Source organism: Pseudomonas sp. GW821-FHT07F05, from assembly GCF_059418765.1.
Map to the genome: position 1 here is coordinate 493,476 of NZ_JBWKQL010000002.1, position 115,343 is coordinate 608,818.

Below are 115,343 nucleotides of genomic sequence, written 5' to 3' on the forward strand. Positions count from 1 at the left end.
GAATGCACCAGTTGCTCAATAGGCATGACGGTGGCAGCGGCGATGCCAACGCCCATGTAGATGGCCCCGGCGATCAGCAGCGCACCGAACAACGCGCGGGGATAGACCGTGCGCACGTTGCGCACCTCCTCCGCCAGATTGGCCGAGGTCTCGAAGCCCACGAACGAATAGAACGCCAGTAACGCAGCGCCAAGCACGGCGAACGCGGGGTTGACGCCCTCCTTGAACTGCACGGCGCGTGACAGGTCCCCATCGCCGGAGCGGAAAAACCACACGGCGGCGACAATCACCAGCAGCAGGCCCGAGACTTCAATGACCGTCATCACCAGGTTGGCGGACAGCGATTCCTTGATGCCGCGCGCGTTGAGCAATGCGATGACCACCAGGAAGATCAGCGCCACGATATGAGGCGGCAGGTCGATGAAGGGCGCCATGTAGTCGCCGGCGAACGCCAGCGACAGCCCCGCCGCGCTGGTCACCCCCGCTGCCAGCATGCAGAAGCCCACCAGAAACGAGATCAATGGCGACTTGAACGCCTTGCCGGCAAACACCGCAGAGGCGCCGGCGTGGGGATATTTGGTGACGAGTTCGGCGTAAGAGCCCGCAGTGAGCATCGCGAAGCACAGGGCGATGAGCAGCGGTACCCAGATCGCCCCGCCCACTTCACCGGCAATGGTCCCGGCCAGGGCGTAGACACCGGCGCCGAGCACGTCTCCAAGAATGAAAAGCAGGAGCATGGGGCCTGTGACCGCGCGTTTGAGTGCTCGGCCTGGCTGAGCAAGTGGTGTCGTCATGGGTTGGCTCCGAATCAGGTGGCTCTTACAGGGCTTGGTTGAAACGTGTGGATCCAGGGGTAACCGGTCCAGCCGAGGCGTAGCCGACCAAGAGCTTCCCGGCTGAAGCCGGTCCTACGGGAATTCGGTGCCGTTGCAGGACCGGCGTTAGCCGGGAATGCGCACTGATGAACGCCACCCCTCTTACTGCTTCACGCCGGCTTCCAGGTCACCGCATCTATCCCCAATCGCTCGGCCTTGGGCTTGGAGAGTTTGATGGCTCTGTCGCTCCGGTATTTGGGGATGTCGGCCACACCGGCGTCCACCGCAGCCCAGTGCCACGCCTCAGCGTTGTCCATTTGCGTGGCGCACACGTAGAACCAGCGTGGCTTGCCATGGAAAAGGTATTCGATGCGGTAGTGTTGGGTATGTTGCATGGTCTTGATCTCGTGCAGGGGTCGATTTCGTTGTTTGATTTCCATCTTGGGTGGACGACTGACTCACCGCAGGCGGGTTGAGCGACAGACTAGGGATCCGCTTGTGGCCCGGCGGATCGACTGTTGGTACCCGGCGGCGAGGGTTGGGTGGGTTGCATGATGTGGGCGCGACCGGCGGGGTCTGCCAACTGCACCGCATCGCCGTGCTGCCAGGCGTCGGCGCCCTTGAGCACCGGCTGGGCCTGAATGTCCGCGCGTTCCGAGCGTTTCTCCCGGGTATCAATACCCATGCGGCGGTTGCGCTGCTCGACCATGGCCGGGTCCGCCTGGCCGTCCGCGGTAAAGCCCATCATCAGTTGGGGCACGCCCAATGGCAGTTGCTTGTCCTGGTCGGTGTGCCAGGTGTGCCAGGTCTTGCCATAGGTATTGGCAAGTTTGGCCATCAAAGCGTGTTCGGCGGTGGCAGGAATACCGGGAGCCACCAGTTGCCCCGACTTCACCTCATGGGCATGGCTGTGCCAGAAGCGCTTCTCGCCATCGGGCAGCTTCTCGAAGAGTTGAGCGCTGATGATGTATTCAACGCCCATCAACTTGGCATCCCGAACATTGCCGTCGTAAATCACGCACTGAATGAACTCTTCACTCAGCACCGAGCAATAGTGATGAGCTTCCATCTGCACGTCAGGATGACCGTTATAAAAATGAAAGCCATCCAGATACGCGTTGAGCGCTTCGATGGGCGGACGCGACTGCAGTGTCGCGGCACCCGCGTCGAGCACGCCGAGGGTTGCGCTGGTCGGCTTGCCGGGAGTCGGCACACTGGATCGAGTGTCATCACCCGCGCACCCACTCAATGCACCACAGGCCAAGGTGACCGATAAGGCCAGGCTCGGGCTGAAACAGGCTAACGTCTTCTCAGGGAATGACCGCATTGAAAGTCTCCATAGTTGAGGCCTCAGGCTTTCAAGGGCGGCTTCGTGCCGCGTTATAACTGGGCGGGGAACCCATTGATTCAATCAAGTGCAAATAAGCCGGGGCAGACAGTGCGCCGGTAAAAAGTTGACCCTGTGCCGAAGCCGTATGTTCATCCTTAATGTCAACTTTCGGGACGAGCGGCTCAGAGGCAAATTAAGACTGTTAGTTGACGCGTTATATCAATCAAAGAGATGTATTAAGTCCGGCAGCGGCCTCGAATCATTCATTCGGATAGGTGCCGCTTCAGGTCAACAAACAGCTCGCACCGCTTACCCGCCACTTATCAAAGCCTTTTAACCATCGAACAGCGCGGCTCATTGGATTAGTTATGCGTCAGTGGCAGTGGACACGACCCGTCAGTTGATATCGGGTAGCCATCATGACTGCCGTCAACGAAAAACCCGGGCAACTTCGCCAACGATCATGAGCACGTCAGTCGCTCGCCCGCCTCACCGCTTCAGTGCCCGCCCAGTCCACAGGCTCTCCAACGGCAATGCGCTCGGCCTGATCACGCCCCCGCTCAAGCCCTTGCTCGACGGTCGATTCCGACGCCGGCAGCCTGAACAGATGCTCCACCACCCTTTCCCCGTCCGCTGCGTAAACACAGACCAATACTTCGACGAAGTCGTTATTGGCCCGGGCGCGAACTTCCAGCTGACAACCATTTTCCGCCGCCTCGCTGTAGGACTCGTCGGTGAGTGTTAGTTGCACCCAGCCCTGATAGACATCACCACGATTGAACATTAAAAACTCCTGATTGGATTGATAAGTAGCCGTCGCTAGTTGCACTGGCAAAACGCCCCCCGATTGACGCGGGTCACCCGCGAAAACAACGGCATGGGTTCATCGCTCGCTTCGTTAGTTCACCGTGTTTCACGGGGGCCAGTACGCTTGAACATTCATCTGATAGCGAGCGTCCAGTAGCAACCACCCAAACAGGCTGGTCCTTACAACCGTTGCAGGGTATGCACCGGCATGGCATGGGCCGGCCTGTCACTTCCAGCCCAACTGCTTCTGGATGTTACGACGATAAGGGGTGTCGATCTGGGCCGGTACCTGGCGAATGTAATCCCGGGCATGTTCGAGCTTCTCGCCGGTCAGGCTTCGCAGGTACGCCAGGGCGTCCTCGCTCGTTGGCAGGCGCCCCTCGCTACGAAAGCGCGACGGCAGCGCTGTCCAGATCAGCGCATCGATCTGGCGCTCGCTGGCCCACTGCGCCAGCGGCCCGGTTGAAGACGCTTCCACCCGATACACGCCGATGCCGTCCTCCCGTTCTGCAGGGATCTGCTCACGTTCACGCAGCGCACTGCACGCCTGCTCCAATGAATCGGTCGCCAGGACGGACCAGAGCACCCGGCATGGCGGCGCGTTCAGGCAGATGGCCGTGGCCAGCTCGCCGCCATCACCTATCCGCGAAAATTCGATCGGTAACGCCGGCCCGTCCATAAACCACTCACTGGCGAGCGGCAGTGCGTCCGGCTTCCATATCAATGAGCCCCAACCCAAACAGGCTATTACCATCGCTTTTGCATCCTTCCAGGGTGTACATGAAGTTTCTCGACGGCGGGTGTTCTTTCAGCTTCGCCACGCGCCCGTGTGTTGCGCATCTTCCGTTGGGCACGGCAACGCTGAAAAAAGTCATTTTTTTGCACAACGCCAGCGAGCCAGAGCGCTCGGCGTCTCAAGCGCTGCAGTCGCTATAGAAACCTACCCTGCCGCCGATATCCTCTAACAGTCATAACGTTCTGCAGCGCTGCAAGTTGTGGGGTTCACCGTTTTTTTCTTTTGCGCGCGTTGGGTTCCTAGTCATGAAATTCCCGTCTTTTGATCGACTGAAAACGCTGATCTGCGTCCAGCGAGACAACACGCGACTGATGGAAGCGCAATACATTGCGCTGTCCAGACAGTTGCCCATGATGTACGTCATCCTGCTGATCAACACCCTCGCCCTCGCGGCCACCCATTACGGCATCGCTCCGCTGTGGCTGACCGTCTACATCCCGCTGTTGCTGACCCTGGTAGGCACCGTACGCGCGGTCCTCTGGTGGCAGAGCCGCAGTCAGACCCTGACCACCGAGCAGATCTTCAAGAAACTGACCCGCACCAATCAGGTGACGGTGGTCATTGCGTTCGGCTTCACGATCTGGGCGCTGCTGCTGTTTCCCTACGGCGATACGTACACCAAGTCCCACGTGGCCTTCTACATGGCGATCACGGTGATCGTCTGCATCTTCTGTCTGATGCACCTGCCTTCTGCAGCGATGATGACAACGGCGGTGGTCAACATCGCCTTCGTGGCGTTTTTCGCCAGCGCCGGCAATGCCACGTACACCGCGATGGCGGCCAATGTCTTTCTCGTCTCGCTGGCGATGATCGTGGTGCTGCAGAACCACTACGGCGAGTTCACCCGGCTGGTGAACATGCAGATACGCACGGAAAAGCTCAGCGATGACAATGAACGGCTGGCCAACGAAGACAGCCTCACCGGCCTGCCCAACAGGCGAAGGTTTTTCAACCTGCTCGACCGTGAACTGAACCACGCCCGGCACGACGACACGCGACTGGCGGTGGGGATGATCGACCTGGACGGTTTCAAGCCGATCAACGACTCCTATGGCCACGGCGTGGGCGACAAGTTGCTGCGTCAAGTTGGCCAGCGATTGCGAGCGTTCGCCAGTGAGCAGCTGCATGTGGCTCGCCTGGGCGGCGATGAGTTCGGGCTGATCATCGTCAGGGCCGGTGATGAAAGCGACCTGATCAAACAAGGCCAGTCGCTGTGTCGCACCATGCGCCAGCCGTTCGTGATCGGTGACATTCAGGTCAGCATCAGCGCCTCCATGGGCCTTGTGGTGTTTCCGGACCTGGCGAGCACCTCGACCGAGGCCTATGAGTTCGCTGACTACGCGCTCTACACCAGCAAGCGCGAAACACCCGGCGAGCTGTGCATGTTCTCGCCCGGCCAGCATCAACGCCTCAAGCGCGACATGCTTACCGAGCAGGGACTGCGCCAGGCCAATGTCGCTGAAGAATTCACCCTGGTGTTCCAGCCGATCGTCGACATCCGAACCTCGCGCACGGTGGCGTTCGAAGCGCTGGCCCGGTGGATGAGCCCGAAGCTGGGCAACGTCGCGCCGGGCCACTTCATCGGTGTGGCCGAGCGGATTGGGCTGATCCACCGCCTGACGCCACCGCTGCTTGAAAAAGCCCTGCACGCGGCGCAGTTGTGGCCGGACGATGTCAGGCTCGCCTTCAACCTGTCGGCCCACGATTGCTCGTCGATGGAGGCAGTTGAACAGTTGATTGAGGTGATCCGTCAGAGCGGTTTCGACGCCTCGCGGCTGGACCTGGAAATCACCGAAACCGCCGTCATCAAAGACCTCGTTCAGGCGCAAAGGGCGATCAACGCGTTCCGTGAGCTGGGCTGCGGCATTTCCCTGGACGACTTCGGCACGGGATATTCAAGCCTCAGCCAGCTTCACGCCCTGCCGCTGACCAAGCTGAAGATCGACCGCTCGTTCATCACCGACATTCACCAGAACGCCGCGAGTTTCAAGATCGTTAAATCGCTGCTGGCCCTGAGCCAGGACATGGAGTTGCAATGCGTCAGCGAAGGTGTTGAAACCGATGCAGAGCTGGAAGCGTTGCGGACCCTGGGCTGCACGCTGGTGCAGGGCTACCTGTTCTCACGGCCGATGCCCCTTGAGCAGACCCTGGAGTGGATCGGCTCAACGTCGAGCGCGCCTGCGGCGGCGGTCGTTCTGTGACGGTGTTCCGGGGAGAGAACAGCGGCGCTTATCGCCGCTGAGAGGATGGCAACGAACGTTGCCGATCAGACGCTGTGCTGGACTTTCATCATGGCCAGGCCAATGAAGCGTCGCGAGTCTTCCTGAAAATCGCGGACCTGGGCGGCGAACTGCTCTTCGCGGGCGTCCTGGTGGCGCGTGCTGAAACAGGTGGCAACGTCGGCGATGACCTGCGTCGTGTCGTTGAGGGTCTGGTGCAGCGTGCCCAGAATACCGACCGCATTGCGATTTGAAATGGTTACTTCTCGGTGATTGCCGGGGAGCGTCCTGCCCGCAGACGGCTGCTCGTCCGCATCCAGTCTGTCCGCAGTGCCCGCCAGGGCGTTGCCGGAAAACAGGTAATGCATGTCAACGCCAGCATCACAGACGCGCTGAAGATAATCGGCCTTGGGTGATCGATGGCCACTTTCGTAGTGACCCTGGGCGTTAGGTTCGACGCCGCCAATTCTGGCGAACGCAATTTGCGTCAGACCAAGCCGTTTGCGTTCTTTTCTCAAACGCGTTCCAAGCTTTTCCATGAGCAAACTCCTGCTGAATTCACGCCACACGATGGAGCGGTGGGTGCAATGGGGGGCTGGAGTGCGAGCTTCCTGGGTTAGCGAAATAGCCTCGTACGGTGGGGACCCACCACTTTACAGTGTTTGCAACATTCGCGAACAAGTATTTCAGTTTTACAGCCTTTACAACGAGCCAAAGAGGTACTTAGCCAGTTTGATTATGTCCATATGAATAGCGCTGGGGACGTTGCAGATGGGGTAGATGTTTATCCCGCCAACAGCCGCATTTAACGCTTGAGAGGGTTTAAATGGCACCGGACGACGGGTTAATTGGCGACCCACGCGATGTGGGTGCATTAGCGCAGGTGCGCCAAAGATAACTAATTCGTTTGAATACGATAAACATTCAAACGAGGTAAACCTGCCTTCGCGCACTGTTTAAGAATGGGTCTTGGATTTAAACATGTTTTACGCAAGGTCAACGACAGGCCACTGCCTCCAGCATTTACCTCCAATTGAGAACATTTCCCGAAATCGGCCGACGATCGGTAGCGCTGTCAGACTTACGTAAGAAGATCTTTTAAAACAGCAGCTTGCGGCCATATTTTTGTAATCCTAAGATGATCGTCAAACAATTTCCTATTGAAATCGGATGGATCCACTCTAAATTTGTGCAAAACGGCTTTCACCCAAACAAGAAAAGAAGTTGCGCCTGGCTCTATGAGTGGGGCGGCTGGTATGACACGCCATTAACCGCGTTGTTGTAGTGCTAAAAGCGAAGAAAGGGACTGTCAAATGGATAATATTGTTGTAGCCAATAAAGCAACGTCCGAACTCACTGCCAACACCTGGGGAGATCTTTCACTCAACTCACCGTCCGTTGTTCAAATGCCCGTCCCACCCAGTCAAGTTGCTTCGGTCTCCCGTAACGGGCAAGACCTTGTGGTGAACTTGAAAAATGGCGAACACATCAAAGTCGCCAACTTTTTCAACACCGCGCCTGACGGTCCCAACAGCGACATGGTGTTCCAGGGCGAAGACGGCACGCTTTGGCAGGCGCAGTACGACACCCAGTCCTTCAACGGTTTCACATTCGACGAAGTCGATTCCCTCGACCAGCTCATCGCCGACGCCGGCGTAGTGAGCGGTTCGACCCCGACGTTTGCGATTGCCGGGCTCGGCCTGTTGGGCGCCGGCGGTGCGGCCGCCGCCGGCGTTGGCGGCGGCGGTGGTGGGGGTGGCGGCGGTGGTGCTCCCGCTGACACCTCCGCGCCCCTGGCGCCGGGCAACTTGCTCGTCAGTGCAGACGGCACTCTGCTGACCGGCACCAGTGAAGCCGGCGCGACCATTCAGGTGCGCAACAACACGGGTGCCCTGCTCGGCAGCGGTGTCGTGGCGCCGGACGGGACGTTCAGTGTGACCCTGAACCCGCCGCAAACCAGCGGCCAGCCTCTGGCGGTCAGCGCCACCGACCCCGCAGGCAACGTTTCACCGACCACCCAGGCGCCAACGCCCGACACCGGCGGTGATCAGCCTGGGCCAGATACCACGGCTCCCGGCGCTCCGGCCAATCTGGCGGTCAACCCCACCGGCAGCGTGCTGACCGGCACCGGCGAAGCGGGTGCGACCATTCAGGTTCGCGCCGCCGACGGCACCCTGCTGGGCAGCGGCATCGTCGCAGCTGACGGCACCTTCAGCCTCACCCTGAGCCCGGCGCAAACCGACGGCCAGTCGCTGACCGTGACGGCGACCGACGCCGCCGGCAATATCTCCACGCCGGCTCAAGCGCTGGCACCGGACATCGATGTCACTCCGCCAGGCGACACCACGCCGCCCGATGCGCCGGCCAACCTCGCCGTCAGTGCCAACGGCACCCGGCTGACCGGTTCCGGCGAAGCGGGCGCGACCGTTCAGGTGCGTGCCGCCGACGGCACCCTGCTGGGCAGCGGCGTTGTAGCGGCAGACGGCACCTTCAGCCTCACCCTCAGTCCGGCGCAAACCGACGGCCAGGCATTGACTGTGACGGCGACCGACGCCGCCGGTAACGTCTCGGCGCCGGCTCAAGCGACCGGACCGGACATCGACGTTCCACCGGTCGACACCACCGCGCCCAATGCCCCGGGCAATCTCGTGGTCAGCGCAGACGGCACGCGCATCAACGGCTCCGGCGAAGCGGGCGCGACCGTTCAGGTGCGTACCGCCGACGGCACCCTGCTGGGCAGCGGCGTTGTAGCGGCAGACGGCACCTTCAGCCTCACACTCAGTCCGGCGCAAACCGACGGTCAGGCGTTGACCGTGACGGCAACCGACGCCGCCGGTAACGTCTCGGCGCCGTCTCAAGCGACCGCACCGGACATCGACGTTCCACCGGTCGACACCACCGCGCCCAACGCCCCGGGTAATCTCGTGGTCAGCGCGGACGGCACGCGCATCAACGGCTCCGGCGAAGCGGGCGCGACCATTCAGGTGCGCGCCGCCGATGGCACCCTGCTGGGCAGCGGCACGGTCGGCGCAGACGGCACGTTCAGCCTAGGCCTCAATCCGCCTCAAACCGACGGTCAGTCGCTGACCGTCAATGCGATCGATGCCGCGGGCAATGTCTCCCAGCCTGCTCAGGCCCAGGCGCCGGACATCGACGTCACTCCGCCCGGCGGGGATGTCACGCCGCCCGATGCACCTACCGGCATTGCCATCAGTGGCAACGGCGCGATCGTCAGCGGCCGTGGTGAAGCCGGCAGCACCGCGAGCGTCATCGATGCCAACGGCAACGTGCTCGGGACGGCCGTTGTGGGCACCGACGGGCTGTTCAATATCACCCTGAACGCGCCGCAAACTGCCGGTCAGTCGCTGCAGGTCACCCTCACCGACGCCGCCGGCAACACCTCGCCTAATGTGCCACTGCAAGCACCGGACACCACGCCGCCAGCGGCGCCCTCGGATTTTGTCCTGTCGGCTGACGGCCTGATCCTCACCGGTCGTGCCGAAGCCGGCTCTCGCGTCCTTGTGCGCGATGCGTCGGGTGCGGTCATCGGTGCCACTCGCGCCGGCCTTGACGGCACGTTCAGCGTGACCCTCGACACCGCGCAGACCAACGGCGAAAAACTCAACGTCATTGCCACGGATGCGGCCGGCAACTCTGCCTCGGCCGAGCTGACTGCGGCCGACACAACGCCACCCGCCCAGGTCACTGATGTGGTGATCAGCGCCGACGGCACGCAGGTGTCCGGCAAGGGCGAAGCCGGCGCGACGGTCACCCTGCTCGACGCCTCCGGCGCCGCAATCGGCACTGTGGTGGTCGGCGCCAACGGCACCTTCTCCACAACCCTGACGCCGCCGGTCAACCCCGGTGATCAGGTGCAGGTCACCCAGACCGACGCCGCAGGCCTGCCGTCCCCCGTGCTGGTGGTCACGGCGCCTGACGCCAGTGGGCCGGCGACGCCTTCCGGGCTGGTCATCAACGCCGACGGCACCCAGCTGACCGGTACCGCAAGCGCCGGTTCGGTGGTCCAGGTGCGCGATGCCAACGGCGTGCTGCTCGGCAGTGCAACGGTTGGCAGCAACGGCAGCTTCACCGTCGTGCTCAATCCGGCCCAGGCCAACGGCGAAGTGCTCGACGTGGTCGCGGTGGACGGTCAGGGCGAAAGCTCGGTCACCGTTCCCGTCACCGCGCCCGACATCACCGGTCCTTCCGCCGCCACTGATCTCGCGGTGGCCAACAACGGACTGACCCTGACCGGCCGCGGCGAACCGGGGTCGAGCGTTTCAGTGCGCGACGCCCAGGGCAATGTCATCGGCACCGGCGTAACGTCGGCGACCGGCAACTTCAGCGTCACCCTTGCTTCCGCTCAAACCAATGGTCAGGCGCTGCAGGTGGTCCTGAGCGACGCCGCCGGGAACCCGTCCCTGGCGACGCCGGTCACCGCGCCGGATCTGGATGGCCCGCTGCAACCGTCGGCCATCAGCATCGATGCCAGCGGCACCACGCTGACGGGCACCGGTGAGGCCGGGTCGACGATCACCGTCACCGACGTCAACGGCAACGTGCTCGGCACCGCCGTTGCGGCTGCGAACGGCCAGTTCAGCGTGATCTTGAACAGCCCGCAGAACAACGGCCAGACCCTGCTGATTGGCGCCAGCGACAGCAGTGGCAATCCGGCCTTGCCCGTGACCTTTGTCACGCCCGACACCCAGGCGCCCGCCGCGCTGACCGGCGTTGCCCTCGACGGCGCCGGGCTGATTCTCACCGGCACCGGTGAAGCCGGTGCAACCGTGACGGTGCGTGATGCGGGCGGGAACATCATCGGCACCGGCCAGGCCGGCGCCGATGGCCGCTTTACCCTGACCCTGACAGCGGCGCAAACCGATGGTCAGCTGTTGCAAGTCACCCAGGCCGACAGCGCGGGCAACCAGTCGCTGCCGGTCCCGGTCACTGCGCCGGACCTTAGCGCACCGGCACCGGTGACCAACCTCGATCTGTCGGCCAACGGGTTGATCGTCACCGGTAACGGCCAGATCGGCGCCACTGTCACCGTCAAGGACGCCCTCGGCGCGACCCTCGGCAGTGCCGTGGTGGGCAGTGACGGACGCTTTGAAGTCACCCTGTCCAACGCGCAGATCAACGGCCAGGCACTCAACGTCTCGCAAGTGGATGGCTCGGCCCTGGCGTCTCCGACGGTGCAACTGCAGGCAGCGGACATCCAGGCGCCCGACGCCCCGACCGGCCTCACCCTGAGCGCCAACCGCCTGACGCTGAGCGGCCAGGGCGAACCCGGCGCGACGGTCAACGTGCGGGATGCCAACGGCACGCTGCTGGGCACCGCGACGGCCAATGCCGTGACCGGTCGATTTGACGTCACGCTCAATTCGGCTCAAGACGACGGCCAGGTGTTGTTGGTCAAACAAACCGACGCGGCGGGGAACCTCTCTCCCGCGGCCTCTTTGACCGCACCTGACACCACCGCGCCCGACGCGCCGACCGGCATCACCATCAGCAATGACGGCCTGACCGTGTCCGGGACAGGCGTTGCAGGCGATACCGTTCAAGTGCGCGATGCCAGCGGGACCCTGCTGGGCTCCGCCACCGTCGCCACCAACGGCAGCTTTGCGGTCACCCTGAGTCCGGCGCAGCTGGACGGACAGGTGCTGAGCGTGACCCAGACCGACGCCAGCACCCTGCACTCGCCGCCCGCATCTGTTACGGCGCCCGACATCACGGCACCTCCTGCGGTCATCGACCTCACGCTCGACGGCAATGGCGTGCTGACCGGCACCACCGTGCCCGGCGGTTCGGTGAAAATCCTCGATGCCAACGGCATTCTGATCGGCAACGCCACCGCCGGACCTGACGGCACGTTCACGTATACCCTTCAGTCCGTCCTGAGAAACGGCGAGACGGTGCAAGTGGTCGCCACCGATGGCACCAACGACGCCCTGGCGACCCCAGTGCTCGCCCCCGACACCACCCGGCCGGTCGACGTGACCAACCTGGCGATCAGCCCGGACGGCGCGAGCGTCTCCGGCGTCGGCGAGCCCGGCACCACCGTTACCGTTCGCGGGCCGGGCAATGTGCTGCTCGGCAGCGGCACCGTCGGCCAGGATGGCGCATTCGTCATCGGCCTCAATCCGCCTGCCGCCACCAATACCAACGTCGACGTCATCAGCACCGACGCCAGCGGCAACGCATCCAACCCGGTTACCCTCCCAGGGCCGGACGGCACGCAGCTGGCGACTCCCAGCGACCTGGCCGTCAGCAGCGACGGTTTCATTCTCACCGGCGCCGCCACTGCGGGAAGCACGGTCAACATCCTCGACAGCAACGGCGTCAGCCTGGGCAGCGGCAGGGTCAACAGCCTCGGCCGCTTCAGCATCCTGATGCGTTTCGCCCAACTGAATGCGCAGACCTTGCACGTTGTCGCCACCGATGACGCAGGACACACCTCGGTCACCGCGCTGGTGGTCGCCAACGACCTGACGGCGCCCGAAGCCCCGGCCGGGCTGACCATCAACGCCGATGGCAGCTCTGTCACCGGGCGCGGTGAAGCCGGTGCGACGGTGACCATCACAAACAGTGGCGGCACGGTGCTGGGTTCCGGGATCGTCGCGAGCAACGGCGTCTTCACCATCGCGCTGACCCCGTCGCAGCTGGATTCGCAGCCCCTGACGGCGACCCAGGTCGATCAGGCGGGCAACGTTTCCCAGGCCGGCAGCATCATCGCGCCGGACCTGACGGCGCCCGACGCCGCCACGGGTCTGACCATCAACAACGTCGGCACCGTGGTCAATGGCCTCGGCGAGGCTGGGGCGACGGTGACGATCCGCGACGCCGCGGGCAACATCCTCGCCACGGGGCTGGTCAATCAGAGTGGCCAGTTCCAGGTCACTCTGCCAAACGCCCTCACCACTGGGGCGCCGCTGACCGTCACCCTGACCGACGCGGCGGGCAACGTCTCGGCCGGCACTGCCTTGGCGACGGTGGACACCACTCCGCCGGCCCTGCCACAGAACCTGTTGATCAGCGCCAACGGCAGTACGCTTACCGGGACCGGCGAGGCCGGTGCGACGGTGAAAGTCCTCGACGCCAGCGGAACGCTGCTCGGCACCGCGCTGGTGGCAACTGACGGCACCTTCACCGTGACCCTCGCGCCTGCGCCGAACAACGGCCAGGCTCTGGACATCAGCCAGACCGACCCGAGCGGCAACGTCTCGCCGTCGGCGAACCTGACGGCGCCGGACATCACTCCGCCTGCCGCCCTCACCCAGGTGTCGGTGAACGCCGACGGCCTGACGGTGATTGGCCGTGGCGAACCTGGCGCAACGGTATCGGTGCGCACGTCCGGGGGTGCCCTTCTGGGCACGGCGCTGGTGGCCGCCAATGGCGCGTTCAGCGTCACGCTGAGCACCGCGCAGATCAACGCCGAAGTCTTGACCGTCACCCAGGAAGACCCGCCCGGCAACGTGTCGACGGCGATCAATGTGACGTCCGTGGACCTCACTGCGCCGGACAGCCCGACCGCCCTGCTGCTCAGCGGCAGCGGCGTGCAACTGGCGGGGAACGCCGAAGCCGGCAGCACCGTCATTGTCCGCGACGCCTCCGGCAACGTGCTCGGTTCAGGCGTCGCCGGGGCCAACGGCGTGTTCCAGGTCACTCTGTCCAGCCCGCAACTCAACGGTCAGAACCTGAGCGTCACCTCCACCGACGCGGCGGGTAATGTCTCGGTGCCCGCGGCTTATCAAGCCGCCGACACCACCGCGCCCTCGGCTGCCAGCAACCTGGCCGTCAGCGCCGATGGCCTGACCCTGGGCGGGACCGGCGAGGCCGGGGCAACGGTGGTCGTGCGCGATGCCAATGGCAACGCGCTGGGCACCGCGACTGTGGCGGCCAATGGCAGCTTTACCATCGGGCTGAACCCGGCGGCGACCGCTGGCTCTACCCTGACCGTGATCCAGACCGACGCCGCCGGCAATCCTTCCGACGCCAGCACAGTGGTTGCCCCCGGCAATCTCGCGGAGCCTGCGCCCCTCAACCTGGCCCTCAGCGCCGACGGCCTGACCCTGAGCGGCACCGCCAACGCCGGCAGCACGGTCAGCATCCGTACCGCCTCCGGTGTGCTGCTGGGCACGGCGCTGGTCAATGGCGACGGCACGTTCAGTGCGCAGCTCAATGCCGCGCAACTCAACGGTGAGTCGCTCTCGGCCATCGCCACGTCCAGCGACGGCATCAATTCGCTGTCCACCGGTTACCTGGCGGCGGATGTCACCGCGCCCGGGCAGCTCACCGAGCTGGTGCTCAATACCAACGGCGTCACCCTGACCGGCCACGGCGAAGTGGGCGCAACGGTGACGGTGCTGGGCGCTGGCGGGGTCATCCTCGGCACCGGGCAAGTGGGCGTCGACGGCGACTTCTCGCTGACGCTGAACGCGCCGCAGATTGCCGGTCAATCCCTGAGCGTCAGCCAGACCGACGTCGCCGGTAATGAATCGGCCAGCATCGCGCTGACCGCCCGGGACCTGATTGCCCCGAATGCGCCGCTCGCCCTGGCGATGACGCCAGACGGCGCGGTGCTGTCGGGCACCGGTGAACCGGGTGCCACGGTCAATGTGTTCAACGCCAGCGGCGCCCTGATCGGTTCCGGCAGCGTGCTCATCGACGGCACCTTCCAGCTCACCCTGACCACCCCGCAAGCCAACGGCGAACTGCTGGCGGTCACCCTGACCGATGCGGCCGGGAATACGTCCCTGCCCGCCGACCTGACCTCGGTCGACACCACGGCGCCGCTCGCCCTGACCCAGCTGAACATTTCCAGCGATGGCGCGACGCTGACCGGCCGCGGTGAAGCCGGGGCGATTGTCACGGTGACCAACAACCTCGGTGCCCTGCTGGGCACGGCAACAGTGGGCAGCACCGGGGCGTTTACCCTGGTGTTGGTCCCGGCGCTGTCCAATGCCGAAGTGCTGACGCTGGTGCAACGGGATGCCGCCGGCAACGTGTCGCCCCAGGCCAGCCTGACCACGCCGGACTTCACGCCGCCCGATCCGCTGGACAACGTCAGCATCAACGCGGCAGGCGTGGTGGTGATCGGTACCGGTGAGGCCGGCGCTACCGTGACGGTCCGCGATGCCAGCGGAACGCTGCTCGGCACCACGCTGGTGCTGGCGGACGGCACGTTCAGCGTCACCCTCTCCACCCCGCAGATCAACAGCCAGGTGCTGAGCGTTCAGCAGGCCGATCCGCCCGGCAACGTCAGCGTGCCCGCAACGGTGATCGCGCCGGATTTGACCCCTCCAGCGGTCGCCACCAACCTGCAGTTCAATGCCTCCGGCAGTGTGCTCAGCGGCAGCGGCGAAGCGGGCGCGGTGGTGCGCATTACCTTGGCCGATGGCACGCAAGTGGGCACCGGCACCGTGGGTGTCGATGGCAAATTCCTGATCACTTTGAACCAGCCTCAGAACGACGGTCAGCCCGTGTTCGTCGTGCTCACCGATGCGGCCACCAATGCCTCGGCAGCCGGCTCCGTCGCCTCGCCTGACCTGACACCGCCCGCAGCGGTCACCAACGTGCAAATCGATAACACGGGCGTGGTGGTCAGCGGTCGCGGTGAAGCAGGCGCCAGCCTGTTGATCACCGACGCCGCCGGCAACATTGTCGGCACAGGCGTGGTCGGCGTGGACGGCAATTTCGCGGTGTCGCTGTCGGTACCGCAAATCAATGGCGAGCTGCTGTCCGTGGTACAACGGGATGCCGCGGGCAATCCGTCTGCCGGCGCCCCGGTAACGGCACCGGACACCACGCCCCCGGCGCTGCCGGTGGTGACCGCGCTGAGTGCCAACGGCCTGACGCTGACCGGCACCGGTGAAGCGGGCGCGACGGTCAAAGTGACCAGCGCGATCGGCGCCAGCCTCGGCAGCGCCACGGTGCTGGCCGACGGGACATTCAGCGTCGCGCTGAGCCCTGCCCAACTGAACGGCGAGAAGCTCAACCTGACCCAGACCGACGCGGCGACCAACGTTTCCGGCACCGTGGTCTACCAGGTTGCCGACGTGACCGATCCGGCTGCGGTGACCAACCTTTCGGTCAGCCAGGACGGGCTGACGCTGAGCGGACGCGGCGAACCCGGTGCTTCGGTGAGCGTTTCGCTGACCGGCGCAAGCGCGGGCACGCCTGCGCTGGGCACGGCCATCGTGCGCGCGGACGGCACGTTCAGCGTTTCGCTGTCGACTGCGCAGCTCAACGGTCAGTCGTTGTCGGTGGTGCAAGTCGACGCAGCGCTGAACGATTCGGCGCCGGTTCCCGTCATCGCGCCGGACATCACGCCACCCGCAGTGCCGGTGTTCACCTCGCTCACCGGCAACGGCACGATCCTGCAAGGCACGGCCGAAGCCAACAGCACGGTGACCGTGCGGTCCGCCGACGGCACGTTGCTGGGCACCACGCAGACCGACGCCGGTGGACGTTACGAGGTCGGGCTGAATCCTGCGCTAACCAACGGGCAAGTCATCTCCATTACGGCAACGGACGCGGCCAACAACGCTTCTGCGCCACTGGTTTACACCGTGCCGGACACTCAGGCACCTGATCCTGTCAGCAACCTGACGATCAGTGCCGATTACCTGCTGTTGGCGGGTCGCGGTGAAGCGGGCGCGACAGTGACCGTCAAAGACTCCCTGGGTATCACGCTCGGCATCGGACAGGTGGCTGCCAATGGCACGTTTGTGGTGGGCCTGCCTGCCGGCATCACTGCCAACGACGTCCTCACGGTCGGTCAGGCGGACGCCAGCGGCAACGCCTCCGGGACCCTCGGCCTTACCGTCCCCGTGACCCCTCCACCGAATGCGCCAACCAATCTGCTGGTCAGCGCCGACGGACTGACGGTCACAGGCAGCGCCGCAACGGGCACCACCATCACGGTGTACAGCGCAACGGGTGTTGTGCTCGGGACGGTGGCTACCAATGCGGGCGGCACCTTCAGCGTCGCACTCAATACCGCGCAAACCAACGGCGAAAGCCTGGGCGTGACGGCCAGCACCGGGGCGGGCGGCGCATCCTTGCCGGCTGCAGTGCTGGCGGCCGATTCCACGCCGCCGGCGGCGCTCGCCGACCTTGCAGTCAATGCAACCGGCACCTTGGTGACCGGTCGTGGCGAAGCCGGGGCGACGGTGACCATCACCACTTCCGACGGCGTCACCCTGGGCACTGCGCTGGTCAATGCCGGCGGCACGTTTGGCGTCCTGTTGAGCCCGGCGCAAGCCAACGGTCAGATCCTCAACGCCTATCAGACCGACACCGCGGGCTTGCCGTCGGCCGTCCTGCCGGTCACTGCGCCCGACATCACCGCGCCCAACGCACCGGTGTCGCTGGTTCTCAATGGCGCCGGCACCGTGCTGAGCGGGATTGGTGAAGCCGGCGCGACAGTGACCGTGCGCAGCAGCCTCGGCGTCGTACTCGGGACGGCAACCGTCGCCCTGGACGGCACGTTCAACGCCAACCTGTCGGCGGCGCAACTCAATGGCCAAGTGCTGACGGTGAGTCAGCGTGACGCCGCCGGTAACGTCTCGGTGCTGGCCAATGTCAGTGCCGTCGACACCACACCGCCCGCCGCCCTGACCAACGTCGCGCTGAACATCGCGGGCCTGCAGGTCAGCGGCAACGGCGAGGCCGGCGCAACCGTGCGCGTGACCAACGCAGCCAACACCGTGCTCGGCACGGCAGTGGTCAATGCGGCGGGCGGGTTCGTCGTCTCGCTCTCCAGCGCGCAATTGAATGGTCAGGTGCTGAGCGTCCAGCAAGTGGACGCGGCGAGTAACGTCTCGGCCGTCACGACGGTTAATGCCCTCGACCTTCAGGCGCCGAATGCACCGTCCGCTTTGTTGTTGGCCGGCAACGGCCTGACCCTCACCGGCAGCGGTGAAGTCGGCGCGACGGTCAACGTGTTCAACGCCGGCGGTACGCTGCTGGGGACCACCACGGTAGGCCTTGGCGGGACGTTCAACGTCACCCTGAATGCTGCGCAACTGGACGGCCAGGCGCTGACGGTGCGTCAGGTCGACGTCGCCGGCAACGTGTCGGCTGCCGGCAGCCTTCTGGCACCGGACATCACGGCGCCGGGCGCACCTACAGCGGTGACCGTGAATGCCAGCGGTTCCGTGGTGACCGGGACCGGTGTCGCCGGTTCGACGGTGACCGTGCGCAATGCGCTGGGGGCTGTGCTCGGCACCACAACAGTGGCCGCCAACGGCAGCTTCACGGTGGCGCTGAATGCCGCGCAGATCGATAACCAGGTGCTGAGCATCACTCAGGCGGATGCCGCCGGGAATGTGTCGGTGGCCGCCAGCGCTATCGCACCTGACCTGACGCCGCCTGCGGCACCGGGTGCGCTGCTGGTCAGTGTCGATGGCCTGACGGTCAGCGGCACCGGGGAAGTCGGTTCGACGGTGCAGATCAAATCCACCGGCGGCGCGGTGCTCGGGACGGGCACCGTCGGGGCCACGGGGCTGTTCAGCGTCACCCTCGCCCCTGCGCAGATCAATGGGGAAACCCTGCTGGTCAGCCTCACCGACATCAAGGGCAACCTCTCGGTGGTGGCCAACGTCACCGCGCCGGACATCGACGTCAATACCCCGGTCATCGCCAGTGACAACCTCGCCACGGCGTCGGTCACGCTGGTACCGGTGAAGACCACGCAGAATTTTGCGGACTCTTTCACCACGCTGCTGGCCGGGTTCTCCAAGGCGTTTGTGTTCACGGTCAACAGCGGCACCAGCCTTGATCCGACCCTGACGCTGACCACCGGCAGTGCGGTGTCCTTGCTCGACGGCGTGGTCTACACGCTGCAAGTGAAGAACGCCAGCGGCAATTGGGTCACGCTGGACGTCAACGGCAACGGCGGTCTGATCGACCTCGTGGCCCTGACCGGCCAAGGCGTGCGGGTGAACATCGGTGATTTGCTGGGTGGCGATTACCGGCTGGTCGTGTCGAGCACCGGCATCGGCGTGGTGACCAACGTCACCACCCAGCTGCAGCTGGACGTGACCAGCCTGACCCAGTTCAACGGGGTGGCCGGTGCCGCCGTGACCGGCAACGTCATCACCAACCCGGGGGTTGACGGGCAGGCGGACGTGACCGGCCCGGACAACGGCGCGGTGTTGCAGGTGCTGAAAAACGGCAGCTACGTCACGGCCAGCGCGGGCACCACGGTGCAAGGCCTGTACGGCACGCTGACCATCGACGCCAGCGGCAACTACAGCTACACGCCGAACGGCGCGGTCACCAGCGTCGGCAAAGTGGATGTCTTCAGTTATCAGTTGGTGCACCCGAACGGCCTCAGCGACACGGCCAATCTGTACGTGCGCATCGACAGCCCGCAGGCCACCGAGGTGTGGAGCGACAGCAGCCTGGCCAGCCCGGCGTTCCTGGTCGACGCCACCAACGACATCGCGGTCAGCGACATCACCCTGGTCAACAAGGAGGTCATCACCAACTCGACGCTGGGCAGCTTCAGCGTACCAGTGCTCGGCGGTGGCAACGGGTCGTGGAACACCAGTGTGGCGGCCGGCACCATCAGCGATCTGACGGTAGTGGTCAGCTCGAGCAACGTGGCCAGCCTGCTGGGTTCGCTGACCGTCGGTCTGTACAAGCTCAACACTGCGACCGGCCAATATGTACTGGTCAAGAGCTACGGCGGCGGTGCCCTGGCGAGCCTGGGCGGCAACAGCTACGGCATCCGCTTCGACGACCAGACGGCCGGCAGCTATCAGGTGAAAATCAGCTCCGGCGGCATCGGTGTGCTGACCACCGTCAACGCCAGTCTGATCAACGACGCCACCTACACCAATCAGTTCGTGGTCAGCAGCTACACGCCGGTGGCGGGCAATCTGCTCACCGACACCGCCGGCGGCGGCGCTGATGTGCTGGGCTCGGCGTACACCGTGCTCAATGTGCTGGCGGCCGGCAGTTACGTGACGCCGGGCTACAACGGCACCACGATTGTTGGCACCTATGGCTCGTTGCTGGTGCAGGCCGACGGACGCTACACCTACACGCTGACGCCGGGGCAGACCGATGCGGTCATCGGCCATGAGGACGTGTTCACTTACCAGCTCAAGCACCCCAACGGCACCACCGACACGGCGACGCTGACCATTGATCTGGAACAGGCCGGTGCCGTGGTCACTACCTCGTTCGCCGCGCTGTCCACCGTAGCGAACGTCGATGATCACAGCGCGCTGACGGCCGTCGCCACCACCGGTGCCGAGCTGATTCAAGGCACGGCGGGCAACGACACGCTGGACGGGTCCCATGGCGGCGCGGTCACCCTGCAAGGCGGCGCCGGCAACGACACGCTGATCATCGCCGACCAGCATTTCGCCTCGGTCGATGGCGGTACGGGCACCGACACCCTGCTCTGGGCCGGGGGCGATGCGACCATCGACCTGGGCGATCTGCAGAGCCGGATCCACAACATCGAGGTGCTGGACCTGAACCACACCAGCGCCGTCGCGCTGACCATCAGCCTGGCGGACCTGGTGTCCATTACCTCGGCAGACAACAACACACTGATCATCAAGGGGGGCAGCGAGGACACCGTACACATGACAAGCACCTGGGTCGCCGGCGGTGCGCAACAGGCCGATGGCGTCGATTACACCCAGTACACGCCGCAGGAAGATCCAACCCATCATCTGTGGGTGCAGAACGGTATTCACGTCGTTTGATCAGCCCGCCGTCTGGCGCTGCCAGCGGCGGGGTTCAACCGGCCGATTGATTGGGTCGGCCGGTTGATTCACTAAAAGGGAAGCTCTGTATTCGTACAGTAAGGAAGCCATGTGGAGCGCGTTCGCAAGCAGAAATGGCCGGCGGTCGTCCTGACCCTCGGCCTGTGTCACCCGATGTTTTCCGTTGCGCTGGCGGAGGATCAAATCGATCCCGGCCTGCGCAGCATCAGCCCTTCGCGCCTGCAGGCAACGCCTGCGGATCAGCGCCGCAAGGGCAATGGCCCTGAGGGCAGCGACAAAAGCAGTGCCAAAGGCAATGCCAAGGGGAATACAAATGACCGTTCCGGGCCCGGGGCAGTCATGGTCAAGGAAGACAGCCAGACCCTGGGCCTCGAACAGGCGGTCAGGCTCGCCGTTGACTGGCACCCCAGCATCAGCGAAGCGATCGGCACCCTGTATCAACAGGCCGAGGGCATCAACGTGGCCGAAGCCGGTTATTACCCGCAGATCTCCGGCGGGATAAAAGGCGGTTACACCAGCGGCTACGGCAGCGATGACGGCAGCCAGTCGGTGAGCATCTCCCTCAAACAGATGCTCTACGACTTCGGCAAGGTGTCGAACTCGGTCGAAGCGGCCCGGGCCAAGGTGGCACGCAGTCAGGCAAGCATTCTGCTGACCATCGATCAGGTCAGCCGCGACACCGCGTTCGCCTACATCGAGGTCCAGCGCTACCAGCACCTGGTGGACATCGCCCGGGAGCAGATCCGCGGCATCGGCGACATCGTCGAACTGGCCAAACAGCGCAGCGACATGGGCGCGAGCACTCGCTCCGATGTGGTTCAGGCGCAGTCCCGCGCCGAGGGCGGCATGGCCACGCTGCAGGAGTACAAAGCGCTGTACGCGCGCTGGCAGTCGACGCTGACCAACCTCCTCGGTCGGCAGACCCCGCCCCAGGTCAGCGACACCTTCACGCCCTCGATGACCGACGCCTGCACCGCGCCCGTGAGCACAGACGCCCTCCCCGCCGTGCTGCAAGCCGTGGCCCAGCGCACCCAGGCCCAGGCCGAACTGGCCCAGGCCAAAGCTGAAGCCTATCCGACACTGTCGCTGCAGCCGTCGATTAACCAGTATCTGGACGACCACTACGACGACCAGAACTCGAGGATCAATCGCACCCAGGCCGGGATCTTTCTCAACCTGGAAGTGCCGATTTATCAGGGTGGCGCCATCAGCGCCCGCAGCCGCGCCGCCAACTATGCGCTGACCGCCGCCGATTCCGCCGAAGACGCCGCCCGCCTGCAGGCGCGGCAAGGGCTGGGCGAAGCGCAGGCACAGACATCCGGCCTGACGCGCCGGCTCAGCTCGCTGGAATCGCGGCAGACCAGCATCACCGAAGCCCGCGAGTTGTATGGCCGGCAGTACCTGGAACTGGGCACCCGGCCGCTGCTCGATCTGCTCAACGCCGAGCAGGAAATCCACCAGTCGCGCTTCGACCTGGCCAACACCCAGGCCGACCTGCGTCGCCTGCAAATCGACTGCCTGTACAACAGCGGTGCGCTGCGTCGCGCGTTCGGCATCGATCACAGCACCATCCAGCACGTGGAGATCCTGCCATGACCGAGACCATCGTCATCCCCGAAGCCCCTGCGGCAGGCCCCGATCGTCCGGATTATTCGCCGTGGCTGGAAGCCATCCTCACCGTCGCCCGGCATTACCGCCTCGACGTTTCACCGGAAAGCATTCGCCTGGCATCCACCAACAGCGAGGGCCGTGTCGAAGAAGTGGTTCGCTACATGGCGCGCCAGGCGGGCTTGAGCGTCAAGTTCGCCCGCTATGACCGCAAGAGCCTGTCGCGCTGGCGCACGCCGCTGCTGGTGCAACTGCGCGACGGCCAGGTCGGGGTGATCGAAAGCGTCAGCGAGCAAGGCGAACTGGGCATCGCCTACAGCGGCGATCAGGGCCTGCAAAGCCGCATCGACCCGGCCGTGCTTGCCGAGCAGGCGCTGCGCACGGTGATCCTGCGGCCCATCCAACCCCTGAGCGACGTGCGCACCGACGACTACATCAAGCCTTACGACGAGCACTGGTTCCGGCGCATCGTCCTCAGTGACCTGCGCCCCTACCGGCAAGTGATGCTGGCGTCGCTGGTCGCCAACCTGCTGGGCATGGCCGGGGTGCTGTTTTCCATGCAGGTCTACGACCGGGTGATTCCGGCCGAGTCGCTGCCGACGCTGTACGTGTTGTTTGGCGGCGTGATGCTGGCGCTGGTGTTCGACTTCGTCATGCGCATCATGCGTCTGCGCATCACCGACGTACTGGGCAAGCGCGCCGACCTGCGGGTGTCGGACCTGGTGTTCGGCCACGCCCTGCGCCTGCGTAACTCGGCGCGGCCGAAATCCACCGGCTCGTTCATTTCGCAGTTGCGCGAGCTGGAGCAGATCCGCGACCTGATCACCTCCAGCACCGCCACGGCGCTGGCGGACATGCCGTTCTTCTTCCTGTTCTTGCTGGTGTTCTATCTGATTGGCGGGGCGCTGGTGCTGATTCCTCTGGTCGCGCTGGTGGCGATGGTGCTGCCCGGCGTCCTTGCCCAACGCAAACTGGCGCGGCTGGCCAATGCCTCGATGCGCGAAGCCGCACTGCGCAACGCCATGCTGGTGGAAGCCGTGCAGGGCATGGACGACATCAAGGCGCTGCAGGCCGAGCAACGTTTCCAGCAGCAGTGGAATCACTACAACGCCGCGTCTGCCGACAGCAGCCTGAAATTGCGTTCGCTGACCAACAGCCTGGTGGCCTGGACCCAGAACGTGCAGGGCGCGGTGTTTGCCGTGGTCATCGTGTTCGGTGCGCCCATGGTGATTGGCGGCGACCTCACCACCGGCAGCCTGGTGGCCGCCTCGATGCTGGCCTCGCGGATGATGGCGCCAATGGCGCAACTGACCCACGTGCTGACCCGCTGGCAACAGGCGAAAGTCGCGCTGCAGGGGCTAAACCGGCTGATGCAGATGCCGGTCGATCACCCCGAAGGCAGCCAGCGCGTGCATGTGCCCGCCATTCGCGGGGATTACGTGTTGCGTCAGGCCGGCTTCAAGTACAGCGAAGAGGCATCGCCCGCGCTGAGTGGCATCAACCTGAACATACGGCCGGGTGAGCGCGTCGCCATCCTCGGGCGCAACGGCGCGGGCAAGTCGACATTGCTGCAGGCACTGGCGGGCTCGATGGATTTGTCCAGCGGCGAGACCACCGTGGACGGCATCTCCCTCGCTCACCTGGACCCGGCCGACCTGCGCCGGGACGTCGGCCTGATGTCGCAGCAGGCGCGGCTGTTTCACGGCACCCTGCGCGACAACCTCACCCTCGGCGCGGGCCAAGCCAGCGATCAGGAAATCATCGCCGCCCTGTCGGTGACCGGCGCGCTGGAGTTTGTCCGCCAGATGCCCAAGGGCATGGACCACCTGATTCTCGAAGGGGGTCTGGGCCTGTCCGGCGGTCAGCGCCAGAGCCTGCTGCTGTCACGCTTGCTGATTCGCCAGCCCCAGGTGCTGCTGCTGGACGAACCCACGGCGTCACTGGATGACATCACCGAACGCCAGTTGCTGGAAAAACTCTCGACCTGGTGTCAGGGCCGCACGCTGATCGTCGCCACCCACCGGGTCAGCCTGCTGCAACTGGTGGAACGGATCATCGTGCTGGACAACGGCCGCATCGTCATCGATGACCATCGCGACGCCGCCCTCACCCGACTCAGGCAGCCGCAAGGAGCGCAGGCATGAACGCACTGACCACGGAGCAAACTCCACGGCTCGCCGACCAGATCACCTACCTCGACGGCAAGGACGAGCGCAGCATCACCGGAAGCGTGCGGGTGATCTGGACCTGCGCGCTGATGCTGGCGTGCTTTATCGCCTGGGCGGCCTGGTTTCAGGTGGTGGAAGTGTCCACCGGCACCGGCAAGGTGGTGCCCAGTTCCAGGGAGCAGCTGATTCAGTCCATGGAGGGCGGGATTATCAAGGAGCTGAATGTCAGCGAAGGCACGCTGGTGGAGCGCGGTCAGGTGCTCGCGCAACTGGATGCGGTAAAGAGTGAATCGAACGTGGGTGAAAGCGAGGCGAAATACCGGGCGGCGCTGGCCAGCGTCAATCGGCTGCAGGCGGAAGTCAGCGAGAAACCGCTGACCTTCGATGCGTCGCTGGACAAGTACCCGGAGCTGCGCCGCGCGGAGACGGACTTGTTCAACGCCCGGCGCAGGGGCCTGAGCGAAACCCTCACCGGCATCGAAAGCTCGCTGAAGCTGGTGCGCAGCGAACTGGACATCACCGAGAACCTGGCGAAGATCGGCGCGTCGAGCCGGGTCGAAGTGCTGCGCCTGAACCGCCAGCGCTCCGAGCTTGAGCTCAAGGCGACCGAGGCGCGTTCGGAGTACATGGTGCATGCCCGCGAAGACCTGGCCAAAGCCAATGCCGAGGCGCAGATGCTGTCGGCGGTGATCCGTGGGCGTAGCGATTCGTTGTCACGCCTGACCTTGCGCTCGCCGGTGCGCGGCATCGTCAAGGACATCAAAGTCACCACCATCGGCGGGGTCGTGCCGCCCAATGGGCAGCTGATGCAGATCGTCCCGCTGGATGAGCAACTGCTGATCGAAACCCGCATCTCGCCCCGGGACATTGCTTTCATTCACCCCGAGCAGCAGGCCAAAGTGAAAATCACGGCCTACGACTATTCGATCTACGGCAGCCTCGACGGCAAGGTGGTGACCATCTCGCCGGACACGATTCAAGATGAGGTCAAGCCGGAAATCTTCTATTACCGCGTGTTTATCCGTACGGACTCGGATGTGCTGCGCAACAAGGCGGGCAAGACCTTTGCCATCGTCCCCGGGATGATCGCCACCGTGGACATCCGCACGGGTGAAAAAACCGTGCTGGACTACCTGATCAAACCCCTCAACCGCGCCCGTGAAGCCCTGCGCGAGCGTTGATCAGTTGACCGCGAGATGAACCGGCGCTGGCGTGGCAGGCTTGAGCTGCGCCATGTAACGGGTCCACTCGCGGTTGATTTCGTTGTACGGCATGAAGATGCTGATCCGTGGCTGGTTGGCCAGGTCTGGACGCTTGATCTTGGCCAGGTCGCTGGAGGTCAGCAACGCCACGGTGATCCCCACCACCTTGCCATCTGCGGCGAATACCGGACCGCCCGACATGCCCTTGGCCACCGGGCCATCATGGGTGCCGTACATCACGTTGCCTTCTTTTGCGTCCAGGCGAACCATCGCCGGCAGCGCATGGCCTGTGCCTTTCACCGACATGTAAGCGGAGTTGTAGCCCACGGAGGTGAGCTCTTCACCCGGCTGGTATGAACGCCACATCGGAACGGAATCGGCCTTGTGCTTGAAGAACTGCACGTCGCCCTGCCCCTGAAACACCGCGCCCGAGATGTAAGGGATGTGTTTGACGGTCACCGCATAATCTTCATTCCACTGGATCGCGGTGCCCATCAACAGATAGGGCAACGGCGCACCGGAGTGGACGACGAAGGCTTGGTCAAAGACAGGATCCTGGGTAAAAGCGGTGGGCATTCCGTTGCACCCGCTGATCAGCACTGAGGCTGCAACAAGTGACTTGAAGGGGCGCATCTGGTTTTCCGTGTGTGAGGATGGATGACGGGAGCGAATATGTCATTGCGCCATCACTCTGACAATAGAGTTTAACTACCACCCGACTAGTGGTAATGCACTCAGGTTATTGGATCCAACCTATTTGGATCATGCAACGACCTCCGTCGCACTCAATACCATTCATTTGCGGATAATTCGGTAAATCCAGGCCAGTTAATGAATTATTTACCCTCTGCGCCTATCAGATGCAGATCGGTCTGCCACTACTACGACAGCACACATTCTCCACGGAGTGCATGGACTGCCGTTGGTCGGGATGCCGATCGCCGCAATGTCACACCTCTACCTGCCGGGACTTTTATGAGATCACGCAAGAAAACCGTCAACCCGATCGGGTTGCAAGACATCACTATTGTCGACGATGCCAAGATGCGGAAGGCCATCACCGCCGCCGCCCTGGGCAACGCAATGGAATGGTTCGACTTCGGCGTCTACGGCTTCGTGGCGTACGCACTGGGCAAGATCTTCTTCCCCGGCGCCGACCCCAGCGTGCAGATGATCGCGGCCCTCGCGACCTTTTCCGTGCCCTTCCTGATTCGCCCCATCGGCGGCGTGTTCTTCGGCGCCATCGGCGACAAATACGGGCGACAGAAAGTCCTCGCCGCGACCATCGTCATCATGTCCCTCAGCACCTTCGCCATCGGGCTGATCCCCTCGTATGAAACGATTGGCATCTGGGCGCCGATCCTGCTTCTGTTGGCGAAGATGGCCCAGGGTTTCTCGGTCGGGGGCGAATACACCGGCGCTTCGATCTTCGTGGCTGAATACGCGCCGGACCGCAAACGCGGGTTCCTCGGCAGCTGGCTGGATTTCGGCTCGATCGCCGGCTTCGTACTCGGTGCCGGCGTCGTGGTGCTGATCTCTTCCGTCGTCGGCGAGGAGAAATTTCTCGAATGGGGCTGGCGCCTGCCGTTCTTCCTCGCCCTGCCCCTGGGCATGATCGGCCTCTACTTGCGTAACGCCCTGGAAGAAACCCCGGCGTTCCAGCAGCACGTGGAAAAACTCGAACAAGGCGACCGCGAAGGCCTGGCCCACGGCCCGAAAGTGTCGTTCAAGGAAGTCGCGACCAAGCACTGGCGCAGCCTGCTGACCTGCATCGGCGTGGTCGCGGCCACCAACGTCACGTATTACATGCTGCTGACGTACATGCCGAGTTACCTCTCGCACAACCTGCATTACAGCGAGAACCGCGGCGTACTGATCATCGTCGCGATCATGGTCGGCATGCTGTTCGTGCAGCCGCTGATTGGTTTCCTCAGCGACAAGATCGGCCGTCGGCCCTTCATCATTGCCGGCAGCATCGCTCTGCTGGTGCTATCGATTCCGGCGTTCAAACTGATCAACAGCGGCCAGTTGGGTCTGATCTTCGCCGGCTTGCTGATGATCGCGGTGATCCTCAACTTCTTCATCGGGGTGATGGCCTCGACGCTGCCGGCGATGTTTCCCACCCACATCCGTTACAGCGCGCTGGCCAGTGCCTTTAACGTGTCGGTGCTGATCGCGGGCCTCACCCCGACCGTGGTCGCCTGGCTGGTTGAAACCACCCAGGACCTGTACATGCCGGCGTACTACCTGATGGTCGTCGCGGTGGTGGGCCTGATCACCGGCCTGACCATGAAGGAAACCGCGAACAAGCCTTTGCGTGGCGCAGCGCCGGCGGCATCGGACCTCAACGAAGCCCGTGAGCTGCTGCAGGAGCACCACGACAACATCGAACAGAAGATCGAAGACATCGACACGCAGATTGCCGAGTTGCAAGCCAAACGCGAGAGCCTGGTTCAGCAGCACCCGCGTATAGATTGATAGCAACTTATCCAAACAGATGGCCGCGACGGTATCCCCTGCCGTTCGCGGCCATTTCGGCAAATTCGTCGGAACCGCTGCGTCCCTCTCCCGGTCAGGTCTTGCATGAGCATTCACCCGCTTCTGTGCAGGCACTGACAGGCGGACAGAGAACTGAAAGGCAGCCTCCCCATGACCGACATCCTTGATCACTTGCCCCCCGTGCTACGACCGCAAAGCGAAATGATCCTGGCCGACATACGCGCCTCTGGCTCGACCATCGATGTGGTCAAGAGCGGCGCTCAGGCCAATGGCTTCGTGCTCGGTTTGCGTTGCTGCGGGGGAATCGACGCGCAGCAGGCCGAGCAGCTTTCCGAGTTCTACGACGCCGTCGTGGAGTCGCGGTTGAAACGGCTGACACTCGGGTTGTCCTGAGCAGCTTTATGCGGCTTGCCTGAGCGCCTGGCGCGTCCCTTTTATTTTTAGCCATTGTCAGCGGATGACATGTTTACCAACGGAGCCACACCATGCGATCCAATACTTCCTTTCTTTTCGACCTCGACGGCACCCTGACCGACAGCGTTTATCAGAACGTCACGGCGTGGAAAGAAGCCCTCGATTCGGAAAACATTCCTCTGGCGATGTGGCGAATCCACCGCAAGATCGGCATGAGCGGCGGTTTGATGCTGAAGATGCTGTCCCGGGAAACCGGGATGGAAATCACCGAGGCGCAGGCCGAGCGGTTGAGTAAAAGGCACGCCGAGGCGTATGAGAGAACTCAGGATCAGATCATTGCTTTGCCTGGCGCTGTTGATTTGCTGAAGACGCTGGACGATGAGGGCTTTCCCTGGTGCATCGCGACCAGTGGGGAGATGTCGACGGCGGAGATCAATTTGAAGGCGTTGGGGCTGGACCCGAAGAAGATCAATCTGATCACGCGCGATGATGTGAAGAACGGCAAGCCGGACCCGGATTTGTTTGTGACGGCTGCGAAGAAGATCGACGCGAAGATTGAGGATTGTCTGGTGATCGGTGATGCGATCTGGGACATGCTGGCGGCGCGGCGGTGCAAGGCGACGGGGATTGGGTTGCTTTCGGGTGGCTACGATGTGAGTGAGCTGGAGCGGGCCGGGGCGTTGCGGGTGTATGAGGATCCGCTGGCGCTGCTCAACCATCTCGATGAGATCGCTACTCGGGAATAGCCAAATCAAGAGCGTCTGCCTAACGGCAGACATTTCGCCTTCGGCGAGTTACTTGATAAAGCCCCAAGTAACCAAGGGCTTTGTGCTCCTGGTTGGGCCCTTCCTTCGTCAGGGTTCCTTCACTCCGGTCCCGCTCCGTGGGCCCGCGCCGAACGGACATCCATGTCCTGACGGCGCTCTCGCGGCATCCATGCCGCTCGGCCCACTGCGCGAGACCTGCGTTCAGCCTGCACCCAAGTCGCGTTTCGCGGTGACTGAACCTTCGGTGTATAAAGATCAAAAGCAGAGCAAACGCGTTCTTGGTAGGACTGGCTTTAGCCGGGAAGACGCCAGTGCTGGCGCCATCAATTTTGATGGCGCCACGCGCAGCTTTTAGTGGGACCGGCTTTAGCCGGGAAGAGGCCAGTTCATGCGCCACTAATCTTGGCCGTTGAAACCGGCTCCAGACTCGACGCGCTGATCGTTCCCACGCTGCGCGTGGGAATGCATCCTCCGACGCTCCGCGTCACCCCAATCGGCTAACCACCCTGCCTTCACTCACCCGCGTTATAAACCGGGTAGTCGATATACCCCTCTTCCGTCCCGCCATACAACGTGGCCGGATTGACGGGGTTGAGGGGCCAGCCGTTGGCGATGCGCGCCGGCAGGTCGGGGTTGGCGATGAAGGGGCGGCCGAAGGCGATGAGGTCGGCCAGGCCGGCGTCGATCAGGCGGTTGCCGCGTTCGGCGGTGTAGCGGCCGGCGTAGATGATGCGGCCGGTGAAGGCTTCGCGGATGGCTTTGCGGAAGGTGTCCGGCAGTTCGGGGGCGTTGTCCCAGTCGGCTTCGGCGATGGAGACGTAGGCGACGCCTGCGTTTTCCAGGACCTTGGTGGCTTCGACGTAGGTGTGGTGCGGGTCGCTTTCCACCAGGCCGATGTAGACGCGCTCTTCGTCGGTGCTGGCAAACAGCGGCGAGAAGCGCACGCCCAGGCGGTCCGCACCCACGGCTTCGGCAACGGCAGTCACGATCTCGCGCAGGAAGCGCAGGCGGTTTTCCAGCGAGCCGCCGTATTCGTCATCGCGGTGGTTGGCGTGCTCGGAGATGAACTGGTTGACCAGATAACCGTTCGCCGCGTGAATTTCCACGCCATCAAAACCCGCTTCGATCGCATTCTTAGCCGCCTGGGCATACAGCGTGACCAGCTCGCGGATTTCCTCGACGGTCAGCGCGCGAGGCGTTGGCGGCACGACCAGTTGCCCTGCGCCCGGCGCCGTTTCGATGAACGCCTTGGCGTTGGCCGCCGGGATCGCCGAGGGGGCAACCGGCGCTTCGCCGTTAGGCTGCAACGCGTGATGGGACACACGGCCGACGTGCCAGAGCTGGGCGAAAATCACGCCCTCTTCTGCGTGCACCGCATCGGTCACTTTGCGCCAGCCTTCGACCTGCTCGGCGCTGTAGATGCCCGGGGTCCATGCATAGCCTTGGCCGCGCGGCTCGATCTGGGTGCCTTCGGTGATCATGAAACCGGCGGATGCCCGTTGCTGGTAGTAGCTCGCCATCAGGTCCGAAGCGATATCGCCCGGCTGCAGGCTTCTCTGCCGGGTCAACGGCGGGAAGGCAATGCGGTTTTTCAGCACGTGCCGTCCGAGGTTGACGTGGGTGAGCAAGGGTTGAGTGGACATGGGCGATACTCCGTTCAAGTCGTTGAAAGTGTTGGCTAGATCGTACTGCGTAGACCAGTCGTCTAGTGGATGGCCGGGAGTCTAAGCCGCATGTGCAGACCCGGCAATGTCAGATCCGCAATGATTCCGGACATCGGCCGCAGACAACGCCACTTACAGAATCTTGCGCTTTTGAGCTCATCTACCCAGACGACCCGTTGCAGTCGGTCGTCCCGCGCTTATGATTCCGCGCATCGAACGTTGGTCGACCCTCGGCAATGCCAGTGGGCTCATTGGTCAACACCCCACATCCTGAACAGGCACTCCATGAACATCATCCGCAGCAAGGACTTCACCGGTGACCGCCCATGGGCCGCATTGGACATCGCCAACATGAACGGCATCACCACGCGACTGCACTGGACGGATCAGCCCTACAAATGGCACGTGAATGACGGTCAGGAGGTTTTTGTGGTGCTGGACGGGCAAGTGGAGATGCGCTTCAAGCAGGACGGCGTCGAGCAAAGAACCGTGCTGCAAACGGGGGATATTTTCTACGCCTCCATCGGCACGGCCCACGTCGCCCACCCGTTGGGTGAAGCGCGGATTCTGGTGATCGAAAGCGAGGGCAGCGTCTGAGACAGGCTGCCTGATCACCGCAAAATCGAGGGTGCTCTTACCGGCCCCTTCCCGGCTGAAGCCGGTCCCGCTGGAACACCGCGCCCATTCAGTGGCACCGCATACCCTAGTGGGACCGGCTTTAGCCGGGAAAGCGTCGGATATCACACCGCTAAACCCAGGGTGTTCGAAATCGCCGCTTCCCGGCTACCAGCCACAAGCTCGATCAATCAAGGCTTCCACGCCCCGCCTTCAACGATCACCGCCGACGGATCGGTGTCCGCCGCCAGTTGATCGCGCACGTACTGGTTGTACAGCGAGAGCAGATACTTCTGCTGACCGAGGCTGGCCAGTTCGGTGTTCACCCAGTCGCGCAGTTCAGTGTTGCCCTTCTTCACCGCCGGGGCGATCGGCGCTTCTTCACCGAGTTTCTGTGCGAGCACGCGGTAGCCGGGGTTCTGCTTGGCCCAGCTGAACAGCACCAGGTTGTCCTGGGCGTAGGCATCGCCTCGGCCGTTGGCCAGCGCCTGCAGCGACTCGGAATTCTTCTCGAACTTGAGCAGCTTCCAGTCCGGGTGGTTCTTGGTCAGCCAGATATCCGCCGTGGTGCCGGTGGTGACGATGACGGTTTTGCTCGCCAGATCATCCAGCGTCTTCACCGGGCTGCTGTCGGGCACCAGGGCCTGCACGGCGACGCGCAGGTTGGGGTGGGTGAAATCGACCACTTGCGCCCGTTCCGGCGTCACGGTCATGTTGGCGAGGATCAGGTCAACCTTGTCGCTCTGCAGAAACGGAATGCGGCTGGCGGGCTCGACCACCACGAACTCGATCTTCTTCTCGTCGCCGAGCAAGTCCTTGGCAAAGCGCCGACCGAGATCGGTGTCGAAGCCGACGTAGTCGCCCTGTTCGTTAACGAACCCGAACGGCGGTTTGTCGCTGAAAACGCCGACAATCAACGTGTCGCGCGCCTTGATTTTTTCCAATGACCCGGCGGCATGGGCGGCAGCCGAGCCGACCAGCAATCCGAGGGCGAGCAGTGGCAGTACGAGGGCAGATTTAAGGGTCACGATGCTTTCCTTTTTGGCATGTTTTCTACGTACGAAAATTTCTCCAGGAACTGCTGCGCGCGTGCGGTCTGCGGAGCGCTGAAGAAGGATTCGGGGTCGCTCTGTTCGGCGATACGGCCGCCGTCCATGAACAGGATTCGATCGGCCACCGCGCGGGCAAAGGCCATTTCGTGGGTGACGATCAACAGGGTCATGCCGCTGCGGGCCAGGTCCAGGATGACTTCCAGCACCTCCTTGACCATCTCCGGATCAAGCGCCGCGGTGACTTCGTCGAACAGCATGACCCTGGGGTTCATGCACAGCGCGCGGACGATGGCGATGCGTTGCTGCTGACCACCGGAAAGCTCGCGCGGATAGGCGTCGCGTTTGTCCAGCAGGCCCACGCGGGTCAGCAGCGTCTCGGCCTGTCGCTGCGCGTCGACGCGTGTGCGCTTCTGCACGCTCAACGGCCCGAGCACAATGTTCTCCAGCACGGTCATGTGCGGGAACAGGTGGTAGCTCTGAAATACCATGCCGATCTGTTGCCGCACCTGGCGCCAATCGGTGTTGGCCGGCAGGTCCTGACCGGCAAAGCGGTACTGCCCGGCATGGCCGAGTTCGAGGCCGTTGAGGCAGCGCAGCAAGGTGCTTTTGCCGCAGCCGCTGGGGCCGAGAATCACCACCACTTCGCCTTCACGAATGCTCAGGTCAACGTCTTGCAACACCGGCACCGAACCGAATTTTTTGCTGAAGCGGGTCAGTTCTATCAATGGGCTCATGAATGATTCCAACGCCGCTCGAGCACCCGCGAAGCGGCCGAGAGCGGATAACAGGCAAGAAAGAAAAACACGAACAGGAAGCCGTAGATCAGCACCGACTCATAGGTCCGCTCGATGATTTGCTGGCCGATCTTGATCACGTCGACGACGCCGATCAGCACCGCCAGGGAGCTGGTTTTGATCAGCCGGGTGAAGACATTGATCAGCGGCGGCGTCATACGCCGCAACGCCTGGGGCAGCAGCACGCGGCCGTAGAGTTGCAGCTGGCCGAGGCCAATCGCGAGCCCCGCTTCCCGTTGCCCTTTCGGAATCGAGCGCAGCGCCCCGCGCACCACTTCGCCGGTTTCACTGGCGCCCCACAGCGACAGCACCAGCACCGCGCACCAGAAACCGGGGATGCTCCAGCCGAGAAAAATCGGCAAACCGAAAAAGAACAGGTACAGCCAGACCAGCACCGGGATCGCCCGGAACAGCTCCAGGTAGATCAGCAGCACCCCGTCGACCCAGCGCACGCCGAGGTTGCGCAGCACGCCATAGGTCAGCCCGCCGACGCTGCTGAAGATGATCGCCAACAGCGAAATACCCAGCGTGCGACCGATGCCCTGGGCCAGTTGCGGCGCCGAAATCCACAGCAATTCAAGACCCGAACTGGCCATGCTGGAGCCTCCTTTCAATCAGGCGCAGCAGCAGCGACAGCGGCACGAACAGCAGCACGCACAGGCCGGTCATGACCGCGAGCATTTCGTAGGTTTTGTAGTACAGCGCGATGTAGCTTTTGGTGGTGTAGAGAATTTCCGGCACCGCCACCGCCGAGACCACGGTGGTTTCCTTGAGCAGAAAGATGAAGTTGGCGAACAGTGCCGGCAGGCTGAGAATCCCGGCCTGGGGCAGGATGACGTGGCGCAGCAACTGCCAGCGCGACAGGCCGATGGACAGCCCCGATTCGATCTGCGATTTGGGCACCGCGTCGATGCCCGCGCGCAGGATCTCGGTCAAGTACGCGCCGCCCATGAAGGTCATGGCAATGACCGCCGAGGCAAACCCGGAGAGGCGGATGCCCAGCGTGGGCAGCGCGAAGTAGATGAAAAACAGCTGGATCAGCAACGGCGTGTTGCGCGCCAGCTCCACATAGACGCGCACCAGCGGACGCAGGATCGGCACGCAGAACGCGGTGATCGCGGCATTGATCAGCGCCACGCACAGCGAGGTACCGATGGCGATGAAGCCCACTTGCAACGTGACCCCGACGGCGCTGACGAACGCGGGCAGCGTGGACACGGCAAATTCAACATCGAACGCCATATCAACCCTGGCCCTGGTTGGTGAGGTTGTCGCCATCGACGGGTGGATCGATACCGGCCGGTCCCGGGGCTGAAAGGTTGTGAGGGATCGTTGATCGGGCGGTAGACACATTAACTCCTGCCAATGACGGGTAAAACGCGACGCCATGGGTGGGTCGACGCGGGTTCGTTTGTGGTTCATTGCAGGCTTTATGCCACGCCGGAAGGTCCCGGGATTCAGCGCGATCGAGGGTCGTTAAGGGGCGTAACTGTTTGTTTTCCATGGCAAGTGGTGGAGTGCTGTTGCTGGGACAACAGTGTCAGCGGCTTCGATGATTGGAGGTCCGAAGCACAGGCTGGCACCGCGCTTACCCAAGGCATTGCCATGGCTGGCTTTTTTTGCCGATGCCGCGTCGCGGTCTGGTCGACCCAGCAACGTGGGCACACGCCTTGCTATCTCCACAGCACTCCGCGCTTTCGGGCTTTACGCACAACAAGCCGTGCCGCGGACCTCGCCCGTTCCGATCCGATCCAGGAGCCTCCCCATGACCCAACGCACTGAAACCCTCAAGCTCGGCCTGTTCCTGCGGGCCACCGGGCATCACATCGCCGCGTGGCGCGACAGCGGTTCCGAGGCCGACGCGGGCATTCGGCTAGAGCACTTCGTCAATCTGGCGCGCAAGGCCGAGGCGGCCGGGTTCGAGACGCTGTTCCTCGCGGACAGTGTTTCCGTGCGGGGCATCGATGCGCCGACGTTCGACCGGGTCATCGCGCCGAGCCTGAGCTTCGAGCCGCTGACGCTGTTGTCGGCCCTGGCAACCGTGACCTCGCGCATCGGTCTGATTGCCACGGCCAGCACCAGTTACAGCGAGCCGTACAACCTGGCGCGACAGTTCGCCTCGCTGGACCAGATCAGCGGCGGTCGCGTGGGCTGGAACCTGGTCACCAGCAGCGACCCCGACGCGGCGAAGAATTTCGGCGGCGGGCATCAGGGCGAGCAAGCGGCGCACGCCGACCGCTACAGCCGGGCGCGTGAATTTCATGAGGTGGTCGACAAGTTGTGGGACAGCTGGGAGGACGACACGCTGCTGCTGGACAAGGACAGCGGCGTGTTTCTGGACCGCAGCAAGCTGCACCGGGCCGACCACCGGGGCGAGCACTTCCATGTGCGCGGGCCGCTGAACGTGCTGCGCTCGCCCCAGGGCAAACCGGTGCTGGTGCAGGCGGGTGCTTCCGAGGATGGGCGTGCGCTGGCGGCCGCGACCGCTGAAGCGATCTTCGCCGCGCACCAGAATCTCGACGACGCCCAGGCTTTCTACAGCGATATCAAATCCCGCGCGGCGGTGCTGGGGCGCAAACCCGAGCACATCAAGATTCTGCCCGGGGTGACGATCTTCACCGCGCCGACCTCCGCCGAAGCCCACGCCAAACATCAGCGCCTGCAGAATCTGGTGCACCCGGAAGTCGGCCTGAGTTTGCTGTCCGGGCTGCTCGGCGGCGTCGACCTCTCGCACCTGCCGCTGGACGGGCCGCTGCCCCAGGACCTGCCTGCCACCAATGCCTCGAAAAGCCGCCAGCAATTGATTCTGCAATTAGCCGCCGAGGGGCTGAGCATCCGCGAGTTGTACCTGCGGCTGGCCGGCGCACGGGGTCACTGGACCCTGGTCGGCTCACCCGAAGAAGTGGTCGATCAACTGCAAGCGTGGTTTGAAGGGTACGGTGCCGACGGCTTCAACATCCTGCCGCCGACCTACCCCGAAGGACTGGACGATTTCATTGCGCTGATCCTGCCGGAGCTCAAACGCCGCGGCCTGGTGACCGCCGATGGGCCGACCGGCAAGACCCTGCGCGAACGGCTGGGCCTGCCCTACCCGGCCCACCCGGCAACGCTTGCGCGCGGCGTTCTGCTAGCGGTTTGACGCATGACGCCTTCCCGGCTAAAGCCAGTCCTACAAGGTAATCGCAGTCCCACCATCGGCTCACGGTCATTCAGTGGGACCGGCTTCAGCCGGGAAGAGGCCAGTGTGTACACCATCAATTTTGCGTTGCAACATCTGATGCGTTCCCGGCTAAAGCCAGTCTCTCCATGTGCGCGCGGTCCCATTGGGCGGTTGCTGTGGGGACCCTGACAGACATCAGGGTGCCCGTTCCTGCCAAAGCGCCTTCGCCGCCGTTTCAAGCCGGACACGCTGCGTATACTCAAGCGCGACGAAGCACAGGACTTCGAACCGCCGGGGGCTACGATGCTGGACGAACATCAATCTCCTCTTTATGACCGCTTCCCGCCGCCAGCGGAACAACACTGGCCGGAGGCGATTCGGCACCCTTCTCTGCAGCCCCTTGCGCACCCGGCCGCGCGCATCACTCCCGTCTGCCATCAGGACGCCGCCGCGCAAAGCGATTACGCCCAGAGCCTTCACACCCGCAAGATGGCCGAGTTCAGCGCCTCCATCGCCCATGAAATCTGCCAGCCTCTGCTGGGCATCGCCGCCAATGCCGCTGCCAGCCTGCGCTGGCTGCAGCGCGACGTGCCAGAGATCGAAGAAGCCATTGCCGGTCTGAAGGACATCCGCGCCGGCTGCGAACGCGCTGCCAACATCGTCAAGGCCCTGGGAGCGCTGGCCCGTCAGGCGCCTTTGCAGCTGCAGATCCTGAAGATTGACGACGTCATTCGCGAAGCCATACGCCTCACCCAGCCTGCGCTTACCGCCCAGCGGGTGCGGCTCGAAACCGGTTTGTTCGTCGACCAATCCATCGTCGCCGACGCCGTGCAGTTGCAGCAATTGCTGGTCAACCTCATCACCAATGCCGTGGAAGCCATGGCCGGTAACCGCGCCGCCGCTGTCCTGCGCATCAATTCGTTCACCCTCAATGACGGCGTTGAGGTGTGCGTCGAAGACAACGGTCCGGGCATCCCCGCAGACCGCCGCGAACAGATCTTCGGCGCGTTCTATACCACCAAGAGCAGCGGCCTCGGCGTCGGGCTGGCGATCTGTCGCGCGGTGGTGGACGCCCATCAAGGCCGCATCTGGGCACAGGCCTCGGCCAGCGGTGGCGCGCGCATCCGCGTTCAGCTGCCGACGTGCTGTTACTGAAAGGCTGCCCGTCCTCTAGCCATCCCCCATCGACGCCTCATGAAACAGGGTTCAATCGGGCGCGCCAACCACGCCGCACACCCACGATTGTGTCCAAACGCCAATCATTCACATTCGTTCGCGCAATCCCCTAGAATGCCGCCTGGATTCAGGCTCGTGCCCCCTGCGCTGGCAGTGGCGGTAACAGAAAGGCGATCAAGGCATGCGCGACATTCCAAAGCAGAAAACAGTGGCGGTGGTGCTGTTCAACGACGTGCTCATGCTCGACGTGACCGGCCCCATGGACGTTTTTTCGATTTCCAATCGACTGCTGGCGCCGGAGAAGCAATACCGACTGATCACCGTGGCCGAACCCCCGCTGCTCATCCGCAGCTCCTGTGGGCTCAAGGTTCAGGCAGACCTGGCGCTGGACGATCTCCCAGCCGACATCGACCTGCTGCTGGTCCCCGGCGGACCGGGCGCGTACGGCGTCAGCCATCCGCAACTCGACGCCTGGTTGCCTACCGCCGCCCAGAGCGCCCGGCGTTTCGGGGCGATCTGCACCGGCGCGTTTCTGTTGGGTGACGCCGGCCTGCTCGACGGTTACCGCTGCACCACTCACTGGAACTACGTCGAGCGGTTGGCTCGGCGCTTTCCCGCCTCCCGGGTCGAAACCGAGCAGATCTACGTGGTCGACCGCAACCTGATCACTTCCGGCGGCATTACAGCGGGGATCGACATGGCCCTGGCCATCGTCGCCGAAGACCACGGCAAAGACATCGCGCTGGAAGTCGCCAAAGTGCTTTTGGTAGTGATGAAGCGTCAGGGCGGACAAACGCCCTACGGCCCGTTGCTGGCGGCGGTGCCCCGGGATGACAGCGCGATCGCCCGGGTGCAGGCCTACGTCGTGGACCACATAGATGAGCCCTACACCGTGCAGCGCATGGCCGATCTGGCGGCGATGAGCCCGCGCAATTTCGCCCGGGCGTTCCAGCGCGAAGTCAGCCTGACGCCCATGCAATTTCTGCTCAACGCGCGCATCGACCATTCACGCAAACTGCTCGAAGGCAGCGACCTGCCCCTCAAGGTCGTGGCCAGTCGCTGCGGCTTTGGCAGCGCGCGGCACATGCGCAAGGCGTTCAGCGAGCGCATTGGCGTGACGCCCGGACAATACCGTCAGCAGTTCGGCGGCGACTGAACGAGTGCGCGCGTCAGTCATCTGATCTTCAAGGGCGGCCATTGCGCCGCACACTCGCAAACAAGCTCGCAGACACGCACACTGCGCTGCTTGTCTGAAACACACACCGTTCAATCGCTGGAAGGACTTGCCCATGACCACCCACACCGAAACCGCGCTGCTTGCCGGAGGCTGCTTCTGGGGCATGCAGGACTTGCTGCGCCGCTACCCCGGCGTCGTCTCGACCCGCGTCGGCTACTCCGGTGGCGACGTTGACAACGCCACTTATCGCAACCACGGCACCCACGCCGAAGCCATCGAAATCGTCTTCGACCCCGAGCAGATTTCCTACCGCAAAATCCTGGAATTCTTCTTCCAGATTCATGACCCGTCGACCCCGAACCGCCAGGGCAATGACCGGGGCGTGAGCTATCGCTCGGCGATTTTCTACCTCAACGAACAGCAGAAAGCCGTGGCCCTGGACACCGTGGCCGATGTCGATGCCTCGGGCCTGTGGCCGGGCAAAGTCGTCACCGAAATTGCCCCGGCCGGACCGTTCTGGGAAGCCGAACCCGAGCATCAGGATTACCTGGAGCGCATCCCCAACGGCTACACCTGCCATTTCATTCGCCCAAACTGGACACTGCCGGTGCGGGACAAGGCCACTACCGCCTGATTGGGTTTACTTTGACGGGGGGCCGCGTGCCAGAGCGGTCCCTCGAACATCTCGGTCATCGCCGAGGCGCATTTTCCGACGCTCATCCGTGCATAAACTAATAACCAAACGATATTTAGCCATTTCTTTTTAGAACATTATGATTCGTGGCTTGCGCCCTTTCGCGCCTCACTCGCCACGAGTTCGCCATGCCCATTCTTCGTACCATCGCTGGCACTTTCATTCGAAACGCATTGCTGACCGGCCTGGTCGCTGCGATGGCGAGCGGTTTCGCGCTGTCGGCGAGTGCTCGAGAAACGGTGCGCATCGGCTACCAGAAATCCTCCACCCTGATCACCCTGCTCAAGACCCAGGGCACCCTCGAAGAGGCACTGGGGAAAGACAACATTGACATCACCTGGCACGAGTTCCCCAGCGGTCTGCCCCTGCTTGAAGCCTTGAACGTCGGCAATGTCGACATCAGCGCGGACGTCGCCGATACCGTGCCGATCTTCGCCCAGGCCGCGAAGGCCAAGCTCACCTATTTTGCTGAAGAGTCGCCCTCGCCCGCCGCCCAGGCCATCGTTGTGGGCAATGATTCGGCGATCCGCCAGTTGTCGGATTTGAGAGGCAAGAAGATCGCCGTGACCAAGGCGGCTGGCACCCATTACCTGTTGATAGCCGCGCTGAGCAAGGCCGGCCTTTCGTTCTCCGATATCCAGCCGGCGTACCTGTCCCCGGCAGACGGCCGGGCAGCGTTCGAGAATGGCAAGGTCGACGCCTGGGTGACGTGGGAACCCTTCCTCACCGGCGTGCAGCGCCAGTTGCAGACGCGCACGCTGACTGACGGCGTCGGCCTGGCCAGTTACAAGCGCTACTACCTGACCAGCACGCCCTACGCCAAGGCGCATCCCGAGGTGCTGAAGCGGGTTTACGAACAGCTGCAACAGGCCGGCGGCTGGATCAAAGGCCACCCCCGGGAAGCCGCGCAAGTGCTCGGCCCGCTATGGGGCAATCTGGACGTGGAAACCGTCGAGGCCGCCAACGCCCATCGCAGTTATCAGGTCGAGCCGGTGAAGGCCGACCAACTGGGCGAACAACAGAAGATCGCCGATGCCTTTTTCAAGGCCGGGCTATTGCCCACTGCTGTGGATGCCAAGGACGTGGACATCTGGACGCCATGAATGGAGCACCTGGCGTTGCCAACCGCTGCAGCTGACCCTTCATTCCCACTCTTGAGCGCACTTGATGAAAGGCTTAAAACCGCTGTCGCTGTCTGCCGTACTCGGCTCCGCCCTGCTGCTGAATGCCGTGTTTTCGTTCTCCGCCGTCGCCGGCCTGCTGGAAAAGGGCCGCAGTCAGGGCCTGACCGCCGGCATCGCCAATGAGCAACCCTATGCGTACGTGGGCACTGACGGGAAAATCGTCGGCGCCAACGTCGAAATCCTCCGGGCCATTCTGGAGCCCCTGGGCATCAGCAAGGTTGAACTGCCGATCACCGAGTTCGGCTCGCTGGTGCCGGGTCTTGCGGCAGGTCGTTTCGATCTGATCGGTGCCGGCCTGTTCATCAATCCGGCGCGCTGCAAAGTGATTGGCTATTCCAACCCGGTCACCCGTTCCGGCGGCGCGTTTCTGGTCAAGGCCGGCAACCCGCTGAAGCTTCACAGCCTCAAGGACGTCGCAGCCAACGGCAAGGCGCGGCTGGCGACCCAGCCCGGCAGCAATCAGGTGCAGGAAGCCAAGGACAGCGGCATCAGCAATGGCAACGTTGTGCTCTTCGACAAGGACACCGAAGCCCTCGCCGCGCTGCAGGCCGATCGCGTCGACGTGGTGTACTTTCCGGATGCCGAGATCATCGGCCTGCTCAAAAAAGCCGAAGGCACGCCGGTTGAACGGGCGCTGCCGTTCGAGCAGATCCCGGATGCCGACGGCAAACCGACCTGGAATTACCACGCCTACGGCCTGCCGAAAAACGATCCGGCGTTCGCCCAGGCGTTCAATGAGCAACTGGCGAAACTGCGCGCGTCCGGCGACCTGCTGAAAATCCTGCAGAAATACGGCTACACCGAAAACGAACTGCCACCCGCAGACGTGACGGCCGAGCAACGCTGCAACCGCTGATGCCGACCTGATGCCGATGCCGATGCCGATGCCATTGTAGGACCGGCTTCAGCCGGGAAGGCGTCGGTGGGCACACTGCAAAATGGAGGGCGCCTGCACGGGCCTCTTCCCGGCTGAAGCCGGTCCTACAGCGGGATCGCGTGCATTCAGTGGGACCGGCTTCAGCCGGGAAGGCGTCGGTGAGCACACCGCAAAATTGATGGCGCCTGCACGGGCCTCTTCCCGGCTGAAGCCGGTCCTACAGACCGCGTGCATTCAGTAGGACCGGCTTTAGCCGGGAAGGCGTCGACAGGCACACCGCAAAGTTGATTTTTCACCCCGCAACATAACGGCCCCAGCCCATACGAGTACGGCCCATGCTTTTTGATGCTTCCACCCTGGACACCGCGCGCTTCATTGCCCGCCAACTGGCCAACGGCGCACTGGTCACCCTTGAAATCACCTTCTTCGCCCAAGTCGTCGTGGTGGTGATGTCGTTTGTCATCGCGCTGATGCGCCTGTCGCCGTGGCGCGCGTTGCGCTGGATCGCGACGGTCTACGTCGAAATCCTGCGTGGCATATCCGCCCTGGTGCTGCTGTTTTACCTGTTCTTCATCCTGCCGCTGTTTGGCATCACCCTGGCCCCGATGACCACCGGCATTCTCGGCCTGGGCCTGACCTTCTCGGCCTACGGTTCGGAAATCGTCCGCTCCGCCCTGAGCAACGTCGCCCGGGGCCAGCGCGACGCGATCAAGGCCCTGGACTTCGACGCGATCACCGCGTTTCGCCGAATCATCCTGCCCCAGGCGCTGCCGTTCATGCTGCCGCCGATGGGCAATCAACTGGTCGAATTGCTGAAGACCACCTCACTGGTGTCATTGATCACCCTCAGCGACCTGACCTTTTCCGGCGGTCAATTGATCACCACCCTGGGTCAGCAGACGCTGATCTGGAGCATTGTGCTGGTGTGTTATTTCGTCATGGCCTGGCCGCTCAGTTGGCTGGTCAAGCGCTACGAGCGACGGGTCACCCACTGGCGTCGCGGGGTGGCGCCATGAACTTCGATTACGCCTTCGCCTGGTCCATCGTGCCCGATCTGTTTCAGGGGCTGCTGGTAACGCTGCAAGTGGTGATCCTCGGCTTTCTGCTGGCGGTGTTGCTCGGTCTGCTGCTGGCCATCGCCCAGCGCTCGAAAAAAGCGCTGGTGCAACGACTGAGCGCCGGCTACCTGAGCTTCTTTCGGCACACGCCGCTGATGGTTCAGCTGTACGTGCTGTTCTTCGCCCTGCCCCTGGCCGGCCTGACCCTGCCGCCGATTTCCACCGGAGTGATCGGGCTGGGGCTGTACTACGCGGCCTACATTGCCGAAGCCTTTCGCGGTGCCATCGAAGGCGTGCCGGCCAGTCAATGGGAAGCGGCCAGGGCACTGGATTTCGACACCGCCACGACGTGGCGGCGGATCGTCCTGCCCCAGGCCCTCAAGCCGATGCTGCCGGTGCTCGGCAATTACCTCATCGGCATGTTCAAGGAAACCCCGCTGCTGGCGGTGATCACCATTCCCGAGCTGTTCCAGGCGGCCAAACAGATCGCCGGCATGACCTACCGCTACAACGAGCCCTACACGGTGATGGCGCTGATGTTTTTGGCGATCAGCGTGCCGACCTCCCTGTTGTTCAACTATTTCGAGAGGCGCAGCCATGTCTGATCTCGCACACGCTCTGCCCGGCGCTTCGCCGCAGATCATCCTCAAGCAAGTGGTGAAAAACTTCGGCGCGACCCGGGTGATCGACCACCTGGACCTGAGCATTCCCGCCGGCCAGAAAGTCGCCCTGATCGGCCCTAGCGGTTCGGGCAAATCCACGGTGCTGCGCCTGATCAAGGGCCTTGAGGCCTATCAGCACGGCAGCATTGAGGTGGCCGGCGCGCCGGTGCCGGCCAAATCCGGCGGCTGGCACTGGCCCGGCGCGAAAAAGCCACCGGTGGTGCACCGGGTGGGCATGGTGTTTCAACAGTTCAACCTGTTTCCGCACCTGACCGTGCAGCAGAACGTCACCGAAGCGCCGCTTCAGGTGCTCAAGCTCAGCCGCGAAGAGGCCCTGGAGCGCGCCCATCAATACCTCGGGCTGGTCGGTTTGAGCCACAAGGCCGATGCCTATCCCGCGCAGCTTTCCGGCGGCCAGCAACAGCGCGTCGCGATCGCCCGGGCGCTGGCCATGCGGCCCCAGGTGATGCTGTTCGACGAGGTCACCTCCGCGCTCGACCCGGAGCTGGTCGGTGAAGTGCTGGCGGTGATCCGCGCCATCGCCGACGAGCAGCAGATGACCATGCTGCTGGTGACCCACGAAATGAAGTTCGCCCAGGACATCGCCGACCGCGTGCTGTTCATGGAGGCCGGGCGCATCGTCGCCGATGGCTCGCCGACCGAGGTGCTGGTCGACCCGGACAACGAGCGCACGCGGCGATTTCTCAATCTGGTGGAGCAACGTTGATCGGCCGCGGGTCAGGTTCGTGCGCCGTCGAAAAAAACCGAACTCGCCGACTGCTCACACATCCAACCTTCATACCCCACAGCGAGGATGAATCCATGAGCAACGACACCCCGGTCGACCCACGCAACGTCACGCAGCCTGACGCGCCCACCCTCGACAGCGCAGGCAAGCCTGTCAATGTCGTGCAGCGTGACCTCAACGACCCGGACGACGACACCCGCGCGGCGGACGAAGTCATCACCCCGACCTCCATTCGGGAAAAGGAACAGGATGCCGAAGAGCTGAACAAAAAGTCAGCTGAAATCGAACGCAAGGTTGCTGACGGCCGTTGATTCAATCCGGGCGGCCTTATAGCCGCCCTGCTTTCCCGAGCGTGCATCCACTCCCGGCAACACCTGCCGCGCCGCACTATCGATGGCGTCGGTACCGGCCTTTTCCCGACTGAAGCCGGTCCTAGGTGCCCAGCAGCGCGCGCACGGCGTCGAGCACCGCGCTGATCTCGAAGGGCTTGTCGAACACCTTGCTGAACAGATCGGGCCGGGCGATGCCCAGATGGGACTGCGCACCGCTCATCAGAATAATGGGAATCTGCCCCAGGCTCTGATTCATGCGAACCGCTTCCGCCAACTCGATGCCGTTCATCCCGGGCATCATGTAATCGGTGATGATCAGCTGCGGGCGCTCGCGTTCCAGAATGCCGAGGGCCTTCAATCCGCTGCTGGCGGTGACGGTCAGGTAGCCTTCGTCTTCCAGCGCGAAGCTCAGTATGTCGGCGATGAGGTATTCATCATCGACAATCAGAATCGTGGTCATGCAGCCCTCCGCGCGAACGAGCGATCATCGGCTCGATGACGACTTCTACGCCGTTGCATTGCCTGAATCGTCGAGGGCATGAAACGCAGCCTTTTTCACAGTCAGACCCTGCTCGCCAATCAAGACGTCCAGCAGGGCCGGGTCGTAGGGGTTATCGCGGATTTTGAGGATCGACAGTTGCCGGGTCAGCCCCGCTGTCGATTGCGCAAAGCGGATCAGCATGAGGTTGTCGACAATGCCCGACATGTCCGGGGCCGGGGCGTCGATCTTGCCGCCAATCAGTCCGCGGATTTCCCAGCTGCAGACCACCGTGACGCCACGGGCGCGAAGCTCGCTCATCAGGGCACTGAAGAGGTCGAGAATCCGCGATTGATCGGCCGAAGCGCGGGCCATGCCACCGAGGCTGTCGAGGAACACCCGCTTGATGCCCTGCTGCTCGACGATCCGCAGCAGGTCAAGGGCAAGTTTGTCGATCAACTCGGCGCTCGCCGATTTCCAGGCAATGTGCAGCGCACCGGCGCGCTCCAGCGCTTCGAAGTCCAGCCCGAGCGCCGCCGCCTTCACCCGAAGGCGCTGGGGCGACTCGTAGAAGCCAAACAACAACCCGGGCTCGTCGGGCGTCGAGCGAGCGAGGAAATTGAGGCCGAATGTGGTCTTGCCAGTGCCCGACGGGCCGAGGAGCAAGGTCACCGACGATTCCACCAGACCACCGCCAATCAACGGGTCCAGCGTGTCGATGCCGCTGGGGACGACACTGAATTCTGCGCTGTCGCGCAGTGCCGAGTGGGTGATGGTGCTTTCGAGGCGCGGGTAGACGACCAGGCCGTTTTCCGTGATTTCGCATTCGTGGGCGCCGGGGATGGCGCCGCTGCCGCGGGTCTTGCGCGCCTTGATGCGGCGTACGGAACGGTTGCCGACCAGTTCTTCACCCATTTCCAGCACGCCGTCGACCATGGTGTGTTCGGGGCTACCGTCATCCAGCTGGGAGCTGGTCAGGAAGAACACCGTGCAACCGGCGAAGGCGGCATGGCCCTGCAATTCGGAGATAAAGCGTTTGGTGTTGAGGGTGGATTCGGCTTTGGAGCGGGCATTGAGCAGCCCGTCGAGGATCATCACCGTGGACTTCTGGCGGACGATCTCCCGGCGCAGCAGCTTGACGACTTCATCGAGGCCGTCGTTTTCCATGGTGTCGAACGCGCTCACGAACTGGATCTGGTCGCCGACCCGGTCCTTGTCGAAGAAGCTCAGCGTGGAAAGAAACTGAAACAGCCGCTCGTGGGGTTCGGCGAGCAGGGTCGCGAACAGCACTCGGCCGCCATTGCGGATGTGATTGAAACCGATCTGGTTGGCCAGAATGGTTTTTCCGGAGCCCGGTCGGCCCTGAATGATGTACGAGGATCCGGCAACGAAACCGCCCATTAGCAGCTCATCAAGCCCTTCAATTCCGCTCTGAAGGCGTTTTAGCTGATTCAAATTTGCTTCCTCCGCCACCATATTGGCGTCGTGAATATTGCGAGTTAAGTCCGCGACTAATCGCGGATTATTGAGTTTTTAAGGAAGCTTTCCAAGGGCAATCATCAATTCTCATGACAGATTCACACGCATTCGCCGACAGACATCGCGGCAAACCCATTCGAACGGGTGTTTATCACTCGACCGAATCGGATCCGGGTTCCGGGGCACAGCCGTCCGTCTCGGCCTGGGACTGCTCGGTGCGCCGCTCGGGATCGTCGGGCTTGATGGGGGCGGACAACGGGTATTCAGGCGTGTCGTCAGGGTCAGCCGGTTGATCGTCAGCAGCCCCGCGAACGAGTGATGAGCGGTCTGGGCACATGGTTGCAGGTCCATTGAGGGAGGCAGGTGTTGGAGCGCACCGGCAGGCACTCGTGCGGTTCACCGGACCAATGGAGTGAACGGTGTCGTGTGCACCGAGCTGGATTGGCTACGACCTCGACTGTAGGAACGGCTTTAGCCGGGAAGGCGTCAACAGTCCCGCTGCAAAATTGAGACTGCACCCACTGGCCTCTTCCCGGCTGAAGCCGGTCCTACTGCCGGGAAGGCGTCGGCCGTTACAACGCAAAACGGAGGGCGCTCACACCCGTTTTTCCCCGGCCTCATCGAGATTCAGCAATACGGTAAAACAGCATCCGCCGTCATCGCGACTGGTCAGGGTCACGGTCCAGTGCTGATTGGCGCAGATTCGCTGAACCAGCGACAACCCCAGGCCCAGCCCCTCACCGCGCTGCTCGTCGCCGCGCACGAAGGGCTGGAACATGGCCTGCTGTTTTTCCAGCGGGATGCCGATGCCGCTGTCCTCGACGCTGAAACCATCACTGCGCAGGGTCAGCTGAATGAACCCCTGATCGGTGTAATGCCAGGCGTTGCGCAGCAAATTGCCCATCACCGAGCGCAGCAAGGGCGCGTTGTAGACCTCACCGTCGCCGTCGTGGCGCTGATAAATGAAGCGCAAACCTTTGGCTTCGATGGGCGTGCGCCAGGTGTCCACCAGCTCATCGGCAATCAGCACCAGCGAAGAACGCTGACCCTGAGGCGTGTTCTTGCCCTCCGTGCGCGCCAGCAGCAGGAAGGTTTCGACCAGTTGGTTCATCCCCGCCGTGGCCTTGCCGATGCGCTTTACCTGCGTGCGAGAGCGGTCGTCCAGCGCCGGGTATTCCATCAGCAATTCGCAGGACGTCGCCAGCACCATGAGCGGCGTGCGCAGTTCATGGCTGACGTCGCTGGTGAACAGCTTCTCGCGGCTCAATGCGGCGCGCAGCCGGCCCAGGGTTTCGTCGAATGAGCGGGCCAGCGCACCGACTTCATCGTTGGCGTAGTCGCTGGCGAGCACCGGCGCCATCTCCAGCAACTGATCGCGATGACGCACCTGGCCGGCCAGGCGCGACACCGGCGTGATCACCCGGGACGCGAGCAGCCGACCCAGCAGCACCGCCAACAGCACGCTGAGAAAGAAACCGACCAGCACCACACCGAACAGAATGCGTTCGCGCTTTTCGAATTTGCGCTGATCACGCAGCAGTACGTAGTGGCGCCCGTTTACCTCGGAGACCATGGCGTAATAGGCTTTCTTGCCACGGAAGAACTCCTGAAATCCCGGGCGCAGGCCCTTGAGGTCGTCGCTCATGGCGAGGTCACCGACGCCCTCGTCGGCGTAGAACAACTCGTCTTTTTCCGGCCGGTGGCGCCAGTCGTTGACGCTGTCCACGGCCAGCAGCCGGTGCAGATTGCCGCCCAGGCTCATGATCGTCAGGCGCTTTTCGACCACGTGCACGGTGGCGATGATGCCGACGGCGAATACCCCGGCGACCAGCGCGCTCATCAACGCAAATACGATGACAATCCGTTGTTTAAGGCTGTGTTTGATGTCCATGAAGGTCCGTGCATGGCGGTACTCGAATCCGGGGCGTGGCCCCACCGGCGGCGATTATCCGGTGCGGGATGTCATGGTTTTGTCAAATGCCGCGCTCTTTGCGGCTGAAGCCGTTCCCAGCGGAAATCAGCGGCCGCATGAGCAACATGCCGGCCGCGCACCCGCCCATCAGCAGGCAGGTGACGATGAAGACCACCGGCATGCCGAAATGCCCGCCCAGGTATCCCCCGGTCAGTGGCCCCAGCACCTGGCCGATGTACTGGCAGGACGTGGAGTAGCCGAGCATGCGCCCGGCGACGGCGTCGGGCACCGAATGGCGGATGATCGCCGCAATGCACGGCAACAGGCCACCCAGGGCGATGCCCATGAGAAAACGCAGCAGCACCAGCTGCCAGGCATGGGTGACGAACGCCTGGGGAATGAGCAAGACAGCCGCCGCCGTCAGACAGCCGATGACCACTTTCCAGTGGCCGATGCGGTCGGCGAGCTTGCCGATCCGCGAGGCCGACAACACACTGGCCAGTGCAGTGGCCGACATCACCAGCCCGGCCATCAGCGTGACGTTTTCGCTGTGCATCTGGGTCAGGTACACGGTGATGATCGGCTCGATGGACATGATCGAAAACATCACCAGACAGGCCACAACCAGCATGGTCAGCACCGGTTTCCTGTCCGCGATGACGTCCCAGGCCCGCACAGCCGGCGCTTTCGCCACGCCAGTCTGACGCTTGGGCCGAGGTGCCTCCTTCATCAGAAACAGCGTGGCAAGGAAGGTCAGAAAGATCACGCCCCCGGCCAGGAAGAACGTGCTGCGGATGCCGATCAGCGGCGGCAACAGCCCGCCAATCAACGGTCCGGTCAGATTACCGGCCATGATTCCCGACGAGAGCATGCCCAGCGCCCAGCCGGTGCGCGCCTTGGGCGTCTGCGTGGCCACGAGAATGGTCGCGCCGGAGGCATAGCCGCCGAGCAACCCCGCCAGCAAACGCAGCCCGACCAACTGGTAAATGTTCTCTGCCAGCCCGATCAGCGACATCGCCACCGCCATGCCCAGGCTGGCACGAATCATCATGAGCTTGCGCCCGTAACGATCACCCAGCCGCCCCCACAGCGGCGCGGTCAGCGCGGCAGACAGAAAGGTCGCGCCAAACGCCACCCCTGACCACTGCACGATGGCGGCCTGATCAGTGACGCCCAAGTGCTCGACATACAGCGGCAGAAACGGCAGCAGCAAGGTCATCGCAACGATGGTGGTGAACGCGCCGAACACACAGACGGCCAGGTTGCGCCTCCAGTGTTCTTCGACGAGGGATGGCTGAGATTGAGAGGGCGTGGTCATGACGGCTCTACCGTGAACGGAATACGCTCACGGTAGAGGGCTAGGGGCCATAAATAAAATTCATGTTTTTCATGCGGGGGATTCCAGTCAGGAATAACCCCCTGCCGCTAAAGCGGGCGCACCCGATTCACGACGCCATGGACGCGCGCGGTATCGTGAAACGGAATTCGCTGCCAACGCCCTCTTCACTGGTGGCCGTCAGTTCACCGCCGTGAACCTTGACGATCCCTTGGGAGATATAGAGCCCAAGGCCGGTGCCATTCGGGTTGCCTTCACGTCTGCGCCAGTAGCGCTCGAACACATGGGGCAACTGATCGCTGCGAATACCCTCCCCGGTATCCACCACGGTGAACACCACATGGTCGCCCGCACCTGCCGCCGTGACCTTCACACTACCAGCCTTGGGGGTGAATTTGATCGCATTGCCCACCAGGTTGGACAGCACCTGAAACATGCGCTCCGGATCGGCGAAAACCGTCAGCTCGGGTTCGGCGTGGAAGGTCAGGTCGATGAATTTGTTCAGTGCCAGTGGCGTGAGCAGTGACCAGGCGTCTTCGAACAACTGGCTGACTTCCAGCCGCTCGGCGTCGATGAAGTAGCGGCCGGCTTCGATCTTTGACGTATCAAGCAAATCCTCCAGCAGGCTGCTCATCCGCGAAGACGCGCGCTGCAGGATGTCGACGGCAGAGCTGAGTCGTTTGGTAGATGCTGTGGCGTCGGCGTTGATCACCCGCTGCATCATGCCGCACTGCATGACGATAACCGTCAGCGGGCTGCGCAGGTCGTGGGACACCACGGCCACCAGTTCATCGCGGGCACGCACCGCCTCTTTCTCGCGCAGTACCTGCCGTGACAGGTCTGCCTCCAGCGCAGAGCGACGCAGATCGGACACCGCGTAGACCTCACCGGCGCTCCAGGTTCTGGCCTTGCCCTCGACCTGCTGTTCCCACAGGGCAAAAGATTCCCGTGGTTGCAGGCGATCATTGACGACCCGTTTGGCCTGTTGCGGGTTGCCGCTCCACTCCACGCTGCCCCTGACTTCGGCGCGAAACCACAGCACCCCGTTGGCCACCGGCTTGGGCAAACTGAACGCCAGCAGTCCGCTGGCCACGCGTTGATACGCTTGCGCGTCGGGGAACACGGCACCAAGGCTGGACGTCTCGAACACCGATCCGGGCCGGTTCTGCAGCCATTGCTGCAACGCGCTCACTTGCTCGGTGCTCGGGCACTGGCCGATCAGGTGTACCTGACCGTCGATGATCACCGCCGCACCGGAGGCGTCGACCAGTGTCAGCAGCGCCTGGGCGTGTTCAAGCAGCCCGTTGTAGACGTCGTCAGCGGACTCGTTCATCGCCCTGGACAGCCTGTCCAGCATGTGATGCTTGGCCAGTCGCTGGCGCTGAGTCTGCTGATCTTCCAGCAGGCTGATCTGCATCGACAGCACTTGCCCGATGGTCTGGCAGGCCGAGCGCAGCGTGTGCGGCACCTGCAGCGGCTCGCGATTGCCGCAACTGATCAGGCCCCAGAGGCGTTCATCCTTGAGCAGGGAAATGCTCATTGATGAGCGCACGCCCATGTTGTGCATGTACTGACAATGGATCGGCGACACGCTGCGCAGCACCGCGTGGCTCATGTCCAGCGGCTCGCCGGTATCCGGGCGCAGGGCCGGGACCAAAGGCGCCGGCACATACGCGGCGTCGGGGATGATGCGCAGCCAGTTCAGGCGGTACAGCTCGCGGGCCTGCTGCGGGATGTCGGTGGCGGGGAAAAACAGCCCCAGGTAGGCGTCCAGTTCGGCCGTCGCCGACTCGGCAATGACCTGCCCGTGACCCTCCTCTTCAAAGCGATAGATCATGACCCGGTCGTAGCCGGTCAGTGCACGGATTTCCGAGACGCTGATGGCGTACAGATCGTCCAGCGATTTGGCCGATTGCAGGCGACGCAAGGTGCGCGTGAGGCGCGGCCCCAAGTGCTGCATCGATGCCTGTGTGGCGACGGGCTCAAGTTCCAGAAACAACAGGCCGTCGTGGCGATGCAACAGGCCATCGAATGCCTGCCCGGCACATTGCATCGGCAATGGATCGAGGCTGTGCAGATCCGCGTCTTGAACGGCGTCGCGCAAGGCCTCGGCCTGCGCCTCGCCCAGCCAGCGTACCAGCGAGTCGCCAGCCTGCACGTCGCCGGGGATGCCCAGCATCTGCCAGGCATTGGCGCTGGCCTGTTGCACGGTCCAGTCGGTTTCGAGCAGGGTCAGCAGAGCGCCGTGGGGCTGAATGGCGCCGGGGATACGAATGGGTTCATTGGCACAGGTGTCCAGCAGCTCATCCATGTTCAGCGTGTGGTCAAGCGTCATTCAACACTCCCGTTTGCTCCAGCCAGGTTTGAAAGCAGTGGAAAGTGGCACAGGCCGCCTGCACCACCTCGGCGTTGTGCAGCGGCGCATCGAACTCGGCCAGTTGCTTGAGGAAGGCCTTCCACAACCGCCCGGTGTCGCGGCCGTACACGTCCAGAAACTCACCGCCGCTGTCGGCATCAACGCCCAGCCTGTTGGCGATGATCCGGCGCAGCACCTGCCCCCCCAGCGTAGCCCCTTCCATGACATACATCACACCGAGCAACTGCGCGACGCTGTCGATGGCGGGCAGTTCGGTGCACAGCGGCAAGGCCTGAATCTGCAGGTCGTCCAGGCCGAGGGCGTGCAGATCCTTGATCAGCGCGGGGATTTTCTGCCGGGCAGGGTCGATGGCCTGGGGCGCAAGAAAGCGCTCCATCGATTGTTGCAAGGGCAGATGGAAACCGTAGTAGGCCGCGATGATCCGTTTGTAGGTGCCGAAATCAAGCTGGGGGTGGGTCAGTGGCAGTCGGGCTTCGAGCGTCGAGTGCTGGACGGCGGTAGCCGTTCGCAATTGCTGAAGGACACTGGCATAGGGGGCCGGGACGCAAGGGTCGCGCAACGCAGGGGTGATTTCAACCAAGGGCGAAAGTGTCCGGTCTGAGCGGACGTGCCTGAACATGCGGCAGCCGCTGTTGAGGCAGATGATGCGCGCACACTAATGGAGACAGTGCCCGGCTGTAAATATGGCTGACGGGGAAATGCCGACGTTCGGCCGGGCGGTACGTTCTCTGCGCGACCTTGGCCGTCGGCAAGCCTTGATACACGGGTATTGTCACAGCCAGGCCAATGCGGCGAGCAGGCCGAGCAATCCGCCGATGAGTAATCCGATCCACATCGCGGTGCGTTTTTCTGCAGTGACCTTGATGTCGGTGGACGTTGGCTGCGTGGCTGCAGAGTTTCTCTGGGTTGGGGTGTTTCTCTGGGTTGAGGAATGAGTCCCGATGTGCAGCGATCGGGGCGGCATGGCGTTCGGCGCGACCAGCACCGCGGCCTGAGCTTCGCGCTCGATCCGCGACGCCCGTTGCGCCACCTGCGTGCGCAAGCCTTCCAGGCTATTGATGGACACAGGAATCCGCTCAAGCAGCGTCCGGCGCACGTGCTCAAGCTGCACGCAAAACAGACCGAGGTCCGCCAGATCGCCGACATTGATCTGCAGTTCACGCAGCACCGCTTGCCAAGAGCCGAACAGTCCATTGAGGAGTTCCGCCCGCGCCGACACCCCTCGGGGCCAGGGTTGGGCGTCTGCCCGCAACAGGGTTTCCAGGACCGACAGGCCTTCGTACATCCCTTTTACCCCGGCCAGATGACTGCGCGCCAGGGCGTAACCCGCCGCCGTTTGCAGGTCCGCGCCATTGCTGGTGAACAAGGCGAGGCAACAGTGCTCGACGGCTCGCCAATCCACATCCGGGCAGGCCGGATGACCGAGTCGGGCCATCTCCGTGCACAACCTCCGGTGGTCAGGCAACGCGCGTGGATCGCCTCCGGCCTTGACCTCCCTGGCGAAGTTCGTGGTCATCGAGCCTCCTGTCGGCCTCAAGACAGGGCCTGCACATCATGGCGCCTGAGATGACGCACCACCGCCCTTCCCTCCGGGCTCAAGGTCGTGCCGAACGTCGCGGTGCGGTTCCCTTCAAGGGTGGCGTCGAGGGCGTAGACCAGATGGCCCGGCTGGGTCTGGGGCAACAATTCGATGTCCAGCGACAACAGGCGCGGCTCGTACTTGAGCAGCGTGCCGGCGATGGTTCGCATCAGCCCATGGGCGGCAGAGGGCAAGCCTTCGAGCACAGCGCCCATGTCCGGCAGGCCGTAATCGGGCAAGTGCGCGAGGGTGCCCGCGCGGCTGTTGAGCACGCGTTGCACATTGTCCAGCACCGAGAGCACGTATTGATCGTCTTCCCCCACCCGTGACAGGTCGAGCTCGCCGCTGAAATTCTGCAGCAGGGTTTCGTACAGCGAAGGGTTGAGGTCGCTCATGGCTCAACCCTCGGCCAGAGGGCGCAGGGTCAGCCGGCTTTCGCCCAGCTCGATGACCCGGGGCCGGTCCGGGTCGAGGTCGTCGCGGGTGAGCAGCAAGCGCCAGTCGTTGAGCTGCAGATCGGGCTCGCGGAATAACCCGACCACGGCGACCACTCTGGCGTTTTCGTTCAGCGGCACATCCAGCGGCGCGCCCTCCCCGGGCTTGATCACCAGCGATCGCTGATCCAGCAGGTCAGCGCCGAGCACCTGGTCGGCGTCCCGCAGCAGGTCGTCGTAGGTGGCTTTGCTCGCCGACTTGCCATCGCGCAGCTGATACACCCGCACCATCACCGGCACCGACAGCGCGCGCATGTCCGTGCCGTCGGTGTTCAGGGCCAGGCGGCCGTCGAAGTCCAGACGCAGGGTCCTGACCTGTTTGTAGAAAATCGCCAGGGTCATTGATGCGGTGGATTCGGACACGCTCTGCGTCACCCCGCAGCCGCTGACGAAGAGGCCGAGGACGATGACGGACAACGCTTTATAAAAAATAGGCGACATGGGTGGGTTCTCTTTCCTGAGGATTGATGTGGAGCCCCTGATAACGGCCCAGATGGATAGTGATGATGTCGTTTATCCCGGCAGCGCTGCCCTGCAACCCGAGTCCGGCGGTCATGCCCAGCAGCACACCTCGTCCGCCGAGCGCTGGCACCGGCAGGCAGCCGATGGGCAGCGACAGGCGCAACCGCGCGGTACAGCGCCAACCGAGGTAAACCTGCAACAGCACCCGCAGGTCGCTGTGCAAACCACCGCCGGGCAGCCATTCCCGCGCCTCGTCGTGGTCGGCGGTGAACAGCGTCAGCAGCAGTTCGCTGTTGACGTCGCGGCCGACACTGCCCAACGGCGTGCCCTGGGACAGACTCACCGGCCGCGCCGACGACAGGCTGGCAGGCGCGTCGAGGGCAATGTTTCGCGGCCAGTGCGGCTTGATCGACGCCTGAGTGCGAGACGCCAGCAAATGCACCAGCGCCGAAATGCCCTCGGCGTTGCGGGTTGGCAGACGCATCACGCCGAGCAACGCCAGAAAACGCGACAGCGGCGTGGCGATGCGTTTCGCCGTGCCGGGTATGCCCAGCCCGATCAGCCCGAACAGGCACTGCGAGGTGGGGTCGGCCCCAGCGGGCGCGAACGAGGCCGGGTAGGAATACTTGCGCCAGATCCGGTAGAACTGGGTGAAGACCCGGTGGTTGAAAATGTCGAGAAACCCCTCCAGCGCCTCGTGGCCTTCCCGCTTTTGCGCGATGTCGTCGAGGTAGCGCGTCGGCATCGGTGAATCCACGCCATAGAGGCCGAGCAAGCGGGTGCGCACGGTTGCAGGTAGCGGCTGATCCTCAGACGACCACTCCACGGCTTTCAACTCACTGGCAGGAAAGCCCATGCCGGGATCGGGCCGGAAGCGCACCGGATCATCCGCCGGATCTTCCGAGCTGCCCAACGGCGGCTGCTCCGGCGCCGCGGCTTCCAGCAACTGGCAGAAGCGGTAGACGCTCGCCTCGGCCACCCGCCCCTGCACGGCACCGAGCCATTCGGCGACCCTTAACCGGGAATCCGCTGGCTGTGGTTTTCGCTCCATCGCAGGCTCCTCCCGGTCGGTTGCAGAATCAGGGTGATCTGGGTGAACAGATGGATGTCGGCGTACAGCGCGAAGAACCGGTTGAGCATTTCGCCGAACAGGCAGATGTCGCCCTCGCCGGCAAAGCCGTTGGCATCGAGGGTCACTTCGATGTCCACGCCGCGCAGCAGAAAGCCTTTTTCGAAGCGCTGAATGAGGTGGTGACGCACCTCAACGATGGCTTCCAGACGCCGGCGATTGAGCTCGCTGCCGGTCCAGTCATACAGCGCCAGGGTGCCGCGCAGCACTTCGGCGTTGTCGAGCATTGGCAGAAAGTTCGAGCCCAGATGGCTCAACACCCGCCAGTGAAAGCGGTCGCGGCTGGGCGGATAACACGGCAGGGTCGGCGCGCACAGGTTGCGCACCCGCAGACCGGACTGGGTCGTGTGCAGCGGCGTGTCAAGGATCGTGCTTTGCAGCGCCTTTCTCGGCAGTTGCCCATTGGTGCCGGTAAGGCGCAGGGACAGGCACGGCCGCTCGGTCAATCGATCAAGGTCGGCGCCCTCGCCGCCCAGTATCAGCCAGGTGTCGTGCAGCCCGTTCGCGCCGCGCTTGAGGCGGGTGTGGAAATAACGCTCGGGCGCCTCGTCACGGAGCATGCCGCCCTTGTGCCGGAAGCTGGAAAACGGCACGTACTCTTCCCGACCCGAGTCGCGGGACGCCGTTACCCGGTCGACCGAATAGATTTCGGTGTGGCCGTCCTGCAGGCGCATGGGCCGCAGCAAATAGTCGGTCTGCAAGGGATCAAGGGACAGCGGGTCGGCCTCCAGCGGAAACAGATTGATCACCGGCACGGCGTGCAGGCGAATGTGCTCGCTGCTCAGCGAAAATGCATGGGGCCAGGGCACACTCAGGACAGCCTCGAGTTCGAACCACGGCGCGTCCGGCGCGATGCTCATGTTTTCGAGCCCGTGCAGGGTCACGAACATGAATTTCTCGCGAAAACTGAAGTACTCCAGCAGCAACTGATAGCCACTGAACGCGCTGTCGCCCTTCGGCCAGAGCCGGTCGTCATCGCCGAAGCCCTTGGGCCCAAAACGTCCTTGCAGCGGTTGGCGCTGCGCGTCCCCGGGCTGACGCACATAGAGCGCCTGAGTGCCCAGGGTCAGCGCGTGATGCAGCGCGTTGGCCACCGCCGGGGTGGCGTTGAGGTAAAGCGGGATGCGGCGCAAATCCAGCTGACCCCAGTTGCTCAGCGCCCCGCAGGAAAACCGCAGGCGGATCACCGAGCGCCCGTCCGGTTCCTGGGCCAGGCGCACCGAATCCAGCGCCAGTGGACGCAGGGTCAAGTCCTGGGTGGTGGTGTAACTGCAGCGCGTGCGCTGGGGGCCAATGGGTTGCGACTGAATTTCAAAGCCGGTCGCGACCTGCTCGCTCTGCTTCATCTGGTTTACGTCAGGCTGCAGCTCGACGATCGACAACGACGGAATCGTGCGCAGGTAATGGGGCCACAGCAGACTGACCAGGCCTTCGGTCAGCTCCGGCAGGTCGTCGTCGAGTTTTTCCCGCAGCCGTCCCATGAGGAACGCGAAGCCTTCGAACAGCCGCTCGACGTAGGGATCGTGGGCGCCGGGCTTGTCCAGATTCAGCGAAGCGGCGCGGTCGGGAAACGCCTGGGCGAACTCGTTGCCGGCCTCGCGCAGGTAGCGCATTTCCGCATCGAAGTAACGCAGGGTCAGATTGTCCGTGTTCAAAAAAACCTCCTGGTTGAAAGTGTCAGCCGCACAGCACTGCCGCGCGCACCGGGTCCATAGCCACCAGAGCCGCCAGCAGCGGCTCCATCCGTTTGCCCAGCGCAGCCTTGTCGGCGTCGCTGCGCTGGGCTTTCATGCGCAGCACCTTGAGCAGCCGCGCCTTGACTTCAAACACCCGCGCCGGCTCCCACTGAGCGAGCACATGGCGCTGGGCCGTGGCGTCCAGTTCGCCGAGGACGTGCAACGCCAACTCGCTTTTGCCGTACTGTTCGGCGACCCGCGCCATCAGCAGGCGCAGCAGCCAGCGCTGCCGGCCGCCGTGAATGTCGGGGCGCGTGTCGAGCCAGGCCAGTGCCACCTCGACACCGTCGCGATCGGCCTGGGCCAGTGCCTCGCTTTCGAGGGCCATAATGTCGGCTTCGTCTGCGTTGGAAGCGGCCGTCGCGGGCAGCCAGGCAGCAACGCTTTGAGTGCTGACGTGCTGATCGATCCACTCGCGGGTGGTCTCGTCGGCAAAGGCCGAGCCGTCGTCCCAGCACAAGGTTTCGAGGCCCGGCAGTCGCTCCAGGAGCAGGCCCAGATCCTCTTTGACGATGCGCGCCCAGCCCTCGGACGGCGCCGGTTGCCGGCTCAGCGCCTGGTACAGAAACCATTGCAGGTCGAGCCAGAAATGGTTCACGCCCTCGGCGAACATGCGCTCCACCTGATCGAGCAACTCGTTCCAGCTCTGTTGCAGGTACAGCCGTTTGAGTTGCGCGCGGTATTCGGATCGGGGCGGTGCCAGGCGCGTGCGGCCAGTGGCGTCCTGGGGCGGCGACTGGTGCACGGTGTCCCAGCGCAGGCTTTTCATCAGCCGATGGGCGGCCAGCCAGCCCTGGGGTTGTTCGCGCAGATAGCTGGCCAGCGCGCGGCCGCTGTCCAGCAGGTCGCGGCCCGAGCGGATGGTATTGGGCACGGGGCCGGCGCCGTGGGTGGCGGCTTGTTTGGTGGCCTGAGGGTTCGCAGCATCATGGCTGGCACTGAATTGCGGCACCACGGCATCGAGTCCGCCGGCCTGGGCCAGTCGTGCCGACAGCGCCGAGTACAGCGTGCCCAACTCAGGACGCTGGTCGACGGGCCATTGTTCAAGCACCTCATCCAGCCAGGCGAGCGCGGCGACCGTGCGTTCGGCCTCGGCCTTCACCACTTCCGGGTACAGCGTCAGGCTGTCGAGGACTTTGGCGCTGGCCAGCCACTCCAGCGCGACCTTGCGACTGTTGGGCCGCGCCGGCAGCACCTCGACACTGTAGCGATCAACCATGGCGGCCAGCAGATTCAAACCGTCCGCCAGCCCCGCTTCGCCGTCCCGCTGCAGGCGCGCCCACAGGTAATAGGTGAGCACGCGCAGGTCCTTGCAGGTGCCTTTGAGGAGTTTTTCCGCCAGTACGATGACCCGATCGGCGTCCGCCCCGGACAGCTTGTTGACCTCCTCGCGCATGCTCTGGAAATCATCGTCATAGCCGGGGTCCTGACCCACATTTGAGTCACCACTGATCGGAGCCAGCCATGACGCCCACTCGGTAGCGTGGGCCTTGGCGAGGGCCACCGCGTCGCGCTCACCCAGCGTCGTGGCGATCAACGCTTGCAGGCTCATTCCGTCACCTCGGCGCGCGACGGGGTTTGCGCGCTGGCGATGCCGTTGAGGAAGATCTGTCGCGGCAGTTTGAAATTGCGCAGCGCCAGCAGGCTCATCGGTCCCGCGCCCAGCTCGGTGCGCATGTGCCAGGTCAGGTCCAGGCCGTCCGGCGCAGGCACGCTGATGCGGTAGCGGCTGTCGCTGTCGTCCAGCGCGGTGACCGTGGCGGCGTCCAGCAAACGGATCAGCCCCCAGGCGCCCTGAAAGTCACCGTACAGACGCTCGCCGCTGCGCACGCTGGTCCACGTGAGGCTGGCGCCGGGGTAATCGCTGCTGCCGGGCCAGGCGAAACGCTGCCAGCTCTCCTTCTGATTGAAGTACTGATGGCGCGCGCCATTGAGCACGAAGGTGGTCTGCACCACGTCGCGCACCGCCTTGCCCTGCAGCTCGAAGTTGATGCCCATGCCGCCGTCGGTGTAGAGCACGTCGGCCAGGTGGCTGAGCTGATTGACCGCCGCAAGAAACCTGGGGTTGATCTGCAGGCCCTGACCGTGGGCCGGGTCCACCCCCCAGCGACCGCCGTCCTTGCGCAACACGCCGGTCAGCTCCCGCTGCAAGAACTGCTCAATACGCCCCGAGTCCGTGCGGATCATCTTGCCCAGCATCGTCAACGAGGCGTCGCTGCCGGTGGCGGCGAAAGGATAACGGCCGAGAAATGCCTTATCCCATTCATCAACCACCGCCTGCTGCCACTGCCGGTTCAGTGCGATCGCCGAAGGTTCCAGCACCTTGCCCCACGCCTGCTCCAGCGGCTGCACGAACAGCGCATAGGCCACGCCGTCCCACTCCTCGCCGAGGCTGGCCGCCAGCAGTTCGCCGTAGGCCCGAGTATCGGTAAGGTCGATGTTCTTGCCCTGGAACACCGTCTGCGCCATGGCCTGGGTCATGCCCTGGGGATCGGCGGCGTGACTGACCTGCTGCAACTTCAGGCGCACCCGCGTCACGCGGGTCAGAAACGCTTGCAGGCTGAGGTCGTCATCGCCGCCCTTGCCTTCCGCGTCCTTGCCCAGCAACCCCAACAGTGGGCCGAAGGTCGGATCCAGCGGCCCGGCCGGCGTGTCGAGCTGCTGGCTGATGGCAGGGACCTGCGACGGGCGCTCGCTGCCCATCAGCTTCTGCGCCGACTGCATCAGCGAGTCCTTCAGCCCCTGACTGCGATGGCCGGCCTGACCCTGCCACGCCAGGGTGTTCATGAAGGCGATCAAGGGTGACTGGCGGACGTCGCTCATCAGGGTCAGTTGATCGATGACGTCGGCCAGGCTGTCGGCCCGCCGCCATTGCACGCTGTTGAGAAACTCCAGCCAGGCGCCGGAGTAATCATGGAAGTAGCGCTCGGTCAGCCGCGCTCGCAGCTGTTCCGGCGAGGTATTCGCGACGCCGCTGTTTTCCCGGTCGCTGAGCACCCAGTCGATCTGCTCGCGGCGGGCCGCGACGATGTCGTCGATCGCCTGACGCACCTGCCCTTCCCACGCCTGCCGCGTGAACACACCCGGCACACGCGCCTCGGTGAAAAACAGCGGCCACACCTCTTTGTCATCGACCATCTGCTCAACCCCGAGATCGGGAGCGTGAGTCGCGGCGGCCTCCAGCACCTGCTGATACAGGCTGGCTTCGCCATTGCGCTGGCCCAGTTGCACCAGCAACACCTGCCGCGCCTGGGCCACCAGCGCGTTATCCTCCTCGATTCGCCACTGCGGATTGGCCTTCAGTTGCTCGGCATAAAACTGCCACAGCGTCGGTGACAGCCCTTTCCATAATCCCGGCGACACGCCCATGCGCGTCGGTTCGGCATGACCGAGGGCCGTGACCAGAAACCCCGCGTCCACTTTCTCCGGGCGGGCCATCATCAGATAGGCCTTGAGCTGCACATATGCGTTGTGCGCGCCCTTGGCACGCCGAGGACTGTCGGCGGGCGATGCCACCAAGGCGGCGAGTTGGCGCTTCAAATTCTCCGCCGCCGGGTCGCGCATCAGCCGGTTATTGGCTTCCACGTAACGCGGCCACATCGCCGCGAGCAAGGCATCGTTCTGACTCAGCCCGAAGCGCTGGAACCACGGCTCGCCCCGCCGCGCGCGGTCTTTCAGCCGTCCCATTTCGAGGATCAGCGCGTTGAGGGCGAGCAACGGCTCATCGCCGTTGCCCGACGGCTCCACGGCCGCGAAGGACGACTTGATGTCGAGGATCTGGGTACGGTGGGTGGAGAACGACAGCAGCAGGCCCGTCAACCAGATCAGCATGGCGCCGAGGGCAAGGGCGTAGCTGATGCGCGTGACCGGCCAGCCCAGGCGCCGGGCGTCGCGAGGTGTGCCCGCGAGCACGCCGGCCCACGCCGGACCCGGCAGCCACAGATTGCCGACGGACTCGGTCGGTAGCGCCGGCAAACTGAACCACAGCCCGCGTAACGGCACGCCCCGCGCGAACTTGCCCAGCAACGGCGTCAGGGCTTGGTGCCAGCGGGCGATGCCCTCTGCTTTCAGGTTGGAGGACAACCGGGAGAGAAAGTCATGGTCGGGGTAGACCGCCAGCTCGGCCAAGCCCATCTGATGCAACGAGCCGTCAATGGGGGCCAATATCATCTGCAATTGCGAGCCGCGGAAGCGCGGGGGCAGCAGCGACCCAGCGGGCCCCCGTGCGTGCTTTTGCTGCGTCCGATTGCTCTCGCAGACCTCCCACAGGTGCAGCGGCAACTGCCAGCCCAGGGTTCGCGCCAGTTGCTGCAGACCGGCGACGCCACTGGCCATCGTCGCGGCGTTGGCGCTTTGCTGTTTATTGAGGGCCCAGACAGCGCCGTCCAGGCCGCGCCGCTGGGTTACATCGTGCCAGCGGGTGGCGGTTTTGCAGAGCTGGGATTGCGGGCTGCCGCCCCAGAGCAGCACGGTGTTCTGGGATTCAAGCCACTGGGCGTCGGCCAGACCTGGTGCGATGGCTTCGATGTGCTTGGGCTCGCCGACGACCAGGAGAAAGCGGGTGCGGGTGCGCTGGAAGGCGGTGTATTGATGGTGGAGGTGCTCTTTGAGCCCATCGGCAACCTGTGGCGCCCTATCCCCGCCCGGTCCAGTCCCTTCGACAGACGCTGGCTGGGGAGAGATTTCACTGGCTTTTTTGAGATATTCCGCCCGTCCCAGCCGCTGCGTCAGCCACTGAAAACTCACCGCGCCCGCGCAGGCCGATATTGTGGCGGCCGCAACACCCAGCAACCATGCGGTTTGTTCTTCGCTGCCGGCAGCGATGCCCATGAGGTGAGGGAACTGCCATATCAGAATTATCAGGCCGAAGCCCACCACCAAAATGGCTGTGAGAACAACGAACCCGATAGAACGTGGAATACGCATAAAAAAGCTCCTGCTAGGGACGCGCGGGGACGGGCGTCAAGACCATGCCCCAGAGTGCGGTTTCACCCGAACCCTCCCCGGACAAAACAAATTGAGGTTTGGCTTCGTGCTGCAGATTCAGCGCAGCGTCGGCGAGGGCCAGCCACGGCGCGGCAGGTCCGGCGTGGCCCAGCAACGCGTCGAGATCGATCAGCTCCGGTTTGGCGTCCGCCGTCGGCAGGGCCGCTGGGATCTGTGTAGCAATTGCGGCGTTGCGCGCCCCATCGACACCCGCGCGCCAGACCTGACCGACCTGCTCGGGCTGCAGCGGCACCCAGTCCAGCGCTTGACGCATTGCCCGGATCAATGAGGTGTCGTCTTGCTCGCGCTCCGGTTCAGGACGATGAAGACAGGCAAGCGTCGTTACACCGCTATGGTTCGTGGGGTTTGCAAGCAGCAGCCCGACGGCGGCCTCAGCCGTTGCATCGGCGTTCGAGGGGGCGATCTGCAGCGCGATGACCATCAGTGGGCTCTGGTCCGCAGCGCGTTGGTCGAGCCATTGGTCGACAGCGACCATGCCTGTTTCGGCAACGGGTACTGGGGCGTGCCGGATGCCTGACTGTTGCCACGCCCGTTTCCAGATGTCTTGAAGCGTTTCCTCGGGTACACAGGTCTCAACCGTAAGCAGCAACGCAATCGGGCTGTCTTGTGGGAACTGCGCCAATGCAGGTGCCAGATCACCGAGCACTCTGCGCAAGGCCCCATCCAGCACATCCTCAGGCGCTTCGGCTACATCCCCGGGCAACCGACTGTGACGTGCCACCCCGCCAAGTCTTGTTACCTGGGATTTGATGGCGGGTTCGTCCCCGAGCATCAGGTCGAGCTGAGGGTGTGTATCCGAGTCCGGCGCTCGCAACGCGGTGTGCAGGCTTGCGCCCAATACGTCAAGCGAGCGGCGACCACAGCTGATCCGCTGAGCCAGGTCCTCTTCCCGCACCTCATCCCAGCCATCGGCGGAACGCTGCTGACCGGCGAAGATCATCGCCCTTAAAGCAGCAACGGCAGCCCAGATCATGGCCGGCAAAAACACCACGGGCCCCAGCATGATTGGCCGGCCCTCCTCCGGTGGCGGGATCAGCAGCACCTGTGCGGCCAGGCCCGCCATCACCAGCAAGACGAGTGCGCCAATCCACAGCCACACCCGGGGCCGACCCGGTCGCTGAGCAACGGGCGGCACTTGATCCAGTCTGACCGGCATGACTAACGTGCGCTCGCTTGTGGCATGGACGAAATCAACAGGCATCCGCATGCGCAGCGATGGCCGTGAAAGGCGACCGGGATACCGTTGTCATTGAAGGTGGCGTGCCCTTCGGCCACGAACGTCGGGCCATGCCCGGGCAGCGGACAAAAGACAGGATCGTTCAGCCGGGCGACGCCAATGCCGCCGAATTTCATGACCCCGGAACCCGAAAGCACCTGGCCGCCTCCGGTGTGTGTGTCGCCTATGCGGATGATGTTTTTCATGATGTTTGTCTCTTGATGGCAGAAATAAAAGTTGATCGAATCCGGCCGACTTCATAGAGGTCGGGGATGTAACAGTGCTTTGCACAAAAAAGTGCATTGCAGGAAAAGCCCTTCAGAACGTGCGTTTGGTAGTCCTTCAGGCAATTTTAGATGCCTCTGAAAACTGCCTATGGGTAGCGCTTGCTCGTGCGCCCGCACCCAGGTTTTATTTGGATTTACGGCATCTATTGACGGCCATCTTTGTCAGTTTGGCTTCTGTTAACCGATCTAATAAAAACGGATCATGAGAGCGGATAACGTCTAGATACACAGGCTTATCCGGCTGAGGCTTGTTAAATACCAAAAAGGCCAGCTTTTGTTTGAAGTAATAACAGCCTGATGACGTTTTTAAGTATTTCTCGGGCTTTGCATCCGACAGATCATCCATGGAGGCATATCGATCGTATACCTCAACCTTGCCAATTTTTCCCAGGAGAAAGTCTCCGCTAGTTTTATTGCTGATCATTGGCCATGTGTCGAATGCGTAGACCGAATGCATCCAAGTATTAGCGAGCTCCTGTGCAATGCTCTGAGAGTCTTCGTCGATCTTTGCATTGAGACCGCACATCCCCGCAAGCACTCCAGCGCCATTTCTCGAGTTTCTGCCATCGGCATACGCGCAATCGATATACGCACCGCGCGCATCTGCCTTTAAAGTGTAGTAATAACTGTCTCTTCCGAAAGCGAACAGCGCGGGCGCATTATTGATGAGCTTTACGCCTGTCGATAAGCCATATCGATCGCCGATAATATTGGGATATTGAAACTCCTGACCGCTAACATGTGCTGTCAGGGTTCCATCTTTGTCGTTGGAAGAAATTGAAAAGGCTGCGTTCACCCCGGTTGCCATCGACAGGCACATAAGCCCCAGTAACACCTTCACGATTTTCATAGCGATTTCTCCGGACAGCCTTCGTGACTGCTTTAATTTTCTTCTTAAAAGGTCCCGCGCATCGGGATCAATTATTTGCTAGCCGTAACTGTCTTTATTTGCACGCGTCAATGCCTTAGTGCCGCTCCTGTTAACGGCACTTTCTGACGGCCATTTTTGTTAATTTTGCTTCTGTTAACCGATCTAACAAAAATGGATCGCGAGAGCGGATAACGTCTAGAAATACAGGCTTATCCAGCCGAGGTTTGTTAAACACCAGGAAGGCCAGCTTTTGTTTGAAGTAATAACAGCCCGAACTAGTCTTTATGTATTTTTCGGGCTTGGCACTAAATAGCGCGTCCACCGAAGGGTATTGATCGTAAACTTCAATCTCGCCAATTTTCCCTAGCAAAAATTCCGCGCTACCTTGCTCGTCGAGCATGGGCCTCGTATTAAACCCGAAAATGTTATCCATCCAAGTATTTGCGTAGTCCTGAGCGATCAATTCAAAATCTTCGACAATTTTGCCTTTAAGGCCGCACATTCCCGCGAGCACTCGAGCCCCATTCGTTGAATTCCGGGCATCGGCATACGCGCAATCGATGTACGCACCGCCCGCACCTGCTTCGACGGTGTAGTAATAACTGTCTCTTCCGAAAGCGAACAGCGCGGGCGCATTATTGATGAGTTTCACACCCACCCAAAGGCCATATCGGTCACCGATAATATCCGGATAGTGAAACTCTCGACCGTCGACATGCGCTGTCAAGGTCCCATCATCGGTATTAGACGATAAAGAGAAGGCGGCGCTTAGCCTGGCGGACACCGACCAACACATGACAATCAACAGCAGCGTTCCGAATTTCACAGCGATCATCCTTGTAATTTTGACGATTGGGTTAATACTTTCTCAAAACGTTCGGCGTAGGAAGCGATCAATTTCGCTGCGTCCTTACCGTTGATAATCTTTCTAGCGGAAACGTAGTTATGCCTCTCTCCCGCAAAAGAACCAGAAAGCTTCTTTCCAGTAAACAGCCCTTTCGTCATGCCAACAATCATAATAGGAACCGAATGTTCGACCTTAGCTGCGGCATCCGGATCAGCAACATAGTCATACCCCATCAAATCAGAAAACTTTTTATAATTGACTTTCCATGTCAAATGGACACACCCGCGCCCCCGATATTTAAATCCATCGCCCTTATTGGTATTTCCGTAGCTCACAGCTGTCGTTCGCTGGTCTGGTTCAGGAGCAAGCACTGGGTCATATTGATCAAAGTAAGAAAGCTTTCCATACTCAGGCTTTTCGCTGAAAAACTCACCCGTCGGGTAGAAGTAAGTTTCATGCCTCACCGTTGCCAACATATAAGCAACCTCGTACACGCTCGCAACGTCGGTCGAGTCCTCGTAGTATTTGTTGATCGCCAGGACGGTCCTGCGCAGATTTTCTCTTGAACCCGCCGTAAGCGCAGGCGTGCCCGGAGCGAAGCGGGTGTGTTCCGCGGCATACAAGGTTAAAAATGCTTCGACATCTATCAGGCCACCTGTCTTCTCAAAACACCCGATCAACCCGATCGGATGCAGATGATGCACTTTCCCATCCGCCGGCAACCCAAGCCGTCCGGCCACCTCTGCCCACCAAGTCAACTCTCTGATCCGTTGCTTCTCTGCCAGCCAGTTGCGGTTAGGCGTCGAGCCGCCATGCCCCAGGAGGTCGTCCAGTGCATCCCACTTGCCCGGGACGTGATGCCATTCGCTTTGGTAGCGAACAATCAGTTGGGAAATCGACTGCGCGTGGGCTGGCAGTCTTAGCGCGGCTTGTATCTCGCTACCGCTCAGTTTGCCGTCACGGTTGCGGTCAATGATGTCGAACAGGCGCTTTTTGATCGGGCCTTGGTCGGCCTTGTCAGCCGCCGCGCCATGGCGTGTGATCTCGTCCTCGTTGAACCGGCCTGATGCACGCATAAAAGAGGCAAGCATGCTCCGCGGCGAATCGTAGTCGGCGAGGGTCTCGTAGCCTTCCCACGACCAAGGACTGAGCCACGGCGTCACGCCCACTTCTTCACATACCCACCCGTCGAGCAGGTTGTTGTCGGCGTCATGCAGCAGCCCGTCGAGGCGATACCAGTTGCACGCTTTACTGTCGCCACTGGCAGGTACAGCGATTTTTCGTTCGGCCGGCAAACCGTCGAGCAAAGTTTTGGGAAGCAACAATTGCACAGCGCTGGGCGTGCCAGCCGCCTTCAACGTCGGCGGCTTTTTGCTGCTGAAAGTGCCCTGATGCGCGACCACGGGAGTGCCTTTCACCAGCTTCAGCCAGGTCCTGCTGCTCGCAGGCAGCTTGTCTGCCCAAACACGGCTCAGGCGCAGGAACATGTTCACATCGCCCGCGCTGAACACCTCCAGGTGCAGACGTTTCTCCGGGTAATCGACGGCGCCTTCGTGATAGCGGCCCATGTGCCCAATCAGTTCACCGGCCTTGATCGCAACCGGCTTATCCAGAACGACAACGCTGCCCCGCGCTTCCGGCTCGGCTGCGCCGCTCTGCAACGAAGCGAAGTGCACGTATTGATTGACCCGCTCCAGCTTGCGAAACCGGCCTGTGCCACTGACCGTCACCTCGGTGCCTGGATACAGCGTGCCGATCTCGTTGCCTTTGCGAACCATTGGCTGAGCACGGACGTTCAGGGGCGTCTCGGAAACGACCCGATGCTGCTCGCCCGCCATGGGTCGCAGGAAGTCGGCGCAGACATAACCTCGCAACCCGCCGCTGGCGTCTTTCAGATGATCGGGGCCGGGGGTGTTTTCAAGCTTGCGATAAGTACCTTCGCCGCTGACCTGGACTTCCGCACCACGCGGCAGCCAGCCGATGATCGCGCCCTTGCTCGCCTTGTTGCGCACGTTCAGTCCGCGTTGCCCGGGGTAGTCCCCATGGATGTCGTTAACGTCGACGCGAACTTGAAGGGTCGATCCGGATTTCCAGAGTCCTGGCCTGACGACAGCCGAGTCTTTTTCGTACGCCGCCCAATCCCGCAAATGCATGTAGAGGCTGTAGATGATCAGACTCGGCGGCGTGTCCGTGCTGCCCTTGATGGCAGGCGGCTGCAGGCGGTGTCGCACCAGCACGAAATTACGCGAGAACGGCTTTGAAACGAGCTGTTTATTGACGAAATACGTCGTGTCAGGCGACTGCTCATCAATGCGATAGGCCACCACTTCACCGTCCGCGATGCAGTGCACGCTCGACTGGTCCAGCGTGCCCGCCGTTCCCGCATCAAAATGCACACCGCCATGCCAGAGCCCGCTGCTGCCGAGGGGATAGCTGCCGCTTGCGGCGTTTGCCAGATGGGTCAGGTGCTGGAGCGAATCGCGTTTATCGCGGAAGGGATGGCTCCAGTTTTGGACGGGTTGCAGTAGGTCGGCATCTCGCTGCGCGTCAGCAGATGAACGCGGCGGCAAGGTGTCCGGCGTTGGCAGTATCGGAGACTGGGTATCTTCCAATCCGAACGGCCAGGCAAATTGAGTATTCATAGTGTTATTCGCTCCTGCGATGACGGTGCGAGGCGCCCGTTAAGTCCATCCGCACTTTTACCGGCGCGCGACAGTAAATGGGCCTGGCGAACAGCTGGTCCCTGCTCTTTACAGATGTAAGCCGGGGCACTTTGTAAATTGCAGTTGTGGTTGAACCGCAATTCGATGGGCGTGCTACCACATAGCAGTGTCCTCCGCCCGGAGTTAATGCCGCCGGAGAGTAGCGACGCATGCCAGTCATGCCCATGGCCGAATTACCAACTGCCATAGGGAATACCGTGTTGATCAATCCAGGCCTGTGCTGCTGGATTTGGGGCTCTGTAATACAGTCCTTTATTGTTCAGATAAGGACCTCGAGGCTCGACTTCGGCCTGAAAGCGGCCTACCTCTTTGAAGCCCAGGCAAGATCCGCCAACCCAAGCTTTAACAATCCCGCCGGGTGCCATGCCCAGAGTGATCATTTCTCGATAGTCGGTTTTCCACTTGTTATTCCACTGGCATAGGACACGCTCGGGTCGAACCATCTCATCACGGACCCATTGCGGTATTTGAATTTTGATCTTGTAAGCCTGGGGCTCCACCAGTGACTGCCAACGCAGGAATAGCTGGTCGGGCAGATCGACGTTATTTACAGGTTTCGACTTGCCTCCTCCCTGGTGCCAGCCCTCGGCTTTTCCGGTATAGCCGGCGACACCACCATGCACGCGAAAGAATGCGAGGCCGCGTTGATCAAGCACGTCCACAGTCTCTACCCAGACTTCCATATACTTGGGTGCGGCTAATCCTACGTACCAAGCCGGATATGGCAGCTTTGGCGCAGGAGGTAATCGTGGCCCACTCGCGCATGCACTCAGACTGAGTGAAAAACCGACTACCCAAACCAGGCGCCTCATCTTGGAAACCCAGTATCCGGTTGATCCCCATGAGCCGAGCCGGAAAGGTGGCGGCTGTCGCGCGGGGTCATGATTGTCGTGAGCATTCATGGCCGGGTTACCAACTGCCATAGGGAATGCCGTGTTGTTCGATCCAGGCCTGTGCCGCTGGATTTGGTGCGCGGTAAAACAGCCCTTTATTGTTCAGATAAGGCCCGCGAGATTCGACTTCGGCCTGAAAGCGGCCGATTTCTTTGAAGTCTAAACACGCTCCTCCCACCCACACCTTTACGATCCCGCCGGGCGCCATGCCCAGCGTGATCATCTTCCGATAATCGTTTTTCCACTGCCGATTCCACTCGCACAGAACGTGCTGTGGCTTGATCATCTCGTCACGGACCCATTGCGGTATCGTTATTTTAATCTTGTAAGCCTGTGGCTCCACGAGTGACTGCCAGCGCAGAAAGAGCTGGTCCGGTAGATCAACGTTATTGATGGGCTTCCCGCCCGACACTCCCTGGTGCCACCCCTTAACGTTTCCTGTGTAGCTCGCGACACCACCGTGCACGCGGAAAAAGGCAAGTCCGCGCCGATCAAGAACGTCGACCGTCTCTATCCATACCTCCATGTGTTTCGGCGCAGCAAAACCTATATTCCAGGCTGCGTATGGCAGCTCGGGAATCGGAGGTAGCCTTGGTCCGCTTGCACAGGCAGTGAGGCTAAGCAGCAGGCTCGCAAAGCAAATTAGTCGCTTCATTCCGGATATCCTGCTTGAGGACAATCCGGGTGCCTGTTTCGGCGGTTCATCGCCGACGGCTTGCTTAGGAACAGTGGTCCGGTTGGGGTCCAGTGCGCCGACAGGTGGACGTAGCGTGATCGCAGCAAGCCCTCGTCCGCGGGTTCAAGTTTGACAAACCTATCGGACAAAACCTGCCTTAGGACGTTTTCTGAGATGAGCTTGAGCTCGTCAGGCAATTTGAAGCGCTTATCCGTGTCTGCGATAACGTCGAATGGCACCCTATGACGCACACCAAGCTCGCGCATCACTCTTAATGCAATCAGGCTCAATTCGCCATATATCGGGCGCTCAAGGATCACTGTGATCCAGTAGTCCTGTGCGGTCGGCTCACTCTTGCCACGAGGCGCGGCAGCCGCCGGCCAGGCTTTCACTTCGATATACCCTTCGCGTGCCACTCCGGAATCACGTAGCAGCTGCGCCTCCACTTCCGCGCGCCCCCATCCAGGGTGAGATTCAATCTTTTTGCCAATCTGAACGCTGACCTTGCAAGGTTTCATCATCCACAATTTCTCTCGCGATCGCGGCAGATAGCCCCCACCGATATCCGAGTGCGCGCCTGGCATCCCGATCTGCAGATGACTGAAGTGCACTTCATTGAGAGAGAAGTTGGCGCGATACTCGTCGAGCGCATGTAGCTGGATGACTTTTCGCGCACATCCAGGCGGGAGGTGAAGGTTGACGCCTTTATTGATGTCATTGCCCGGGCTGAAATCGCCACGGGAAGGCGTCGAGACAGCTGCAACGGTATCGAACAAGCCGATCAAGTTGATGCAAACATTAGCGGCCGAATCGAAACTTCTAAATAGGCCCGCAACTCCGCCTGTAAACAGTTCGCTGAATAAACCATAACTTGGCTTGAGCACCTCATTAGCGCAATGCCGCGCAGCGGCAGCGCCACGGCTAAAGCCGAAAATGTCGAGTTCAACAGAGCGAACAACTATGCCGGGATTGATTTTTCTAAAAAGGCTCAGCTGCTCTGAAATGATCTCTGGAGCCTGCGTCACCCGAGCGACAACTCCGGTCTCTCCCTGCCCCAGGCCTTGTCCAATTATCGTGTCATCCTCGCCACCGCTACGAGTACCAATGCCTTCGATGTACACCCTGACATACCCGATATCCGAATCCTTACTAACTAGCGTCGCAGTGTTATCCGGATACAAGTCATACAAATACGCCACATTACTCGGCGCATTCCCGTAACTGTTATCCGGCGCGCTATTGAACGCACTCCCGTCAAACTCCCCAAACCCATACTGCTTGCACGTCGCGGCGATACTCTCCAGCTCTTCACGGCTGAAACTGTCCAAATCCGATTGTCGGCACTGGGCGGTCGCCGCCGCATTACTCTGGTTATTCCTGGTCCCGTCAAAGAACAACCCGATGCGCAAGGTGATGCCATCGGTGATTTCCTCTTCCTCTTCTTCCTCCTCAACTAGCTCAGGCTCTTTAACCGGCGCAGCATTTTTGATCATGCTCCGTTCGTAGTGAATGTTGCCGCCACTGAAGCTGGGCCAGAACTCGTGCAGTTCAGGCGGGATATCCAACAGTGGTGGCAAGGCCGGCAGTTCAACCTCCTGCGCGGCTTTAGGTCTGAAGTCGAAGTGCGCGGCTTTGATGAGATAATCGCCAGCAGTGCCGGATTCGATGCTGCACCGCTCAATGGCGAGGTAGCTGCCGCCGGCGTTGAGGACAATTCGTTTCTTGGCGGTGATGTGGATTTCGTCTTCGGTGCTGGTGATGTTTATTCCCTGGTGAGCGATCAGTTCAAGCGTATCGTTCTGCGCCTGGATGCTCACCGGGCCCTCGTTGGAGATCAGCTTGAGTCCGACCTTGCGCACGAACAGGCTCAGGCCCTGGCCGATACCCATAAAGAGTTTCTTGACCACGCTGATGTCGGCGTGGCCGCCCGCGTTGAGCATCAGGTTGTCTTGCGCGGCCAGTTGCAGATGTTTGCCGCTGGTCAGCGCAATACCATCCGGGGCGCTGACCAGCAGGACCGAGGATTTGAGCGCGTCCAGATCCTGTTTGAGCAGATCGAGTTGGGCTTGGACGTCCGCTGGGTCTGCCCGGCTAATGGCGGCATCTGCAGAGATTGTTTCCAGTTGATCGCCGGCATTCTGCAATCGACCGACCGCCGCGCTCATGTCGAGCTGCTTGCCCTGCGCCTTGGTCTGCCCATCCGCACTGATAAACACCCCACGCCCGGCCCGAATCGCGCCCCAACCATCCGTGCGTAATTCAAAGCCTTCTCCGCGTTTCAGCTTCTCGTCATCCACCAGATGCCCGAGGTTTAGCTGGCTTTTGCCACTGTGCTCGGTGCTGAGTTTGATGTGTTCCTTGCCGCGGTCGTCTTCCATGCGCAGCTTGTTGTTCGCCGGCGTGCGCAGCACATTGCGTTTGTAATCGCTGCGCAGCAGCGTCACATGGTCGGGATGGCGACTGTCATGAAGGGCGTGAGCGATGTACGGCCGATCCGGGTCGCCCTGCTCAAAGGCAACAGCCACTTCGGTCCCGCAGATCAGCGGCAGGTGCAGGCCGTGGGTATCGCCCGCATAAGGTCGGGCGAGGCGCAACCAAAGGCTTTCCTGACCGATTTCCCAGCTGTCTCGGTCGAACAGAAAGCTGACCTTGTAACGACCTTCACTATCAATGTGGCTATACGGATCGTTGGCCAGCGAACTGGTGACCCGCGCCGGAACAGTCCCGGCTATTTGCGGTTTCGCCAGCAACGGCGGCCGAAAACACACGCTCTCGGAATAAGGAATCGCCTCAAAGCTCAACTCAAAACTACGATCCCGCGCCGCACGCAGCTGCAGTCCTGTAATGACCGCTCCCGGCTCAAACGCCTGCGGCGCTCCGCCGGAAATCGCCAGCACCTGCGCCAATCCCAAAGACGCATTGCTGCTAATCCCGGTCAGCCGCGTCTGATCATTCAGATACCGCTCATGACGCAGCCGCCCATAGAAAAACCCGCTTTCCCCGAGCAGATCTTCATCCTGATCGAGCTTGTCGCCCAAGACCTTGTACGGCTCGGCATAGTGATAAGCCTCGCCGTAGGTCGTGGAATCCCCCCGCGTCTGATCAACATCCCCATCCAGCCATGCGTTCGCATCCCGGTGGTGATAAGCACGAAAGTGAACGCTCTTCTCCACCACCTCATGACTGACCTGCAACCCCCAAACCCCGTCCTGCCCGCTGCTGCCCAACCCCGACTGAGGCCGAAACGGCAAGCTCACCCGCGGCCGGACGTAATGCCGCTGATCATCATGAAACTCGACGACCGCAATCCCCAATCGCTCATCGTTAGTGAAGCGGTACCAGATCCCCACCTCAGCCAACAGCCGCGAAACAAACGCCAGATCGCTCTCGCCGTACTGCATCACCTGCTCGCGCTTCGGATACTCGCGCACCAGCGAGAACAAGAAATCCTGCCCCTCAAAATCATGCCGCGTGCGCAAAATGCTCTCGACAATCTGCGGCACCGACTGATGCTGATAAATCCGAAACTGCCGCCCACGACCCAGCAAGGCCAAGCGCGGCTCCAGCGTGACTTCATAGCGCGCCTCGTCAGCCGAGCCAGACAGCCGCTTAAACCCGGTGATGACCCCATGCAACGTGCGCAGCGGTTCAACCTTAGGCACCGGCAAGCCAGGAATAGCAATCGGCAACGTGTGGGGTGCCGCATGCAGACTGAACTGCGCATCCTGCCCGAGCATCCGCTCAGCCCCGATGTCCTGCTCGACGGAAGTAAATTCAACGCGATAAAGAAAGGGCTGACTCAGCCGCTCCTCGCCCTCAAACGCCAGCACATCCAGCGCCAGAGGCAGGTTACGAACGGTGAGCTTGTGACGGCTATGGTCGAAAAACACCCCAATGGAATCGTTCATCATTCACCCTCCACCGAAGCCAGGGCTCCGACGAACTCAAGGGTGATGCCCTCCTCCTCGCAGTGCCCCAGCACCACGCCCCGCGTAGCCAATCGCGCGGCCTGGCGCTGCAAAAGCTGCTGACTCAGCACCGGCAAAATCTGTTGATTGAGCAAGCTGTCGATGTTCCGCGCGCCGCTGTCGGGGAGCAGGCAGGCCTCCACCAGCGTGTCATGCAGGCGCTCGTCAATCCGGCAGTCGAGCCCGTAATGCCGGCGCAACCGCTCCGCCACTTTGCCCAGCTTGATTGCCACTATGCGTTTGAGCGCAGGCGCCTGCAGCGGTCGATAGATCAGCGTCTGAAAACGCGCCAGCAACGCCGGCTGAAAATGCTCGCGCAGCACCGGCCGCAGTTGCTCGTGGACCTCCCCGTCGAGCGCTTCGGGGTTCGCCAGCAGGTAGTCCTGCAACAGGTCGCTGCCCAGGTTGGAAGCCATGACGATGACGGTGTTGCGGAAGTCGATTTCGCGCCCTTCGCCGTCCCGCATGAAGCCCCGATCGAAGACCTGATAAAACAGGTTGAGCACGTCGCGGTGGGCCTTTTCCACTTCATCGAGCAGCACGACGCTGTAGGGTCGCTGGCGCACCGCTTCGGTGAGCACCCCGCCCTGTCCGTAGCCGACGTAACCGGGCGGCGCGCCTTTCAGCTGGCTGACGGTGTGGGCTTCCTGGTACTCGGACAGGTTCAGGGTGATCAGCGATTTTTCGCCGCCAAACAGGGTGTCGGCCAGCGCCAGGGCGGTTTCGGTCTTGCCGATCCCGCTGCTGCCGACCAGCAGGAATACGCCCAGCGGGGCGTCTTCTTCGGTCAGTCCGGTTTTCGCAGCGCGCAGTCGTTGAGCCAGCGCCGTCAATGCGCGGTCCTGCCCGATGACGCGGGATGCCAACGACTGCTCCAGCGTCAGCAGGCTGGCCTGTTCGTCCTTGAGCAGGCTGCTCAGGGGCACGCCGGTCCAGTCGGCGATGACCTGGGCGACGCTGCGATCGTCGACGTCCAGCGACAACAGCGGTGCGTCGCCCTGAACCGCCTTGAGCCGGGCCTGCAGATCCGCGCAGATGTCGGCGTCGAAGACCTCACCATGGCGGGCCGCGAGCAAGGTCTGCGCGAGATCGAGTTCGTTGGCATGCTGGTCCTGCAGTCGCGCCAGCTCATCACTCAGGGATAACAGCTGCTCGGCGATGACCGCCATACGTTCATCGGCGGTGCGTCCACTGATGCGCCGATCGTCTTGCAACGCCAGACGTTCCTGCTCCAGCGCAGACTGCCGGGCCTTGCTCGCGATCAGCGCCTGGGGTTCGCAATCCAGGCTCATGCGCACCCGGGCGCTGGCGGTGTCGAGCAGGTCGACGGCTTTGTCCGGCAACTGCCGACCGGGCAGATAACGGCGCGACAGCACGACTGCAGCCTGTACCGCCGCGTCCTCGATGTGCACGCCGTGGTGGCTGGCGTAGCGGGCCTTCAACCCGCGCAGCATGATCATCGCCGTGGCGTCATCCGGCTCGTCGACCTTGACCGTCTGGAAGCGCCGCTCCAGCGCCGGATCGCGCTCGAAGTACTGCTTGTATTCGCTCCAGGTGGTTGCGGCGATGGTGCGCAGTTCACCTCGGGCCAGGGCGGGTTTGAGCAGATTGGCGGCATCGGCGCCTCCCGCCTGATTGCCCGCGCCGATCAGCGTGTGGGCTTCGTCAATGAACAGCAGCACCGGGTGCTCGGCCTGCTGCACGGCCTCGATCACGTCTTTGAGGCGCTGCTCGAATTCGCCCTTGACCCCGGCGCCGGCTTGCAACAGCCCCAAATCCAGTGTCCGTACGCTGACCGGTTTGAGGCTGGCCGGCACGTTGCCCTCGACGATGCGCAGGGCCAGCCCTTCGACCAGCGCGGTTTTGCCGACGCCCGGCTCGCCCACCAATATCGGGTTGTTCTTGCGCCGACGGCTGAGGATGTCGATGACCTGACGAATCTCGTCGTCACGGCCCAGCACGGGGTCGATCTCACCCTTGCGCGCTTTCTCGGTGATGTCCTGGGTAAATCTTGCCAGCACAGGGTTGTCCGCAGCAGTCATCACCGAATCCACGGGCACAGCATCGGGAACAATATCCAACCCCTGCCCCGTCTGCGCACGCTCATCGGAATGCCCGTCCAAAAACGGCAGCAAATGGCGCAACTGCACCTCGCTCAAACTCAGCAACGGCCAGGCCTCTACGCACGCCAGCAAGTCGGGGCTTTCGATCAGCGCCGCCAGGACGTGGGCGGAGCGCAGTTGCTCGTTGTCCTCGTCCAGCGAGGCGTGCACCCAGGCGTTCTTGATCAGCCGCTGCAACTTGTCGCACAGCTGCGGCTTGGCCTCGACACTGCGCGGCAGGCGATCAATGTGGTCGAGCAAGCCGGTCCACAGCGCTTCGATGTCCCACTCGTAACGCCGGCCGATCAGCACCAGATCGCCGTCGCCCTGCCCCATCAGTTTCAGCAGCCAGTGCTCGATGGTGATGTGGCCGTGGCCGCGGCTCTGGCACAGCGTTGCCGCCGCGCTGAGGGCCTGGGCGCAGAAAGGGTTGAGGCGGCGAAGCAAACGGGAGGAGCTCTGTGCCATGGGTTATCGTCCTTGAACGGAAGGAGTAAGGAGCGGCGACGACCGTTGGCCGGTCAACGCCTCGCTGTGTTGTCAGGGGACACGTGCCGTGCCGATGTGCTTGGCGCAGCGCCCGCGAACGGACGCTCGACCCAGCACACCGCAGCCGGCAGACAGGCGTGCAAAGGCCGCCTGCCTGCCGGCCTTGCAGCGTCAGGCGGTCTGGCGTTCGTTCCACGAGTCGGAGTGGATGATGTTGCCGTCCTTGTAGGTCCAGGTGACCTTCTCGTAGCGCAGCTCGACCATCTCCAGGTGATTGTGCTTCTCCTTCGCCGGGTCCTTCACGTCGTGCATTTTCGGCGCGACGCGGACGACCTTGACGTTCTCCAGCAGGGTGTTGAAGTACTCGACTTCCTGGCCGGCGTCGTCGATGCGGTACCACTTGAACTCAGCGCTTTTCAGGGTCTGGCCGGTGCCGACGGCCTTGTACAGGTACGGGCTGCTGGCATCGATTTCCTTGGTGAACAGGAACGGCGTGTGCACCCGGGCGCCGGTCAATTTGCCGGTGTTGTTGTCGGTGGGGATGTAGACGCTGTGGTCCTGGGCGACCACTTCGACGCTGCCTTCCCGGGACTGCACGTTGACCGAGCCTTTGATGTCAGCGCCGCCGTCATCTTTGAGCCAGAGGTAAACGGGAATAGCCATGTGAAACTCCTTGCCTGGGTTATCGAGTGCCGCGAAATGCGACGGGGGTAGCCGGCCCGGCCCCGGCAGAAAGCGACCCGCAGGCCCCCTCTTCCGGCACCAGGCGGATGTCGACGCGGCGATTGGCCCTGCGTCCGTGTTCTGTGTCATTGCTGGCGATCGGTTGACTGGCGCCGAAGCCCTGCACGGCAAAGCAACTGCCGGGAATGCCGCCCATGCGTTGCATCCAGTCGCGCACCGAGGCGGCGCGGTCGCGGGACAGGCGCAGGTTCTGTTCTGCACTGCCGGTTGCATCGGTGTGTCCGGTGACGACGATCAACCAGCCGTGTCTGGCCTTGATGCCGACCAGTGCGTTGATCAGCACCTGGGTCGATTCCGGCTTCAGCTCGGCGCTGCCGATGTTGAACAGCGACAGCGTGTCCAGACGCACGGGTCCGGCCGCCTGCACCGTCTCGGTTGGCGGTTGGTAACGGCCGATGGCGTGCCAGACCCTGATGCGCAGCTGTTCGGCGCGGTACAGGCCGAGGCCCAGTGACCGAGGCTCGCCGTATCGGTAATAGTCATCCAGCCGTCGGGCGTCGTCGTGCAGGACGGTCAACGCCGCTTCGCGCAGCGCCACCGCCTGCGGGTCCTCGCGGGCGGTTTCGTTGATCGAGGCATAGCGGCGCAGGTCGTCACCGACCTGGCGGATCAACAAGGTGTTCTGCCGGGCCGAGCTCGACATCGCGATGACGGCGGCGAAAGCCGTCAGCCAGATGCCGATGACACTGGCGCGCCGTGCGGCGGTGTTGCCGGTGTGTCGGGGCAGCAGCTCCAGCAGGCAATCCGGTAAGGGCAAAACACCGACCGTGCTGCCCGTCAAATGGGTCGGCACCAGCGCAGTCTTCGCCTGTATCCAGTGCTGCCAGACGCTGCCCGGAACCTGTTCCGGTAAACGCGGCACGCGGCAGATTGCGTAGGCCACCGGCAGCCGCGCGCTTTGACGGCCAAGGCGGGTAAAGTGCGGGGCCACAGACCGCTCCAGCCACGCGCCGTGGGTATTCATCTGCACCGCGATGTGCACTCGGTGAGTGAGAGCGGCGCGGTCTTGTCGTTGCCAGTCCTCGACGGTGGCGCAGGTGCCGTTGCTTCTAACCCGCGCCGAGGGCCTGCCATTTTCCCAGCTGAACCACACAGATGGGTCGCTCGCACCGGCCTCTTCCCGGCTGAAGACGGTCCCACGAACATCGCGCGTATCTTGGGACGCTTGCTGATAACTCACGACCCACAGCGGCAACGTCAGCGCGCGCTTGCGGACCACGGACAGCTGATGGGTCAGCGCACGAAGCTGGCCATCCAGTTCCGAGCTGTCAGTGTGTTGAGATGGATTGACCACACACATGACGCTCATCTGCGCACGCCATTGCGAACGCGCTGCCAGCAGCGCTGCGACCAGACCGGGCAATCGCTCAATGTTCGGCACGCTGACGTAACACCCGCTCGCCGTCGTCCGCACGGCGGTTTGCTCGGCGATATCAACATTTAGATCAGCAGCAAAAAGCGCCGACGATCCCTGCCCGCACACCAGCACCACGGGCAGGCGGTACTCACTGCCGGGCAAGGCTCGAAACTCATCCAGCCTTGGCGGACCACCGAGACGGGAAGAACCTCGACCCGCCAGCAGCCAGCCCCCGGCCACCAGCATCAGGGCGCCCACCACAGACAGGGCTTGAGCGACCAGGCTCAGGGGCAAGACGCTGATCACCATCAGCGCCATACATCCCGACCACAGCGCAAGTGCACGCATCAACTTGAGTGTCATGGGCGCGTCACACCCGCTCGGTCACAAGGGAGGCCACCAGAGCCGCCAGATGCGAATCCAGCACCCACCAGACGCCCGCCAGCAGCAAACCGGCCACCAGCAGATGCAGCAAGGGTGCGCGCAACCATCCCGGCAAAGGCTTGCGGCCCCGTGCGTCGATCCACGTCGGCAGCGGCTGATCCAGGGTCACCGGTGCAACCCGGGTGGTCAACTCAGTCATCAGCTGCTGACGCTCGGGGTGGTTCGGCTCTTTGTAGCGACCAAGAAAGCCCAGCATCAGCACGCGGTGATACACCCGCAGCACGCTCGGGTCCGGAGACGGCTCGTGCAGCACTTCGCGCATTTCTTCGTAGAGAAACTGCCCCGCCTGATGACGTCCGAAGTAATGCGCCTGAAGCGGTTCGTGGGTCCATTTGGCGCGAGCACTGGCATCGGCGTGGATCAGCACGGTTTCATCCAGCAGCGCGCATTGCGCGTGGCTGATGAAATCGACATTGCGCTGGCTGACGCCCGCATGCGTCAGCGCATCGCGGACCCCCACCACCTGCCGGGTGCACACCTCCCAGAGCGCGTCGCTGTCCGGAGCCGACGCGCCGTGGCGCAACTCGACCACCAACAGGTAACTGTCCTGCAGCAGTTGGTCGACATCGACGGACCGCGCAGCCGCTTGGCTTTTCATTGGCCGGCTCATGAGCGCAGCACCGCAAACAGCTCAAGCTTCACGTCCGGCAACGTCGCCGGGACGTAGAACGCGCAGACCCCTTCGGCGAGCACCGCCTGACCGCTCGGATGGGCGAAGTCCAGGGCGAAATACTGGTTTTCGAGACGCAGCGGAATCGCCGCCGGCACGTGACTCAGCGGCTGCAGCGGAACACCGTCCAGCGCGGCATTGATCAACTGATCGACGTCGTCCGGCGTGCCGACTTTGCACAACCGTGGGAACTGCGCCTGCAATTGGGCCGGGGCCTCGCGGCAGCGCACCGACAGGTAAAAGTCAGCAGCGTCGGCTTCGCGCAGGCGCGGGTCGTTGAACGTCACTTGCCAGCGACCCGGGATCACCCGCTCCAGCTCCAGGGCAATCACCCGAGACGGCAGACTGGCTTCGAGCAACGTCGAGATCATCTGCATCAACGGCGGCAACACGGTTTCCAGGTCGTCGTGGCGGTAGGCCGGAATGGCGTCAACGTCGTGTTCGAGGGAGAACGTCAGCAGCGCCCCCGCCAGCTTCACCAGTTCCTGATAGACCTGCTCGGGATGGCGCGCCGGGCTGGCCTTGAAATCGGCGAGCACGGGTTGGTAGGTGTTCAGCGCATTGAGCAGCCAGAACAGCGAAACATCGGCCACCGCGAAGTCGGCCATGCGCTGATTGCTCTCGCAGCGCATGCCCATCAAGCGCTGGCGCTTGGACGCCAGTTGGGTCAGCAGATTGTCCAGCTGAACCTGCAAACCGGGGTGCCCGGCGAAGCTCAACAGCGGCGGCACGAAGGCTTCGTCCAGGCACGCGCGGCCCTGCCCGTCACGCACCAGCCGGGCGACCGGACAAGTCAGGTAATCAGCGTTGTCATCGCTGGCCAGACGCAGGCTGAGCATGTGCTCGAGCACACCGATCGACTGTTGATCGTCGCCGTACAGATCCTGCACCTCGCGCCAATTCTGGCGGTAACGCACGGGCCGATCCGCACGGGCGTCTTCGAACAGGCAATTGCCGCCGTTGGCCTGCTCCAGCGGCAGGCACAACACCACGGTCGCGCCCTGCCCCGAGTCGATCGGGATCTGTTCGAGGGCCAGCGCGGCGGGCAGCCGATCAACGCTGTCGGTGTCGATCAGCGTGCCATCCGGCAGGCGAACCCGTAGCGCGGACGCCTTGAGTTTGCCCAGCCGCAACGCTTCTGAATCAAACGTCGCCGTCTGCACACCCCACGGATGAACCCGCGACAGATGGGCAATGCATTCGTTGGTCCAGGCTTCCCAGCGCGCTTGCTGCTGGAATTGCTGCTGGGACAACAGCGCCCCGGCAGCCCAGAGAGGTCGGTGGATTTTCATGTTGTGCTCACCTATGGCCGACGTCAGGTTTTGGCTTTGGGCATCTGGGAAACCAGCGAAAGGTTCACGTCCATGCCTTCCACCTGGAAATGCGGCACGGCGTACAACTTCACGCGGAAGAAGCCGGGGTTGTCGTCGATGTCCTCCACCGTCACCCGGGCGTCTCGCAGCGGATGGGAGGCCTGCAAATCGTCCCCCGGGTCAGTCATCTCGGTGACCAGCCCGCTGATCCACTTATTCAATTCCAGTTCCAGCAGACGCCGGTCTTTGGTGGTGCCGATGTTTTCGCGCTGAATCAATTTCAAATAATGCGCAATGCGCGACAGTAGAAAGATGTAAGGCAGGCGCGAGTTGATCCGGCTGTTGGCCGTGGCATCGGCGGTGTCATACAGCGCAGGTTTTTGTGTTGAATTGGCGGAGAAGAAACAGGCGTAATCGCGATTCTTGTAATAGGAGAGCGGAATAAACCCCAGATTGGCGAATTCAAACTCCCGGGTTTCCGGGATCATCACTTCCGACGGAATCTTCACCTGACTGCCGGTGCCGAGGTCATATAAATGAATGGGCAGATCCGTCACTGCACCACCGGACTGTGGCCCGCGTATTTGCACACACCAACCGTTATTGACGAAACTCTTCACCATGTTTGCAGCGAAGGCAAAAGAAGCATTGGTCCACAGGTATTTGCTGTGATCGGTGCCTTTGACACTTTCCACATAATTGAAACTGCGCACCGGAATCGTGTCCGGCCCATAGGGCAGCCGTCCCAGCACGCGCGGCATGGTCAAACCGATATAACGGGAATCGTCGGTGTCGCGGAATGACTTCCATTTGATGTATTCCGCGCGATCAAAGTAATTACCGATGTCTTTGATGGCGGCGACTTCTTCCATGGTGTCCTTGCCGAAGAAGGCCGGCCCCACCGAACCAATGAACGGCATGTGCGCTGCCGCCGCGACCTTCGATATGCTGCGAAGCAGCGCGATGTCTTGCGGGCTGCGATCAAACTCGTAACTGGAAACAGCCGCCGCAATGGGTTCACCGCCGGGCGTGTCGTACTCCTGGGTATAGGTGTGCATGTACAGACCGCTTTGAGCGATCTCGGGGGCGTCTTCGAAATCCTGGACCAGATGGTCCTTACTGATGTCCAGCAACTCGATGCGCACGTTCTGCCGGAAGTCGGTCTGATCGATCAGCGACTTCACCCCGCGCCATGTGGACTCAACCCGCTGGAAGTCCGGGTGGTGCATGACGGCATCAAGCTGACGGCTGATCTGCGCGTCCAGCGAGGCGATGTGTTCGTCGAGCAGGGTTTTGTCGAGACGCTGCACCTTGCGCGACGAGCCCTTGAGCAGGTTGAGGAACACGCTCACCGCCGCAGTCACGCGCTCATCGGCGGATATCTCCGACAGCGCCTCGTTGTTCTGGAACGCCTCGATGTCGCCGAGGGCTGAAACCGGGTTGAGGTTTATTTTTGAAAACAGCGCGTTGTAGACGCCGGTGCTTTCTTCGGACAAAACGGTGCCACCGCCTGATACTGCGGAAGAGTGTTTCGAGGACATGTTCGATACCTGCTATCAGAGACCCGGGTGATTAACGCTCTGGGGGTGCGGCGAGTACGGCCAGTTCGGCGCGCAACTCATCACTGAGCGTTTCGTCTTTGACGATGCGTTCAAGCTCGTGACGGAAGGTCGCGTTGTCGAGCAGGTTTGATTTGAGATCACGCAACAGGTTGCGGGTCGCCAGCAATGCGCGCAGTGATGGTATTTGTCTGGCGACCTGTTCTGGCTCGAAGTCTTTCATTTTCTGGAAGTTCAAATCCACGGAAGCATCCGAACCGTCGTCGGCAAAAGTGTTTTCAACCGTGAGTTTCAAGGCAGGGGTAAATTCCGCCAGCACACTGTCGAAATTGTTTTTATTGATATTGATTTTGCTGCGTTCGGACAAAGGCCGATCTTCCTGGCCGTTGCTGTAATCCCCGAGCACCATCAATTTGAGCGGGAGTTCGACTTTTTTCTGCGCACCGCCCGTGTGCAAATCAAGTTTTATATTGACCCGCGCTTTGGGCACTTCATTTTGAAAGCTGTTTGAAGCCATAACTCCTCCGTCGAAAATGCCACACGTCACAAAGGGGAATATCTGGATCGCAGGGCCTTTTTATCAGCCGAGCGTCCGTGACCCAAGCGATCAAGTTTTAACAAGTGTGAGCAGCGAATGGGTTGATGAAGTTTTCATCGAATTCGGGAAGCGGCAAGGCTAATTCCCTACGAATAAAAACTCTACCCACCAAAGACAGGAAGAGAGGTGTCCTACGGAAGTCTAGAATCCTTCCTACAAAATAATCCCGGACAGTGGACGGCTGCAGAATTAAAAGGCGTGCGCAATACAGTGGCGGCGGGTTTTAAGGTACAGATATAAAAAACCGCAAGCGGTTGAACAGCATCAGCTGTGCAACACGCCTGCGGCTATTTCGAGCAAATGAATCAGAAGATGTAATCGGTGGTCAGGAACGTCGATTCGCGGTTGTGGATGATGTCGCTGATCAGCGCCTTGTTGCTTTCCTGGAACTTGGTCGCCACCAGGGTGCGGATCGAGAACACGCGCAGCGCATCGTCCACCGACAGCGTGCCTTCGGCCGAATTCTTGCGGCCGTTGAACGGGAAGCTGTCCGGACCGCGCTGGCACTGCGCGTTGATGTTGATCCGCCCCACCTGATTGGCGAACGCATCGACCAGACGCCCAACCTGCTTGGAGTCGTTGCCGAAGATACTCAGCTGCTGGCCGAAATCGGAATCCAGCACGTACTCGATCACCGTTTCCAGATCGCGGTACGCCACCACCGGTACCACGGGCCCGAACTGTTCTTCGTGGTAAACGCGCATGTCCGGCGTGACCGGGTACAACACGGCTGGGTAGAAGAACTGCCCATGGGTGGTGCCGCCACCTTCGTTGACCACTTTGGCGCCCTTGCTCACGGCATCGTCCACCAGTCCTTGCAGGTAGTCGGTCTTGCCCGGCTCCGGCAGTGGCGTCAGCGAGACGCCCGGCTCCCACGGCATGCCCGGCTTGAGCTGAGCGAGTTTTTCTTCGAACTTCTCGAGGAAACTGCCGACCACGTTTTCGTGCACGAACAGGATTTTCAAGGCGGTGCAACGCTGGCCGTTGAACGACAACGACCCGGTAATGGCTTCCGTTACCGCGTTGTCCAGGTTCACATCCGGCAGCACGATCCCCGGGTTCTTCGCATCCAGACCCAGTGCGGCGCGCAGACGGTGCGGCTTGGGGTGGAGCTTTTTCAGGGCGCTGGCGGCCTTGTTGGTGCCGATGAAGGCAAACACGTCAATCTTGCCGCTGGCCATCAGCGCGCTGACGGTCTCGCGGCCGCTGCCGTAGATCACGTTGATCACCCCGGCCGGGAAGCTGTCGCGGAACGCTTCGAGCAACGGACGAATCAGCAACACGCCGAACTTGGCCGGTTTGAACACCACCGTGTTGCCCATGATCAGGGCCGGAATCAGCGTGGTGAAGGTCTCGTTCAGCGGATAGTTGTAAGGCCCCATGCACAGGGTCACGCCCAGGGGCACGCGGCGAATCTGGCCGAGGGTGTCCTGTTCCAGCTCGAAGCGGCTGGAGCGACGGTCGAGTTCCTTGAGGGCGTTGATGGTGTCGACGATGTAATCGCAGGTGCGGTCGAATTCTTTCTGCGAGTCCTTGAGGTTCTTGCCGATTTCCCACATCAGCAGCGTGACCACCGCGTCGCGCTGCTCGCGCATCAGCTTGAGAAAGGTCTCGACGTGATGAATGCGATCGGCGACGCGCATGGTGGGCCAGGCGCCCTGGCCCCGGTCGTAGGCGTTGACGGCGGCGTCCAGTGCAGTCATTGCGGTGTCGGCGTCCATCAGCGGCGTGCTGCCGAGCACCACGGACTCAAGGCCCGCGTCGGTTTTCAGCGAGACCGGGCTCAGCACCGGTGCCAGCGGCCCGTGCCATTGGTGCAGTTCGCCGTTGACCAGGTAATCGCGCTGCTCGATGGCGGGGCCTGCGCGAAACTGCTCAGGGATCTCGTCGGCGCGCGGGTACAGGTTGTCCAGGCGGTTTTGCAGGGTCATCTCATTTACCTCTTCCAGTCGGTCATCGTGCCAAACAGGCTGGACACACTACGCCACAGCCGCCGCCGAATGAAAAGCATCGAGATAAATGTCACGTCCGGGTGACACGAAAAACGTCTGCCGACGGTGCCTGAGGCGCTGTTCAGGCCACCGCCGTCTGGTTGCGCCCCGATGCCTTGGCCCGGAACAGCGCCTTGTCCGCCAGTCCCAGCAGCCCGTGCACGTCCTGACCGGTGTTGCTCAGCGCGGCGACACCGAGGCTGGCGGTGACGCCCTCGTCATGCTGACAGGTGATGTCGGCGATTGCCTGACGCAGCTTCTCGGCAATGACATGGGCCGCGTCGAGGGACGTATTGGCGAGCAACAACGCGAACTCCTCGCCGCCCAGCCGACCGCAGACGTCGCCTTCCCGCACGAACTGGCAGATGACCCGGCCGATCTGCCGCAACACTTCATCGCCGGCCTGATGGCCGTGGCAGTCGTTGATGCGTTTGAAATGATCGATGTCCAGCATCAGCGCGCACAGCGGTAACCGGCTGCGCTTGCAGGTGTCGTACGCGCGTTCGGCCTGATGGAAAAAAGCCCGGCGATTCTTCACCCCGGTCAGTTCATCAGTCTGCGCGGCGTGGTCGGCGATGCGATGGGCATGTTCCATTTCGCGGCTCAGGCGAAAGGCCCGTTCCATGGCCTGGCACAATTTGCGCGTCGCGCTGACCACAAATCCGGCAAAGATCAGCGACGCAACCGCCATACCCTGCTGCGCGGTCTGGGGTTGAAACAGCAGCCAGATCGAGCACGGCAAGAGCACCAGTGCAATCGACACCAGCGTCATCGAGCGGTACGCCGAATAACAGGACACCGCGCTCACCGACATGCCAACGGCGAACAGCAGCACCAGCGTCTGGATCAATAAATCCCCGGCGTGCATCAGCGCCAGCGCGCCGCTGCCCCAGATGCCGGCCGACAACACCAGCGTGACCCAGTAAGTGGTTTCCCAGCGCTCCGGGGTGCGGGCGGTTTCCGGCATCCGGAAATAGGCGGTCAACATGATCAGGCGCAAGGTGGTCGAGGCGCCCAGCAGCCCGAGCCACCCGAGAATCAGGGAGTGTTCGAGGCGCTCCCAGCAGATCCACGAGAGCATTACAGCCGCCAGCGCGCTGCCGAACACCGAGAAAAAACTCTGACGGAAAAGCAACTGCAAACGATCGTTGCGCACCTGGGCCCGTATCAGGGCCTCGCGCGCCGGTTGAGAATCATGGAGGTACATCGAATTCGCCCGACCCTGGCATTGGATGGGTCGGATTGTGGCATCGTGCTATGACAGTAAACAACTCGCGCGCCAACTAATTGCTGCGCCACGCAGCGGGTGCGGCAATTCGCCGGAAAAATGACGGTTCGACCCCCACGGCGTCAGCCTTACTCCTCACGCGCGGACGGCGGTTGACCGAGGATTTCAATCAAACTCAGGGCATTGCCCGTTGCGGCGCCGCTGGCGGTGTTATCGAAAATACACCACGTCGGCGCAACGCTTAGCGCCTTGGCGTTCAGCTCGACGGCCAGACGCATCAGGAAATCCTCTTCATAGGCGCTGTAATAGATGCGCGGCGCGCCGTGCAGTCGCCAGTAGCCCAACCCCGGCCAGCCTGCCGGTTGGCGGTCATTGCTGAGCCTCGATGGGTCAACCGTCGCTTGCGCGATGCGGTAGTGAGCAAGCATCGGCTCGGCCTGCACCCAGCTTTCATGACGCGGTTCTATGACCATATGACCCGCGAAGCGCTTGCGGAGCTGGATGAAAAACCCTTCGGCTACAAGTGGCTCGAACGTCAGCGACGGCGGCAACTGCAGCAGCAGGCAACCCAACCGTTCGCCCAGTTCACTGCATTGTCCGAGAAACTCATCCAGCGCATGGCCGCTACCCTGCAACTGTTGTTCATGGGAAATAAGCTTGGGGATCTTCACCGAAAAGCGAAAATCCTCCGGCACTGAGTCGGCCCAGCGGGCGTAGGTCTGGGGCCGATGGGGGCGGTAGAACGAGCTGTTGATTTCCGCGGCGTTGAATTGCCGTGCGTAGCGCTGCAAGTGGGTGCCGTCGCCCGGAAAGGCCGGCGCGTGCTCGCGGCCCAGACTCCACCCGGCGCAGCCCACGAAGATTCTGCCAGGCGCGGTGGAGATGGCATCGTTCAAAACAGCACCTCCCCGGCTTCGCCCATGAAGATCTCTGCCGTCTTCGGCCCGATGCCGTTGAGTCCTGCAGGCGCTTTTCGAAATCGCGACGGTCGGCACTGGCGGCAGCCATGGTGCTGACCGTGCCGTCATATTCGTCAGTCAGCTTGGCCGCCAGTGCCAGCAGGCGCACGGCGGTGGATTCGTCGTAACGCGCATAACCGCCCTCGCCCAGCATCCTCACCAGCTCCCGGTGAGTGCACGCGGCCAGTTTGCCCGGCGTGTCGCGCCCGTGCCTGTCGACGATGACGTGATAGGTCTGTACCGCCGCCTGCGCCCGAATCCGTTTGCCCATCAGAAAACTGGCGATCAGCCATTTGAACAGCGCCTTTTCACCGCCCTGCACTAGGTCGATGCCCAGCTCCTGCGCCGTGATGTTCTTGCCCATGAACGCTCCTCGATTTCCATTGCTGGAATGACTTCTCAAGGGGCAGATGAGTTCGATGTTTTGGGTGGCGGCTGGATCGATGCCCCTCAGGCGTTGGATATCTGGTTGATCCCGATGACCTCGCCGCTCCAGATCATCTCGTAATGGGCGCTCTGCACTATGGAGGTGACGTGGCGCGGGGTCAGCAGTGCCCAGCAGTGATTGCCCGGCGAGCGCACCGAGTGATAGCGCAGGCCGGCCACGCCCGCCTGCTTGGCCGCCCCGCCCAGCACATGGGACTGCGCGTAGTCGTCAGGTGCATAAATCGGGTCGGAGAGCGGAATCGAGGTGGCGTCGACACTGCCCTCCTCGCTGAAACTGCAACTCAGGCAGCGGAAAACAAAGCGCTCGTACTTCAGGGCCGCGACCCGCGACCAGTACAACTGCTGATGGTGGCGCACTTCGGCGATGGCCGTGTCGACGGTGTCGGCCAGGTACAGCACGCCAAACTCGCCGCGGCTGAAGCGCGAGCCCGCCGGATTGACGTGGGTGAACGGCGCGACGGCATAAGAGCTTCCGGGAATGCCGAACGGAATCTCGGCCAGGGGAATCAGCTCAATGCGGCCGATTTCGTTCTGCAGGCGAGGATTGGTCAGCGCCTGAATCCGGTACAGCGTCTCGAACTCGGCGGCATCGGCAACGTCGCTGAACAGCTCGATGGGCGGGAATTTGGAATTGACCAGGCGATAGGCCTGCTGGGTCTCACCGGCGAGTACGGGGAGCGCGTCCGGCGTCACCATTGGGCGCCCCGGAGGGTGTCGATGCGGCGGAAGGTTTCGTACAGCGAGATCATGTCGCCCTGGGCCATAACGTCCAGTGGCTTTCTGCCGTTGAAGAACTCGTTGTGGTTTTCCATCGACGGGAAACCGTAGGCGTTGTCGGGATTATCAAAGAGGGTTCGCAGGGCGGCGTGGATGTTCAGCACAAAGCTGACTCGCTGCATTTGGTCTTGATCCAGCGCCACCGACCACTGCGCGTCGTCCTGGCGAGCGCGGGTGTACGTGCTTCGGGAAATACGCAGGATCTGGCAGGCCTGCTCGCTGGAGGCCTTCCACTTATCCAGCACCCGCAACGCCGCTCGCAAACCGACCACGCACTCGGATTTGGAAAGTTGCCGCGCTGGAATGGCGGTGGTCATGGGCGTACCTCTTGATGGCTACAGCTTAATATCTGTGGACGCAACTCTAATTCAATTGCGTCCATAGATGCAATGTCAAGTTTCGACAGCGTTGATGTGCGGCGCGACACCTGAAGCGTTAGCCGGTCCCACAACCAAGGTTCGATCCGAGGTCCCAGTATGCAGTGAAACCTCAAGGTGCATTCCAGAGCCTTCAAAAGTGAAAAAAAGGTGAAAATTCACCTTAGTCACATCTGGTAATGATTCGCATGTTGATTCAGAATCGCGCTCCCCACCGCGCCTTCAGGAATTTCCATTGTGATCCCTCGCCTTCCCGCCACCTTTCTCCTGGCCGGTGTCGTCACCGCCATGTCTGCCGCCAACGCAGCCGACGACGTCACGCTGCCGGCGATGCAGATCCAGGACACCGCCGCACAGGACGACGGGCAAAGCGTGGGTTATCAGGGCAAGCCGTCTTCGAGCACCACCAAGCTGGGGCTGACCAACAAGCAGACGCCCCAGGCGATCACCACCATCACCCGCGCGCAGATGAACGACTTTAAAATGAACGGGGTCAAGGACGCCTTGCGTTCGGCGCCGTCGGTGACCGTCGAGCAAAGTGAAAGTGACCGCACGGAGTACACCTCCCGCGGGTTCGACATCGGCAGTTTCGAGTACGACGGCATGGGCATGCCCTTCGCCCAGACGATCATGATCGGTGACCTGGACATGGCCGAGTTCGAGCAGATCGACGTGCTCCACGGCGCCAACGGTTTGATGAGCGGCACCGGCAATCCGTCGGCCACGGTCAACTTCATCCGCAAGCGACCGACCCGGGATTTCCAGGCGCAGATCGACACCAGCGTGGGCTCGTGGGACAGCCGGCGCATTGATGCCGACGTGTCGGGGCCGTTGACCGACACCGGCAACGTGCGCGGCCGCTTCATCTATGCCCACGACAAGGGCAACTCGTGGATGGACCGCTACAGCCACGAAAAGAACGTTGCCGCCGGCCTGCTCGCCTTCGACCTTTCCGACGCCGATACGCTGACCGTGGGTTTCACTCAGCACAACAGCGATTCCAACGGCAGCACCTGGGGCAACCTGCCGCTGGTCGACAGCAACAACAACCCGATCCACTACAGCAGCCGCTCGTCCAACGTCGGCCAGCCGTGGACCTACTGGAACATGCACACCCAACGCGCGTTTGCCGAATGGAAGCATGACTTCGGCAACGGCTGGAATGCCACGGTGACCGGCACCGGCATTACCGAATACCAGGACACCAACATGCTGTACGTCGCGAGCGTCACCGATGACGACGCCTCGGTGTTCGCCGCCCACACCAGCAGCAAGGCCCATCAGTTGCTGGGCGAAGCGAAGGTCTCCGGGCCATTTAGCCTGTTCGGCCGCGACCATGAGCTGACTTTCGGCGCCGCCTACGGCCGCACCCATCAGAAAGCCCGGGAATACGACGCTGGCGGGGGCACCTACTTCGACACCTCGTTCGCGGGCATTCTCGCCGGCAATACCCCTTCGCCGCAGTTTGGCTACACCAGTGACATCACCAACACCCAGAACTTCGAGGACCGGCAGAAAAGCCTGTTCGCCGGTGCCCGCTTCAGCTTGGCGGATGATCTGCACTGGATCGCCGGTGCGCGCATGCTCAGCGTCGACGGCACGGGCGAGAGCTATGGCACCGATCACGCCCAGCGCGAGCACGGCAAGGTCACGCCCTACACCGGCCTGGTCTATGACCTGACCCCGCAGTGGAGCCTGTACACCAGCTGGACGCAGATCTTCAATCCGCAATACGGCACGGTCGGCGTCGACGGCAAAGTGCTCGCGCCACTGGAAGGCAAGAGCCTGGAAGCCGGCGTTAAAGGCAGCGTCATGGACGATCGCCTGAACCTGACCGCCGCCGTGTTCAAGACCAAACAGAGCAACGTCCAGTCGGCGGACTTCATTGAAGTGGGTTCGCAGTTCCGCTATTTCACCGATGATTACAAAAGCCACGGCATCGAACTGGAAGCGTCGGGCGAGGCACTGCCGGGCCTTGACCTGCTGGCGGGTTACACCTACGTGCACATCGAAAACGACGATGGCGACAAGGCCCGTCGTTATGTGCCGACCCACGCCTTCCGTGGCATGGCCAGCTACCGACTGCCCGGCCTGCCCCAAGCCCGAATCGGCACCCGGGTCAGCTGGCAGAGCGGGATTCAGAACGACAATTACAGCGTCATCCGCCAGAACGCCTACGCGCTGGTCGACCTGATGACCAGCTACGACATCGACAGCAACTGGAGCACGGCGCTGAACTTCAACAACGTCACCGACCGCAAATACCTGACCTCGCTGTACAGCGGCACGGCGAGCAACTATGGCGCACCGCGTAACCTGACGGCGTCGTTGACCTGGCGGTACTGATCCGGGCAGTTGTCCGGTGCTGGCAACCGTGCACCCTCCTGTGGGAGTGAGCTTGCTCACGAAGATGGCATTCCAGCCGCTGAAAATTTAGCGGATGTACTGGCCTCTTCGCGAGCAAGCTCGCTCCCACAGGTTGCTCAACAGCGGCAACATCCTGGATGACTTCATTTGATGAACGCATCCGTCCGAGAATTTTTTTGAGTCGCTCGCTTGACTTCCCTTTTCCAATCAGTAAGATAGCGCGCATTCCGCGATAGCTCAGTTGGTAGAGCAAGTGACTGTTAATCACTGGGTCCCTGGTTCGAGTCCAGGTCGTGGAGCCAGACAGAAGTAAACGAAAAGGCCAGCGCTTAGCTGGCCTTTTTCGTTTCCGATCGTTTTCCCCGGGCGCTCCCTGCCTGAAGCGGGACTGCATCAGCCCCGCTCCGCCCTTATCGTCAGGCCTTGGTGTAGCGCAGCCACACCGCGCCGCCGTCCTGCACCTCCGCCGACGTCAGTTTCAAGTGAGCCGGTTGTTTCCACGCCTCGGTCGACACCTCGAACGACGCCGGATGCTCGCCCCGCCCGTCGATCAGCGGCAGGATCAGCACGCTGACTTCATCGACCAGCCCGGCGTTGACGAACGAGCCACTGACATGGGGGCCACCCTCGATGATCAGGCGCTTGCAGCCCAGTTCGCTCGACAGGATCTGCACGACCTGCTGCAGATCAATTTCGCTCTTCCCGGCAAAAATGTAAGACACCTGAATCGACTGCAGGTACGCCAGATAGTCATCCGACACGCCTTCGGTCAGCACTTCGACGACGTGGGAATCCAGCGCCTGATTTTTCTTCCAGCCGACCTTGCCCTGAGGGTCGATCGACACGGCGTAGGCCTTGGCATTGCGGTCGGCAAAATAATGGCTGCGCTCGATGGGGCCTGTGGCGAGGCCTTTGGGATAGCCCTCGTCGTGGGCGATTTCCTGCATCGTCACGCGCCCGCAGATCCAGGCGTCAAACTCAAACGTCTGGGCGAGCTTTTCGTACAGATCACCGGCGTCTTTCTTGAACGCGCGATCCCAGCCGTCGGTAAGGGCGTGGCCGTCGAGGGAGGACATCATGTGGCAAATGACATAAGGCTGCATGGCAGGCTCCAGGCTGATAAGTGTGTAGAGCCGACCTGGATCACGCGGAAATAGTTCACCCCGTCACTCGACCTGCCCTTCACAACCTGCTGCCCATCATTGCCGATGATGTACACCATGAAGCCTATTGTCTTCAGCTTCGGCAGGGCTCGCGTAACATCGCGTCATCCCAGACCCGACACGGACTTACTCCCATGACCCTGCACATCATCAATGCCGTCGCCCTCACCGCCGTGACCGTTTTCCTGGTCAACCGCGCGTTCGCCCTGTACGACCTGATCAATGCAGCGACCGTGTCCGAGCATCACTGAGGCGCTGTACTCAAGCGTGACGCAACAACGATTCAAGCAAGGCACCGAAATGCCAGGCCGCAATGGCCTGGCGGTCCCGCGATTATCGGCGGGTTAAATCATCGGTGGCTCGTATTGACGGGTCAGAAATTGGCCTTCAGCGCCTCAAGCCCCCCCTCGTAAATCCCCTTGAACAATTCCTCGACTTCACCATCGGAAACACCGTCCGGCGTAAATACCCCTGACCATTCGACCCAGGTGCTGTTGGCGCCATCTTCTTTGACTTTGAACGTTGCCAGATAGTCGTTGATTGGAAACGGGCCCTTGTCGATGGAGTAGCTGTAAGTGCGCGCCGAATTATCGTAGGTCTGCAGGCGCTCGATGATTTCAGCGCCGTCGTCGGTGGTCAGGTGACGAACGCGCCCGCCTTCCTGTGCCTCGCTTTGCTTGATGAACGGCAGCCAGTGGTTCAAGGACAGGAAGCCGCCCGTCAATGCCCACACCTTGTCGGCCGATACCGGGATGTGAATGGATGCAGATGCTTGAGCCATGTTGCTTTCTCCAGAAATGGGGGGGGCAGCGGCCGATCAGCCCGCGCGGGATGGCGTGGCGGGCCGCGCCCTCTCTAATAGGCGGTAAACGCGAGCAATCTTGTCACGGTTACCGCTGATTCGGGAGGGTGTGCGCCGCAAAAAGGCGGCGCACAGGGTGTTACTTGGCGGTGAAAGCCGAGTAGCTGTTCATCAGGTTGCGGTAGTTCGGAATGCGCTGGGACAGCAGGTTCGCCAGGCCTTCCATGTCGTTGCGCCAGTCGCCCTGCAGCTCGCACGCCACCGAGAACCAGTTCATCAACTGCGCGCCGGCCGCAGTCATGCGCGCCCAGGCGGCCTTTTGCACCACGTCGTTGAAGGTGCCCGACGCATCGGTGACCACGAACACGTCGAAGCCTTCTTCCAGCGCGCACAGGGTCGGGAACGCCACGCAAACGTCAGTTACGACGCCGGCGATGATGATCTGCTTGCGGCCGGTGGCCTTGACCGCTTTGACGAAGTCTTCGTTGTCCCAGGCGTTGATCTGGCCAGGACGGGCGATGTACGGCGCGTCCGGGAACATCGCCTTGAGCTCGGGCACCAGTGGGCCGTTCGGGCCGGTCTCGAAGCTGGTGGTGAGGATGGTCGGGAGTTTGAAGAATTTGGCGCAGTCGGCCAGGGCCAGCACGTTGTTCTTGAACTCGTTCGGCGTGAAGTCCTGGACCAGCGAGATCAGGCCGGTCTGGTGATCGACCAGCAGAACGACGGCATCATCTTTGTTCAGACGCTTGTAGGGAACGGTCATGATTGACTCCATTGAGTGGGTGACGGATGAGTACAAGGCCAGCGCATCACACTGGCAGAGAGCCCCGCCGGTCAGTGCCGACGAGGCCTTTCATGCTCTTTTCAATTGCCCTGTTCAGGCGTCGGTCAGAAGGCGAAGCACGAACAGCCAAACGCGCCCCAGAAACCCTGGAAGTCGCTGACCGGTACTTTCGACTGGCGCGCTTTATCGTGGCTGTGGGCGTGGACGCCGCAGGGACCGCTGCACTGGTGAACCGCCGCGGCCATCGGTGCGCCCTGGCGCCAGTGGCCCGGGACCTTGGAGACCGGCGACCAGTCCGGCAGCACCGGCACGCTCGGCGGCGCCAGATCGTCGAACTCGCCGGAGCCGTACACCACCTGGCCGTCGACGATGGTCAGCACCGATTCGATCCACTTGATCGACTCCTCCGGCACGCTGAAGAAGTCCTGGGACAACGCCACAACGTCCGCGAGCTGGCCGACCTTGATCTGGCCTTTCTTGCCCTGCTCGGAGGAAAACCAGGCGCTGCCACGGGTGAACAGTTCGAGCGCGGTTTCCCGGGACAAACCTTCCGGGTACAGCTCCAGGCCGCCGACGGTGCGACCGCTGACCATCCAGTACAGCGAAGTCCATGGGTTGTAGCTCGACACGCGGGTGGCGTCGGTCCCGGCACCCACCGGCACGCCTTCGGCCAGCATGCGTTTGATCGGCGGCGTGTGCTCGCCGGCCTTGGCACCGTAGCGCTCGACGAAATACTCGCCCTGGAAGGCCATGCGGTCCTGGATCGCGATGCCGCCGCCCAGCGCCTTGACCCGCTCGATGTTCTTCGGCGTGATGGTTTCGCAGTGGTCGAAGAACCACGGAATGCCGTTGAACGGAATGTCGTGATTGACCTTTTCGAACACGTCGAGCATGCGCGAAATGGACTCGTCATAGGTGGCGTGGAGGCGGAACGGCCAGCGGTGCTCGACCAGATGGCGCACTACCGGCTCGAGGTCCTGCTCCATACCCGTCGGCAAATCCGGGCGAGGTTCAAGGAAGTCTTCAAAGTCTGCTGCCGAAAAGGTCAGCATCTCGCCGGCGCCGTTGTGGCGCAGGAAGTCATCGCCCTGGTGCAGCGTGACGGTGTTGGTCCAGTGCTTGAAGTCTTCCAGCTCTTCCTTGGGCTTCTGGGTGAACAGGTTGTAGGCGATGCGCACGGTCAGCTGTCTGGCCTCGGCCAGTTGCGTGATGACCGCGTAATCGTCCGGGTAATTCTGAAAACCGCCGCCGGCGTCGATGGCGCTGGTCAGGCCCAGACGGTTCAGCTCGCGCATGAACTGGCGGGTGGAGTTGACCTGGTACTCCAGCGGCAACTTCGGCCCCTTGGCCAAAGTCGAGTAGAGGATCATCGCGTTGGGCTTGGCCACCAGCATGCCGGTCGGATCGCCATTGCTATCGCGGACGATCTCGCCACCCGGCGGGTTCGGCGTGTCACGGGTGTAACCGGCCACCCGCAGCGCGGCGCGGTTGAGCAACGCGCGGTCGTACAAGTGAAGGACGAACACCGGGGTGTCGGGGGCGGCCTGGTTGAGCTCTTCAAGGGTCGGCATGCGTTTTTCGGCGAACTGGAATTCGTTCCAGCCCCCTACCACTCGGACCCATTGCGGCGTCGGCGTGCGGTCGGCCTGGGCCTTGAGCATGCGCAACGCGTCGGCCAGGGACGGCACGCCTTCCCAGCGCAGTTCGAGGTTGTAATTCAGGCCGCCACGAATCAGGTGCAAGTGCGAGTCGTTGAGGCCCGGAATCACCGTGCGCTTGTGCATGTCGATGACCTGCGTGGCCGGGCCGCGCTGGGCCATGATCTCGGCGTCGGAACCCACGGCGACGAATTTCCCGCCGCTGATGGCCACGGCGCTGGCCTTGGGGTTTTCCTGGTCAACCGTGTGGAAATTACCATTGAAGAGAATCAGATCGACGTTCATTGCGCCTCCGTTGGCAGAAGAGTGGGACGCCCCGACGGCAAGGCCGGTGGCAGGCAGTGAAGAAAGCAGTGCGGCGGCCGCGCCGAGCAACGAGCCCTTGGCGACGAAGCGGCGGCGGTCGCTGGAAGACGGTTGATCGGCGTCGTCATCCTTCATGATCGGCGCCCGCCACCGGCGTCGGCCGGGCATTCAGCCACGGGGCAAACAGCCGCGTCGCCCGGGGCATCAGCACATACACCACCAGCAAAACGATGGTCACCGTGACCAGTGCGGTGCTGATGATGTAATGGGCCAGCAGCGGGTACAGGCGGAACACCGGCCCCCAGACCAGCGGCACCAGCAGGGTCAGCGGGCAGATCACCAGGAAGGTCACGCAGGCCTGTTTCCAGCGCGGCGGCGGGTTTTCCGCGGCGGGAACGAACCAGAATTCGTTGTGCGGGTTGACCTCGGTGAAATCGCCGTCGGCCAGCATGGGCGACGCTTCGGCCACCAGTTCGCGGCGATGGGACGAGTCGAGCCAGCTGTGCATGGCGTCGGTCGAGCAGAAGCGCAGGACGCAGGTGAACATGTGCAGGCCGTCGGCCTTGCCGCGTATGACGTCGACGCCCAGATGCCCGGGGTAACTTGCCGCCATGGCGATGATGCGTCGCAGCCAGGCTTCGTATTGGGCTTCGAAGCCGGCCTTGATCCGGTGCTTGACCACCAGGGTGACGATCTCGTCAGCGGACAGTTTCGACGTCGGGACGATGTCGGCGGTCGTGGCGTAGTCAGGCATAGCGAAGCGCTCCGGGCAAACCATGGTTGAGCGCCAGACGACCGGGTCCGGCGATCAGCACACTGGTGAAGATGATCAGTAATAACCAGCCGAACTGGCCCTGTTCGACGCTCCACTCGCTGTGCACCACGACGAGCGCGACAAGCAGCAGGATGAGAATAGGCAGACACGCCAGACGCGCCAGTACGCCGGTCAGAATCAGCAGGGGGCACAGGACTTCGGCGAAGATGGCCATGCTCAGGGTCAGTGGCGCGCCTAGATGGAACGGGTCTTCGATGAGGGTCAGCTGGGTGTTGAAGTCGAGGAGCTTGGGCAGGCCGTGGACGAACAGCAGGAACAGCGCGCCGGCGGACCTGAGGAAGAGCAGTCCGAGGTCTTGTGTGCGGTCGTTGAAGGTTGAGTAGGTCATCACACACCGTTGATTTCGTGGGCCACGACGCCTGAGGTGCAGGTGTGTGTGGCCAATGAATTCAGTGTGGCGGTGCGAAGGAGATGGGTATTGAACAGACGTGCTTTTGAGGATCCAGATCAAGATCAAGATCAAGATCAAGATCAAGATCAAGATCAAGATCAAGATCAAGATCAAGATCCTTAAGATCAAGGGCGTCGGCCTAACGGCCTCGGTTTCGCCTTCGGCGAGTTACTTGGAAAAGCACCCCAAGTAACCAAGGGTGCTTGCTCTCGGTTTGGCCCTTCGTTCCTCAGGGTTCCTTCACTCCGGTCTCGCTCCGTGGGCCCGCCGCCATCCGCCATCCATGGCGGGGGGCGGCTCTCGCGGCATCCATGCCGCTCGGCCCACTCCACGAGACCTCCGTTCAGCCTGCACCCAGGTCGCGATTGGCGTCGTCTGGGATTTTTGTGTTTGAAGATCAAAAGCAGATCAAGTGCAGATCAAGGGAGGGTCAAGCGCTAAGGACTTGTGGGAGTGAGCTTGCTCACGAAGGGCCGGTACATCCATCGGATATCTGGTGTTTTTGATAGAGCATTCGCGAGCAAGCTCGCTCCCACAGGATGGGTGTGAAATCAGCAAAATTGTTGGCGCCTGAGCTGGCCTCTTCCCGGCTAATGCCGGTCCCACTAAAAGCATCGCGTACCCTCTGGAATCGCCTCCGACTGTAGGACCGGCTTCAGCCGGGAAGCTTTTGCTTTTGCTCTTGCCGTTGCTTTTGATCTTCAAACACAAGATGTCCATTCAACGCCAATCGCGACTTGGGTGCAGGCTGAACGCAGGTCTCGCGCAGTGGGCCGAGCCGCATGGATGCGGCGAGAGCGCCGTCAGGGCATGGATGCCCGTTCGGCGCGGGCCCACGGAGCGGGACCGGAGTGAAGGAACCCTGACGAAGGAAGGGCCCAACCAGGAGCACAAGCCCTTGGTTACTTGGGGCTTTATCAAGTAACTCGCCGAAGGCGAAACAGTCTGCCCCCAGGCAGACGCCCTTGATCTTAAAGATCTTGATCTTGATCTTGATCTTGAACTTGATCTTGAACTTGATGTTGATCTTGATCTTGATCTTGATCTTGATCTTGATCTTGATCTTAAAGACCTTGAACTACGGCAAAGGCCGCGTCTCCTGAGACATGAACTCGGTAATCCGCGAACGCAGCCACCGCTCAGCCGGATCGTTATCGTGAACACCCGCCCAGACCATCGACAACTCCGCCGGCGCGATCGGGAATGGCGGATCTTCCGCGCGCAACGCGCAGCCTTCGATCAACGCGCAGGCCGCGTAATCGGGGACGGTCGCGATCAACTCGGTGCCGGCCAGCAACGCCCGCAACCCGCTGAACTGCGGCACCGCCACCACCACCCTCCTCGCCCGCCCGACTTTCGCCAGGTCGATATCGATGTTGCCGCTCAGATCGCCAGAGAACGACACCATGGTGTGTGGCCGCTGGCAGAACTCGTCCAGCGTCAACGGCTCGGGGCGTTTGTCGCCGCGCAGGACCTTCACGCCGATGTCCCGCAGCTTTTTGCGCTTGGCGTTGGCCGGCAGTTCCGTGGTGTAGCTGATGCCCACGGAAATCTCCCCCGACGCCAGCAGCGCCGGCATCAGCAGGAAGTTCGCCCGGCGCACCACGACGATGATGCCCGGCGCTTCTTCGCGCAGGCGGTTGAGCAAGGGCGGGAACAGGCCGAATTCGGCGTCGTCCGACAAGCCGATGCGGAAGATGTCGCAGCTGGTCGCCGGATCGAACTCCTTGGCCCGGCTCACGGCGCCGGAAATGGTGTCCAGGGCTGGCTGCAGTTCCTTGAGAATCGCCAGCGCCCGGGCGGTCGGCTCCATGGCGCGACCGTTGCGCAGCAGCAGAGGATCGTCGAACAGGTCGCGCAGCCGCGCCAGCGCCGCACTGATCGCCGGTTGGCCCATGAACAGCTTCTCCGCTACCCGCGTCAGGTTGCGCTCGAACATCAGCGCTTCGAAGATCACCAGCAGGTTCATGTCGACGCGGCGCAGGTCGTTGCGGTTCATTCAGCGATTCCGGAGTAGGCGTTTTCGGGAGGCCTGACGATGCCAGACCGGCGCAGGTATACACAGGCGCCGAGGGGGTGTCTTGAACATCGGTGCTGCCACCCGCCCGATGCAGCTGGAAGGATAGCCGTCCTCAACAGGCATGCACGCTCCGCGCCGCGCACCCCTTGGCGGACATAAGGGTCATGGTGCGACGCCAACTGAACGGGGTCAGCCCCACCACGCGGGTGAACACCCGGGTGAAATGGGACTGATCGGCGAAACCACAATCCAGGCTGATCTGGGAGATGGTCAGCACTGATTCGCCAAGCAAGGCCCGGGCCTTGTCCAGGCGCATCTGCAAAAACCAGTCGCGGGGCGAGAGACCGGTGTTCTTCTTGAATGCGCGGGAGAAATGACTGCGTGACAGCGAACATTCGGCGGCAATGCGGGCAATGGACAGGCCCTTGTCCATCTGGCTGGACATCAAGTCCTTGGCCAGGCGCTCCTGCCACGGCGACAGGGCGACGCGTTCGAGAACGGATTCAGGGTTCAGCGAGGGGTTGAATGCAGTCATGCCAGGCACTCCAGCTTCACAGTTGGCGGTGAGTGAAGTGTCTACAGCGCCGTTCTTAAAGTCCTTCTCGGGGTATTAAACGTTCTGAAAAGTCGTACGACGACGTGCATCGCTGCGGTGCGCCGAGCCACGCTTCAGAACATTTAAGACCCCACCAAGGACGGCACTTGGCGTGCACACTACCCTGCTCACTCCAACGGTTCGGTTCGCTGCGAGGGACGGCATGTGACCACCCGATACGTGGCTGGCATTGTGATTCCCGACGGCGCGATGGCCCGCGCGGCGACCGACCTGATGCGCGATCACCAGTCTGATCTGCTGCTGAACGCGGCCTGGCGCACGTTCGTCTTTGCCAGCCTGCTGGGGCACAGTCGCGGGCTGCGTTTCGATGCCGATCTGTTGTACACCGCCGCCCTGTTTTTGCGCATCGGCATTACCCGGCTGTACGCCCGGTCGCAACTACGGTTCGAGGTCGACAGCGCCAATGCCGCCGCCCAGTTCCTGCGCGGGCACGGGCGCTCGTGGGATGACATCGCCCAGGTCTGGGACGCTATCGCGCTGCATACCACGCCGGGCATCCCGCAGCACAAGCCGCCGTTGACCGCCCTGCTCTGCGCCGGCGTCGAAACCGACCTGACCGGCGCCCATTGCCGGTGCTTCAGCCCTGCCGCACAGGCACGGGTGTTGAGCGCGTACCCCCGCGAACCGGGGTTCAAATTCAAGTTTCTGCATGTGATGGCATTGGGTCAGGTGCATCGCCCGCAGACGACCCTGGGCACGACCAACGCCGACGTGCTGGCGTTTCATGCCCATCGCCTGAACGCGGGCGGCTTCTGCGAACGTCTGCTGGCCTCGACGTGGCCGTACTGAGCGGTGAGATTGGGCTTTAAGATTGACCCGTGCGATCGAGCTGGGTGCATCTCGATGAGCCGTCGGCGTTACGCGGCGATCGGCAAGGTAAACACGAAGGTCGCACCGCCGTAGCGCGCCGGCATGGCGTAGAGGTGGCCGCCGTGGGCACTGATGATCGACTGACAGATCGCCAGCCCCATGCCCATGCCTTTGTCCTTGGTGGTGAAAAACGCGTTGAACAGCTGATGCAGGTCCAGCGGGTCGATCCCGCGCCCGCTGTCTTCAACGCTGACCACCACATAATCGCGACCCACCACTTCGCTGGTGATCGACAGCCGCCGCAGCACGTGATCCCCCGCGCTCATGGCGTCCAGCGCGTTGAGGATCAGGTTCAGCACCACTTGCTGCAATTGCACGCTGGAGGCGCAGACCCGCAACGGTGAACAGGTCAGGTGGGTTGTCATCAAGACCCGCTGTTGCTCGACCTCGATGCCGGTCACCGCCACCACATGACGAATCACGTCGTTGACCAGCAGCTTGCGCCGGTGATGGGGCCCCTGCCGCGCCAGGCTTTGCAGCGCGTTGACGATTTCCCCGGCACGCCGGCCCTCGGCCACGATGTCTCGCAGGCCCGACAAGGCTTCGTCCACCTGCGGGTTTTCGCGATTGAGCCAACGGATCCCGGCGGCAGCGTTGGACACCATCGACGCCAGCGGCTGGTTGATTTCGTGGGCTATGGACGCCGCCAGTTCACCCATCACCGTGGCGTGGGCCACGCTGGCCAGACTGGCCCGGGCGCCGCGCAGGGCGATTTCCACATCCCGACGCCGGGCGTTCTCCTGCTCCAGGGCCTGGTGCAGGCGCGCGGTTTCCAGGGAAATGGCCGCCTGGCTGGCGAGCAGCTCCAGCACTTCGGTGCGACAGACCGTGAACACGCCCGGCGCGAGGTTGTTTTCCAGGTACAGCACGCCGAGGATCCCGCCCTGTTTGACCAGCGGCACGCACAACGCCGAGCGCACCGGATGCTGACGCAGGTATTCGTCGGCACTGAAATAGGCATCGGCGCAGACGTCGTCCAGCACCACGCGCTGACGGGTGCGCATCACCCGATACAGTATCGACAGCGGCAGGTGGTGTTTGTCGGGGACCGTGTCCGTCAGCTCGATGCGCAAGCCGTCGTTGCCGCTCTGGCCGATTGCGCAAATCACCGGTGCCTCGTCTTTCACCAGCAACAGCAGGGCCCGTTGCGCACCGGCGTGAACGATGGTGTTGCGCAGCAGGGTCTCGATCAGCCGGTCCTGCTCGCTTTCGTCGCGCAGGGCGTGGGCGGATTTCATGACGGAGGACAGGTCGAGGGCATCGCGTCCGGCCAGGGTGATCGATGTGCGCGGGGACGACACGTTCTCCAGCCCCGGCGCAAGGTTCGGACCCGGACCGAGCGGGATGGCAGACGCGCCATGTCGTCCGTCTGGCAGGTCGGACTGCAGATCCGGAATGTCCCGGAATTGCTGCCACTGCTGGTGCATCTCGCTTAGCGCCTGATGCAGCGCGGCGGCACTTTGATAACGATCATGCGGGTTTTTAGCGATCAACCGATGCACAAGATCGGCCAGCGGCCCGGGGATGTCGCCACGGTGCTGGCTCAGCGGCGGCGGGATGCGCGCGACATGGCAATACACCCACTCCACTGCATCGGCGGCCTCGAACGGCAATTGCCCGGCGAGCCATTCATAAAACGTCATGCCCAGCGCATAGAGGTCGCTGCGTGGGTCGGCCTGACGCTGCACCCGGCGCGACTGTTCTGGGGCCATGTAGCCGAGCGAGCCGCAAAGCGTGTCGGACATCGGCAGTTGCGGCGCCGACTGCACATCCACACTCAAGCCGAAACCGCTGAGCCGCACCTCACCTTCGGCACTTTCGATCAGGTTGCACGGTTTGATATCGCGGTGCAGCAGGCCTGCCTGGTGAGCGCCCGTTACGGCGGCAGCGGCAGCGATGGCCCGCTGCAAAAAGCCCTCGATGGACAGCGGCGCGTCGGGTTGATCATGCAACGACACGCCGCTGGCATCCTCCAGCACCAGCAGCGTGCCGTCCGGCCCCGACAGCAACGCCACCGGTTGCACGGCCCATTGCGGCATCAGCCGGGGGGCCAGTGAGAATTCGTGTTCAAGACGGCGGACCGCAGCAATCGAGGCGCCGGGTGCGGGACGGACGATGCGCCAGTGGCGATCTTCCTGCGTCAGCGTGACCCGGTAATGAGCGAGTTCTCCATCGACAAACAGCAACTGCCAGACGAGCTGCTCCAGCCACTGAGGCCCGAATGCCCCGGCGCTGGAGATCGCTGTGTAAGGCCCGTTGAAAATGCTGCTCATGAAGCCCCTTTATTGGAATCCTGTGCGGGGTGCGATTTCCCGGCTAAAGCCAGTCCTACAAATACAACGCAGATCCCCGTAGGACCGGCTTCAGCCGGGAAGGCGTCGGACGTCACACCGCCAGTCTAAGGTTGCTCAATCCGGCCTCTTCCCGGCTAAAGCCAGTCCTACAAAAACAACGCGTATGCGCCGGGGTCAGTTCACGTGACAGCCCAGCCGGTCACTCATCTTCAGCAGCTCGATCACATTGCGCGCATTCATTTTGGTCAAAACGTGCCTTTTGTGGACCTTGGCGGTGACTTCGCTGGTGCCCAGTTCCACGGCAATCTGTTTATTCATCTTGCCGGTGATCAGCAGCGCCATGACCTGCCGTTCCCTCGGGGTGAGGCTGGCGAAACGCGCTTTGACGCCTGCGGTCAGGCAGCGCTCGTCCAGGCTCGTCGCGTCGCTGGTCAGTGCTTCGCGCACCAGATCCAGCAGTTGCTCCGGCTCGAACGGTTTGGTCAGGAACTCGCGGGCGCCGGCCTTGATGGCGCGCACGGACATGGCGATGGTGCCGTAGCCGGTCATGAAAATGATCGGAAAGGTCTGGCCACGATCCAGCAAGGTCTGCTGCAGATCGAAGCCGGTGCCCTGGGCCAGATTGACGTCCAGCAGCAGGCAGAGGGGGCCTTGGCTCAGGGGCTGGGCGAGAAACGCCTGAGCGCTGTCGAACACCTCGCAGACGATGTCCGCCGAATGCAACAGTCGCTGCAAAGAGGTGCGGATGGCGGCGTCATCGTCCACCACATAGACCTTGGGATTCACAGTCATGACGGGCTCATAAAGCGTTGCATCAACTGCCAACGGCCAGTGCTCTCTGATGCCGCGCATGATACCCGTCGGGCCCGGCCGGCACAGCCCTGATGCTTTGCAAGGTCGCCAGCGCCGAAGGTGCGTCGCAATCCTGTACGCGCGGCACGCTCAGCTCCGGCGTCACGGTGTCCTGAGCGCTGGCCGTCAGCAGGCAGGCGCGGGTTGTGCCGAGCATCCGGTAGAAACGGAATGGCCCCTGGGCGCTGACCATCAGCAACGACTTGGTCGCCAGCCGCACGATGCAGTCCATGACGCAGGCGCGCGGCAAGCGGGTGCGCTGCAAGGCATCGCAGGCACGTTCCAGGGTGAAGCGACCGTCCAGCTCGGCCAGCCGCCGCAGCACGGTGCGCTCTTCGCGACCGAGCAAACGCAGGCTCCAGGCCAGGGAAGCCTGCAGCGTTTGCTGACGCGGCGGCGCAGTGCGCAACGACGCCGAGAGCAGGTGCAGGCTGCCGTCCAGGCTCGCCACCAGTTGATACAGCCCCAGCGCGCAGGCCCGGGCGGCGGCCATTTCCAGTGCCAGCGGCATACCGTCGAGGCGACGGCAGATTTCCCCCACCAGCTCGACGCTGTAGTCGTCCAGCTCGGCGTTGCCGTCAGCCGCCAGATGGCTGTCCAGCGCACGCCATTGCCGCAGGAACAACTGCGCCGACGCACTGCGCAAAATGGTGTCCGGGGAGGCGTTCAGGTCTGGAATATCGAGGGGCGGCACTTGCAGGCTGCGCTCTCCGGCAATGCGCAACGGCTCGCGGCTGGTGGCAATCGCGCGGACCGCCGGCGCGCCACGCAGGATGACGTCCAGCAGGCTGGCGACGCTTTCGACCAGATGCTCGCAGTTGTCCAGAATGATCAGGCCCGGCTGTTGCTGCAGATAGCGGATCAGCCCTTGCAAATCCGGGTCGCCGCCGCTGCAGTCCACGCCGACCGCGCTGGCAAACGCTTCCAGCAGCAGTTCGGCGCATTGCAGTTGCGCCAGCGGCACGAAGTACACGGGGGTCGTGCCGGCTTCCAGCAGCGTCTGACCCAACTCGGCGGCCAGCGCGGTCTTGCCGACGCCGCCCGGGCCGATCAGCGTGACCAGCGCGCAGCCTTCCGCCAGTGTGTTGCTCACTTCATCCAGCAATGCCTGACGCCCGAGCAAGGCGACGCGGGCGGGCAGTGGGTGATGACAGCTGACGCCCTGAAGCACGACCGAGGCGCGAGTGTCGGTCTGTGCGCCATCCCCGCCCAGCAGCACGTAACCGCGGCCGGGCACGGTGCGGATCTGCTCGCGGTCGGTGCCCAGCGCCTTGCGCAACGCGGAGATATGCACTTGCAGGTTGTTCTCTTCAACCACGGTGTCCGGCCAGACACTCTGAAGGATCAGTTCCTTGCTGACCAACTGACCTTGATGACGCAGCAACAGGTCGAGTATGTCGAAGGCACGGGTGCCAATGCGCATGGCGACGCCGTCCTTGAACACGTCTCTGTGCTCGCGGGAAATCATCGTCTGACCGAGACTTATCATTTCATGCTGTCCTTGGGAGTGGAGTCGCAGGCCCTGATTCGCTGACCATCGTCCGGGCGGGGTTGAATCCCGGAGACGTTCAGCGCAGCTATCCATTTTTAACAAGCGCTCATCTAACCAGTTAAAACCAGACACCGATATTAGCTGTAGGGATAGTGACCGAGGGATTAGGCGGCAAGCTGCAAGCTGCAAGCGGTGATGACTGAACAGGAGGGTTGCGCGCAGTGGCCGATGCCTGGCCTCGAGTAAAACGCGCAATAAAAAACGCCCCGGCTTTTAGACCGGGGCGTTTTTATTGGATCGTCGAGCTATTTCAGCAACGGCACATGGGCCGCGCGTTGATACGGGCCGTACTCGACCGGCACCCACTGGAAGTGTTTGTCGATGGCGACGATGTGGCCGGTGCCGGGGAATGGCAGGTGTGCGGCGGCGACCCAGATCTTCTTGCTGGCCGCTTGAGTGAACACCTGATCGCGGCTGGCGATGGCTTTCTGGCTGTTCTCGTCGAAGGCGATGCTGACGTCCGGGTGATCGAACTGCACGGCGAGGCTGTGGATCAGGTCACCGATGAACAGGATGGTCTGGCCTTTGGAGCTGAACTGATACGTGGTGCTGCCTGGCGTATGCCCTGCTTCCAGCGCCGTGCTGACTTCCGGCACCGGCGACTGGCCTGGGGTGAAGGTCTTAAACCGGCCAGCGGCGACGTAGGGTGCGGTTGAATCCTGGGCGATCTTGAAGTAGGCCTTGGCCTGTTCCGGCACGCGGCCAATGGCGGTCGGGTCGAGCCAGTAATCCGCTTCGGGTTTGGCGGCATAGACCGTGGCGTTGGCAAACACGGGCTTTTTGCCGGCGTCGACCAGGCCGCAGACGTGATCCAGGTGCATGTGCGTGAGCAGCACGGTGTCGACCTGATCCGGCTGATACCCGGCGGCCTTGATGTTCTGCGAGAGCATGCCGGCCGTCTCGCCGATGCACTGGCCTGCGCCGGTGTCGACAAGGATCAGGTGCTCGCCGGTGTTGACCAGAAAGGCGTTGAACGCCGTCTGCATGCCCGGTGTTTCGATGGCGCGGCGGGCCAGCAAGGCGCGGATGGCGTCGGGCTTCATGCCTTTGAGCAGCTTGGGCGACAGGTCGTTGTAGCCGTCAAACAGTGCCGTAACTTCATAGTCGCCGACGGCCAGCCGGAAATAACCGGGCACCTGGGTTTTCTGCTGGGCGGGCGCCTGAGCCAGCGCGACGCCGGAGCACAAAGCGGCTGCGAGAGCGACGGAGCCCGCCAGAGCGACGGAACGGGCGATTGGAAGAACGGATGCGCGCATGGGGATGCCTCGAATCGGAGAACGTGAGACGTCCGATACTGCGCGGCTCAGGGGCAATGGTCTTGAAGCAATGTGCTGGAAGCCATGTGTTTCTTGGCAGGATCACCAGGCCCCATCGGTTATAGACATCGATCAGAGCGGTGCCTACATTGTGCGCGCGCCTTCGCGCGGGTCGGTCCTGCCCTGCACTTGGCCCCTGCACTTCAGCCCTGCACTTTTCCTGCGGATATCTCCCATGTCGACCGTCGTTCCCCATTACTCGCTGGCGTGGAGCCTGCTACTGCTGCTCGCCGACGTGCTGGCCTGGCACTTGCTGGCCGACCGCAACCGGCTGGCACGCATCGCCACGCGGCTGGCGGCATTCGTCGCCTACAGCCTGGTGATCATCAACGCCGGCGTGAGCCCGCTGGAAGCGCCGGCCTGGCCTGACGACAGCGCCCTGCAATTCGGCGCCACCGCGCTGGCGATCGTATGGTGGCTGTACGCCGCACGCACCCTCACCGTGGTCCTCGGGCTGGCGCTGACCAGTCGCGTGGGACACAGCGGTCGGCTGTTGCAGGAGGTCATCGGTGCGGTGATTTTCCTCATCGCCATCGTGGCGGCAGCGGGCTATGTGCTACAGCTGCCGGTCAAGGGCTTGCTGGCGACGTCCGGCGCGATGGCGATCATCGTCGGCCTGGCCCTGCAGAGCACGCTGAGCGACGTGTTCTCCGGGATCATCCTCAACACCACCAAGCCGTATCAGGTCGACGATTCGATCTCCATCGACGGCATGGAAGGCAAAGTCATGGACATCGACTGGCGCGCCACGCACCTGCTGACGGGCGTTGGCACCATGGTGGTGATACCCAATTCCGTGGCGGCGAAGGCGAAGATCGTCAATTTGAGCCGACCGGTCCATATTCATGGCGTGTCGATCAACATCATGATGTCGCCGCACATTCGCCCGCGCCGGGTGCTCGATGCCCTGGAGCGCGCGCTGCAGGGTTGCAGTGCGTTGCTGCAGACACCCAAGCCTCGCGCGGTGGTCAAGGAAACCAGCCCGACCACCATCGAATACGTGATCACCGGGTTCATCAGCGACCTGAACAACAAGAGCGACGTGCGCAATCTGCTGTTCGACCTCGCCTTTCGGCACCTGGAAGCGGCGGGTATCGCCTGGCAATCGGAAACCACCGCCGAAGCGATGTCCCGGCCCCGAGCGCTGCTGGACGAGGTCAAGGTTTTCCGCACCAGCACTGCCGAGGAGAAAAATCAGCTGGCCCAGAGCATGGTCGCGCGCGAGTACACGGCCGGGCAGACGATTATCGAGGTCGATGAGGTCACCGATGGCTTGCTGATGATTGCCACGGGCGTGGTGTCGGCGAGCGTCAAGGACGGCAACGAGATGGTGGAAGCCGGGCGCATGGGCCCGGGCGAAGTGATGGGTGAGCAGAGTGTGCTGGCCGATACGCCTTCGCAAGCGCGCTTCACCGCCCTCACCTCCTGCGTGGTTTACCGCATCGACAAAGCCGCCACGCGGCAGGCTATGGAACAGCGGGTTGAAATCGTGACGGCGTTGAACAAGCTGCAAGCAGTGCGCCAGCAAGGCACCCAGCATGTGCTGATGCGTAACCCGGTGGTGATCAAAAAGAATAATTTTCTGGGGTGGTTGCAGAAGCGCTAGGTGAACGGCAAATTCAGTGGGACCGGCTTTAGCCGGGAAGAGGCCGGTTTGTCCACCATAAATGTTGCGGTGTAACACCTGACGCCTTCCCGGCTGAAGCCGGTCCTACATTGAATTGGCTTTCAGGCAACGAACCCGTCACCTTCCAGCAGCGAGCGGAGCATCCACGCCGCTTTTTCGTGGACTTGCATGCGCTGGGTCAGCAGGTCGGCAGTGGGCTCGTCACTGACTTTCTCCAGCAGCGGGAAGAGTTCGCGCGCGGTGCGTACCACTGCCTCCTGCCCTTCGACCAGTTGCTGGATCATGTCGGTCGCAGCGGGCACGCCCGGCTCTTCCTTGATCGACGACAACCGCGCATAGGTGGAATAAGTGCCCGGCGCCGGGAAGCCCAGGGCGCGGATGCGCTCGGCAATGGAGTCCACCGCCGTCGCCAGTTCGGTGTATTGGTCTTCGAACAGCAGGTGCAGCGTGCGGAACATCGGGCCGGTGACGTTCCAGTGAAAGTTGTGGGTTTTCAGGTACAGCACGTAGGTATCGGAAAGCAGTCGCGACAGTCCTTCAACGATCTCTGCACGGTCCTGCTCGTTGATTCCGATTTCAATAGCCATGAATTGCTCCCTAAGGTCTGTTGATTGCTGAGGGGTCGATTCTAGTGGCGACGACCGAGGGACGGAAATCAGCCATGGCAATCGCGGCCATCGACGCGGCCTATGAAACGTCCTCGGCCCAAGACATTCAGCGTTGACACAAACGGGCGGTTCAGGCGACGTTACGGCCTGCCCTTTTTCGCTCCCTGAACCTTCCGAACAGGCAACGCCATGAACGAACTGCAGCAGCTGAATGAAAGCCACGGGCTGTTGCTGGTGTTCGTCAACGTGCTGCTGGAGCAGATCGGCTTGCCGGTGCCGGCGTACCCGACGCTGATAGTCACCGGGGCGCTGGCCATGCAGAGCAAGCCACTGCTGGGCGCCGGGGTGCTGGTGGCGATGGTCGCCTGCCTGATTGCCGATGGGCTGTGGTACTGGGCCGGCAAGCGTTATGGCGGCGTGCTGCTGAAAACCATCTGCAAGATTTCTCTCTCTCAGGACTCCTGCGTTCGTCAGGGGTTGACCGTTTATGAGCGCGTCGGTCCGCGGGCGATGCTGCTGTCCAAATTTCTCCCCGGCGCCGGTGCGCTGGTCACCACCGTGGCCGGCATGAACGCCACGCCGGTCTGGGTGTTCGTGCGCTATTCCCTCGCCGGTTCGTTTATCTGGGCGGGCTCGGCGCTGCTGCTGGGCATGCTCTTCAGTGACGCGCTGATCCCGATGCTCGACTGGTTGAGCGGTTACATACCGATCGCTATCGTCAGCGTGCTGGCGGTGCTGGGGCTGTTCATTGGCTGGAAGTACTTCAAGCGCCGCCGGCTCAAAACGCGCACGGCGCGAGTGCCGCGCATCACCGTTCCCGAGCTGCTGGCCCTGCGCGACACCGACGATGCGCCGGTGGTCATCGACGTGCGACCGAGTTTCCATGCGGCCGTTATCGAAGGCATTCCGGGGGCGGTGTCGATCAGTCTCGAGGAGCCGATAGCCCCGTGGATCGAGCGCCTGGGGGATGTCGACATGGTGTTCTATTGCGCCTGCCCGAATGAGCTGTCGGCGGCATTGCTGGCGGAAAAGCTCCACGCCCACGGCCTGACTCGGGGCAAGGCGCTGATAGGAGGGCTGGATGCCTGGCAGGCGGCGCATGTGCAGCCAGAGGTGTCGGACAGAACAGCGGCGTGACGCCGGGAGCACGCGGCCCCCAGCATCATCTTCTGCACATCGAAATCAGATCCCGCTTAGCGCCAGGTCCATCGCGAAGTACGTGAAGATCAAATCCGCACCTGCGCGCTTGATCGCGCCGAGGGTTTCGCGGACGACGCGGTGTTCGTCGATGGCCCCGGCCTGGGCGCCGAACTTGATCATCGCGTACTCGCCGCTGACCTGATACGCCGCCAGCGGCAGGTTCGAGGCTTCGCGGATGTCGCGGATGATGTCCAGGTACGCGCCGGCCGGCTTGACCATCAGCGCATCGGCGCCTTCTGCCTCGTCCAGCAGCGATTCGCGCAGGGCTTCGCGGCGGTTCATCGGGTTCATCTGGTAGGTTTTGCGGTCGCCCTTGAGCGCCGAGCCGCCGGCTTCGCGGAACGGACCGTACAGCGCCGAGGCGAACTTGGTCGAATAGGCCATGATCGGCGTCTGGGTGAAACCGGCGGCGTCGAGGGCGGCACGAATCGCCTTCACTTGGCCGTCCATCGCCGCCGACGGGGCAATCACGTCAGCGCCGGCACGGGCGGCCATCACCGCCTGCTTGCCAAGGTTTTCAATGGTCGCGTCGTTGTCGACATGGCCGCCGTGCATCACGCCGCAATGGCCGTGGTCGGTGTACTCGCAGAAGCAGGTGTCGGACATCACGATCATTTCCGGCACGGCGGATTTGATGGTCCGCGAGATCCGCGAGACCAGGCCGTTTTCCTGCCAGGTGTCGCTGCCGGTAGCGTCCAGGTGGTGGGAGACGCCGAAGGTCATGACCGACTTGATGCCGGCCCGGGCGTAACGCTCAACCTCCTGCGCCAGCTTGGACTCGGGAATGCGCTGCACGCCGGGCATGCTGTTGATCGGCACGAAGTCGTCGATTTCTTCTTCGACGAAGATCGGCAGCACCAGATCATTGAGGGTGAATTCGCTTTCCTGAAACAGCGAGCGGAAATGTTCGTTGCTGCGCAGACGGCGTGGACGGGCAGCGGGAAACAGGCTGGACATGGCGGTTCCTGAGTCAAGAATATCCGGAAGATCGCCGGACTCAACACGTCCGGCGATATCAATGGCGCGAAGCTTATGCCTGGGACGGTTTCGATTCAAACGCCCTGACAAGAAAGTCCGTTACGTTAGCCGCAACAGTGCGCAGAACCAAAACAATGGCGCCGGGTCATTTAGCAATGCCGCAGCCGTTTCGCTTGCGCACCGCCAGAGTGAGGCCGACCTTGAGCAACCCATCCGATCAGCGCAATAACCGTTCTCTGGACGGTCTTAACTTCTTTCTGGCGGATGTGCGCGACGGCCTTGGGCCCTATCTCGCGATCTATTTACTGGCCGTCCACAAGTGGGATCCGGCGAGCATCGGGCTGGTCATGACCCTCGCCGGCATCGCCGCGCTGGTCACACAAACCCCGGCGGGTGCGCTGATTGACCGCACCCGCAGCAAGCGGCTGGTGGTCATCGTGGCAGCGTTGCTGGTGACGGCCGGCTGTCTGGTGCTGCCGTTCATTCACTCGTTCACCTGGGTGGCGATCACCCAGAGCATCAGCGCCATTGCCGGCTCCGTATTCGCCCCCGCCATCGCGGCCATCTCCCTGGGCATCACCGGGCCGAAAGCCTTTACCCGCCGGACCGGGCGCAACGAAACCTGGAACCACGCCGGCAACGCCGTCGCAGCTCTGCTGGCGGGCATCTTTTCATGGATGTTCGGGCCGATTGCGGTGTTCTACCTCATGGCGTTCATGGCCCTGGCGAGCATTGTCGCCGTGGCGTTCGTCGATGCCTCGGCAATTGATCACGACGTCGCCCGAGGCTTTGACCCCAGCCATGACCAAGGCAAGGACCAGCCCAGCGGGTGGGCTGTCCTGCTGCATAACCGACCGTTATTGGTGTTCGCCATCTGCTGCGGGCTGTTTCACCTGGCCAATGCGGCGATGCTGCCGCTGGTGAGTCAGAAGCTCTCGCAGATCGACGTCAACCTCGCCACGCCGCTGACGTCCGCCTGCATTGTCGCCGCGCAGTTGGTCATGGTGCCGGTGGCCTGGCTGGTGGGCGCCAAAGCCGACGTGTGGGGACGCAAGCCCTTGCTGCTGGCGGGTTTCATTTTCCTGCCGCTGCGGGGTGTGCTGTATGTCATGTCCGACAACCCTTACTGGCTGGTGGGTGTGCAGTTGCTCGACGGCATCGGCGCCGGGGCGTTTGGCGCGCTGTTGCCGTTGGTGGTCAAGGACCTGACGCGGGGCACCGGGCGCTTCAATGTCAGTCTCGGTGCCATCTCGACGGTGTTCGGCCTGGGCGCGGCGCTGAGCAACGGCCTGGCCGGGCTGGTCGTGCGCGAGGCCGGCTACAGCGCGGCGTTCCTGACGTTGGCGGCCATTGCGGCGGTGGCGTTTGTGCTGTTGTGGCTGGCGGTGCCGGAAACCGGCGACCGCGTGGCGCAGGATCAACCCGAGGGCGCGCCGGCCACCTGATCGGCGGGGTTAACGGTCGGGGGTCGTGCTTGCGCCCTCCCCCAGTTCGCGCTGCATGATCACCGTGTCCAGCCAGCGGCCGTGCTTGAAGCCGACGGACTCGAACACGCCGACCTGGCGAAAGCCCAGTCGCGTGTGGAGCCGGATAGAGGCGCTGTTCTCGCTGTTGCCAATGATCGCCACCATCTGCCGGCGGCCGGATGCCGTGCAGTGCTGGATGACAGCCGCCAGTAACGCGTGACCAATCCCGAACCCGGCCATGCCCTCGCGCACGTACACCGAATCTTCCACGGTAAAGCGATAGGCCGGGCGCGGCCGGTACGGAGTCGCGTAGGCGTAGCCGACCACTTCACGGTCGCGCTCGGCCACCAGATAGGGCAAACCGTTGGCGCAGATGTCGGCCCGGCGCTGCAGCATTTGCTCCAGGGTCGGCGGTTCCAGTTCGAAGCTGGCGGTGCCGTGAATCACATGATGGGCGTAGATCGCCTGCACGGCGGGCATATCGGACTCGCGAGCGTCGCGCATGATCAGTTCCTCGGCCATGGCATTTCCTTTTCCGGATCAGAACGCAGAGAGCGCTGAGCTTGCCCGTGAAGCGATGGGCTGTGCAACCCGGTTAGCCGCGTGTGCCCGAGGTTTTCGCAGCGGACGCAGAGGCGACGAACGCGGGTTCCGCGATTGGTCTAGAATGCCGCCCTTCCCCACTGCCGACCTGCCGCCCACCGATGATTGCCGCCGCCCTCGAACTGCTCGACTCCCACCTTCAGACCGCCCTCGCCGACGCGCCCGCCGAGACCCGCCGGCTGTTTCACGGCCGTGGCCGACGCTGGCCGGGGCTGGAACAACTGACCGTCGACTGGATGCAGGGCGTGGTGCTGGTGTCGCTGTTCAAGGAGCCGGCGGCCGATGAGCTGGAAGCGCTGAAGCAGCGATTGTTCAGGCTAATCGAGTCACCGGCGTGGCAGCAGTCCCGCGCCCATACGCTGTTGTTGCAGCACCGCTATCTGCCGGACAGCCACACCGAAGCGTTGCTGGGCGAGGTGCTGGAGGAATGGACGCTGACCGAGGGCGGCCTGCGCTATCTCGTGGATTTCGGCAAAAAGCAGAACACCGGGCTGTTCCTCGACATGCGCTATGGCCGCGACTGGGTGCGGGCCAATGCGGCGGGCAAGCGGGTGCTGAACCTGTTTGCCTACACCTGCGGGTTTTCGGTGGCGGCGATCGAGGGGGGCGCGGACTTTGTGGTCAATCTGGACATGTCGCGCGCGGCACTGAGTCGCGGTCGTGACAACCATCGCCTGAATGGCCATGACCTGAGCAAGGTCACTTTTCTCGGCCACGAGCTGTTCAAGTCTTGGGGCAAGGTGAAAAGCACCGGGCCGTATGACCTGGTGATCATCGACCCGCCGTCGTTTCAGAAAGGCAGTTTTCTGCTGACCAAGGATTATCAGCGGGTGCTGCGCAAACTGCCGGAGCTGTTGACGGCAGAAGGCACGGTGCTGGCGTGCATGAACGACCCGTTGCTGGGCGCGGACTTTCTCATCGAAGGCGTGACCCGCGAAGCGCCCGGGTTGCGCTATGTGGAGCGGCTGGAAAACCCGCCGGAATTTGCCGATGCCGAGGAAGGCGGCGGATTGAAAGCGTTGGTGTTTCGCCAGGGCTGAAAGGTGACCGCACGACGCGATCTCAGTAGGAGCCGGCTTGCTGGCGAATGCGTTGGGTCAGGCAATGGTGGTGTGACAGACCCACCGCATTCGCGACCGTCGTAACCTCCGATTGCTCCTACAGTTGATCTGCGTCCGGCCCGGATGGTGAGAACCCGCACGAACCTGTAGGAGCGCGCTTCAGCAGTGACAACGTGGTTGAGCGCTACGCACTCAACCGCGAAATCACGTCGTTCAACCCCACCGACAACACATGCAGGTCCTGACTCGCGGTCTGGGTGCGCTGGACGTTGTCCTGGTTGGTGGTGGCGATGGCGGTGATTTCGGTCAGGTTGCGGGAGATGTCTTCGGCGACTGACGTCTGCTCTTCCGCCGCCGTGGCGATCTGGCGGTTCATGTCGCGGATGGCTTCCACGGCGCTGGTAATGCGTTCCAGCGAAGAGCCTGCCAGCGCCACCTGATCCACGCTTTCCTGGCTGCGGGCCTGCCCGCTTTCAATCGCCTGGGCAGCATCGACCGCGCCGGTCTGCACCGAGCTGATGATCTGGTTGATTTCCGCCGTCGAGGCCGCCGTGCGCTGGGCCAGCGTGCGCACTTCATCGGCGACCACCGCAAAACCGCGCCCGGCATCGCCGGCACGGGCCGCTTCGATGGCCGCGTTCAGCGCCAGCAGGTTGGTCTGCTCGGCGATGCCGCGAATCACTTCCAGCACCTTGCCGATCCGACCGCTGTCGGTTTCCAGACGACGAATGACGTTGGCGGTGTTGCTGATCTCGGTGCGCATCTGGGTGATGGCGGTGATGGTCGCGCCCATCACCTTGCTGCCTTCCTGGGAACTGCGGTCCGCTTCATCAGCGGCCTGGGCTGCCTGGGCCGCGTGGCGGGCGACTTCCTGGGCGGTGGCG

The 115,343-nt window shown here is 62.5% G+C and carries 88 protein-coding genes, 1 tRNA gene and 1 pseudogene (2 of these 90 cut by a window edge); 27 read left to right on the forward strand and 63 right to left on the reverse strand.

What is annotated here, in order from left to right:
* From AC07RO_RS06375 to AC07RO_RS06395, 5 genes are all read right to left on the reverse strand, one after another.
* A protein-coding gene (locus AC07RO_RS06375; protein ID WP_495085586.1) for an APC family permease crosses the window boundary here: on the reverse strand, nucleotides 1-794 show its 5' portion. The gene continues 556 nt to the left of window position 1, outside the view; only the first 794 of its 1,350 coding nucleotides appear in the window; the start codon lies at nucleotides 792-794; its stop codon lies beyond the left edge, outside the window.
* A gap of 191 nt (nucleotides 795-985) precedes the next feature.
* Nucleotides 986-1,210 (reverse strand): DUF6555 family protein, encoded by a 225-nt coding sequence (locus tag AC07RO_RS06380; protein ID WP_282373075.1) that lies wholly within the window; start codon nucleotides 1,208-1,210, stop codon nucleotides 986-988.
* A gap of 89 nt (nucleotides 1,211-1,299) precedes the next feature.
* Nucleotides 1,300-2,142: an OBAP family protein gene (locus AC07RO_RS06385; RefSeq protein WP_495085587.1), complete on the reverse strand. Its 843-nt coding sequence runs from the start codon at nucleotides 2,140-2,142 to the stop codon at nucleotides 1,300-1,302.
* Nucleotides 2,143-2,617: 475 nt separating this feature from the next.
* The gene (locus tag AC07RO_RS06390; protein WP_192172230.1) at nucleotides 2,618-2,929 is read right to left on the reverse strand and encodes a hypothetical protein; all 312 of its coding nucleotides are present in this window, start codon (nucleotides 2,927-2,929) and stop codon (nucleotides 2,618-2,620) included.
* A 249-nt stretch (nucleotides 2,930-3,178) separates the two neighbouring features.
* On the reverse strand, nucleotides 3,179-3,706 hold the full coding sequence (locus AC07RO_RS06395) for a hypothetical protein (protein WP_495085588.1): 528 nt from the start codon (nucleotides 3,704-3,706) through the stop codon (nucleotides 3,179-3,181).
* A gap of 287 nt (nucleotides 3,707-3,993) precedes the next feature.
* Between AC07RO_RS06395 and AC07RO_RS06400 the strand changes: the two genes are divergently transcribed.
* Nucleotides 3,994-5,949 (forward strand): putative bifunctional diguanylate cyclase/phosphodiesterase, encoded by a 1,956-nt coding sequence (locus AC07RO_RS06400; protein ID WP_495085589.1) that lies wholly within the window; start codon nucleotides 3,994-3,996, stop codon nucleotides 5,947-5,949.
* Nucleotides 5,950-6,014: 65 nt separating this feature from the next.
* Here the strand turns inward: AC07RO_RS06400 and AC07RO_RS06405 are convergent, their stop codons facing one another.
* On the reverse strand, nucleotides 6,015-6,506 hold the full coding sequence (locus tag AC07RO_RS06405; RefSeq protein ID WP_495085590.1) for a helix-turn-helix domain-containing protein: 492 nt from the start codon (nucleotides 6,504-6,506) through the stop codon (nucleotides 6,015-6,017).
* A gap of 774 nt (nucleotides 6,507-7,280) precedes the next feature.
* Here AC07RO_RS06405 and AC07RO_RS06410 point away from each other — a divergent pair.
* From AC07RO_RS06410 to AC07RO_RS06425, 4 genes are all read left to right on the forward strand, one after another.
* Nucleotides 7,281-20,693 (forward strand): BapA/Bap/LapF family large adhesin, encoded by a 13,413-nt coding sequence (locus tag AC07RO_RS06410; protein WP_495085591.1) that lies wholly within the window; start codon nucleotides 7,281-7,283, stop codon nucleotides 20,691-20,693.
* A 174-nt stretch (nucleotides 20,694-20,867) separates the two neighbouring features.
* A complete protein-coding gene (locus AC07RO_RS06415; RefSeq protein WP_495085751.1) occupies nucleotides 20,868-22,310 on the forward strand; it encodes a TolC family outer membrane protein in 1,443 nt (480 codons plus the stop codon).
* Nucleotides 22,307-24,466, forward strand: a complete 2,160-nt coding sequence (locus AC07RO_RS06420; protein ID WP_495085592.1) for a type I secretion system permease/ATPase — start codon at nucleotides 22,307-22,309, stop codon at nucleotides 24,464-24,466. Before AC07RO_RS06415 ends, AC07RO_RS06420 begins: the two co-directional genes overlap by 4 nt.
* Nucleotides 24,463-25,671: a beta-barrel domain-containing protein gene (locus tag AC07RO_RS06425; protein ID WP_192172236.1), complete on the forward strand. Its 1,209-nt coding sequence runs from the start codon at nucleotides 24,463-24,465 to the stop codon at nucleotides 25,669-25,671. The genes AC07RO_RS06420 and AC07RO_RS06425 overlap by 4 nt, the downstream gene beginning before the upstream one ends.
* Here AC07RO_RS06425 and AC07RO_RS06430 read toward each other — a convergent pair whose 3' ends face one another.
* Nucleotides 25,672-26,268 (reverse strand): trypsin-like peptidase domain-containing protein, encoded by a 597-nt coding sequence (locus AC07RO_RS06430; protein WP_192172237.1) that lies wholly within the window; start codon nucleotides 26,266-26,268, stop codon nucleotides 25,672-25,674. It lies immediately after the preceding gene.
* Between the two features lie 399 nt (nucleotides 26,269-26,667).
* Here AC07RO_RS06430 and proP point away from each other — a divergent pair, with 399 nt between their 5' ends.
* The 3 genes from proP (at nucleotide 26,668) to AC07RO_RS06445 (ending at nucleotide 29,351) form a co-directional block, all read left to right on the forward strand.
* Nucleotides 26,668-28,170 carry a glycine betaine/L-proline transporter ProP gene (gene proP / locus AC07RO_RS06435; RefSeq protein ID WP_192172238.1) on the forward strand — a complete coding sequence of 501 codons (1,503 nt, stop codon included), beginning with the start codon at nucleotides 26,668-26,670 and terminating at the stop codon, nucleotides 28,168-28,170.
* Between the two features lie 171 nt (nucleotides 28,171-28,341).
* Entirely contained in the window at nucleotides 28,342-28,584 is a 243-nt protein-coding gene (locus AC07RO_RS06440; protein WP_282372359.1) for a hypothetical protein, read from the forward strand.
* Between the two features lie 92 nt (nucleotides 28,585-28,676).
* Nucleotides 28,677-29,351, forward strand: a complete 675-nt coding sequence (locus tag AC07RO_RS06445; protein ID WP_282372360.1) for an HAD family hydrolase — start codon at nucleotides 28,677-28,679, stop codon at nucleotides 29,349-29,351.
* 533 nt (nucleotides 29,352-29,884) lie between these two features.
* On the opposite strand, the gene AC07RO_RS06450 is transcribed toward AC07RO_RS06445, so the two are convergent.
* Nucleotides 29,885-31,015: an alkene reductase gene (locus AC07RO_RS06450; RefSeq protein ID WP_495085593.1), complete on the reverse strand. Its 1,131-nt coding sequence runs from the start codon at nucleotides 31,013-31,015 to the stop codon at nucleotides 29,885-29,887.
* Between the two features lie 306 nt (nucleotides 31,016-31,321).
* On the opposite strand from AC07RO_RS06450, the gene AC07RO_RS06455 reads away from it, so the two are divergent.
* A complete protein-coding gene (locus tag AC07RO_RS06455; protein WP_495085594.1) occupies nucleotides 31,322-31,633 on the forward strand; it encodes a cupin domain-containing protein in 312 nt (103 codons plus the stop codon).
* A gap of 209 nt (nucleotides 31,634-31,842) precedes the next feature.
* On the opposite strand, the gene AC07RO_RS06460 is transcribed toward AC07RO_RS06455, so the two are convergent.
* The 4 genes from AC07RO_RS06460 to AC07RO_RS06475 are packed head-to-tail and all read right to left on the reverse strand — an operon-like array spanning nucleotide 31,843 to nucleotide 34,739.
* Nucleotides 31,843-32,682 (reverse strand): transporter substrate-binding domain-containing protein, encoded by an 840-nt coding sequence (locus AC07RO_RS06460; RefSeq protein ID WP_346628262.1) that lies wholly within the window; start codon nucleotides 32,680-32,682, stop codon nucleotides 31,843-31,845.
* Nucleotides 32,676-33,437, reverse strand: coding sequence for an amino acid ABC transporter ATP-binding protein (locus AC07RO_RS06465; RefSeq protein ID WP_282372365.1), 762 nt, complete (start codon nucleotides 33,435-33,437; stop codon nucleotides 32,676-32,678). Before AC07RO_RS06465 ends, AC07RO_RS06460 begins: the two co-directional genes overlap by 7 nt.
* Entirely contained in the window at nucleotides 33,434-34,093 is a 660-nt protein-coding gene (locus AC07RO_RS06470) for an amino acid ABC transporter permease (RefSeq protein WP_192172244.1), read from the reverse strand. The genes AC07RO_RS06465 and AC07RO_RS06470 overlap by 4 nt, the downstream gene beginning before the upstream one ends.
* On the reverse strand, nucleotides 34,074-34,739 hold the full coding sequence (locus AC07RO_RS06475) for an amino acid ABC transporter permease (protein WP_495085595.1): 666 nt from the start codon (nucleotides 34,737-34,739) through the stop codon (nucleotides 34,074-34,076). Before AC07RO_RS06475 ends, AC07RO_RS06470 begins: the two co-directional genes overlap by 20 nt.
* A gap of 523 nt (nucleotides 34,740-35,262) precedes the next feature.
* On the opposite strand from AC07RO_RS06475, the gene AC07RO_RS06480 reads away from it, so the two are divergent.
* From AC07RO_RS06480 to AC07RO_RS06525, 10 genes are all read left to right on the forward strand, one after another.
* Nucleotides 35,263-36,636: an LLM class flavin-dependent oxidoreductase gene (locus tag AC07RO_RS06480; protein WP_495085596.1), complete on the forward strand. Its 1,374-nt coding sequence runs from the start codon at nucleotides 35,263-35,265 to the stop codon at nucleotides 36,634-36,636.
* Between the two features lie 324 nt (nucleotides 36,637-36,960).
* On the forward strand, nucleotides 36,961-37,812 hold the full coding sequence (locus tag AC07RO_RS06485; protein ID WP_495085597.1) for a sensor histidine kinase: 852 nt from the start codon (nucleotides 36,961-36,963) through the stop codon (nucleotides 37,810-37,812).
* A gap of 202 nt (nucleotides 37,813-38,014) precedes the next feature.
* The gene (locus AC07RO_RS06490; RefSeq protein WP_495085598.1) at nucleotides 38,015-38,989 is read left to right on the forward strand and encodes a GlxA family transcriptional regulator; all 975 of its coding nucleotides are present in this window, start codon (nucleotides 38,015-38,017) and stop codon (nucleotides 38,987-38,989) included.
* A 133-nt stretch (nucleotides 38,990-39,122) separates the two neighbouring features.
* Nucleotides 39,123-39,644 (forward strand): peptide-methionine (S)-S-oxide reductase MsrA, encoded by a 522-nt coding sequence (msrA, locus tag AC07RO_RS06495; protein WP_282372371.1) that lies wholly within the window; start codon nucleotides 39,123-39,125, stop codon nucleotides 39,642-39,644.
* 257 nt (nucleotides 39,645-39,901) lie between these two features.
* Complete coding sequence (locus tag AC07RO_RS06500) at nucleotides 39,902-40,807, forward strand: aliphatic sulfonate ABC transporter substrate-binding protein (protein WP_495085752.1); 906 nt, start codon at nucleotides 39,902-39,904, stop codon at nucleotides 40,805-40,807.
* Nucleotides 40,808-40,871: 64 nt separating this feature from the next.
* A complete protein-coding gene (ehuB, locus tag AC07RO_RS06505; protein WP_495085599.1) occupies nucleotides 40,872-41,744 on the forward strand; it encodes an ectoine/hydroxyectoine ABC transporter substrate-binding protein EhuB in 873 nt (290 codons plus the stop codon).
* 356 nt (nucleotides 41,745-42,100) lie between these two features.
* Entirely contained in the window at nucleotides 42,101-42,781 is a 681-nt protein-coding gene (gene ehuC, locus AC07RO_RS06510; protein ID WP_065991599.1) for an ectoine/hydroxyectoine ABC transporter permease subunit EhuC, read from the forward strand.
* Entirely contained in the window at nucleotides 42,778-43,428 is a 651-nt protein-coding gene (gene ehuD / locus AC07RO_RS06515; protein WP_495085600.1) for an ectoine/hydroxyectoine ABC transporter permease subunit EhuD, read from the forward strand. Before ehuC ends, ehuD begins: the two co-directional genes overlap by 4 nt.
* Entirely contained in the window at nucleotides 43,421-44,212 is a 792-nt protein-coding gene (locus AC07RO_RS06520) for an amino acid ABC transporter ATP-binding protein (RefSeq protein WP_495085601.1), read from the forward strand. The genes ehuD and AC07RO_RS06520 overlap by 8 nt, the downstream gene beginning before the upstream one ends.
* Before the next feature lie 95 nt (nucleotides 44,213-44,307).
* Nucleotides 44,308-44,544, forward strand: a complete 237-nt coding sequence (locus AC07RO_RS06525; RefSeq protein WP_495085602.1) for a hypothetical protein — start codon at nucleotides 44,308-44,310, stop codon at nucleotides 44,542-44,544.
* Nucleotides 44,545-44,665: 121 nt separating this feature from the next.
* On the opposite strand, the gene AC07RO_RS06530 is transcribed toward AC07RO_RS06525, so the two are convergent.
* From AC07RO_RS06530 to AC07RO_RS06700, 35 genes and pseudogenes are all read right to left on the reverse strand, one after another.
* Nucleotides 44,666-45,025 (reverse strand): response regulator, encoded by a 360-nt coding sequence (locus tag AC07RO_RS06530; protein WP_495085603.1) that lies wholly within the window; start codon nucleotides 45,023-45,025, stop codon nucleotides 44,666-44,668.
* Between the two features lie 45 nt (nucleotides 45,026-45,070).
* Nucleotides 45,071-46,498 (reverse strand): ATPase domain-containing protein, encoded by a 1,428-nt coding sequence (locus AC07RO_RS06535; protein ID WP_274605507.1) that lies wholly within the window; start codon nucleotides 46,496-46,498, stop codon nucleotides 45,071-45,073.
* A 175-nt stretch (nucleotides 46,499-46,673) separates the two neighbouring features.
* A complete protein-coding gene (locus AC07RO_RS06540; RefSeq protein WP_192172258.1) occupies nucleotides 46,674-46,859 on the reverse strand; it encodes a hypothetical protein in 186 nt (61 codons plus the stop codon).
* 258 nt (nucleotides 46,860-47,117) lie between these two features.
* Nucleotides 47,118-48,413 (reverse strand): sensor histidine kinase, encoded by a 1,296-nt coding sequence (locus AC07RO_RS06545; RefSeq protein ID WP_192172259.1) that lies wholly within the window; start codon nucleotides 48,411-48,413, stop codon nucleotides 47,118-47,120.
* A gap of 82 nt (nucleotides 48,414-48,495) precedes the next feature.
* Nucleotides 48,496-49,752 carry an MFS transporter gene (locus AC07RO_RS06550; RefSeq protein WP_495085604.1) on the reverse strand — a complete coding sequence of 419 codons (1,257 nt, stop codon included), beginning with the start codon at nucleotides 49,750-49,752 and terminating at the stop codon, nucleotides 48,496-48,498.
* 127 nt (nucleotides 49,753-49,879) lie between these two features.
* Entirely contained in the window at nucleotides 49,880-52,105 is a 2,226-nt protein-coding gene (locus tag AC07RO_RS06555) for an ATP-binding protein (protein WP_346628217.1), read from the reverse strand.
* Nucleotides 52,095-52,727, reverse strand: a complete 633-nt coding sequence (locus tag AC07RO_RS06560; RefSeq protein ID WP_282371820.1) for a biliverdin-producing heme oxygenase — start codon at nucleotides 52,725-52,727, stop codon at nucleotides 52,095-52,097. Before AC07RO_RS06560 ends, AC07RO_RS06555 begins: the two co-directional genes overlap by 11 nt.
* A gap of 192 nt (nucleotides 52,728-52,919) precedes the next feature.
* On the reverse strand, nucleotides 52,920-53,663 hold the full coding sequence (locus tag AC07RO_RS06565) for a type VI secretion system ImpA family N-terminal domain-containing protein (RefSeq protein WP_346628216.1): 744 nt from the start codon (nucleotides 53,661-53,663) through the stop codon (nucleotides 52,920-52,922).
* A gap of 17 nt (nucleotides 53,664-53,680) precedes the next feature.
* On the reverse strand, nucleotides 53,681-54,121 hold the full coding sequence (gene tssE / locus AC07RO_RS06570) for a type VI secretion system baseplate subunit TssE (RefSeq protein WP_346628215.1): 441 nt from the start codon (nucleotides 54,119-54,121) through the stop codon (nucleotides 53,681-53,683).
* A 3-nt stretch (nucleotides 54,122-54,124) separates the two neighbouring features.
* The gene (gene tssJ / locus AC07RO_RS06575; protein WP_346628214.1) at nucleotides 54,125-54,661 is read right to left on the reverse strand and encodes a type VI secretion system lipoprotein TssJ; all 537 of its coding nucleotides are present in this window, start codon (nucleotides 54,659-54,661) and stop codon (nucleotides 54,125-54,127) included.
* Nucleotides 54,642-55,733: a type VI secretion system baseplate subunit TssG gene (gene tssG, locus AC07RO_RS06580; RefSeq protein ID WP_495085605.1), complete on the reverse strand. Its 1,092-nt coding sequence runs from the start codon at nucleotides 55,731-55,733 to the stop codon at nucleotides 54,642-54,644. The genes tssJ and tssG overlap by 20 nt, the downstream gene beginning before the upstream one ends.
* Nucleotides 55,697-57,466 carry a type VI secretion system baseplate subunit TssF gene (gene tssF, locus AC07RO_RS06585; RefSeq protein WP_495085606.1) on the reverse strand — a complete coding sequence of 590 codons (1,770 nt, stop codon included), beginning with the start codon at nucleotides 57,464-57,466 and terminating at the stop codon, nucleotides 55,697-55,699. Before tssF ends, tssG begins: the two co-directional genes overlap by 37 nt.
* Nucleotides 57,467-57,488: 22 nt before the next feature.
* Nucleotides 57,489-59,099 (reverse strand): type VI secretion system protein TssA, encoded by a 1,611-nt coding sequence (gene tssA / locus AC07RO_RS06590; RefSeq protein ID WP_495085607.1) that lies wholly within the window; start codon nucleotides 59,097-59,099, stop codon nucleotides 57,489-57,491.
* Complete coding sequence (locus AC07RO_RS06595; RefSeq protein WP_495085608.1) at nucleotides 59,096-62,473, reverse strand: ImcF-related family protein; 3,378 nt, start codon at nucleotides 62,471-62,473, stop codon at nucleotides 59,096-59,098. The genes tssA and AC07RO_RS06595 overlap by 4 nt, the downstream gene beginning before the upstream one ends.
* A 13-nt stretch (nucleotides 62,474-62,486) precedes the next feature.
* Nucleotides 62,487-63,710, reverse strand: coding sequence for a KPHS_23130 family T6SS system protein (locus AC07RO_RS06600; RefSeq protein ID WP_495085609.1), 1,224 nt, complete (start codon nucleotides 63,708-63,710; stop codon nucleotides 62,487-62,489).
* Nucleotides 63,711-63,712: 2 nt separating this feature from the next.
* Nucleotides 63,713-63,976 (reverse strand): PAAR domain-containing protein, encoded by a 264-nt coding sequence (locus AC07RO_RS06605; protein WP_495085610.1) that lies wholly within the window; start codon nucleotides 63,974-63,976, stop codon nucleotides 63,713-63,715.
* 205 nt (nucleotides 63,977-64,181) lie between these two features.
* Entirely contained in the window at nucleotides 64,182-64,907 is a 726-nt protein-coding gene (locus AC07RO_RS06610) for a hypothetical protein (protein WP_495085611.1), read from the reverse strand.
* Between the two features lie 130 nt (nucleotides 64,908-65,037).
* On the reverse strand, nucleotides 65,038-65,754 hold the full coding sequence (locus tag AC07RO_RS06615; RefSeq protein ID WP_495085612.1) for a hypothetical protein: 717 nt from the start codon (nucleotides 65,752-65,754) through the stop codon (nucleotides 65,038-65,040).
* A 5-nt stretch (nucleotides 65,755-65,759) separates the two neighbouring features.
* Nucleotides 65,760-68,417, reverse strand: coding sequence for a hypothetical protein (locus tag AC07RO_RS06620; protein ID WP_495085613.1), 2,658 nt, complete (start codon nucleotides 68,415-68,417; stop codon nucleotides 65,760-65,762).
* Nucleotides 68,418-68,671: 254 nt separating this feature from the next.
* The gene (locus AC07RO_RS06625) at nucleotides 68,672-69,421 is read right to left on the reverse strand and encodes a DUF2931 family protein (RefSeq protein WP_495085614.1); all 750 of its coding nucleotides are present in this window, start codon (nucleotides 69,419-69,421) and stop codon (nucleotides 68,672-68,674) included.
* On the reverse strand, nucleotides 69,408-70,046 hold the full coding sequence (locus tag AC07RO_RS06630) for a DUF2931 family protein (RefSeq protein WP_346628205.1): 639 nt from the start codon (nucleotides 70,044-70,046) through the stop codon (nucleotides 69,408-69,410). The genes AC07RO_RS06625 and AC07RO_RS06630 overlap by 14 nt, the downstream gene beginning before the upstream one ends.
* Nucleotides 70,043-73,975: a type VI secretion system tip protein VgrG gene (gene vgrG, locus AC07RO_RS06635; protein WP_495085753.1), complete on the reverse strand. Its 3,933-nt coding sequence runs from the start codon at nucleotides 73,973-73,975 to the stop codon at nucleotides 70,043-70,045. The genes AC07RO_RS06630 and vgrG overlap by 4 nt, the downstream gene beginning before the upstream one ends.
* A complete protein-coding gene (gene tssH / locus AC07RO_RS06640) occupies nucleotides 73,975-76,605 on the reverse strand; it encodes a type VI secretion system ATPase TssH (protein WP_495085615.1) in 2,631 nt (876 codons plus the stop codon). The genes vgrG and tssH overlap by 1 nt, the downstream gene beginning before the upstream one ends.
* A 192-nt stretch (nucleotides 76,606-76,797) precedes the next feature.
* Nucleotides 76,798-77,289, reverse strand: a complete 492-nt coding sequence (locus AC07RO_RS06645; protein WP_065991578.1) for an Hcp family type VI secretion system effector — start codon at nucleotides 77,287-77,289, stop codon at nucleotides 76,798-76,800.
* A gap of 19 nt (nucleotides 77,290-77,308) precedes the next feature.
* Nucleotides 77,309-79,090, reverse strand: coding sequence for an OmpA family protein (locus tag AC07RO_RS06650; RefSeq protein ID WP_495085616.1), 1,782 nt, complete (start codon nucleotides 79,088-79,090; stop codon nucleotides 77,309-77,311).
* A gap of 7 nt (nucleotides 79,091-79,097) precedes the next feature.
* Nucleotides 79,098-79,769, reverse strand: coding sequence for a type VI secretion system protein TssL, short form (tssL, locus tag AC07RO_RS06655; protein WP_495085617.1), 672 nt, complete (start codon nucleotides 79,767-79,769; stop codon nucleotides 79,098-79,100).
* 8 nt (nucleotides 79,770-79,777) lie between these two features.
* Nucleotides 79,778-81,133, reverse strand: coding sequence for a type VI secretion system baseplate subunit TssK (gene tssK, locus AC07RO_RS06660; RefSeq protein WP_495085618.1), 1,356 nt, complete (start codon nucleotides 81,131-81,133; stop codon nucleotides 79,778-79,780).
* A 23-nt stretch (nucleotides 81,134-81,156) separates the two neighbouring features.
* Nucleotides 81,157-82,695 carry a type VI secretion system contractile sheath large subunit gene (gene tssC, locus AC07RO_RS06665; protein WP_495085619.1) on the reverse strand — a complete coding sequence of 513 codons (1,539 nt, stop codon included), beginning with the start codon at nucleotides 82,693-82,695 and terminating at the stop codon, nucleotides 81,157-81,159.
* 31 nt (nucleotides 82,696-82,726) lie between these two features.
* Nucleotides 82,727-83,230, reverse strand: a complete 504-nt coding sequence (tssB, locus tag AC07RO_RS06670) for a type VI secretion system contractile sheath small subunit (protein ID WP_346628199.1) — start codon at nucleotides 83,228-83,230, stop codon at nucleotides 82,727-82,729.
* A gap of 386 nt (nucleotides 83,231-83,616) precedes the next feature.
* Nucleotides 83,617-85,242 (reverse strand): NADP-dependent glyceraldehyde-3-phosphate dehydrogenase, encoded by a 1,626-nt coding sequence (locus tag AC07RO_RS06675; RefSeq protein ID WP_192175127.1) that lies wholly within the window; start codon nucleotides 85,240-85,242, stop codon nucleotides 83,617-83,619.
* 142 nt (nucleotides 85,243-85,384) lie between these two features.
* The gene (locus tag AC07RO_RS06680) at nucleotides 85,385-86,509 is read right to left on the reverse strand and encodes a GGDEF domain-containing protein (protein ID WP_495085620.1); all 1,125 of its coding nucleotides are present in this window, start codon (nucleotides 86,507-86,509) and stop codon (nucleotides 85,385-85,387) included.
* Nucleotides 86,510-86,658: 149 nt separating this feature from the next.
* On the reverse strand, nucleotides 86,659-87,393 hold the full coding sequence (locus AC07RO_RS06685) for a DUF72 domain-containing protein (RefSeq protein WP_495085754.1): 735 nt from the start codon (nucleotides 87,391-87,393) through the stop codon (nucleotides 86,659-86,661).
* Nucleotides 87,394-87,422: 29 nt separating this feature from the next.
* A pseudogene (locus AC07RO_RS06690) lies at nucleotides 87,423-87,853 on the reverse strand (HhH-GDP family DNA glycosylase).
* An 86-nt stretch (nucleotides 87,854-87,939) separates the two neighbouring features.
* Complete coding sequence (locus AC07RO_RS06695; protein WP_346629917.1) at nucleotides 87,940-88,632, reverse strand: RES family NAD+ phosphorylase; 693 nt, start codon at nucleotides 88,630-88,632, stop codon at nucleotides 87,940-87,942.
* Nucleotides 88,626-89,030 carry an antitoxin Xre-like helix-turn-helix domain-containing protein gene (locus tag AC07RO_RS06700; protein WP_282373384.1) on the reverse strand — a complete coding sequence of 135 codons (405 nt, stop codon included), beginning with the start codon at nucleotides 89,028-89,030 and terminating at the stop codon, nucleotides 88,626-88,628. Before AC07RO_RS06700 ends, AC07RO_RS06695 begins: the two co-directional genes overlap by 7 nt.
* A 348-nt stretch (nucleotides 89,031-89,378) precedes the next feature.
* Between AC07RO_RS06700 and AC07RO_RS06705 the strand changes: the two genes are divergently transcribed.
* Nucleotides 89,379-91,436, forward strand: a complete 2,058-nt coding sequence (locus tag AC07RO_RS06705; protein WP_495085755.1) for a TonB-dependent siderophore receptor — start codon at nucleotides 89,379-89,381, stop codon at nucleotides 91,434-91,436.
* A gap of 247 nt (nucleotides 91,437-91,683) precedes the next feature.
* A tRNA-Asn gene (locus AC07RO_RS06710) sits at nucleotides 91,684-91,759 on the forward strand.
* 114 nt (nucleotides 91,760-91,873) lie between these two features.
* On the opposite strand, the gene AC07RO_RS06715 is transcribed toward AC07RO_RS06710, so the two are convergent.
* From AC07RO_RS06715 to AC07RO_RS06740, 6 genes are all read right to left on the reverse strand, one after another.
* A complete protein-coding gene (locus AC07RO_RS06715) occupies nucleotides 91,874-92,560 on the reverse strand; it encodes a RibD family protein (protein WP_495085621.1) in 687 nt (228 codons plus the stop codon).
* Between the two features lie 433 nt (nucleotides 92,561-92,993).
* Nucleotides 92,994-93,401 (reverse strand): SRPBCC family protein, encoded by a 408-nt coding sequence (locus AC07RO_RS06720; protein WP_495085622.1) that lies wholly within the window; start codon nucleotides 93,399-93,401, stop codon nucleotides 92,994-92,996.
* 160 nt (nucleotides 93,402-93,561) lie between these two features.
* Nucleotides 93,562-94,185, reverse strand: coding sequence for an isochorismate family cysteine hydrolase YcaC (gene ycaC, locus AC07RO_RS06725; protein WP_282373664.1), 624 nt, complete (start codon nucleotides 94,183-94,185; stop codon nucleotides 93,562-93,564).
* Nucleotides 94,186-94,310: 125 nt separating this feature from the next.
* A complete protein-coding gene (locus AC07RO_RS06730) occupies nucleotides 94,311-96,149 on the reverse strand; it encodes an amidohydrolase (protein WP_495085756.1) in 1,839 nt (612 codons plus the stop codon).
* A 145-nt stretch (nucleotides 96,150-96,294) separates the two neighbouring features.
* The gene (locus AC07RO_RS06735; protein WP_495008226.1) at nucleotides 96,295-96,924 is read right to left on the reverse strand and encodes an antibiotic biosynthesis monooxygenase; all 630 of its coding nucleotides are present in this window, start codon (nucleotides 96,922-96,924) and stop codon (nucleotides 96,295-96,297) included.
* Nucleotides 96,917-97,333: a DoxX family protein gene (locus AC07RO_RS06740; protein WP_495085623.1), complete on the reverse strand. Its 417-nt coding sequence runs from the start codon at nucleotides 97,331-97,333 to the stop codon at nucleotides 96,917-96,919. Before AC07RO_RS06740 ends, AC07RO_RS06735 begins: the two co-directional genes overlap by 8 nt.
* 100 nt (nucleotides 97,334-97,433) lie before the next feature.
* Between AC07RO_RS06740 and AC07RO_RS06745 the strand changes: the two genes are divergently transcribed.
* The gene (locus tag AC07RO_RS06745) at nucleotides 97,434-97,589 is read left to right on the forward strand and encodes a hypothetical protein (protein WP_495085624.1); all 156 of its coding nucleotides are present in this window, start codon (nucleotides 97,434-97,436) and stop codon (nucleotides 97,587-97,589) included.
* A gap of 885 nt (nucleotides 97,590-98,474) precedes the next feature.
* Here the strand turns inward: AC07RO_RS06745 and AC07RO_RS06750 are convergent.
* The gene (locus AC07RO_RS06750; RefSeq protein WP_133771037.1) at nucleotides 98,475-99,395 is read right to left on the reverse strand and encodes a LysR family transcriptional regulator; all 921 of its coding nucleotides are present in this window, start codon (nucleotides 99,393-99,395) and stop codon (nucleotides 98,475-98,477) included.
* 133 nt (nucleotides 99,396-99,528) lie between these two features.
* Nucleotides 99,529-99,951: a helix-turn-helix domain-containing protein gene (locus AC07RO_RS06755; protein WP_495085625.1), complete on the reverse strand. Its 423-nt coding sequence runs from the start codon at nucleotides 99,949-99,951 to the stop codon at nucleotides 99,529-99,531.
* 225 nt (nucleotides 99,952-100,176) lie between these two features.
* On the opposite strand from AC07RO_RS06755, the gene AC07RO_RS06760 reads away from it, so the two are divergent.
* The gene (locus tag AC07RO_RS06760) at nucleotides 100,177-100,821 is read left to right on the forward strand and encodes a phosphohydrolase (protein ID WP_495085626.1); all 645 of its coding nucleotides are present in this window, start codon (nucleotides 100,177-100,179) and stop codon (nucleotides 100,819-100,821) included.
* Between the two features lie 68 nt (nucleotides 100,822-100,889).
* On the opposite strand, the gene AC07RO_RS06765 is transcribed toward AC07RO_RS06760, so the two are convergent.
* The 4 genes from AC07RO_RS06765 to AC07RO_RS06780 form a co-directional block, all read right to left on the reverse strand.
* The gene (locus AC07RO_RS06765) at nucleotides 100,890-103,175 is read right to left on the reverse strand and encodes an ATP-binding protein (protein ID WP_495085627.1); all 2,286 of its coding nucleotides are present in this window, start codon (nucleotides 103,173-103,175) and stop codon (nucleotides 100,890-100,892) included.
* Between the two features lie 195 nt (nucleotides 103,176-103,370).
* The gene (locus tag AC07RO_RS06770; protein ID WP_282369867.1) at nucleotides 103,371-103,988 is read right to left on the reverse strand and encodes a response regulator transcription factor; all 618 of its coding nucleotides are present in this window, start codon (nucleotides 103,986-103,988) and stop codon (nucleotides 103,371-103,373) included.
* Nucleotides 103,989-104,010: 22 nt separating this feature from the next.
* Nucleotides 104,011-105,537 carry an ATP-binding protein gene (locus AC07RO_RS06775; RefSeq protein WP_495085628.1) on the reverse strand — a complete coding sequence of 509 codons (1,527 nt, stop codon included), beginning with the start codon at nucleotides 105,535-105,537 and terminating at the stop codon, nucleotides 104,011-104,013.
* 308 nt (nucleotides 105,538-105,845) lie between these two features.
* Complete coding sequence (locus AC07RO_RS06780; protein ID WP_495085629.1) at nucleotides 105,846-106,856, reverse strand: MBL fold metallo-hydrolase; 1,011 nt, start codon at nucleotides 106,854-106,856, stop codon at nucleotides 105,846-105,848.
* A 235-nt stretch (nucleotides 106,857-107,091) separates the two neighbouring features.
* Between AC07RO_RS06780 and AC07RO_RS06785 the strand changes: the two genes are divergently transcribed.
* Nucleotides 107,092-108,522, forward strand: coding sequence for a mechanosensitive ion channel domain-containing protein (locus AC07RO_RS06785; protein WP_495085630.1), 1,431 nt, complete (start codon nucleotides 107,092-107,094; stop codon nucleotides 108,520-108,522).
* Between the two features lie 122 nt (nucleotides 108,523-108,644).
* On the opposite strand, the gene AC07RO_RS06790 is transcribed toward AC07RO_RS06785, so the two are convergent.
* On the reverse strand, nucleotides 108,645-109,130 hold the full coding sequence (locus AC07RO_RS06790) for a Dps family protein (RefSeq protein WP_495085631.1): 486 nt from the start codon (nucleotides 109,128-109,130) through the stop codon (nucleotides 108,645-108,647).
* A gap of 210 nt (nucleotides 109,131-109,340) precedes the next feature.
* Here AC07RO_RS06790 and AC07RO_RS06795 point away from each other — a divergent pair, with 210 nt between their 5' ends.
* Nucleotides 109,341-110,288 carry a VTT domain-containing protein gene (locus tag AC07RO_RS06795; protein ID WP_346629907.1) on the forward strand — a complete coding sequence of 316 codons (948 nt, stop codon included), beginning with the start codon at nucleotides 109,341-109,343 and terminating at the stop codon, nucleotides 110,286-110,288.
* Between the two features lie 45 nt (nucleotides 110,289-110,333).
* Here the strand turns inward: AC07RO_RS06795 and hemB are convergent, their stop codons facing one another.
* On the reverse strand, nucleotides 110,334-111,308 hold the full coding sequence (gene hemB, locus AC07RO_RS06800; RefSeq protein ID WP_074887680.1) for a porphobilinogen synthase: 975 nt from the start codon (nucleotides 111,306-111,308) through the stop codon (nucleotides 110,334-110,336).
* Between the two features lie 221 nt (nucleotides 111,309-111,529).
* On the opposite strand from hemB, the gene AC07RO_RS06805 reads away from it, so the two are divergent.
* On the forward strand, nucleotides 111,530-112,774 hold the full coding sequence (locus AC07RO_RS06805; RefSeq protein ID WP_282369882.1) for an MFS transporter: 1,245 nt from the start codon (nucleotides 111,530-111,532) through the stop codon (nucleotides 112,772-112,774).
* Nucleotides 112,775-112,783: 9 nt separating this feature from the next.
* Here the strand turns inward: AC07RO_RS06805 and AC07RO_RS06810 are convergent, their stop codons facing one another.
* The gene (locus AC07RO_RS06810) at nucleotides 112,784-113,317 is read right to left on the reverse strand and encodes a GNAT family N-acetyltransferase (RefSeq protein ID WP_495085632.1); all 534 of its coding nucleotides are present in this window, start codon (nucleotides 113,315-113,317) and stop codon (nucleotides 112,784-112,786) included.
* Nucleotides 113,318-113,499: 182 nt separating this feature from the next.
* Here AC07RO_RS06810 and AC07RO_RS06815 point away from each other — a divergent pair, with 182 nt between their 5' ends.
* Nucleotides 113,500-114,438, forward strand: coding sequence for a class I SAM-dependent methyltransferase (locus tag AC07RO_RS06815; RefSeq protein WP_495085633.1), 939 nt, complete (start codon nucleotides 113,500-113,502; stop codon nucleotides 114,436-114,438).
* Between the two features lie 205 nt (nucleotides 114,439-114,643).
* Here the strand turns inward: AC07RO_RS06815 and AC07RO_RS06820 are convergent, their stop codons facing one another.
* A protein-coding gene (locus tag AC07RO_RS06820; RefSeq protein WP_282369888.1) for a methyl-accepting chemotaxis protein crosses the window boundary here: on the reverse strand, nucleotides 114,644-115,343 show its 3' portion. Its footprint extends 920 nt past the window's final position; 700 of the gene's 1,620 nt are visible here — the last part of the coding sequence; its start codon lies beyond the right edge, outside the window; it ends in the stop codon at nucleotides 114,644-114,646.

Bases quoted from the DNA above. Each gene is read 5' to 3' on its own strand.
- AC07RO_RS06380 (WP_282373075.1), bottom strand. From the start codon at position 1,210: ATGCAACATACCCAACACTACCGCATCGAATACCTTTTCCATGGCAAG.
- AC07RO_RS06385 (WP_495085587.1), bottom strand. From the start codon at position 2,142: ATGCGGTCATTCCCTGAGAAGACGTTAGCCTGTTTCAGCCCGAGCCTG.
- AC07RO_RS06390 (WP_192172230.1), bottom strand. From the start codon at position 2,929: ATGTTCAATCGTGGTGATGTCTATCAGGGCTGGGTGCAACTAACACTC.
- AC07RO_RS06395 (WP_495085588.1), bottom strand. From the start codon at position 3,706: ATGGTAATAGCCTGTTTGGGTTGGGGCTCATTGATATGGAAGCCGGAC.
- AC07RO_RS06400 (WP_495085589.1), top strand. From the start codon at position 3,994: ATGAAATTCCCGTCTTTTGATCGACTGAAAACGCTGATCTGCGTCCAG.
- AC07RO_RS06405 (WP_495085590.1), bottom strand. From the start codon at position 6,506: ATGGAAAAGCTTGGAACGCGTTTGAGAAAAGAACGCAAACGGCTTGGT.
- AC07RO_RS06410 (WP_495085591.1), top strand. From the start codon at position 7,281: ATGGATAATATTGTTGTAGCCAATAAAGCAACGTCCGAACTCACTGCC.
- AC07RO_RS06415 (WP_495085751.1), top strand. From the start codon at position 20,868: ATGTTTTCCGTTGCGCTGGCGGAGGATCAAATCGATCCCGGCCTGCGC.
- AC07RO_RS06420 (WP_495085592.1), top strand. From the start codon at position 22,307: ATGACCGAGACCATCGTCATCCCCGAAGCCCCTGCGGCAGGCCCCGAT.
- AC07RO_RS06425 (WP_192172236.1), top strand. From the start codon at position 24,463: ATGAACGCACTGACCACGGAGCAAACTCCACGGCTCGCCGACCAGATC.
- AC07RO_RS06430 (WP_192172237.1), bottom strand. From the start codon at position 26,268: ATGCCCACCGCTTTTACCCAGGATCCTGTCTTTGACCAAGCCTTCGTC.
- proP (WP_192172238.1), top strand. From the start codon at position 26,668: ATGAGATCACGCAAGAAAACCGTCAACCCGATCGGGTTGCAAGACATC.
- AC07RO_RS06440 (WP_282372359.1), top strand. From the start codon at position 28,342: ATGACCGACATCCTTGATCACTTGCCCCCCGTGCTACGACCGCAAAGC.
- AC07RO_RS06445 (WP_282372360.1), top strand. From the start codon at position 28,677: ATGCGATCCAATACTTCCTTTCTTTTCGACCTCGACGGCACCCTGACC.
- AC07RO_RS06450 (WP_495085593.1), bottom strand. From the start codon at position 31,015: ATGTCCACTCAACCCTTGCTCACCCACGTCAACCTCGGACGGCACGTG.
- AC07RO_RS06455 (WP_495085594.1), top strand. From the start codon at position 31,322: ATGAACATCATCCGCAGCAAGGACTTCACCGGTGACCGCCCATGGGCC.
- AC07RO_RS06465 (WP_282372365.1), bottom strand. From the start codon at position 33,437: ATGAGCCCATTGATAGAACTGACCCGCTTCAGCAAAAAATTCGGTTCG.
- AC07RO_RS06470 (WP_192172244.1), bottom strand. From the start codon at position 34,093: ATGGCCAGTTCGGGTCTTGAATTGCTGTGGATTTCGGCGCCGCAACTG.
- AC07RO_RS06475 (WP_495085595.1), bottom strand. From the start codon at position 34,739: ATGGCGTTCGATGTTGAATTTGCCGTGTCCACGCTGCCCGCGTTCGTC.
- AC07RO_RS06480 (WP_495085596.1), top strand. From the start codon at position 35,263: ATGACCCAACGCACTGAAACCCTCAAGCTCGGCCTGTTCCTGCGGGCC.
- AC07RO_RS06485 (WP_495085597.1), top strand. From the start codon at position 36,961: ATGCTGGACGAACATCAATCTCCTCTTTATGACCGCTTCCCGCCGCCA.
- AC07RO_RS06490 (WP_495085598.1), top strand. From the start codon at position 38,015: ATGCGCGACATTCCAAAGCAGAAAACAGTGGCGGTGGTGCTGTTCAAC.
- msrA (WP_282372371.1), top strand. From the start codon at position 39,123: ATGACCACCCACACCGAAACCGCGCTGCTTGCCGGAGGCTGCTTCTGG.
- AC07RO_RS06500 (WP_495085752.1), top strand. From the start codon at position 39,902: ATGGCGAGCGGTTTCGCGCTGTCGGCGAGTGCTCGAGAAACGGTGCGC.
- ehuB (WP_495085599.1), top strand. From the start codon at position 40,872: ATGAAAGGCTTAAAACCGCTGTCGCTGTCTGCCGTACTCGGCTCCGCC.
- ehuC (WP_065991599.1), top strand. From the start codon at position 42,101: ATGCTTTTTGATGCTTCCACCCTGGACACCGCGCGCTTCATTGCCCGC.
- ehuD (WP_495085600.1), top strand. From the start codon at position 42,778: ATGAACTTCGATTACGCCTTCGCCTGGTCCATCGTGCCCGATCTGTTT.
- AC07RO_RS06520 (WP_495085601.1), top strand. From the start codon at position 43,421: ATGTCTGATCTCGCACACGCTCTGCCCGGCGCTTCGCCGCAGATCATC.
- AC07RO_RS06525 (WP_495085602.1), top strand. From the start codon at position 44,308: ATGAGCAACGACACCCCGGTCGACCCACGCAACGTCACGCAGCCTGAC.
- AC07RO_RS06530 (WP_495085603.1), bottom strand. From the start codon at position 45,025: ATGACCACGATTCTGATTGTCGATGATGAATACCTCATCGCCGACATA.
- AC07RO_RS06540 (WP_192172258.1), bottom strand. From the start codon at position 46,859: ATGTGCCCAGACCGCTCATCACTCGTTCGCGGGGCTGCTGACGATCAA.
- AC07RO_RS06545 (WP_192172259.1), bottom strand. From the start codon at position 48,413: ATGGACATCAAACACAGCCTTAAACAACGGATTGTCATCGTATTTGCG.
- AC07RO_RS06550 (WP_495085604.1), bottom strand. From the start codon at position 49,752: ATGACCACGCCCTCTCAATCTCAGCCATCCCTCGTCGAAGAACACTGG.
- AC07RO_RS06555 (WP_346628217.1), bottom strand. From the start codon at position 52,105: ATGACGCTTGACCACACGCTGAACATGGATGAGCTGCTGGACACCTGT.
- AC07RO_RS06565 (WP_346628216.1), bottom strand. From the start codon at position 53,663: ATGACCACGAACTTCGCCAGGGAGGTCAAGGCCGGAGGCGATCCACGC.
- tssE (WP_346628215.1), bottom strand. From the start codon at position 54,121: ATGAGCGACCTCAACCCTTCGCTGTACGAAACCCTGCTGCAGAATTTC.
- tssJ (WP_346628214.1), bottom strand. From the start codon at position 54,661: ATGTCGCCTATTTTTTATAAAGCGTTGTCCGTCATCGTCCTCGGCCTC.
- tssG (WP_495085605.1), bottom strand. From the start codon at position 55,733: ATGGAGCGAAAACCACAGCCAGCGGATTCCCGGTTAAGGGTCGCCGAA.
- tssA (WP_495085607.1), bottom strand. From the start codon at position 59,099: ATGAGCCTGCAAGCGTTGATCGCCACGACGCTGGGTGAGCGCGACGCG.
- AC07RO_RS06595 (WP_495085608.1), bottom strand. From the start codon at position 62,473: ATGCGTATTCCACGTTCTATCGGGTTCGTTGTTCTCACAGCCATTTTG.
- AC07RO_RS06600 (WP_495085609.1), bottom strand. From the start codon at position 63,710: ATGCCGGTCAGACTGGATCAAGTGCCGCCCGTTGCTCAGCGACCGGGT.
- AC07RO_RS06605 (WP_495085610.1), bottom strand. From the start codon at position 63,976: ATGAAAAACATCATCCGCATAGGCGACACACACACCGGAGGCGGCCAG.
- AC07RO_RS06610 (WP_495085611.1), bottom strand. From the start codon at position 64,907: ATGAAAATCGTGAAGGTGTTACTGGGGCTTATGTGCCTGTCGATGGCA.
- AC07RO_RS06620 (WP_495085613.1), bottom strand. From the start codon at position 68,417: ATGAATACTCAATTTGCCTGGCCGTTCGGATTGGAAGATACCCAGTCT.
- AC07RO_RS06625 (WP_495085614.1), bottom strand. From the start codon at position 69,421: ATGGCAGTTGGTAACCCGGCCATGAATGCTCACGACAATCATGACCCC.
- AC07RO_RS06630 (WP_346628205.1), bottom strand. From the start codon at position 70,046: ATGAAGCGACTAATTTGCTTTGCGAGCCTGCTGCTTAGCCTCACTGCC.
- vgrG (WP_495085753.1), bottom strand. From the start codon at position 73,975: ATGAACGATTCCATTGGGGTGTTTTTCGACCATAGCCGTCACAAGCTC.
- tssH (WP_495085615.1), bottom strand. From the start codon at position 76,605: ATGGCACAGAGCTCCTCCCGTTTGCTTCGCCGCCTCAACCCTTTCTGC.
- AC07RO_RS06645 (WP_065991578.1), bottom strand. From the start codon at position 77,289: ATGGCTATTCCCGTTTACCTCTGGCTCAAAGATGACGGCGGCGCTGAC.
- AC07RO_RS06650 (WP_495085616.1), bottom strand. From the start codon at position 79,090: ATGACACTCAAGTTGATGCGTGCACTTGCGCTGTGGTCGGGATGTATG.
- tssL (WP_495085617.1), bottom strand. From the start codon at position 79,769: ATGAAAAGCCAAGCGGCTGCGCGGTCCGTCGATGTCGACCAACTGCTG.
- tssK (WP_495085618.1), bottom strand. From the start codon at position 81,133: ATGAAAATCCACCGACCTCTCTGGGCTGCCGGGGCGCTGTTGTCCCAG.
- tssC (WP_495085619.1), bottom strand. From the start codon at position 82,695: ATGTCCTCGAAACACTCTTCCGCAGTATCAGGCGGTGGCACCGTTTTG.
- tssB (WP_346628199.1), bottom strand. From the start codon at position 83,230: ATGGCTTCAAACAGCTTTCAAAATGAAGTGCCCAAAGCGCGGGTCAAT.
- AC07RO_RS06675 (WP_192175127.1), bottom strand. From the start codon at position 85,242: ATGACCCTGCAAAACCGCCTGGACAACCTGTACCCGCGCGCCGACGAG.
- AC07RO_RS06680 (WP_495085620.1), bottom strand. From the start codon at position 86,509: ATGTACCTCCATGATTCTCAACCGGCGCGCGAGGCCCTGATACGGGCC.
- AC07RO_RS06695 (WP_346629917.1), bottom strand. From the start codon at position 88,632: ATGGTGACGCCGGACGCGCTCCCCGTACTCGCCGGTGAGACCCAGCAG.
- AC07RO_RS06700 (WP_282373384.1), bottom strand. From the start codon at position 89,030: ATGACCACCGCCATTCCAGCGCGGCAACTTTCCAAATCCGAGTGCGTG.
- AC07RO_RS06705 (WP_495085755.1), top strand. From the start codon at position 89,379: ATGTCTGCCGCCAACGCAGCCGACGACGTCACGCTGCCGGCGATGCAG.
- AC07RO_RS06715 (WP_495085621.1), bottom strand. From the start codon at position 92,560: ATGCAGCCTTATGTCATTTGCCACATGATGTCCTCCCTCGACGGCCAC.
- AC07RO_RS06720 (WP_495085622.1), bottom strand. From the start codon at position 93,401: ATGGCTCAAGCATCTGCATCCATTCACATCCCGGTATCGGCCGACAAG.
- ycaC (WP_282373664.1), bottom strand. From the start codon at position 94,185: ATGACCGTTCCCTACAAGCGTCTGAACAAAGATGATGCCGTCGTTCTG.
- AC07RO_RS06730 (WP_495085756.1), bottom strand. From the start codon at position 96,149: ATGAACGTCGATCTGATTCTCTTCAATGGTAATTTCCACACGGTTGAC.
- AC07RO_RS06735 (WP_495008226.1), bottom strand. From the start codon at position 96,924: ATGCCTGACTACGCCACGACCGCCGACATCGTCCCGACGTCGAAACTG.
- AC07RO_RS06740 (WP_495085623.1), bottom strand. From the start codon at position 97,333: ATGACCTACTCAACCTTCAACGACCGCACACAAGACCTCGGACTGCTC.
- AC07RO_RS06750 (WP_133771037.1), bottom strand. From the start codon at position 99,395: ATGAACCGCAACGACCTGCGCCGCGTCGACATGAACCTGCTGGTGATC.
- AC07RO_RS06755 (WP_495085625.1), bottom strand. From the start codon at position 99,951: ATGACTGCATTCAACCCCTCGCTGAACCCTGAATCCGTTCTCGAACGC.
- AC07RO_RS06765 (WP_495085627.1), bottom strand. From the start codon at position 103,175: ATGAGCAGCATTTTCAACGGGCCTTACACAGCGATCTCCAGCGCCGGG.
- AC07RO_RS06770 (WP_282369867.1), bottom strand. From the start codon at position 103,988: ATGACTGTGAATCCCAAGGTCTATGTGGTGGACGATGACGCCGCCATC.
- AC07RO_RS06775 (WP_495085628.1), bottom strand. From the start codon at position 105,537: ATGATAAGTCTCGGTCAGACGATGATTTCCCGCGAGCACAGAGACGTG.
- AC07RO_RS06780 (WP_495085629.1), bottom strand. From the start codon at position 106,856: ATGCGCGCATCCGTTCTTCCAATCGCCCGTTCCGTCGCTCTGGCGGGC.
- AC07RO_RS06785 (WP_495085630.1), top strand. From the start codon at position 107,092: ATGTCGACCGTCGTTCCCCATTACTCGCTGGCGTGGAGCCTGCTACTG.
- AC07RO_RS06790 (WP_495085631.1), bottom strand. From the start codon at position 109,130: ATGGCTATTGAAATCGGAATCAACGAGCAGGACCGTGCAGAGATCGTT.
- AC07RO_RS06795 (WP_346629907.1), top strand. From the start codon at position 109,341: ATGAACGAACTGCAGCAGCTGAATGAAAGCCACGGGCTGTTGCTGGTG.
- hemB (WP_074887680.1), bottom strand. From the start codon at position 111,308: ATGTCCAGCCTGTTTCCCGCTGCCCGTCCACGCCGTCTGCGCAGCAAC.
- AC07RO_RS06810 (WP_495085632.1), bottom strand. From the start codon at position 113,317: ATGGCCGAGGAACTGATCATGCGCGACGCTCGCGAGTCCGATATGCCC.
- AC07RO_RS06815 (WP_495085633.1), top strand. From the start codon at position 113,500: ATGATTGCCGCCGCCCTCGAACTGCTCGACTCCCACCTTCAGACCGCC.